This window comes from Halomicroarcula saliterrae (genome assembly GCF_031624395.1).
Taxonomy (GTDB): domain Archaea; phylum Halobacteriota; class Halobacteria; order Halobacteriales; family Haloarculaceae; genus Haloarcula; species Haloarcula saliterrae.
Genome location: NZ_JAMQON010000002.1, coordinates 382,151 through 494,915 on the forward strand (window position 1 = coordinate 382,151; position 112,765 = coordinate 494,915).

A 112,765-nucleotide genomic window follows, 5' to 3' on the forward strand; every position below is an offset into this window, starting at 1 on the left:
GGCAGCCTCCCCCTGACCGCTATCGGCGGCGTGGCGCTCGTCCTCGTGCTGGCCGTCGGTGGGTACATGCGGTTCCGATAGCCACGAATGGGACACCAGCGCTACATCGACTGGGTGAACGACCGAATTACCGGCGCCCCGGGACGGGTCGCCGTGCTGTTTCTGGTGGCCACCGTCGTCTTTACCACCGGTCTCGGTGCGGTCGAGATAGAGTCCGGGTCCGAGGAGTTCATCGAGGACCTGGATTCCTACGAGACGTTTCAGGACATACAGCGGGACTTTGGCCCCGCCTTCGGGGAGTCCACGACGACTACGACGCTGTTGCAAAACGGGGACAACGCGCTCTCGAAGCAGTCGCTGCTCCGTTCGTTGCGCGCACAGGAGCGCATCGCCGACAAACGGGACATGCGCGTCTCGGACACCAGCTCACCGGCGAGTCAGGTAGCCCAGACCATCGACCCGAACGCGACGACCCTCGACGCCCAGATTCGGACCGTCGAAGGGGCGACGGAGAGCGAGATAGCCAGCGCGGTCAGAACCACCGCTGACGAGGATCCGGCCTTTCTGTCCTCGGTGAGCGACGACTTCAACCGCAAGTCAGCGTCGGCCTCGGTGACCGAGGCCACGGTCACGCACGACACCGGTGACATCCCCAACCGGGACGAGCGCGTCAGAGGCATCGTCGATAGCGTCGACGGGGATATCCGCGTCATCGGGAGCCAACCCGACACCATAAGCACCTCCCTCCAGCTCGTCCTCCCGGCCGCGTTCGTGCTCATCGTCCTGTTCCTGATAATCGCCTACCGCGACCTGGTGGACCTCCTGCTGGGCGTCGTCTCCATCGTGATGGCGCTTATCTGGACGTTCGGGTTCATGGGACTGGCCGGCATCCCGTTCAATTTGCTGTTGGTGACGGTCCCGCCGCTGATGATTGCGGTCGGTATCGACTTCGGCATCCACGTCGTCAACCGCTACCGCGAGGCCCGCAAGGAAGGGACAGAGCCCGTTCCAGCGATGGAGCTGACGGGCAGTCAGGTCCTCGTCGCCTTCTTCATCGTCACGGGGACGACCGTCATCGGCTTCCTCTCGAACCTGGTGAGCGCGTTCCCGCCCAACCGCGACTTCGGACTCGTCGCCGCTATCGGCATCGTCTTCACCTTCCTCATCTTCGGGGTCTTCCTGCCGGCAGCCAAGCTGTACATAGACCGACTCCGCGAGCGCTACCCCGTTCCGACCTTCAGTGAGGCGCCGCTCAGCTCCGAGGAGTCCGTCGTCGGGAAAGGGCTCGCCGGCGGCGTCACCATCGCCAAGCGCGTCCCCGTCGTCTTCCTGCTGGTGGTGCTTCTCAGTACGACGGTCGCCGGCGGCTACGCGACCGGCGTCGGGACCGAGTTCGACACTGACGATTTCACGCCGGAGGAGGAGACGCCCGACTATCTCCAGTATCTCGGTCCGCTCGCCCCGCCGGAGTCGTTCGACTACGTGGTAAACCAGAACCTCCGCGAGCGGAACTTCGAGCAGAGCCAGCGAGTGAACATATACGTCGAGAAGAACATGCGACGGGACAGCGCGCTGGAGTCGCTCCACCAGTCCAGTCAGAACCCGCCGGAGACGGTCGAAGCCGATGGACGAGAGCCCGAGGTGACGAGCCTCGTCACGGTGATACGGGACCGGGCCGAACGGGACCCGGAGTTCGCAGCGCTCGTCGCGAGAAACGACCAGGACGGCAACGGAATTCCGGACCAGAACCTCCCGAAGATCTACGACGCCATGGCGGCCTCGGACAGCGGTCAGTTGGAGCAGTTCCTCACCGCTGACCGCCGGAGCACGCAGATAATCTACGAAGTCGACTCCGACGCGTCCAACGCGGCCCTCTCTGCGGACGGGCAGGAGATGGCATCGAAGTACCGCGCGGAGGCCGCCCCGACGGGACGACCGCTCGTCTGGCACGACGCCGGCGACGCCATTCTGGACACGGTCGTCCAGAGCCTGCTGATAACGCTCGTCGGGTCCTCGCTGTTCCTCGTCGCCGTCTACTGGATACTCGAAGGGAAACCGAGCCTCGGTATCGCGAACGTCATCCCCATCGCGGTAGCCGTCGTCGCCCTCGTGGCGACGATGCGGTACGTCGGCATCGACTTCAACGCCCTCAACGGGAGCATGCTCGCGATCACTATCGGGCTGGGGACGGACTACTCCGTCCACGTCGTCCACCGGTTCGCCGACGAGCGCGAGGAGCGGGCGCTCGAACCGGCGCTCCGGCGGACGGTCGTCGGAACGGGTGGCGCCCTGACCGGGAGCATGCTCACCACCGTCGGCGGTATCGGCGTGCTGGTGTTGGCACTCAACCCCGTCATCGGGAACTTCGGACTGCTGACGGCGCTTTCGGTCGTCTACGCCTATCTGGCGTCGATGCTCGTCCTCCCGTCGGTGCTGGTGCTCTGGGACCGGCTCCGGCGGTACGACGGGACCAGTGGCACCGTCGCCGACTCGATTTTCCCGTGGACGGACGAGCCGGGCGTGACCACGGACCAGGGGCTCACCACCACTGCGCCCGGGAGTGACGAGTGAGCGCTGGGCTGCAGCGCGTCTCGGCGGCCGACCGGATAGAGACCACGACACCGATTCGCCGGACTGCACCGTCGTCCCGCTTCGGTCCGGTACCCACAGCGTCCGCGGACAGTAACTACCGACAGCAATGAACTACCAACGATATATCGACTGGGCAGACGACCGCATCGTAAACGACTCCCGAAAGGTCGTCCTCGCTTTCCTCGTCGTGACGCTCGTCTTCGGCGCCGGGCTGGGGAACGTCTCGACGAACGCCGGGACACAGCAGTTCACGACGGGACTGCCCGCCGAAGAGGCCTTCGAGCGGGTCAACACGGAGTTCTCGCCCGCCTTCTCGCCCGACACCGGCAACACCCAGCTCATACAGGAGGGGACGAACGTCCTCTCGAAAGACTCGTTGCTGCGGATGCTTCGGGCACAGGAGCGCCTAGAGGAGCACCGCGACCTCAGAGTGTCGTCGACGTCTAGCGCCGCGAGCATCGTCGCCAGCGAGCTGGACCCCGAAGCGACGACGACCGAGAGCCAGCGGCTGGCCATCGAGGACGCCACCGACAGCGAGATAGACGCAGCGGTCCGCCGGGCCGCCGAGGACCCGCAGTTCACCGGGCTCGTCAGCGAGGACTTCAACCGCAAGTCCGCGTCGGCGTCGGCCACCATCGGCCTCGTCACGCACGAGCTCCCGGCCGGGCTCTCGTCGGGCTCCGGGCAGGGCGGGTCCAGTCCGCTGACCAATATCCAGCGGCAGGCGGAGTTCACCGTCGAGTCGACCGGTCAGGGGTCGATAACGGTGTTCGGCTCGGGCATCCTCGCCGAGGAGTTCTCCAGCGTCCTCTTCGATTCGCTTATTCTCACGGTGCCCGCGGCGCTGCTGTTCATCCTCGTCTTCCTCTCCGTCGCCTACCGCGACCTGGCTGACATGGCCCTCGGACTGGCCGCTCTGTTCATGGCCATCATCTGGACCTTCGGCTTCATGGGACTGGCCGACATCCCGTTCTCGCAGATGCTCATCGCGGTGCCGCCGCTCTTGCTGGCGGTCGGTATCGACTTCGGCATCCACGCCGTCAACCGCTACCGCGAGGAACGGGAGGACGGCGCGGATATCGAGGGGTCGATGCGCGCCACCACCGACCAGTTGCTCGTGGCCTTCGGCATCGTCACCGGCACGACGGTCATCGGCTTCCTCTCGAATCTCTCCAGTTCGCTCCCGCCGATACAGGACTTCGGCTACGTCGCCGCCGTCGGCATCGTCTTCACCTTCCTCATCTTCGGGGTCTTCCTGCCGGCCGCGAAGGTCGAACTCGACCGCCTGCGCGAGCGCTACCCCATCCCGACGTTCAGCCAGCGCCCGCTGGGCTCCGAGGGGTCGAAACTCGGCGGCGTCCTGCGGGGCGGCGTCGTTATCGCCCAGCGCGCGCCCGTCGCCTTTCTACTCCTGGTGCTCGTGGTGAGCGCCGGCGCTGGCGTCTACGCGACCGGCATCTCGACCTCGTTCTCACAGGACGACTTCCTCCCGCCCGAGGACAACCCGGACTGGATCGAGTCCCTACCGGAGCCGTTCGCCCCCAGCGAGTACACCGTCACCGAGACGACGAACTTCCTCGACGAGAAGTTCACGGCCGCACAGGGCAGCCAGGTGACAGTCTACGTCGAGGGGTCGATGCGCAGCGACGGCGCCCTCGAACAGGTCTATCGGGCGGGTGACGACCCGCCGGAGACGTTCGTCCGCGAGGACGGCCGGGCCGACGCGACCTCTATCGTCACCGTCATTCAGGACCGCGCGGACCGCGACGCCGAGTTCCGGGCGCTCGTCGCCCGCAACGACGCCAACGACAACGGCGTCCCGGACGACAACCTCGGTGAGATATACGACTATCTGCTCTCCTCGTCCTCGCGCGGGCAGGCGCTCAACTACATCACCGAGGACTACCGGAGCACCCGGATCGTCTACAGCGTCGAGGGCGACGCCAGCGACAGCGAGGCGAGCGCGGACGCCCGCGAGGTGGCAGACCGGTTCCGCTACGAGGCGACGGCGACGGGTAGCACCGTCGTCTTCCAGGCCGTCTCCGACGTCATCTTCGAGTCAGCTATCGTCTCGCTGGCCATCGCGCTGACCGGCACCGCCCTCTTCCTCGTGTTCATCTACTGGCTCATCGAGGGACGCCCCTCGCTGGGCCTCGTCAACGTCGTTCCGGTCGTCGTCACGGTCACCCTGCTGGCCGGGACGATGCGCTATCTCGACATCCCGCTCAACGCCATCACGGGGACGATGCTCGCGCTCACCATCGGGCTCGGGGTGGACTACTCCGTCCACGTCGTCCACCGCTTCGCCGACGAGCACGCCGAGGCGGAGCTCATACCCGCACTCGACCGCACGGTGCGTGGCACCGGCGGCGCCCTGCTGGGGAGTATGCTCACCACGGTGTTCGGTATCGGCGTGCTCGCACTCGCCGTGTTCCCGGCTATCGGCCAGTTCGGCATCCTGACGGCGCTCTCTATCGTCTATGCCTTCCTGACCTCGCTGCTGGTCCTGCCCCCGGTGCTGGTGGTCTGGTCTCGTGCGACGAACGTCTGGAGCGGCCTCCGGCCCATCAGGCGCCGCCGGACCCTCGCCCCCGACGACGACTAGCCGACCAACCGGGTTCTCTCCACCCGTGCTCGATCCGGTGAGAAACAGCCGGGAAGCCCCGCTGGCAGATTCTGTTGGCGGAGCGGTCGCTGCCTCCTGGGACGGCCGTCGCCGGCGGTCGTGCTCGAACGGAACACGCCGCGGATGCCTTTATCAGACCGCGCGGCTAGTGCCCGATATGACCCACGTCGTCATCATCGGCGCGTACGGGAGCGCCGGCGCGGCCGTCGCCGGCGAGCTCGCGGATGCGGACGGAATCGACCTGACACTCATCGACGACGGGGACCCCGGCGGCGGGCTCTGCATTCTCAAGGGGTGTATGCCCTCGAAAGAGGTGCTGTCGGCCGGCGCCCACCGGTTTCAGGCGCGCCACGACGAGCGGCTGACGGGCGACCCGCCCGACGTGGACCTCGAAACGGTCGTCTCCCGCAAGGACGACCACGTGCTGAACTGGGCGGCCCACCGGCGCGAGTCGGTCCACGAACTGGCCGAGCGCGACGGCGTCGAGTTCGTCCACGCCACCGCCGAGTTCGTCGACGACCGCACCGTCCGGGCGGGCGGGGCGACCTACGACGCGGACTACGTCGTCGTCGCCACCGGTTCGACGGTCTACGTCCCCGAGATACCGGGTATCGAGGACGTGGACTACATGACCAGCGCGGACGTGCTCGACGCCACCGAGCTCCCCGACTCGGGCATCGTGATGGGGTTCGGGTACATCGGGATGGAGCTGGTCCCCTATCTCGCCGAGGCCGGCGGGATGGAGCTCACCGTCGTCGAACACGACGACCGTCCTATCGACGAGGCCGACCCCGCCTTCGGCGACGCGGCCCGGGAGCTCTACGAGGACAACTGGGACGTGGAGATACCCACGAACTGTTACGAGCGTGCGCTGGAACCGACCGACGACGGCGGGGTGCGGCTGTACGTGGAGTTCGACGACGGGAGCGAGGAGCGCTACGAGGCCGACCAGCTGTTCTGTTTCACCGGTCGGCGGCCCACCCTCGACGGGCTCGGGCTGGACCGCACCGCGATATCTACCGAGGGCAAGTGGGTCCGGGACACCATGCAGACCGTCGACGCCCCCCACGTCTACGCCGTCGGCGACGTCAACGGCCACGAGCCGATTCTCCACGTCGCCAAGGAGCAGGGGTTCACCGCGGCCGAGAACATCCGTCGCCAGGAGTCCGGCGCGCCACCACAGCCCTACGAGAACGTCCACCACCACGTCATCTTCTCTGGGCTGGGCGTCTACCCGTTCGCCCGCGTGGGCCACAGCGAGCACAGCGCCCGCGAGGCCGGCTATAACGTGGTCACCGCGACCCGGCAGGCCAGCGACGACGGCGTGTTCAAGTCGAAGGACGTGCCCGAGGGACTGGCGAAGCTCGTCGTCGACGCCGACGACGGCACCGTACTCGGGTGGCAGGGGCTGCATTACCACGCCGACAGCTTCGCGAAGACGCTCCAGATTATCGTCGAGCTCGGCCTCGACGTGCGGGAGATTCCCGACCGCGCGTACCACCCGACGCTCCCGGAGAACCTCGACGGGCTGGTCCGGGACTGCGTCGCACAGCTGGACGCCTGAGCGGCGTCACTGCTTGGGCATCGAGGGGTACCGGTCCAGCTCTACGAAGTCGGAGTTGCCACAGGCCCGGCAGTCCGTCGGCGGTTCGTACGTGTGGTCCGGCGGCTCGCCGTTGACGACGCCGGCGACGATGTTGTTACAGTTGTCACAGACGTACTCCTTCGGTCGCTCTGGCAGGTGTGCCATATCCTGTTGTTGGAATTACACGTTCATAAGCATGGGCCCCGGAGCGGCGGCAGTGAGCCGCTGGGGAGACAGGCGCGTGTGGCGGCTGGCGGGGCGTGAAACGTCGAACTGCCGGGGTCAGCGGTCGACGGACGGGCCGATGACCTCGAAACGCGCACCGCCCGACTCGCTCTCCGTGACGACCACGTCCCAGCCGTGTGCGTCGAGAATCTCGGCGACGATACGGAGGCCGAAGCCGGTGCCGTCCTCGCTGGTCGTGTAGCCGCTCTCGAACACCTGCTCGCGCTCAGCTTCGGGGATACCCGGGCCGTCGTCGGCGACGTAGAACCCCTCGTCGGCCGGTAACAGCCCCACGTCGACGGTGACGCTGTCGCCGCCGTGTTCCACGGCGTTGCGCAGGAGGTTCTCGAACAGCTGCTGGAACGAGACCGGGTCGCCGTGGACCGAGGCAGTCCCGTCGTGGACACGCACGGTCGCGGCGGCGGTGCCGGTCGCCTCCCAGGCCTCCCCGACGACGTCTTGCAGCACGTGCGGTTCCGGTGTCACCGTCTGTTCGCCCGTCCGCGAGAGCACCAGCAGGTCCTCGATGAGGTCCTCCATACGCTCCAAGGCCGCTTCGAGCGTGTCCACGTGGTCCGGGTCGCCCTCGTACTGCTCCCGCACGATGTCGAGTCGCCCCAGCGCGACGGTCAGCGGGTTCCGCAGGTCGTGGCTCACCAGGCTGGCGAAGTCCTCCAGCCGGTTGCGTTCGCGGGTGAGCTGTGCGGCGCGGCGCTCGCGTTCCTGTTCGTAGCTGACCCAGCTTCCCAGCAGGTCGACCAGCGTCACCTCCCACTCCGAAAAGGCGTCGCTCCGGGGCTCCGTGTCGTAGAAACAGAACGTGCCGTCGACGTCGCCGTCGACCCACACCGGCGTCCCGAGGTAACAGGAGATACCCATCTCGGTGAAGCCGGCCCGGTCGGTCAGCTCCGGCGCCTCCGCGCCGACGTCGCTGAGGACGAGGGTCCGCTCGTCGACCACCGCCCGCTCGCAGTTGGTCGCCCCAAGCGGGACGACGTCGCCCTGACTCACCTCGCCCGAGGGGTCGTGGATGATCTCGAAGACGTACTCGTTCCCGTCGACTTTCGAGAGGGCGGCACAGTCAGTGCCGAGCACGTCCCGGCCGAGCCCGAGCAACGCGTCTATCTTCTCCTCGAAGCCGCGGTCCTTGTCCGAAGTTATCCGGTACACCTCCCTGAGAACCCGGTCGCGCTCGACCAGCGCCGTCTCGCGCTCCTTGCGTTCTGTCACGTCCTGAAAGTACACCGACAGCCCGGTCGGCGACGGGTAGGCCCGTACCTCGAACCAGGTGTCGAGGGGGGCGTAATGGGCCTCGAAGAAGGTCGGTTCCTGTTCGTCCATCGCGCGGTGGTAGGCGTCGTAGAACTGGGTGTCGACGGCGGAGGGGAGGACCTCCCAGATAGACCGCCCGACGAACTCGCTGGCCGAGCGGTCCTCGCCGACGGCGTCGGCGATGACAGCGCGTCCCTGCTCGTTGAGATACGTGAACTCCCAGTCGGCGTCGACGGCGAAGAACGCGTCGGTCATGCGACCGAGGATAGCCCGCCGCTGGGCGTGGTCCGCCAGCGCTGCCGCGAGCCGGTCGGGCAGCGCCGCGGTCCGCGTCTTGGGCAGATAGTCCGTCACACCGGCCCCGACGGCGTCGCTCGCGAGCCCCTCGTCGCCCGAATCGGTCAGCAACACGAACGGGAGGTCCGGCCACCGGTCCCGGACCGCCCGGAGGAGCTCGATACCGGTCCCCTCGGGCAGCGCGTGCTCGCTGACGATACAGTCGACGGGCTCGCTCTCGACCGCTGCCAGCGCGTCGTCGACGGTCCGAGCGGTCCGGAGTTCGTACCCGGCGTCTGCGGCCCGCAGGGTCTCGACGGTAGTCCTGTCCGTATCGACGACGAGAACGCGGGCGCGTTCCTCCGTGGCAGTGAGCGGTCGCCCCCCGACGACCACGGGGTTTTCCATGTTCAATCATGCGTTCGCTACCCTAAATCACTGTTGTGCCGTCGCGACTCCGGGCTACTCGTCTGTGAGCGCTCGGGACCGTCACTCCGGCGCGCGTTCGGCAAGCACCGGAATCTCTCGGAGCCGCTCCGTGTCGAGCGCGTCCCAGTCGATACCGTCGGGTCGCGGATAGGGCGTCCCGGTCTCGACGGTCCGTTCCGGTGTGACGACGGCGTCCATCGGCACGTCGTGGGCGTCGACCGGGACGGTCGCCCCCGGAACGGCGCTCTCGGGGCCGTCGACCACCTGCAGTTCGTGGACCGTCGTCACCACCGGCGTCGACTCGTCGACCAGTCCCAGCTCACGCAGGACAGCGTACTCCATGTCGCTGTACCCCTCGCCCTTGCCGATTCGGGCGCCGTCCTCGGTGACGGCGACCGACCCCGAGACCACGAGGTCGATGCCGTCGACGGCTTCTGGTGCCACCTGCCGAGCGTGGTCCGCGACGTTCGACACGGCGGGGGCCGCGTCGAGGTCGTCGAGTTCGGCCGGGTCGAGTTCGTAGAAACAGCGCCGGTCACGCAGGCGCGGGACGGCCATGTAGACGGTCTTGCCGGCACGCAGCGCGGCCCGGCGCAGCGGGAGCTGCGGCGAGTCAGGGTTCGCTTTCACCGTCTCGGCGCGGGCCCACAGCTCGGTGTCGGTGACGCGCTCGGCGGCGTCGGCGGCGCCCGCGAAGTTGGGAATCCGGTCGTGGGGCGGGAACGGAAACCGGGCGACGCCGTCGGCGTCCAGCCGGTCCCACACCCGCTCGCGGATGGCTCCTTTCTCCATACCGCGGCCTCGGGGGCCAGCCACACGAGTCTCCCGGTTCCGCCGGCGCCCCACCGACTATCAACGGCTTGGAGCTGCCACGCTCGCGGCTACGACCGAGGCGACACAGCAAGAGATATGGTACGCAGGCGGGGCGTCGTAGTGGCGGCCGTCGCAGCGGGGCTGCTCCTGCTCGGTGCGGCCGTCTACGGGCTGGCAGTCGTCGACAGGCCGCGGGTACAGTCGGTCGACAACAGCTGGGGCACTGTCACCGCGGAGCGGACCGAGGTCGTAAGCGACATCCGCGTCGACAACCCCTTGCTCCTCCGACTCGGCGACGGCGTCGCGGACGTGCGCTACAACGTGACGCTGAACGGTGTCCGGATGGCGTCGGGGGTCGAGCGCGGCGTCCGACTCGGCGGCTCGGACGACGTGGTCACCGTGCGGACGTGGCTGGACAACGACAAGATACAGCCGTGGTGGGTCAGCCACGTGAACCGCAACGAGACGACGACAGTTCGAGTCGACCCCGAGGTCAGGGTCGATTACGCCGGCGTCGACCTCCCCGCCGAGGAGGCGACCCGGACCCGGACGGTCCGGACGGACCTGCTCGAACCGCTGAACACCGAGCGCAACCGCAGCGTCGCGGTGTTCGGGCGGACAGCGCTGGTGGTCGAGGAGACGAGCGCGCGGTGGGGGGAGGCGACGCGGGCCCGGACTCCGATACGAGCGTCGACCACGGTGACCAACGAGCTCCCCGTCGCGGTCCCGCTGACCGACGTGCGGTACACGATTCGGATGAACGGTATCGTCGTCGGCCGTGGGACCGCCGCGGGACGGACCGTGATTCCCGCGGAGAGCACGCGACAGGTCGCCCTCCGCGCGGACATCGACAACTCGAAGCTCGACGAGTGGTGGGTCACCCACCGCCGGCGCAACGGTAGCTCGCGGCTCTCGGTCGCGTTCGACGCGACGGTCGGGTACCGCGATGTCGACCGGCGTGTCACGCTGGACGGGCTCACCTACAACCGGACCTTCCGGACGGACATCTTCGACGAGGAATCGAACGGGTCGGCGACCCCCGGCACGCCCGCTGTGAGAGGGTCGCCCGCCCGCGCCTCGCGCGGGGCGACCTGATGGCCAGCGGAGACGGCGGGTCCGGCGAGGAGCCGGCGCTCGTCGCCGCCGAGTGCGAGGGAGCTGCCGACCTGTGGGTCGACGTCGGGGTGCTCGTCGCACACGAACCCGCTGACCCCGACCGCCTGCGGTCGTTCGCGAGCCGGGCCGCCGCGGACGCCGTCGACGAGCTGGCGTCGGCGACCGACGTGGGCTGGCGCTTCTTTCTCGAATCGCCGCGTCGCCTGCCGGACAGCGAGCGCCGGCGGCCCTCCGAGTTCCTCGACAGCGCCACCCACGAGATGGTCGAGGGGCCCTACGACATGGTGCTGGTGGTGACCGACGTGGCGCTGGTCTCCAGCCGACAGCGGTTCGTCCCCGGGCTCGCCTCGCCCCTCGCACGGGTGGCCGTTCTCTCGACCCGGAACCTCAGGCGCGCGCCGCGGGGCGAGCCGACGCGTTCGTTCGGCGACGGGGCCGTCCGCTGGAACGGCGCGACGCTGCTGGTCCACCTCCTCGGACACGTGCTGGGCGCTCGACACCGGGACGCCGACGGCGGCGTCATGGAGCCCTTCGAGTTCGTGCCCGACCGACAGTCGGTCCCGCCGATGGACGCCGACGTGGCGGCGTACCTCCGCCGAATCGCGGGCGAGATACCCGCCGAGGAGGGTCGCCCGCGCGGGCCGGTCGGTCGGCTCGCCTTCCACGTGCGGAGCGCGGCCCGGAACCCCGGGCGGGTGCTCCGGGCGCTCGTCAACAGCCGCGCTCCCCTGCTGCCGCTGTCACTGCCGAAGCTCTCGACCGCGGCGCTGACACCGACTCTCGTCATCGTCTTCAGCGCCGAGTCGTGGGACGTGGGGTTCAACATCGACAACGCGACGGTAGCGCTGTTCGCGGTCGCGAGCGTGCTCGTCGCCGCGGGCTACCTCTTTTTCGCACAGAACCTCTCCTTTCCGCGCAAGCGCCACCGCCTCGTTACCGAACACACGGCGCTGGTCAACGTCACCGTCCTGCTGGTGCTCGTGCTGGCGATGGGCGGCCTCTTCACCCTCGTCTGGGGCGTGATGCTCGTCATCGAACTGGTCGTCTTCCCGCCGAACCTGATGTCGAACTGGCCGAGCCTCGAAGACCCCGCGGTGGGCTTTCTCGACCTCGTCCGGACGGGGGCGTTCATCAGCACTATCGGCGTGCTCTCGGGCGCGCTCGCGGGCGGGCTGGAGAGCCGGACCATCGTCAGCCACCTGACGCTGTTTCTGGACCGGCCCTGAGCGCCCTCGCGTCGCCGCGGCGTGAGCGGAGAACAGACCGGCCCGGGCACGCGCCGGCCGTACGCCTAAGAGGGCACGTCGCAAACGACGCATACGTGTGAACTGTCCAACAGTACTGCGGCGGCCTGAACGACGCGTCGGGAGGACGCATGTCTGAGACAGTCCGGACTGAGAGCGAGGTCCAAGACAGCGGCGGAGTCGCTGATCGAGCGCTCCACTGGTTCGTCCTCGGCGGGAATCGGTTGGCCGTGGCGCTGTTGCTGGTCGCCGGGGTCGTGGCCCTCCTCTACGTCGCGGCCCGGGTCGGACTGCTGGCCGTCGGCCCACAGAGTATCGCCGCGACGGCCTTCGCGAGCGGCTTCATCTCCGGGACGGTGACGCTCGTGACCATCGCGCTCTCCATCAACCAGCTCATCCTCTCGCGGGTGTTTGGCTCCCCCAGTGGCCTCTCCCAGAAGCTCCAGGGGACCCGTGACCTCCGCGAGCGGGTCCGTACCCACGCCGGCGAGCCCGCCGTCCCGAACGACCCAGCGGCGTTTCTCGGCCTCGTGGCGGCGACGCTCAGCGAGCGAGCGAACCGGCTCCACGCCGCCTGTGGGGACGCCGACGACGACCTCCGTCGGGCGGTCGCGGACTACGCCGACGGCATCGTCGCCTACGGGGACGCCATCACGGCGAACGTCGATAGCCAGACGCCCATCGTGAACGTCCTCGACGTCGTTCTGGGCACCGAGTACGCCCGGAACATGACCGCGACGGTGCACCTCCGGAACAGCTACGACGACCGGCTGCCCGAGGCCGCGGCCGACGAACTCGACGCCATCGACGACCTGCTGGAGGCGGTCGCGGTCACGCGGCAGTTCTTCAAGACGCTCTCGCTGCAGCAGGACTTCGCGCGGCTCTCGCGGGTCGTCGCCTACACGGGCCTGATCGCGCTCGTCGCGAGCGTCGTACTGGCGTTGCTCTACCGCACGAACGGAGCCACGATACCGACGGCCCTGCTCCCCGCGGTCGTCAGTCTCGGCATCGGCGTCATCGTGACGCCGCTGTGTATCTTCATCGCGTACGTGTTCCGGGCCGCGACCGTGGCCCGCCACACCGTCTCCGTGGGGCCGTTCGTCCCGCCGGAAGAGGCCGGAGACAACTGATGACGGGCCGTCAGAGCTCCTGTGAGGCCGTGGTAAAGGGCGTGACGGCGACGGTCCGCCGTGCCACCGCCGCGATTCGCAACACGAACGAGAACACGACGGCCAGCGGCGCCAGAGCGACGGTCACCGAGAGGTCGGTCACGACGGTGAGTATCCCCGTGGAGAACAGCATCCCAGAGGACGCGGCGAACAGCTTGAGCATCACGATGCTGACGAACACCGCCGGGACGCCGACGAAGAGCAGTCGCCGGGAGAGCTGTGACAGCTCGTCCTGCATGTACAGCGTCTTGAGGTACTGGCGAGCGACGTCTATCTGCTGGAGCAAGACGACGAGCTGGTCCAGGGCGTCGTCCTGAGCCTCGGTCAGCTCGTCGGCGTGCTGGTGCTGGAGCTCGCGAGCGCGGTAGATGTGCTGGGAGTAGTTCGTCGTCAGCGTCGCCGACAGCGCGCTGAAGATGCCGGAGTTCGACTCCTGTAGCAACTCGTCGACGTAGTCGATGTGACCGGTGAGGTCCTCGACCAGTTCCGCGACGAGTTCCCCCGCGTCCTCGTCGTCGATAGCCGCCGATTCGTGCTCCAGTCGGCCCAGCGACTCCCGCGTCGCCCGCAACAGGAGGTGGAGAAACTCCGTCGGCGTCACCGGCGCCACGTCGTCCTCCGGCAGCGACTCGATGACGGACTCGCGGTACTCGTTGGTCTCGGCTATCTGGGTGCGGAGTTCGCCCGGCGTCGAGAGCTGCCGGGAGACGACCAGCTGGTTGATAGAGACGATGATAGTGATCAGCGTGAAGTTGCCACCGGTCAGCGCGCTGAACAGGTACAGGAGCGGCGCCCGGTCGACCGAGCGGAACCCGCCCACAACCTCCAACGCGATGAAGAACCCGAGCGCGAGCACCAACAGCAGGCCCGCGAGCACCAGCCGGTCGCCGAGGACGAGAAACCGCTGGACGTGCCGGTCGTACGGTCCAGTCGTCGCTCCGTCCAGAATCTGCGTGCCGATATCCTCGTCCATCGGAACGATTTGCTACGGATGGGTGACGCCTGAAGGACCTGCTTGCGACTGCAGGCCCGTGTCACAGCGGCCTGAATCGCCGTTACCGGACTCAGTCGCCGGCTATCTGCTGCGTGTCGAACTGCTCACTGGCGTCCGTGAGCTGTTCGAGCGCCTCCTGTTCCTCCCGGAGGGTCTCGACCAGGAGGTCGGCGGCCTCGTCGTGTCCGGCCTTCTCGGCCAGTGACGCGAGGTTGCCGTAGGCCGCTATCTCGTAGTGTTCGGTCTTCTGTCCGACGGCCATGTTGTACCGGTCGAGCACCTCGCCGTCGTTCTCCCCGGCGAACTGGTCGTGTTCGTCTATCATCGCCGTCACGACGATGTCCTCTCTGGCCTCCGGCTCCTCGCCCAGCGCCTCGAACACCTGCTCAAGGCGGTCTACTTGCTGTTGTGTCTCTCCCCGGTGTTTGGAGAACGCCTGGCTGACCGACTCCGTGCCCGTCTGGTCTGCGAGTTGGTCCAGCGCGTCGACGAGCTGCTGTTCGGTGTAGTACAGTTCCTGGACGCCTTCGACCAGAAGCTGTTCGATCGAGTCAGTCGTCATTGTCACGCTACTGTTCGGGCGAGCGAGCAATGAGCCGCCGGGTTGCAACTGCGCCCGGGCCCGAGATTTTCCCGCCGGCCGACGAACGACGACCTGGCCGAGCGGCTGGACTGGGACGCCGACGCGGACACGCAGACTATCGAGGGGGCGGCGGTCACGGCAGTGCGAAACAGCGAGGGCCGGCTGCGCGACGATCTGGTGTGAGCGGACGCGACCCGCGCGGGGCCACCCGTCGCCGCAGTCACTGAAAACTGCCTTTCGACTGCCGGCAGTGGTCTCAGTCGTGGAACGGCTGTCGGGCTAGGTCCCGAGACACTATGCCAGAGATAGGTTACACGCTGTCGAGCGAGGAGCACAGCCCCTCCGACCTGGTCGAGTACGCGCGGCGAGCGGAGGCCGCCGGCTTCGACTTCCTCTCGATTTCGGACCACTACCACCCATGGGTCAGCGAACAGGGGGAGGCGTCCTTCGTCTGGTCGACCCTGGGAGGGGTCGCGACTGCGACCGAGACCGTCGACGTCGGCGTCGGCGTCTCCGCGCCGATACAGCGCTTCCACCCGGCCATCTACGCTCAGGCCGCGGCTACCGTCGCCGATATGTTCGAGGACCGCACGTTCTACGCCGGCGTCGGCACCGGCGAGAACCTGAACGAACACGTGCTCGGCGACCGCTGGCCGGAACACAGCGTCCGAATGGAGATGCTGGAGGAGGCCGTCGACGTGATACGGGAACTCTGGACTGGCGAGGAGGTCAGCCACCACGGCGAGCATTACACCGTCGAGAACGCGCGGCTGTTCACCCTGCCCGAGGAACCCCCGCCCATCTGTGTCTCGGCCTACGGCGAGCGGGCCGCCCGCAGCGCGGCCGAAATCGGCGACGGGTTCTGGTCCGTCGGCCCGCAGGAAGTCGTCTCCACCTGGGAGGACCACGGCGGCGAGGGGCCGCGCTTCTGTCAGCTCCAGGCCTGTGTCGCCGAGACCGAGGACGAGGCCGTCGCGACCGCCTACGAGAAGTGGCCCAACTCGGCGCTCCCGGGGGAACTGAGTTCCGAACTGGCGACGCCGGCGCTGTTCGAGCAGGCGACGCATATGGTCTCGAAGGAGGATATCGCCGAGGGGAGCATCATCACGGACCCGGACCCGCAGGCCCATATCGACGGCATCCAGACCGCTGTCGACGCCGGCTACGACCACGTCTACACCATGCAGATCGGCGACGACCAGCAGGCGATGGTCGACATGTACAAGGAAGACGTGCTGCCATCGTTCACCTGAACGGCGCGTGGCAACCGCGCCCGGACACAGCCCTACCGGTCGAGCACTTCCTCGGCGTTGTCCCGGGGCCGGTAGCCCAGCGTCTGCATCGTCTCCGTGAGCGTGAAGTACCGCAGGTCGTTTCGCGAGACGGCGTTGACCGTGACCGGGCTCTCGGGGAGGTCGGCGGTCGCCGCCCGTCGGTGGACGGCCCGGCAGTCCCGGGGACTCAGCCACGTCGCCCGTGCAAACCGGTCCCGCCCGGGGTCGACGTCGTCGCCGGTCCGGGCTCGCAGGTCGGCCTCGCTCATGTACCAGCCGATGCGGAGGTTGACGACCTCGACGCCGTGGCGCTCCGCGTAGAACTTCGTCAGGCCCTCGCAGGCGGCCTTGCTCACGCCGTAGAACGAATCCGGGGCAGTGGGCGCGTCGCCGCGAACGGGTCGCGCGTCCGCGAGCGTCGTCGTCTCGGGGTCCTCGTCCGCCGAGTTGTAGCTGCCGACGGCGTGGTTCGAGGAGGCGAAGACGACGCGGTCGACGCCGTTCTCGACGGCCGCGTCGAGGACGTGTTTCGTCCCCTCGACGTTCGTCTCGGCGACCGTCTCCCAGTCGGCCTCGGGCGACGACGCGCCCGCGAGGTGGACGACGATCTCGAACGCGTCCAGTTTCTCTCGCACGTCGTCGGGGTCGGTCACGTCGAGCAACTCGCTGTCGAACGCGTCGGTCTCGGAGTGCGTGAACGGGACCACCTCGTGGTCGTCGAACGCGTCGACGAGTTCGCGGCCGACGTTACCCGCCGCGCCGGTCAGTGCGATGCGGACCATACTTGTATTATTGGCTCGACACGTGTAGGTCTGGGGACGGGTCGAGTGAGAACCCCCACTGCAGACACCGGCTGTCATCCGAAGCTACGCGACCGGTTGCGCACCAGGGCTTCGCTCTCGCCCTGGCTCGGGCCAGGGACATCGCTGTGGTGTGGGACTTCCGTTCGGCGTCGAGGTCGGACGCGTCGGTAACTATCAATATGGTAAGAGATAACAGACAGCACGACAGAACTTCGAACGGCGCTTCAGCGAGTGTGACGAGGCGAGCGACGGACCCGAGCGAAGCGCCGTACCCGAGGTGAAAGCATGTCAACGACAGAAAGCGAAAACAAGGACCTCGTTCGCGACTACCTGCGCGCGTTCAACGAACAGGACAGAGATAGCCTCTCGGAACACCTCGCGGAGGGCATCGTCGAATACGGGAGTCACGAAGAGCGACGCGAGTTCGACGAGATAATGGAGTATCTCGAAGCTCTCTTCCAGACGTTTCCGGACTACTCGGGAACCACCGACGAGATGGTCGCAGAGGACGATCTGGTCGTCGTTCGATACACCGCTCGCGGCACGCACGAGGGCGAGTATCGAGACGTCGAACCGACCGGGAACGACGTCGAGTGGACGGGAATGGGGATGTATCGCATCGAAGACGACAAAATCGCCGAAATCTGGCTCGAAGAAGACCGGGCTGGCCTCCTCGAACAGCTCGAAGTCGCCAGTCCTCCCGCGTATCTCCGGATATAATCCACTCAGTGGCGCCGGCGACCGTGCGCCGGTCGCCGGTCGTTTTTCCGGTTTGCACACGTAGCCGCTCGCATGACTCGACAACTACGTAACAGGTCTTCGCCAGACGCCCCCGTGCGAGGTGAGGCCGGTGCGTGACGGCGGGTACACCCCCATCGAGGCCTACGGCGTCGTGGGGAACCTGGAGACCGCCGCGCTCGTCGCCCCCGACGGCTCGGTCGACTGGTTCCCCTTCCCGCACGTCGAATCGCCGAGCATCTTCGGCGCGGTGCTCGACGCGGAGCGGGGCGGGCGGTTCCGCGTCGGTCCCGCCGACAGCGGGACGGGCACGCTGGGCTATCTCGACGGGACGAACGTCCTCCAGACGCGGTTCGAGACGGGCGGGGGCGCACTGACCGTGACCGACTTCATGCCGCCGGCCGACCTCGTCGACCACCCGAAGAAAGTGCTCTACCGACGACTCGACTGCGAGGAGGGGGCGGTCGACGTCGAACTCGCGTTCGACCCGGCGTTCGACTACGCCCGCACCGAGACGACGCTCGAAGCGACGGACACCGGCCTCCGCGCGGCCGGGCGCGAGGAGCGGACGACGCTCGAAGCGGAGTTCGACCTCGACATCGACCGCGACGCGGGCCGTGCCACGGGAGCGACGACGCTCGAAGCCGGCCGGACCGAGTGGGTGCTGTTGCGCTGTACCGGCGCGGAGGACGCGGCGACGGACCCCGCGGCAGCGCTCTCCGACACGGTCGACTACTGGCGCGACTGGAGCCACGACTGCCCGACCGACGAACACTGTGTCTTCGGCGGGCCGTGGCACGACCACGTCGTTCGGTCGGGGCTGGTGCTCAAGCTCCTCACACACGCCGAGTCGGGTGCCATCGCCGCCGCGCCGACCACCTCGCTCCCCGAGGACGTCGGCGGCGTCCGGAACTGGGACTACCGCTACAACTGGCTGCGCGACGCGGGCTTTACCGTTCAGGCCCTCTCGAACCTCGGCCACGTGGGGGCCGCCGCGGCGTACGTCTCGTGGTTCCTCGACCTCTGCGGGGCGACCGAGCCCGCCACCATCCAGCCGCTGTACGGCCTCCACGGCGAGACGGCGCTGGACGAGCGCGAACTCGACCACCTCTCGGGGTACCGCGGCTCGCGGCCGGTCCGCGTCGGCAACGGCGCCGCCGACCAGCGCCAGCTCGACATCTACGGCGAGCTGTTGCTGGCGGTGGACGAGCTCCACACCCACGACCGCTCGCTCTCGGCCGACGAGTGGACCGTCGTCCGGGACATCGTCGACTACGTCACCGAGGTCTGGCAGGAGCCCGACGCCGGCATCTGGGAGGTCCGCGACGGCCCGAAGCAGTTCGTCTACTCGAAGGTCCTCTGCTGGGTCGCCCTCGACCGCGGACTCGCGCTCGCGAGCGACCACGGCTACGACGCGCCGGTCGACGCGTGGCGGGAGACCCGGAACGAGATTCGCGAGTCCGTACTCCAAAAGGGGTACGACGACGAACTCGGCGCGTTCGTCCAGACCTACGGCGACGGCACCACGCTGGACGCCACGGGGCTGTTGCTCCCCGTGGTCGGATTCCTCCCGTTCGACGACGAGCGAGTGCAGGGGACCATCGACGCCGTCGAGACACGCCTGCGAGAAGACGAGGTCCTCGTCAGGCGCTACGACGGCAGCGACGGGCTGCCCGGCGAGGAGGGCGCGTTCGTCCTCTGTGCGTGCTGGCTCATCGACGCGCTGGCGCTCTCGGGCCGCGTCGAGACGGCCCACGACCGACTGGAAACGCTGGTCGAGTACGTCAACCCGCTGGGGCTCCTCGCCGAGGAGATCGACCCCGACGACGGGACCTACCTCGGAAATTACCCGCAGGCGTTCAGTCACATCGGCCTCGTCAACAGCGCGCTCTACGTCGGCGCGGCACAGGGCGGGGAGCTTCCCGGGCCACCGCCGATGGGCATCCGTCTCGGGGACCCGATTGGGATGGACGACTACTGAGCGGGACGGGGAGCGCCGCCGACCGGACTGGCAGCGTGACCCGCTCTGCCGACTGCTGCATCTGCAAGCCCCAGCCTTACTCCCGGCGGCAGGGTACGGCGAGTGCCCGTGTCGAGCGGCCGCGGGCGACAACGGAGGTGTCACGTATGGGAAAACTGCGGAAGGCAAAGCGAGCGTGGCGGCGGCTCCCGCGCTCCGTCCGGCGACGCATCGTCCGCAAAGGGCGGCGACTGCTCCGACGGCGCTGACCCGTCGGTCCGGTTCGCCGTCGAGAGGGGCTTCTCGTGTTCCCGTACAGCAGCGCCGATAGGGCCGCTACGTGAACCGCCGCGTGGAAGTCACCGCTCGGACGGCGAGGTCGTCCGTCGGAAGAGCCCTTGCATGCCTTTGTGACCGCGGATCGCGGGCGTTCTCCGGCGTCCGGTTCGTCAGAGGCGGCTCTCCTCGTCAGCTTCGGCGAGTTCGTACGAGAGGTCGGCCAACTCGTCCTGAACACCACCGGCCTTGACTTCCTCGTAAACCGTCTCCGGAACGAGGAGTGTGTCAACCGTCGCAAGCAGTTCGAGCGACTCGATTTCGGCGAGGTGAACGAGCGGTCCAGCGTTCGAATGTCCGCTCGAACACTTCGGACTCTGGAAGGCCGGGAGCCTCCGCGATATGTCGAACCCGCTCGGAAACTTCGGCGGCCGTACAGTTCAAAAACCGGTGGCCTCGGCACTCATAGGGTTCGTCACCGCCGGGGAGTCACCCCGGCTCGGAACACCGGCTCGTCATCGGCCGGGCGCACCTACCGGTCGCTGGCGGTTGTCCCTTTCGGGTGCAATTTGGAACAAGCGCTAAAGGCGGGTGTCACCATCCATCAGTATGAACAGACGACGGTATCTGGCACTCGCAGGCGCGGGTGTCGTCGGCTCGCTCGCCGGCTGCGGTGGCGGCGGGAGCGAGAGCGGACAGCCCATCGACGACCATCCGGCCGCGGCGGGGCTCGACGCCCAGCCGAGCCGGGGGAGCCTCGACGGCCACGTCGTGCTCGCCTTCGAGGACCCCTCCTGTACGCAGTGCCGGCGGTTCCACGAGAACACGGTCCCCGAAATCGAGTCGAACATCGTCGACCCGGGGAGAGGCGCATACGTCGTGCGGACGTACCCGATTATCTACCCGTGGGGGAAGCCGGCGACGCAGGCGCTGGAGTCGACGTTCGCCCGCAGCGGCGACGCCTTCTGGTCGCTGTTTGGCCACTACTTCGAGAGCCAGGACCAGTTCACCGGCGACAACGTGCTGGACCGCACCGAACAGTTCCTGAACGGCTCGACCGACGTCGACGGGACGGCGGTGGTCGAAGACGCCCGGAACCGGGCCCACGACGACGCGGTACAGGCCGACATCGCGGCCGCCGAGGAGGCAGACCTGCCGACCCAGACGCCCATCGTCCTCCTCTTCCGTGACGGCGAGTTCGCTTCGTCGGCCAACGGGAGCGTGAGCTACGACCTCATCGCGGGGGCGCTCGGGGTGAACTGATGGGCGCCGTGGGGCGTTCGCTCCGGGGCGTTCGGCTGCCGACGCGTCGGCGCGACTGGCGACTGATGGGCCGGACAGCCCGACTCGTCCTGACGCTGCCGGCATACGCCGCCGTGGCAGTCCTCGCCACTGTGGTCGCGCTGACGGCGTTCGTCGTCTCGCTGAACGTCGCGCTGGTGCTCGACCTGGTAGTCGGCGGCTCGCTGCCACTCGGGAGCCGGCTGACTGTCCTCACGGAGCTGTACCCGTTCGTCGGCACCAACTTCACAGCGGCCCAGGGACTCCTGCTGGTCGCGGTCGCCGTCCTGACCGGCGTCGACATCGCGATGGCGGCGTATCACTTCCGCGAGCACGGGCTCGACCTCCAGCAGGGCGGGGCCGGCGCGGCGGGCCTCGTCCTCGGGACGCTCGGCGCGGGCTGTGCGGCCTGTGGCTCGGCGGTGTTGCTGGGCCTGCTCTCGCTGGTCGGCGTCTCGACGACGCTGCTCTTTCTCCCGCTGGACGGGCTGGAGTTCGCGCTCGGGGCCGTCGCCGTGCTTACGCTCTCCATCTACTGGCTGGCCGACGGGATGCGCGGCGGCGAAATAAACGGCTGTCCGGTGGATATCTGAGCTGGCGTCACCGCTGGCCGAACTGGCCCGAGGGGTGCTGTCGCTGCTGGGCGACCGGCCGTTGCTGCTGAACAGCCCGCTGTTGCTGGGCCGGTACCGGCTCGACGAGGTCGATAGCTCCCAGCCGCTCTAGCTGTCTGAGCTCTTCGGTGAGACTCGTCTCCAGTAGCTGGGCTATCTGCCGGTACCCCAGCCGGTCCGCGAGCCCCACCAGATGCTCGTAGGTAGCCATCTCGTAGTGTTCGACCTTCTGTGCGGCACCGAGGTCGAACGCGGCGTGGACCTGTGGCGACGGCGAGTTCTTCAGGACGAACGCGGCGTGTTCGTCGACGATACCCTGTATCCCCTCACAGAACGTCGGTGTGGCGGGTTCGCCGAGCATCGACAGCGCCTGTTCGAGCCGGTCGATCTGTGTCCGGGTCTCGGCCAGATGTGCCCCGAACGCCTGCTGGAGTCGCGGGTCGGACTGACACTGCGTGAGACGCTCCAGCGTCGCCGCGACGGTCTGTTCGGCGCCCAGTGCCTCCCACAGTTCGGTCACGAACAGCTGGTCGATAGTTTGCATCGTCGGAGACCTCCACCGGATGGTCGACAGCGCCGTGATAGAGTGTTCTCACGCGGTGGTGGGGCGTTGTCGGCCACGTGGTTGTCGCCTCCTCGCCCGCCGGTGGCGAACTCCTCGACGGCGGGAAACGGTTATCTGTCAGCCAGCCGAGCGTCCAGCCATGTCCGAGGTGAGCTCCGAGGAGACCGCCGACTACGAGCACCTGCGACGGAAGCGCAAGGAGACCGAGGGCACCGTCGAACTGGCCGAAATCGTCGACGTGTGGGTCGGAGAACGCGAGGTCGTCTGTCGGTTCGGGTTCGAGTGGACGAGCGAGCGAGTCCGCCGGCGCTACGACCTCGACAGCGACCGCGACGTGGCGCGCCTCGAAGCGCTGTGTGAGACGAACGGGCTGGCCTTCGAGCAGGCCACGCATCTCGACGGGGCGTTCGTCGAACTCACCTACACGGGCGAGGCGTGGGTACCGACGGCCGAGGCCGCCTACGCGGACGGCGAGGGCGGTGCCGTCGAGACGTTCCGCGCCGAGTCCCGGCTGCTCGTCCGTGAGCTGGCGACCGCGCCCGCCGTCCTCCGGCGCGGCGTCGAGCGCGTGCGCGCCCTGACGGTGACACAGACCATCATCGGCGTCGTACTCGTCAAGAAGGTCGCCATCGTCGCCCTGCTGGCGTATCTCCTGCTCTAGTTCGTCGTGGTGATCTCGACCACGTCGCGGTGGTCGAGCTCCGTGTCGGCGCCGATTTGGCGCTGTGAGCGCACGTCGTGGGCGTGGAGGAAGCCGTCGCCGATGTCGGTGTGCAGGAAGTAGGCGAAGTCCTCAGCGGTCGAGCCGTCGGGGAGGACGAAACAGTCCTGCAGGAAGGTACCGTCGTCCTGTGGTTTGCGCGCGCCCGGGAAGACGGCGATGGCGTCGAGCTCCTCGAACAGCGCGGTTTCGAGGGCCTGCTGGACGCCGGTGCCCTCGTAGGCGGTGACGAAGTCCCGTATCTGTTCGAGGCCGGCGGCCTTCTCCTCGGGGAGGTCCGCGAGCACCTCGAAGTCGGTGTCGCCGGGGCGATAGGAGAGCACGCCCTGTTCGTCGCCGTTTTTCAGCGCCTTCTCGGCGTGGGCCGAGACGGGGACGAAGGTGAGATGCTCGTAGTCGGGGTCTGTCGTCACCGGCTCCCAGTTGTCCTGTGCCGCCTCGGTGTCCATCTTGTTGGCCGCGATGACCATCGGTTTCGTGCGGATGCGGATCTCGCGGGCCAGCGCCTCGCGGTCCTCGTCGTCCCAGCTGTCGGGGTCCAGTTCCAGGTCCAGGGCGAGGACGACCTGCTTGATCTCGTCTTCGTTGATTTTGAACGCCGACATCTGCTCGGCGAGGTCCGCCTCGATGTCCTTGTCCTCGCCGTGGTAGCCTGAGCGGTAGCGCTCGATGCCCTTCTCCAGGACGTCTAGATACCACATGTCGAGTTCGTTCTCGAGGAAGTCGATGTCCTCGCGGGGGTCGTGGTCCTCGGTCGGTTCGCCTTCGAGGTCCGTCTCGCCGGTGAAATCGACGACGTGGACGAGCACGTCGGCCTCGTTGAGGTCCGAGAGGAACTGGTTACCGAGCCCTTTGCCCTCGTGGGCACCGGGGACCAGCCCCGCCACGTCGACCAGTTTCGTCGGGACAAAGCGCACGCCCTCGGCGCAGTAGCCGTGGTTGGGCGTACAGCTGTGCTCGAACTCCGGGGCCGCGCAGTCGACGCGGACGTAGGCCTCGCCCATCGAGGGGTCGATGGTCGTGAAGGGGTAGGCCCCCTCTGGCACGTCGTTCATCGTCGCCGCGTTGAAGAAGGTGGACTTGCCGACGGAAGGCTTGCCGACGAGTCCGATCTTGTAGCTCATTGAGGGAGAGAGTTCAGAGGGCGGCTAAAGAGTTGTCAAACGCGACGAGAGCGAATGAGAGTGCCACACACGGCAGTCTCCGGGCACACCGGCGCCGCCAGCGCGGCCAGTATCGATAAGTCGTTTCGGTTCCACTTTCCCTCGAACGCCCAATGCTTCCACAGTTCTTCGATGACTCCGAGACGGGTGCCCGCCGGAGCGTCCTGTTTGCGATTACGGTCGCGACGGGGGCGCTCTGCCTCGCGTCAGCCACCTCGGTCGTCGTCAGCGGGGCCAGCTTGGTGTATGCGGCCCTGCTGGGGGCCCTCGGGGTCGGCGTCCTCGTGTTCGGCGGCTATCTCCAGCAGGGGCACTTCGAGGCGCTGGTCGCCGACGACCAGCTGCTCTGGCGGCGCGGCTGACTCTCAGCCATCGAAGCTCAGCAGGCCCGGGTAGTCGGCGATGATCCCGTCGACGCCGGCGTCGGCGAGCTGCTGGGCCTGGTACCACGTTGTGACGGTGTAGGTGTTCAGCTCGCGGCCGGCCTCGTGGGCGACCTCGACGATGTCCACGTCGTCAGCGTAGGACTCGTCGTCGAAGAAAGGCGTCCCCTGCACCATGTTCCGGGGGACGTTGAGGGCCTCACAGTCGTATTTCCGAGTGATGTCGAGCCCCGTCCGGACGTCGTCCCAGAAGAGGAAGGCCACGGGAATCGACGGGTCCTGTTCGCGCACCGTCGCGATGGCGGCCTCGTGGAACGAGGAGACCAGAATCTCGTTGTCGTACTCGCCGAGGATATCGAGGACCGACTCGGTGAACGGCCGCCAGAGGTCCGTCTGGGCCGCCAGCGCGTCGTCCGAGAGCTCCGTCGCGAATTCGAGGTCGTCGCTCCCGGGGTTCTTGAACTCGACGTTGACCCCGACGCTCGGCGGAATCGCGTCGAGCACCTCGGTGAGCGTCGGAACGGTCTCGTCGGTCCCCAGCACGGTCGCGCTGGTCACCGTTTCGGTGTCGGTCTCCCAGACGATGCCAGAGGTGTCCGTGAGCCCGCGTGTGCCGCCGTCACGCCCGGCGAGGTCGTCGTCGTGGAAGACGACGACCGTCCCGTCGGCAGTCGGCAGCACGTCTATCTCTATCATCTCCGCTCGCGGAGACACACTCCGCTTGCTCGCGCCGCCCGTCGAGGCCGCCTCGACCGCCCCGACGGTGTTTTCCGGATAGCGGCCGGCGAAGCCGCGGTGAGCGATTACGTTCACGTCCGTCCAGTCGGCGTCGTCGGACTTCCCGCTGGCGCTCTCGGAGCGCCCGCGAGCCGCCCCCGTTGTATCCAGCCCGGCACCTGCCAGTGTCGCGCCGGTTCCCCGTACGAAGCTCCGTCGGTCGATGTCCGGTGACACCGGAGACGACAGCCCACTGGCCGGTAACTGGGTATATGAGCGATGTATATCCCGCGGACCGGTCAGTCCCTGTGCTGTCAGGCACAGCACGCCGGCGCGGTCACTCCCCGACGCGCTCGCGCGCCGCGGCGACGACCAGCGGTAGCGTGATGGTCGCGTCGGCGTACACCGAGACGTTGCGGGCGTCCTTCTCCAGTTTCCCCCACGACCGGGCCTCTTCGAGCGTCGCGCCCGAGAGCCCGCCGGTGTTCGAGGGGTCCATCGTCAGCTGGACCGCGTAGTCGTAGGCGTCGGGCGAGACGAGCATCGTCTGGAGGACGTAGTTCTTCGGGACGCCGCCGCCGACGAGGAAGGCGCCGGCGCTGTCGGCCTCGTAGGCGATGTCGGTGATGTCGGTCATGTCGGCGAGCGCGTCGACGGTAAAGTCGCTCGTCTGTGAGTACATCCACGCCTGCAGGCCGAGCACGGAGTCCTGGAAGGCGGGACAGTACACCGGCACGTCGTTCTCGTAGGCCGCGGCGAGAACACCGGCGTCCTCGGCCACGTCCTCGCGCTCGTTGACCGCGGCGTTGGCCCGGCCCAGCTCCTCGGTCATGCGCTGGATGGACACCGCGCCCTCCGCTGCCAGCGGCGTGAACACCTCTTCGCGGAGGTGGGACTCGAACAGCGCGAAGTGCTCCTGTGGGAGGTAGACGTTGTAGATGCGGTCGACGCCCTCGTCACGGAGGTTCTCGTCGTGTTCGCGCTCGGTGTGGCCCTCGGGAGTGACCTCGCCGTGGTGGTGTTTGCCACCGATGGCTTCGATGCTGTCGTGGGTGCAGTTGGCCCCCGTCGTCACCAGCACGTCGACGTGTCCGTCCCGGATGAGTTCGGAGACGATAGCGCGCATCCCGGTGGGGACCATCGCGCCGGCCAGCCCGACGAAGGTGGTCACGTCGTCGTCTAACATCTCGGCGTATATGTCGACGGCCTCGTGGACGTCGTTCGCGCCGATACCGGCCGCACCGTAGCCCTCGGCCAGTTCGCCCACGGTCATTCCCGCGCGGGCCTCCGCGTGGCCGATCGGGTCGTGACAGAACGTCTCTCGGTCCTCGTGGTCGCTCATTGCACCCCTCTGGTCGACGCGAGGGCTAAAACGGTGTGGTTCGTCCCCGACCACGCGTAAATGACATCCCCACAATATGAAAACTTATAAAATACGATTTGACAACTAAACGCATGCAGACTGAACTGCTCGCGATGTTTGGACTGTTCGTCATGACCTTTCTGACAAGCATCGCCGGTTTAGTCCTGCTGCCGTCCTGGATGGTCGTCTTCGGTCCCATGGCCGGCGTCTCGGGGCTCGGGCTCGGCGTGGCCGGGTACGCTATCCGAAAAGAGTGAGCTATTCCAGACGGAGCGTCGCCCCACAGCAGTCCGACCGGTATCGCTCGCGTTCGCGGACCAGCGGGCACTCCCGGTACCGACGCGCGACCAGTCCGCCACAGGTCGCACACGTGAGCACGTACTTCGCGTCCGCGAAGGCCTGACAGTGGACCGCTGTGTCGAGGGCGGCCGCCCGCTCGCGGAAGGCCGGCCCGTGGTCGGTCGTCCCGTCACGCTGGTACTGCTCGACGTGGACGAGTTCGTGACGCAGCGTCGACTCCCACTCGGCCCGGTCGAACGCCTCGAATGCCTCGCGGGTGAGCGAGAGCGTACAGGGCAGCGGCCGGCCCTCGGCCCCGTCGAGCGCGTCCCAGTCGTAGCGCTCGCCGACCCGTGCCTCGGGCAGTTGCGGGCGTTTGACCGCCGCCGCCCGGCGCTTGGCGCGGTGAGAGACCTCCCACTCGACGAGGTCGAAGCGCACGTCGACGCCCCGCTCCCGGCGCACGTCCCGGCAGTAGCCCCGCGACCACGACAGCAGCTCGTCGTCGGTGCACACCTCGCTGTACGCGACGCGACCGCCCGTCACAGCCCGGTGGGACAGTCGATGTACGTCGTCTCCAGCCCCCACGACTCGACGGTGTCCCGTAGCGCCCGGACGCCGAACGTCTCGGTGGCGTAGTGGCCCGCCAGCACGACGTTGACGCCGGCCTCCCGGGCCTCGTGGTAGGCCTGCTGTTTCCCCTCACCGGTGACGAGCACGTCAGCGTCGACCTCGACGGCCTCGCCCAGCCAGTCGACGCCGCTGCCGGTGACGATAGCCACGTCTTCGACGGTTTCCGGGCCGAAATCGAGCGTCTGAACCGGCTGCCCGCCGGTGTCGAGTTCGGCGTCCAGTCGGTCCGCCAGCTCCGCGACGGTGGTCGCTTCGGCCAGCCGCCCGCGCTGGCCGACGAACTCCCCGCCCATCCGGCCGAAGGGCGCGCGGTTTCCCAGGTCCAGCAGGTCCGCCAGCCCGGCGGCGTTACCGAGTCGCTGGTGCCCGTCGAGGGGGAGGTGGGCGACGTACAGCGCGAGGTCGCGCTCGACCAGCGGCGCGATGCGACGGTAGTTGCCGTCGGTGAGTCGCTCGATAGACCCCCAGACGATACCGTGGTGGGTGACCAGCAGGTCGGCCCCGGCCTCGCTGGCGCGTTCGATGGTCTCGACGGCGGCGTCGACGGCCACCGCGACGGTCTCGACCTCGCGGTCGGCGGGCCCGACCTGCAGCCCGTTCGGGCTGGCGTCGATATCCGCGTACGCCTCTGTGTCGAGTTCCTCGTCGAGTCGCGCGGCGATGTCGCCTGCGTGCATTGACGGCCCTTTGTCGTCGGGGGTCGTATGTTTTCTGTCGGGCTCGCCCCCGCGGCGCGCCGACCACTGCCACGTCGACGGGGCTCCGCCAGACCTTTTGTGACCCCCGACGGTTTGGCCAGCTATGGCACCGCCGTACGACGCGGTCTGTGAGGAGCATAAAGCGGTCAACGGACGGCACTACCTGTCGTTCACCGTGGCGGCCCCGTCTGACCTGCCCGAGGAGTTCGAGATACAGCCGTCGCCCCTGGAGTACGAGCGGCTCAAGGACGACTCCACCGGCGAGGACGGCGTCGGGCAGGTCCCCGCGGTGTACGACGACGGCTGGGCGATCGACTGGGAGTCACTGGAGACGGACTCGGGGACGTGACTCAGCCCTCGGCGGCTGTCAGGTGCGGGTCAGGCGACTGCAGCGCGGTCTGGTTGTAGTCGTAGATACCGACACCGCTGTTGCGATACACCAGGGTGAACCGCTCGCTCGCCGAGAGCGACCGGTGGAGCGCCGGCGAGATGCTCGCCCCGCTACGGCCCGCGATGAACGACCCGTAGGGCACGTAGACGTAATCGACCTCGGCGGCGAACTCGTACTCGACGAGCGTCGTGTTCACGCACGAGGCGTTCCAGCAGCCCCGTAGCCGTGACTGGGCGGCCGAGTGTCTGTCCCACGTCGCCTGGCCCCGCCACTCCGTCCCGTACTTCACGATGACTGAGGTCCGGTTCGCCAGATACGGGAACCACTCGCTCCCGCTCCCGATGACGGCGACCCGGGCGTCGACGGCCGTTTCGTTCTCGACCCATCCCATCGCCGTCTGGTCCTCCGAGTCGACGTACACCGGCAGCGGACTGTACGGACCCGTGTCGGCCGCCGCGTTCATGTTCTGGACCACGAACGGGCCGACGAGGAGGCAGACGAACGCGATCGCGACAACCTGCTGTGTGGACAGCGCCGGCAGGTCGAGCCGGTCGGTGGACAGCGCCGGCAGGTCGATGCGCCGCGTCGGCAGGTCCAGACGGTCGAGTTCGAGGTCCGTCAGGAGCGAGTACGTGAACACGAGCCCCACGGCGCCCAGCGGCGCGACGAACAGAAGTCCGAGGCGTCCGTGGGGCGGCACCAGGAGGACGACGGGCACGGCCAGCCAGGCGGGCTGTTCCCAGTTCCCCCGGGCGACCAGCACCGTAGCGCCGAGCACCGCCAGCACGGCGGGCCAGTTCAACACGTAGCTCCCGCCCCAGAACCAGCCCGCAAGCGCTCCCAGGTCCGACAGACTGTGGTTCAGGGAGCCATGCGAGCCCGCGCCGGCGAAGAAGATGCCCGGACCGTGCTGGGAAACCACGGTGACCCACCACGGGCTGGCGATGACGAGTCCGCCGACCGCGATACCCACACCGGCCGCGAGCCCGACCGGCGAGCGGTCCCAGACGAGCCACGCAGCAGCGACGCCAGCGCCCGCGGCCGCGGCGTGGACGGGGTGGGTCAACACCACCAGCCCCCAACCGACGACAGCGGTGGCCAGCGCCCGCCGACCCCCGTCGTTCGCGAAGTACTGGTAGGCCCCCAGCAGCGCGACCAGCATGAACAGAAAGCCCAGACCGCGGATGAAGCCGCTGGCGCCGACGAGATACAGGTTCAGCGTGACGTGGGTGCCGGTGACGATGCCGGCGACGAGTCCCGTCTCCGGACTGTCGGTGAGCACCACCGTGAAGTGATACAGCACCGCGACGTTACACAGCAGGACGAGCGGCGCACCGAACCGGAGGAGCGCCACGCCGTCGACGCCGAGCCGCAGGAACACCGCCATCACGTAGAACCCGAGCGGCGGGTACGCGAAGGGGATGCCCTCGGTCGTGAAGCCGTGAATCGTCGTCGGCACCAGCGTCTCGGAGTGGGCCACCGTCGCCGCCATCTCCAGGAAGAGCCCCCCGAGCAGCGCCGGGAACTCGTGAGTGCGAAGGTAGACGACCTGAACGGCCGCAGCAACGCAGAGCGCCAGCAGCAGAAATTTCCAGTACCGATTCAATCGCATATACCACGCGGAGTATGAGCACAGCCATTAAATTGTTGGTACAAAATCAACCGGGCCTGAATGATACGGTGTGGGACACCCTTTCACGGACATAGGGAGTTTATTCCCCGTGTGACAGGTGTCCGTACGCCGGCGGGTGCGAAGCGCTCGCGAGTGAGCGCCGCGAGAAGTACGGGCCGGCGTGAATCTGCAGCACGGGGCGGAGTGCCAGCGCCTGAAAACGAGCGATTAGATAGAGTCTGGGGACAGGCTACATTTTCTCGGCGTTCAGAAGAGCACTCTGTACCCGTTCGGAGATGTACGCATCTTCGATGTACTCGCTAATGTCCGACCGGTAGGCCGCTTCAGTGATACCGCAGCTCTCGAAAGTCGTTTTCAGAAACCCATCGGTCCATTTTGTCTCGATACCGGCGTCTTCGGCCTCGTTCTTCAGCGCTTTATCTCGGGTGATGAGCACGCCAGAGCGCTGTTCGGCGAGGGCGAGACACTTCCAATCGTACTTGCTCAGAGCCGTTCGGCCTTCCTCGGCTTCAGTTACAGGAGCCGCTTCTATGTCGAGCCACGCCGGCACTTCGACGTCTCGGGTCTCAGCAAATTCGTCGAGCCAGACCCTGTGTGGCACTCGTAGTTCGTACTCCGGACGCCAGAACGAAAGCGCGTCGAACCAGCCGACTCTGTAGAAACTGATCAGAACGTTCGCATCCGGAACTAACGTACCAATCTACTTCGAGAGAGTGGGGCCATCGTTTAATTCAGCACCGCTTTCAGGTCCGTAGTTCGGGCTGATACCCGCCGCTTCCAGAATTCGCTCGAACTGTTCTATCGAGACAGCAGCCAGTTCTGCCCCCCGACTGACACTGATATCACGCCGGTCGTAGATGGCGACCACCGCATCGATAACGAGTTTTCTCCGCATCTCCCCGAACGACAGTTCCGCAGGGTCGAATTTCGGGTCACAGCCGTGGCGCTTCGTCTCGTAGTATCTCGCGTAAAAGATATCTCTGAGTATCCTCTCGTCGAACTGCTCCACTTCTCCAGCGGCCGCCAGAATCAGCCAACTATTGAGAGCCAGCGTCTCGGATAGCAGCTGGTCCTTGTCTTCCGGCTCGTCACTGTTTGCAGCGTGATAGAGCTCGCCCAGTCGCGAAGAGAGTTCACGCAAGAACGCAAACAGAACGAGATAGCTACGCTCGTGTTCTCTATCCGAGACTGCTCTGTCGATAACCGCGTTCTCTGTTTCCTGCACCTTGTTACGCAAAAAGAGCAGAAAAGACGGCATCATCGCGTTCAGCTTCGACTCGTTCGGGAGGCTATCGACGACGTTTTCGGGAAGGTCTTGTAGCCCTGGCTCGTCGACGTCCCCGACACCGAACACCTCTTCAACAACAGTCTCAGTGTTAGTAAACCGCTTTTTCGGAGGGAGCGACTGGACTTCTTTAGCTAACTCGACCATAGAAGGGATCCCGAACGCCGACGAAAAGCCGTCTAATAGCTCTAGTTCCTCGGACCAGGTGCTAGTCAGATAGGAGAACGGGTCCTGGCCGTTGGCGCTTCCACCGGTGGAAGACATTTCTCTACCCCAACTTGACTGTCCGGTAGTAAATCTCTGGTGGTGATGCTCTCTGACAGGGAGTGACCGAAGCTATTGGGCCCAGACGTGCTCGCTGCGCTGTCGTCCGAGAGAGCGGAGCGCCTCTCGAACCACGCGCGACTGGTCCCGTTCGAGTTCCCGCGGCGACAGACGACACGCGGCGCTCGCTCCGCTCGCCGTCGTTGTTCGGTGGGAAAGTGGGCCGGCGCGAATTCGAATCGCGGTTACGGCCACCCGAAGGCCGAAGGATACCAGGCTACCCCACCGGCCCGTGCGATAGCATACGGGAGAAGTGCGGCGGCCAATTTAACGGTTGCGAAAGCCTAGCCTCTTGGGCGATGGCCGAGTCGTCAACGGTATGCAACTTCAGGACGAGTTCGTACCAACGGAGACGTTCGCGACCTGCCTCAACAACGCCCCCCAGCCGTGCGTGGACCTCGTCGTCGAGTACGAGGGCGGGATACTGCTGGCCAGACGGCAGAAGGAACCGGCCAAAGGCGAGTGGTTCTGGCCCGGGAGCCGGCTGTACAAGGGCGAGGAGCTAGACGACGCGGCGGCCAGAGTCGCCAGCGAGGAGCTGGGACTGGACGCGGTGACCGTCGACCGCATCGGCGTCAGCGAGCATTTCTGGGAGCGCTCGGCGGTCGACGGCGTCGAGACGCGCCACACCGTCCCGGTCGTCTATCGGGTCACCCCGGAGCCTGGGCAATCAATAACGCTCAACGAACAGCACGACGAGTATCGCGTGGTGACGACACCGCCGGCGGGAGCCAACGAGTACGTCGTCGAGTACTTCGAGCGGTTCGACCTCGTGTGAGGCTGCCCGGCGCCATCACAGAAAATATTTACCGCTCCGAAGTTACTCACAAGCCGAGTAACTAATGACGATACTCGTCACCGGGGCAGACGGCTACATCGGCTGGCCCACAGCGCTGCGCATCGCGGACCGAACGGACGAACGCGTGCTGCTGGTCGACAACTTCGGCCGCCGCGAGTGGGTCGAGGAGATCGGCTCGACCAGCGCGACGCCGGTCGCGTCCATCGACGAGCGCCTCGACGCGGCCGAGGAGACGCTCGGCATCACCAACATGTCCTTCGTCGAGGGCGACCTCGTCGAGCGCTCCTTCGTCGACGAGCTACTGCAGGTCCACGAGCCGGACGTCGTCGTCCACGCGGCCGCCCAGCCCTCGGCGCCCTACTCCCAGATAAACGGCGAGCGGGCCAACTACACCCAGCACAACAACCTCCAGTCCACGCGGAACCTCCTGTGGGGGCTCGAAGAGCACGACATGACCGACACGCACTTCATCGAGACGACGACGACGGGCGTCTACGGCGCGCCGGAGTTCCCCATCCCGGAGGGCGGCGCGACGATGGAGAACGACGGCGACCGCGACGAGGTGCCGTTCCCGGCGATGGCGGGGAGCTGGTACCACCTCACGAAGTCCCACGACGCGGCCAACATGCGACTGGCCCACAAGCAGTTCGACATCCCCGTCTCGGACGTGCGCACCGCGATCACCTACGGGACCGAGACCGAGGAGACCCGGGAGGACGACCGGCTCAAGACCCGCTTCGACTTCGACTACTACTTCGGGACGGTCACGCACCGCTTCTGTGCGCAGGCCGTCGCCGGCTACCCCGTCACCGTCTACGGCAAGGGCGAGCAGCGCAAGCCGTTCGTCTCGCTGGAGGACGCCGTCGAGGGGCTGGCACAGCTCGCGCTGGGCGACGCCGACGACCGGCCGGCGGGCCTGACCGTCTACAACCAGGTCACCCGCGCCATCAGCATCGTCGAGATCGCCGAGACCATCGCCGACGTGGGCAGCGAGTTCGACCTCGACGTCGCCGTCGAGCACTTCGAGAACCCCCGTGACGAGGACGAGACCCACAAGATGGAAATCGAGAAGGACCAGTACATGGACCTCATCGGCGCACAGGACCAGACCTTCGAGGAGGGCGTCGAAGACATCTTCGAGACGCTGACCCGCCACGCCGACACCATCGAAGCCCACGAGGACCGCTTCCTCCCGGGCGTGCTCAGCGACGAATGACGACCGACGTGCTCGTCACCGGCGGCTGTGGCTACATCGGGAGCGAGCTCATCCCGCGGCTGAGTGCCGACGACGGGGTCGGCGAGGTCGTCGTCCTCGACAGCCTCGCCGCCGGGTCCCCGCGGGTGCTCATGGGCGCCGTCAACGGCGACCTGCAGTTCCGCCGGGGCGACGTGCGCGAGTACGGCGACGTCGAGAGCGCGATGCGGGGCGTCGACACGGTGGTCCATCTGGCGGCCATCACCGGGGCAGCGAGCACCCACGACCGCCGCGAGGAGACCGTCTCGGTCAACTACGACGGGACCGAGAACGTGCTGAAGGCCGCCGGGAAGCTGGGCGTCGAGAACGTCATCTTCGCCTCCTCGTGTAACGTCTACGGCCGGGCGACGAGCACGGACATCGACGAGACGGTCGACCCCGACCCCATCAACCCCTACGCCGAGACGAAACTCGACTCGGAGGCGCTGCTCGCGGAGTACTGCGAGGAGTTCGGGATGGACGGTACCGCCCTGCGGATGGCGACCAACTTCGGCTACTCGCCGGGCATCCGGTTCAACCTCGTGGTCAACTACTTCGTCTTCCGCGCGCTGACCGGGCGCACGCTGACCGTCTACGGCGACGGGTCGAACTGGCGGCCGTTCGTCCACGTCAGCGACGCCGCGCGGGCGTACAAACACGCCGCGCTGAAGCCGGCGGCGTGGGACGAGCGCGTCTACAACGTCGGGTCGAACGACGCCAACTACCGGATATCGGACATCGCCGACATCGTCGACGAGGAGGTCGGCGCCGTCGATATCACGTATCTGGAAGACGAACATCCCGGCCCCTCCTACCACGTCAACTTCGACCGGCTCGCGGGGACCGGCTTCGAGCCGGAGACCACCCTTCGCGAGGGAATCCGGGACGTGGCGCGCCGCTTTACCGCGTGAGGACGCCGGGCGGTCGGCCCGCCGGACAGACCGGAGAACGATTCCCTTTTCCCGGCGCTACGCTCACTCGGCGTCATGGAACGGCTCCGCGAGTCGCTGCACGAGGCCCCGATTATCGACAAGGACGGCTACGAGTATCTGGTCCACCCCATCAGCAACGGCGTGCCGATGCTCGACCCGGCACTGTTGCGCGAGGTGGTCGTCGAGGTGATGCAACAGTCCGACCTCGACGTCGACAAGATAGTCGCCCCGGAGGCGATGGGCATCCATCTGGCGACGGCGCTGTCGCTCCAGACGGACATCCCGCTGGTCGTCATCCGCAAGCGGGCCTACGGGCTGCCCGACGAGGTGGCGCTGCAGAAGTCGACGGGCTACTCCGAGTCGGAGATGTACATCAACGACATCGAGGCCGGCGACCGCGTGCTCATCGTCGACGACCTGCTGTCGACCGGCGGCACGCTCGCGGCCATCTGCGAGGCCCTGGACGACATCGGCGCGGAGATAGCCGACATCGCCGTCGTCATGCGGAAGGTCGGCGAGTCGGCGATGGACGACGTCGACCACGACGTGACGAGTCTCGTCGACATCACCGTCGCGGACGGCGAAGTGACCATTCACTGACGGCCGCCGGGCCTGTGAACGAGCCCCACGCTCGTAGTGCCCACAGCAGCGCCATGACGAAATCGTTATCCCGTAAACTCCGTACGGACACGCTATAGATGGCAGACGAGTCAACTGGGGAAATCGACCTCGAATACGAACGCGACGACAGGCCGCCGTGGCCCAAGTCGATACTGCTGGGACTGCAACACGTCGCAGTGATGATCGTGCCGTCGACGGCCGTGGCGTACATCGTCGCCGGCGCGGTGGGACTGGGCGCGGCCGACACCGCCTACATCGTCCAGATGGTGTTGCTGTTCTCGGGGCTGGCGACCATCGTGCAGGCCTACACCGTCGGTCCGGTCGGGGCCCGCCTCCCCATCGTGATGGGGACGAGTTTCACCTTCGTCGGCGCCGCGACCTCCATCGGCGCGAGCTACGGACTGGCGGCCGTCTTCGGCTCGATTCTCGTCACCGGCTTCCTCGTCGAGGGGCTGGTCGGCTGGCAGTTCAAGCGCATCAAACCCTTCTTCCCGCCGCTGGTGACCGGGCTGGTCGTGGTCATCATCGGCCTGTACCTGGTCCCGGTCGGGATGGACTACGTCGCCGGCGGCGTCGGGGCCGAGAACTACGGCTCGCTGACGAACCTCGGGCTGGCGTCGCTCGTCCTCGGCGTCGCCGTCCTGTTGAACCTCTTTACGACCGGTGTCACGCGACTGCTGAGCGTGCTCTTTGCAATCGTGCTCGGTTACGCCGTGGCCGTCGCCGCGGGCCTGGTCAGTTTCGCCCCCGTGACGGGGGCGAGCTGGTTCGCGGTGCCCCGACCCGGCGCGTTCGGCTTCGCCTTCGAGCCCGTGCCCATCGTCACCTTCGCCTTCCTCTTTCTCGTCTCGGCGATGGAGACGGTCGGCGACATGTCGAGCATCACCGCCGCCGAGGGCCGGACGCCCTCCCACGAGGAGTTCCGGGGCGGCCTCTTCACCGACGGCCTGCTGAGCTCGCTGGGCTCGCTGGCCGGCGCCTTCCCGGTCACCTCCTTCTCACAGAACGCCGGTATCGTCAACTTCACCGGCGTGATGAGCAGACACGTCGTCGGCGTCGGCGGCGTCATCCTCGCCGTGCTGGGGCTCAGTCCGAAGGTCGGGGCCCTCGTCACGACGATTCCCAGCGCCGTCTTCGGCGGCGCGGTCCTGCTGATGGTCGGGATGGTCGCGGCCAGCGGCGCGCGACTCATCTTCCTGCACACCGAGCTCGACCGGCGCAACATGGTCATCATGGCCGTCTCGCTAGGGCTGGGACTGGGCGTGGCGACCCGCCCCGAGGCCCTGGCCGGCCTGCCGACGGCCGCCGAGACGTTCTTCGGCCAGCCGGTCATCCTCACGGCGCTCTCGGCGCTCCTGCTCAACACCTTCGTACCCGGCGAGCAGAGCCCGCTGTTCGACGTCGAGGGCGACGAGACGCCCGCGGAATCGATGGGTCTGAGCGCGTCGGAAGACTGAGCCGTCAGTCGTCGGCGTCGACTGTCGCGTGTTTCGTGCTGTCGACGGAGACCGTCTCCCACTCGTCGTCCGTGTGGGCGCCCTCGCGCTCCTTGGCGCTCGCGGCGACACGGACGAACTCGCTGTTCTCGCGGGCGGCCGCGATGTCGTGGCCGCCACAGTACGAGAGCCCGGACCGGATGCCGGCACAGAACTCGCGGGCCACGTCGCCGACCGGGCCTTTGTAGGGGGTCAACCCCTCGACGCCCTCGTCGGCGGTGACGTTTTCAGCCTTGTCAGAGCGGTCCTCGGCGGCCGCCGTCGTCGCCATCCCCCGGGAGCGCTTGTACCGGACGCCGTCGACCTCGACCGTCGCGCCGGGGGCCTCGTCGGTGCCGGCGAAGAGGCTCCCCAGCATCACCGTGTCCGCACCGGCCATCAGCGCCTTGACCGCGTCGCCGGAGGTCTGGATGCCCCCGTCGGCACAGACGGTGACCCCGAGGTCCGCGGCCGCCTCGGCGCAGTCGTCGACGGCGGTCAGCTGCGGGACGCCCGCCCCGGCGACCTTCCGGGTCGTGCAGTGCGAGCCCGGGCCGATACCGACCTTCACGCAGTCGGCCCCGGCGGCGGCGAGGTCCTCGACGCCCGCCGGCGTCGCGACGTTTCCGGCGACGACGTCGAGGGCGGGGTACTCCTCGCGGATGTCCGCGACGGCGTCGAGCGTGCGCTCCATGTGACCGTGAGCCACGTCCACCACGACGGCGTCGGCGCCGGCCTCGACCACGGCGGCCGTCCGGGCGACGTGGTCCTCGTCGATGCCTACTGCCGCCGTCACCGGCACGCCGGCGTCGGCGACCGTCGCGACCGCCTCGGCCTGTTCCTCGACCGTGAGAAAGCGGTGAATCGTCCCGACGCCGCCGGCCTCGCCGAGCGCGATGGCGAGGTCCGCCTCGGTGACGGTGTCCATCGCGGCCGACACCAGCGGCGTTTCGAGTGTCAGGCCCGGTGTCAGCTGCGTCGAGAGGTCGACGTCGCTGCGACTGTCGACCGGCGACCGCTGTGGCACCAGCAACACGTCACCGTAGCTCAGCCCCGTACGGATATCGTCCATGACCGGCCCTACTCAGGGCCGTCCGAAAAATAAGTCCCGCGGTTCGAGCCGGCTGCCGAACCACGAGGTGTTTATATCGCCGTGTCAACTCTGGGGCTATGAGCGAGCGCTCGACTGACGCCCCCCGCATCGCGATTACGGGCGCGGCCGGCTACATCGGCAGCCGCGTCCTCGTCGAACTGGCCCGACAGCACCCCGACTGGGAGATAACCGCACTCGACAACTTCTATCTCGGCGACGTGCGTTCGGTCGGCGACGTCGACGTCGAACACGTCGACATCCGGAACCGCGACCGGCTGGAAGCGGCGCTCGACGGCGCCGACGTCGTCATGCATCTGGCGGCGCTCTCGGGCGTCGACGACTGCGAGGCGAAACAGGACCTCGCCTACGAGGCCAACGTCCAGGGGACCGAAAACGTCGCGTGGTTCTGCCGGAAGACCGGTGCGGCCATGATATTCCCGTTCTCGATGGCCGTGCTGGGCGACCCCGAGGAGTTCCCCATCAGCGTCGACCACCCGCGGGACCCGATGAACTGGTACGGCCGGACGAAACTGCTCAGCGAGCGCGCCATCGAGGACTTCGCCGCTGGCGCGTTCCCGGCCCACCAGTTCATGATCGCGAACCTCTACGGCGGCCACGAGATCGACGGCCGGGAGATATCCAAGGGGACCGTCATCAACTTCTTCCTCTCGCGGGCGACGGCCGGCGAGACCCTGACCGTCTACGAACCCGGCACGCAGTGTCGGAACTTCGTCCACGTCAAGGACGTGGCCCGTGCGTATCTCCGGAGCGCGGAGCGACTGCTGGAACAGCTCGACGCGGGCGAGACCGGCGTCGAGAAGTACGAGATCGCCAGCGACGAGTATCCGGGCGTCGAGCAGGTCGCCGAGCTCGTCCAGTCGGCCGCGGCCGAACACGGCCACGACGTCGATATCGAACTCGTCGAGAACCCCCGCGCCGGCGAGGAGACGCTCGTCTCCGAGTTCCCCGTCGACACGACCGCCGCCCGGGAGCGGCTGGGCTGGACCACGGAACACGACGTGGAGTCGGTCGTCCGGGAGAGCCTCGCGGCCGACGGCGAGTAGCTACCAAGTCAGCCCCTCGTAGGTGATGCCCTCGCGGCGCGTGACGATTCTGCGACCGTCCACGACGACAGCGTCGGCCATCCCGTCGAACGCCTCGTCCAGCGCGGCGAACTCGTCCCAGTCGGTGACGACGACCGCGCCCGAGGCCCCGTCGAGCGCGGCGGCGGCCGACTCGGCGTACTCGATGTCCGGATACCGCTCGCGCATGTTCTCGGTCGCCACGGGGTCGTAGGCGACGACTTCGGCGCCCCGCTCGCGCAGCCCCTCGATGACCGGCACCGCCCGCGTGTTGCGGATGTCGTCGGTGCCGGGCTTGAACGCGAGCCCCAGCACGGCGACGCGCTCGCCCGACACGTCGACGTGGTCGTCGAGCAGGGCGAGCAGGCGTTCCGGCTGGGCGTCGTTCAGTTCGACGACCGCGGAGAGCACGGCGGGGTCGTAGCCCGCCTCGCGGGCGGCAGCGATGATAGCGTCGGTGTCTTTCGGGAAGCAGTTGTGGACGACCAGCCCATCCGTCGTCACGAACGTGTGATTGTCCGCAACTTCGAGCGAGTATACGTCTGTCGACGTCTCTTCGACGGTGACATCTTGGACTTCGACCGTCGTGTGAGTGCCACCGTCAGCGTACCCAGTCGGCGTGATATTCCGGTCGTACGCGTCAAGTCGCCGCTGAATTCGCTGTTGTTCCTCAGGCAGGAACATGCCTTTGAGTAGCGCAATCTGTTGTTTCGAACTCACGCGCAGGAAGTGGGCCGGTCTCGTGGATTTCGCTGCCTGTGACGTCTTGTAACTGGGCACGATACCGAGGCTGTGGAGGAGAAACTGCATGCCTTGAATGAGGTCTTCGCTGACGGAGCCGTAGTCGTACACGACGGCGTTGGAGTGACTTGTGTACTCGATGTGGCCGTCCCCTCGGAACAACCCCGAGAGCAGCGCTTTCCGGTGTGCCGTAGGCTCCTGGTACGCGAGATCCGGCACTGCCGCCGTGTACGAGCCAGTTCCGCAGCCGAGCCATTCGAGCAGATAGGCGAAGACACGGCTCGAAACCTCGATTTGCGTCGCCGTCTCCTGTGTTTCAGTCCGGTATCGGACGCCAAGGCGTTCGTAGAACGACTCTACGTCCGAGACGTACGCCTCCTCGTCGGACGGATGGAAACTCAGGAAGACGCGCTTGCGAATGTTCGAGCCACGTGCGGAGTCGTCTGCGTGTATATGACCTTCGCTCAGGTAATAGCCGATAAACCGCCAGAACGCCTCGTCCGCGTCGAGAATCGCGGGTATATACGTCTGTCCGCCGCCGACAGTCGTGTAGAGCGATAGCTCCTCACGGCCGAACGGTAACTCGGCCTCGTAGTCGAGGAACACGTCGAGCGGGAGGTAGTTACTCCGGACGAGGTCGTGAAGTTTGGAATAATCGAATGTACGGTTGTACTCGGCCAGCACGTCGCGGAACTCTTCGTCGACAGTTTCCAGTTCGAAAGACGGCTTCAAATAGACGTTCGAGTTGTCGAACCGGTCAGACGACGCCACCAAGTCGAGTACGTCTATCCGTCCGATCGGGTCGTCGGGAAGGCTCGTCTGTACCGGAAGCCTGTCACCGGGTGACAGTGAATTGGCCTCACGAACTGTAGCGCTACCCCCGTCGACCGTCACCATCGGATGGTCGCGGGTGACGGTGACCTCCTTGTTCATCTTCGTCCGGAACGTGTAGAGTTCGTCGTCGTAAGGCCGCCGAGTTGCCGCCTCGACCGGCTTGAATTCGAAGACCCCGTCTTCGTCACAGCTCAGGACGGATACCTCGTCGACGGCGCCGTCGGAGACGTACTCGTCGAAAAATTCGCGGAGAGTGAGAAGTTGCGTACCGGCGCAGTCCTTTGCCATCACCCGCTGATCACCAGTCAGGCAGCTGCCCCCCCATCCCACGCCGCTGCGGAGGAACCGCTCGCCGATGCGGTCGTCCAGCCCGACGGCCTCGGCCACCTCGTAGGCGTCGACGCCGAACTCCTTGCAGACGTTGCCGATGTCGTTTATCAGCGACACTTTGCCCGCGAGGAAGGTGTTGTTGGCGTACTTTATCATCTCGGCCTCGGCGATGCCCGTCTCGACGACGGGGACTTCGCCGTCGGCGGCCTCGCGAAGGGGCTCGTACAGCGCCCGGAGCGCGTCGAACGCGCGCTCGTCGTCGGCGCCGAAGACGAGTTTGTCGGGGTTCAGGAAGTCCGCGACGGCGGTCCCCTCGCGCTGGAACTCCGGGTTCGAGGCGACGAGGAAGTCCGTTCCGCGCTCCAGCCCGGCATCGGCGATACGGGGCGCGAGGCGCTCGTCGGTCGTCCGCGGGATGACCGTGGACTTGGTGACGACGAGGTGCGGGCGGTCGCTCCCCGCGCCCGCAGCCAGCGCCTCGCCGACGCTCGCCGCGCCGGCCTCCATGAACTGCAGGTCGATGCTGCCGTCGTCGTTCGACGGCGTCGGCAGGGCGAGCATCGTCAGTTCGGTGTCCCGGACGGCGCCGTAGTCGGTGGTCGCCCGCAGCCGGCCGCCGCCGTGGTCGGCGACCAGTTCGTCCAGCCCCGGCTCGTGTATCGGCGACTCCCCGTCGTTGATTCCGGCGACGATGGCCTCGTCGATGTCGATAGCCGTGACCTCGTGACCCAGGTCGGCGAGACACGCGGCAACCGTGGTGCCGACGTAGCCGCTGCCGACGATACTCACGTTCATTGGCGGTGGATTGGCCGCCCCGTGTGATGAGAATTCGGGTCCTTCGGTCGTCGTCACGCGGTCGGCCACGTCCGACAGTCTGTGGGGTCTCGGGCCCTGTGTGGAGCGATAATCGGTCTATAACAAGGCACAGCTCCCTCCCAGCCGAGACCAGCGCCCAATGAACACGGAACGGATACTGTCGGCCGGTATCGCCGTCGTCGTGGTCGTCGCCGTCGGGCTCTCGGCGTCGACGCTCGCGTCGTCGATGTCGACCGACCCGTCGGAGGCGATCGACGTCGGCTACGACGCGCTCCCGCTCGGAGCGGACAGCGAGGGGGATATCGCGGCGGCCGCACAGGGGGTCCACGACAGGTACACGGAAGGCAAGGGGGACGAGCAGCGCGATGTCGAGGAGGACGGGTCGGACCCGCGGTCGGCACAGCGGGCCGACGAGGACGGCCAGCGCGACGGCGAAGCTCAGGCGGAGCGACGGGGCGGCGAGCCGTCCGGTGACACCGGGTACGGCGACAGGGAGTCAGCGCAGGCCGGGCAGGGCCTGTCGGGCGCACAGGGGCTGGCCGGGACGGGCTGGCCACTGGAGTTACTCCTGCTTGCGGCCGCGCTCCTCGCGCTCGTAACGGTCGCCTACCGCTATCGGTACCGGCTCCGCCGGGCGGTCGGGACCGAGGCCGAGGCGTCGGCGACCGAGTCGGTGGTGCCCGACCCGGAGAACGACGTGGAGCGGGCGTGGGTCGAACTGGTTCGGCGAGCAGGCGTCCCGGAGCCCCGCACGCGGACGCCGCGGGACTGCGCCCGCCTCGCGGTCGAGACGGGGTTCGACCCGAGCCACGTCGACCGGCTCCGTCGGACCTTCGAGGACGTGCGCTACGGGTCGGCGCCGCCGACCGACGAACAGGAGAGCGTCGCCCGCGAGACGCTCGACCGGCTGGACGGTGAGGGGTCGTGAGAGGCGGCACCCGTCGCGCCGGCTGGGCGCTGGTCGTGGCCGCCGGCGTCGCCGCGTTCGGGCTGGCGCTGTGGCCCGGCCTCTCGACGCGGCTGCCCGTCGGAACCGCCGTTTCGCTGGCGGGGAACGACTACTTCCTGCTCGGCGCCGTCGGCGGCGTCGCCCTCGCCGTCCTCGCGTGGATGGTCGCCCGGCGCGCGACGGGCCGCGTCGACCAGGCCAGCCCACCCGACCCGGAGACGGTGCCGGACGCCCCGCGACCCGGCGAGCGGTTCGACGAGCTGCTCGAACGGTGGCCGTGGCGGGTAGCGGAGAGCGAGGCCGAGCGGCTCCGCGAGCGGCTCCGGACCGACGCCGTCCATCAGGGGATGAGCGAGGGGCTGAGCCGGGCGGCCGCCAGAGAGCGCGTCGACTCGGGCGGGTGGACCGACGACGCGGTCGCCGCCCGGTTCCTCGCGGGGGCGGCCCCGTCGCCCACCGAACGCCTGTGGCTGGCCCTGCGGCGTGACTCCTGGACCCAGTACGGCGCCCGAGCGGCGGCGGCCGAGCTCACCGACCGGAGTGGTGACCGGTGACGGTCCGGACGACCGGGCGCTGGCGCGGCCTCGCCGCCGTGGCGCTGTTTTTCGTCGCCGTCGGCGTCCTCGCGGACCGCCCCGCGACGCTCCTCGTCGGCGTCGTCGGCGCGGGGCTGGCAGTGTACCCGCGGCTGAGCGGGCCGCCCGGTGTCGACCTCGCACTGGAGCGCCGCCTCGACGACGCGGCCCCCGCTCGCGGCGAGCCGGTGACGGTCACGACGCGGGTCGAGAACACCGGCGACCGCACGCTCACCGACTGTCGCGTGGTCGACGGCGTGCCGCCGATGCTCACCGTCACCTCGGGCAGCCCGCGCCACGCGGCGGTGCTTCGCCCCGGCGAGGCCACCGAGTTCAGCTACGCCGTCGAGACGGAGTACGGCCGCCACCAGTTCGACCCGGCGACCGTCGTCGCCCGCGATATCACCGGCGCTCACGAGGTCGAGACCGCGGTCGTCGCCGGGACGGAGATACAGTGTGCCGACTCGGTCCCCGAGCTCCCCGTGCGCGAACAGCCCGACGGCCACGCCGGGCGGCTCGTCACCGACGAGGGCGGCAGTGGCATCGAGTTCCACTCGGTCCGGGAGTACCGGCCCGGCGACCCGATGGGGCGTATCGACTCGAAGCGCTGGGCCCGGACCGGCGAGCTCACCACCGTCGAGTTCCGCGAGGAACGGCCCACCTCCGTCGTGCTCCTCGTCGACGCCCGGGCGCCCGCCTACCGCGCCGAGGCCGAGGGGCGGCCGAACGCGGTCGCCCACAGCCTCGCCGGCGTCGAGCAGTTGCTGTCGGCGCTCGAAGACACTCGCGACGCGGTCGGGCTCGCCGCGCTCGGTCGCGAGCTGTGTGTCCGCGCCCCCGGCGTCGGGTCCGACCACGAGGCGGCGCTGTGGCAGCTACTTGCGACCCACCCCGCGTTCGACGCGACGCCGCCCGGGGCCGGCAAAGCGGGGGACCGGGCGTCGGGCGAGACGGAGCGCCAGACGGCGCTGCTCCGGAAACACCTCGACAGCGACGCGCAGGTCGTCGTCCTCTCGCCGCTGGCCGACGAGCGCATCGTCGAGGCGGTCCGGACGCTCGCGGCCGCCGGCCACGCCGCGACGGTCGTCAGCCCCGACGTGACGGTCGAGGGAAGCCTCGGCCGGCGGCTGGCCCGGCGCGAGCGGACCATGCGGATACGCGCCGTCCGCCGGGCCGAGGTCCCGGTCGTCGACTGGGACCCGTCGACGCCGCTCGGCACAGTCCTGCTCGACGAGCAGCGGCGGCGGTGGTCCGCGTGAGCGTCAGCCACCGCCCGACGCCGCTCGCCAGCGGGCTGGCCGTCCTGCTGGGCGCCGCTTCGACGGCGATACTCGCCCCCACGCTCGACCAGCGCGTCGCCGTCGTCACCGCCGTCGTCGGCGTCGGTCTGGTCGTCGCCCGCGGCCGCGAGTCGGGGCTTCCCGTGCCCGAGGGGCGACTGTGGACGGTCCTCGGGGCGGCGCTCGTCCTCGCGTCGCTGCTGCGGGCCGAGACGCTCGCCGACCCGCGCCACCGGATCGAACTGGTGCCCGGCCTCGTCGGCACGGCGCTGCTGGGTCTCGGGCTCCGGCCCGTCAGCGAACGCTTCGCCCGCCGGTTCGTCTCGGCCGGCCTCGCCGCCTTCGTCGTCGGCGTGGCGCTGGTCGGGGTCTTCGAGGCCGCCGGCCCCCTCCGGCTGCTCGGGGCGACGGCCGCCGCCATCGCGGCATGGGACGTCGCGGAACACGGCATCAGCCTCGGCGAGCAGCTCCGGACCGACGCCGACACCCGCGCGGTGGAGCTGCTACACGGCGGGGCCACGACGGCCGTCGGCGTCGCCACGGTCGTCGTCGCGATGCTGTTCTACCGCCACGGCGCGACCGGCCTGCCCCTCGGGACGCTCGCGCTCCTGCTCGCCGCCGCGGTCACTCTGATGGCGGCGCTGTATAGGTGACCGTCGGCACCGCCACGTCGTCGAGCAGGTCCTCGACCACGGTCCGCTTCTCGACGTCCTCGACGCGGGCGTCCGGCGTCAACACGAGCCGGTGGGCGAGAACGACCGGCGCGATTTCGGCGACGTGGTCGGGCGTGACGTAGGCCCGGCCCCGGACGGCGGCGAGTGCGCGGGCCGTCTCGAACAGCCGCTGGGTCCCCCGCGGGGAGACGCCGGTCTCGACGCGGCCGTCCGCCCGGGTCGCTCTGGCCAGGTCGACGACGTAGCCACGGACGCCGTCGGCGACGTGGACCGCCTCGGGAGCCCGTCGCAGCGTGGCCGGGTCGACGCCGGGACTGGCCTGTACCTCGGGCGTCCGGTCGGTCCGCTCGGCCCGGCGGTCCACGAGTTCGCGCTCGCCCGCCTCGTCCGGGTAACCGAGGCTCGTCTTGACGACGAACCGGTCGACCTGCGCCTCCGGCAACGGGAAGGTCCCGCTCTGCTCGATGGGGTTCTGCGTCGCGACGACGAAGAAGGGGTCGGGCAGTTCGTGGGTCCGCCCCTCGATGGTGACCTGCCCCTCGGCCATCGCTTCCAGCAGCGCGGCCTGTGTCTTCGGCGAGGCCCGGTTGATCTCGTCTGCGAGCACGACGTTACCGAAGATGGGACCGGAGCGGAACTCGAACTCCCCGCGCTGCTCGTCGAAGACGTAGGTCCCCGTCACGTCCGCCGGCAGGAGGTCCGGCGTGAACTGAATCCGCGAGAACGTGAGGCCGAGCGCCCCGGCGAAGGAACGCGCCGTCAGCGTCTTGCCGGTCCCCGGCACGTCCTCCAGCAGCACGTGTCCCCGAGCCAGAAACCCCGACAGAACGGTTTCGAGCGTCGCTCGCTCGACGATGACGGCGCTGGAGACGGTGTCGATGACGGCGTCGCAGTGGTCGGCGGCGGTGTCCGTGCTCATCGAGCCACCCTCGGGGGCTCCGAGGGTTTGTTATCACGCGCTTACTTTCGGGCGACGGGAGTCCCCAGAGAGGGGTCGAGCGGGCCTCTCGAAGCCGTTGCAGGGGCAAGGCGGCCCCTCTTGCGGTTCCCGCGTCTCCCTCTAGACGCCATGGAACGAAACACACTCGGCTGGTTCGGCTGGTTCTCGGTCGCCGGCTTCGTCATCCTGACAGCGCTGTTCGTGCTCGACATCTTCGCCGACAGCCTGTGGGCGTTCTCGGCGTTCTGGACGCTGGTCGTCGCCATCGTCGCCGGTATCGGAGCCGTGGCCCTCTACGCCGGCAACGACCCGACGGCCGAGACGCGCGAGGATACGATGGCCTGAGAGGGCCGTCGTAACGAGTCCCCCGATAGGGCCGGCGCTGCCCTGCGACGGTCCCCGTGACCCGGCGACCGGACGGCACACCCGCGAGCTCCGAACTCACCACGGCGCCGACCGTGACTCGACGCAGTCGCCTTCTAACCGGAGAATCGCGACGTACTGGTCGCTCGCGAGCTCTTGCTCGTCCCCATACTGGTCGCTGTGCGGGTAGATTCCGAGCGGCACCAGCTCGCGCAGCGACCCGGGCTCCGGGCGGTGAGGGACGAAGTTCGGCGGCCGCTCGCCGAACTCCGCGACGATCTCGTAGTTGTACTCGCCGTCGAGCAGCGCCCGAATGTAGGCCTGACGCGGGGCCGGAGCGAAGTCCACCTCCGAGCTACGCTGGGCCGTGGGGATGTCCTGGAGGTACAGCAGCTCCTTGTCGCCGACCTGGATGTATTCGGGACAGGGGTCGAGTTCGGCCCCCTCCTCCGGGGGCGTGTTGAGGGTCATCCCGTGTGGGATGGCGTTCTCGAAGTGGGCGTGGAAGTACACCTCCATCGTGGCGTCCTCGTCCGCGTTCTCGTCGAGCCACTCGGTCGCCTCGTCGCGCGGCATCGAGGCGTACATCCCGACGCCGACGCTGGCGTAGACGGCCGACGTGACGACGACGGCGGCGACGGCCGCCCGACCCAGCCGCAGCCGGTGGTCGCGCAGTCGGTCGAGCGCGTCGGCGAGCAACACCGCCGCGAGCGGGAACGTCGGGAGGACGTGATGGACGCGCCAGTCGTGCCACCGGGCGAAAAAGAGGAGGAATATCGCCAGCGCGCCCACCAGCAGCGCCCGCTCGTCGAAGCCCGGGGCTCGCGCCCGCAGCTCCGCCCGGCCCGGCGCGAGGCGGGCGAGGTGGACGACGCTCGCTGCGAGCCCCCCGATGGCGCCCAGCAGGAGCGGCCAGCCGAAGGCGCTGGCGTAGGTCCGGAGGAACCACCACCACGTCGGTGCCGAGGGGCCGACGACCCGGTCCGGCCGTCCGGTCCGGCCGAACCAGCGGTGATACACCGCCTCGAAGTCACCGACCAGCGCCGTCGGGTGGCCGACCACGATGACGACCGCGCCGAGGGCGGCCCCGCCCAGCAGCAGCCGCGGTCGCCAGAGCGCGCGCCGGAGCGGCCCGTCATCGATACGGGCTCGAAGCAGGAAGGCGAGGGCGACGACCGGGACCGCGAGCCCGAGCGTGAGTTTGAACGCGATGGCGAGCCCGCCGACGGCGCTGCCGGCGTAGAACTGGCGGCGCTCGCCCGTCCGGACGTAGCCGACGAGCAGGTAGAGCGACGCGACGAAACACATCGTCGCCGGGATGTCCTCGCCGCCCTCCTTTGCCAGTTTGAGGAAGCCGAACGTGACGGTGAGCAGCACCGCCCCGAGCCGCCCGGTCGCGCGGTTCCGGAGTCGCGTCCCCAGTCGGTAGACGAGATACACTGTCACGACGGCGAAGACGACGTTCGTCAGCCGGACGAAGGCGATACTCCACGTCCAGATCCACCGCGGCGTCTCGGCCCACACCTGGTAGTGGGCGTACGCGCTCGACGGGTCCTGCATCGCCGCGATAGCGTCCAGCTGGCCGGTGAGCGCGGCTGCCAGGACGACCGGCAACACCGCCAGCGCGTACACCCACAGCGTCGCGCCGAAGGGGGCCCGACTCCAGGCGACGCCCTCGCGAACGCCGTCGAGGCTCGGGTCGGCGACGATCTCCGAATAGGCGACCAGGGCGTCGAGCACCCGGTCGTGTTCGTCCCACGTCGCGAAAGAGGGGATGCGGTGCCAGAAGCCGAACCCGGCGAGTACAAGCGCCCCCACCAAGATGTAGCCCAGATACGGGTCCGCCCTGAGGTCGGCACAGAGCTGTCGCTTCGCGCGACCGAACCATCCGGGGCGGGGGACCATCAGCGAGGGTTTGGGGGAGGGTGTATAAAAAAATACACACTCACTACCTGTGGCGCTAAGCACCGACTACCGCCGCGGACGCTCGCCGTCGTTTTCGGGCCGGCCGCCGACGCCCCGATATGAGCGCAGGGCCGACGCCGAGCGAAATCTTCGACCGGGCGGTCGAGGAAGGGACGCGCCGACTCGACCAGTCGCTGCTGGAACTCGTCTCGACGAGCTTCATCGCGGGCTTTACCGTCGTCTTCGGCCTCGTCGCGCTGGGTATCGTCGAGGGTGTGCTGGGGCCCGACGCCGGCGGCACCGCCAAGCTCGGGGGCGCGCTCGCGTTCGGCATCGGCATCCTCTTTCTTGTCGCGGGCCGCACGGAGCTGTTCAACGAGAACTTCTCGGACCCGGCGGCGGCGGCCGTCGACCGCGGCGACCGTCGGGCCGCGGGGCCGCTCCTCCGGCTGTGGGTGGTGACGCTCCTGTTCAACCTCGTCGGCGGTGGGCTGTTCTCACTGGTTTTCACCGTCGAAGGGGCCCTGCCTCCGGGGACGACCGAGGCGCTCGCCACGGTCGCGACGGAGAGCGCCCACCGGGCCCTGCTCGCGTCGTTCGCCCGCGCGGTCGCGGGGGGGACCCTCGTGAGCCTGCTCTCCTTCCTGCTGGTCTCGGTCGACAGCGACGGCGCTCGCCTCGGCCTGGCCTATCTCGTCGGGGTCTTTCTCGCGCTCGGACCCTTCGAGCACGTCGTCGTCACTGCCCTGCACGTCTTCTTGGGCGTCCTCTTCGGGGCGGCCATCGCCACCGCTCGGTTCGCCGTCGTGGTCGGCGTCGTCACGACGGGGAATCTCGTCGGCGGGCTCGGGCTCGTCACGGTCGCACACATCGCACAGGCCAAAGGGGCGGCACAGAGCGAGGATTAAATTAGTTGATATTTCTTTCTTATTGTTATGTCGATGGGCGATGATTTTCATCGTTCTCCCTCGAATGTTTAGGCGCAGCAATGGCAACTAACCCACAGAACAAGACGAACGATTCGACGACCGTACCGACCAGTCAGTTGCGGAACAGATTGTACCGACTCGGCAAACCAGTCCGGGACTTCCTGCTTTTCAGTTCGGCGTATCTCGCGCTGATAGCGATGGCGGAGGTGCTCATCGTCACGAAGCTACTCTCCCTGCCGCTGAGTCCGGCAGTCCTGGTCGCAGGGCTGTTGACGTTCGCGGTGTACGGCAACGACAGAGTGGCCGACGTCGAGACCGACGAGAAGACGGCGCCGGGCCGAGCCGCCTTCGTAAAGCGATACAACCGGATGCTCTACGCGCTGTCGGCGCTCGCGTACGGCCTCGCGGTCGCGCTGGCCGTGCTGGGGGGCCCGGCCGCGTTTGCGCTGGCGCTGCTCCCGGGTGTCGTCTGGATCGTCTACGCACAGGACTGGCTGCCCAGTTTCGGTCAGGTGAAGCGGCTCAAACAGGTGTTTATTCTCAACTCCGTCCTCGTCGCCGGCGCGTGGGCGCTCGTCATCGTCTTCCTGCCCATCGCCTTCGCCGGAGCGGCGATAACCCCGGCCGCAGGCGTCGTGTTCGTCTTTTTCTTCCTTGCAGCGTTCATCAGCGTGGAGGTCCCGAACGTTCGTGACCTCGCTGGCGACCGGGAAATCGGCGTCAAGACCCTTCCAGTCGTCCTCGGCATCAGAGGAACTCGGTACTTCCTCTACAGCGTCGCCGGCCTCGGCGTCGCCATCGTCGCCACGGCGTACGTCACGGATATCTTGGGCTGGGCGGCCGCGGCCGGCTTGATGCTTAGCCTGGTGATACTACTCGGTATCACCGTCTGTCTCGGTCGCACCGACAACAACAGCGCGCTCACTATCACGGCTGAGTGCAGCCGACTGCCGATGCTCGCGCTGGTCATCGTCCCGCTGCTGTAACGCTACTCTCGGGGTGGGTGGTGGGTTCGGAGCGCGCTGCTGTCTCGTCACAACTGTGCCCGAACAGTTGTCGTATCGCAAGAAACCGAAGCGCCGCGGTGACGTACCCTATCTTATTAGTATCCATAGCCGACACTCATGGTAAGCCGTGTCACCACTGATGTTGATGAAACTCGTTCTAGTCACGTCGGTCGCGGTCGGGGTGACCGGCGGGCTGCTGGCGTGGCGGGAACGACCGAAGCCCGGGTCGGTACCGCTGACGCTGCTCATGGCGGGCCAGTGCTGGTGGTCGGCGATGGTGATATTCCAGATCGGAACGGCGACTGTCGACGCGAAGGTATTCTTCGTCAACATTTCGTGGGCCGGCGTCGCGCTCATTCCAGTCGCATGGCTCCTGTTCGCGCTGGAGTACGCGGGCTACGACGAATACACGACGCGCCGCCACGTCGTGTTAGTCTCGATAATCCCCGCAGTCACCCTGTTTCTGAGCCTCACTAGCCCGTACCACCAGCTCCTGTATCTCGACGCACAGCTCGTTGCACAACGCGGTGTGCCGACGCTCACGCTGACCCCTGGCCCGTGGTTCTGGGTCATCGCCGCGTACACCTATCTGCTGGGCCTCTGTGGGCTCGTCCCGCTGCTCGAACTCGTAACGAGCAAGGTACGTACCTTCCAGGCCCAGAGCCTGGCGCTCCTGATGGGCCTGCTGGCTCCATGGGTGACGAACCTGGCGCACCTGTTCGGCTACCTCCCGACCGCCGGGATCGACCCGACGCCCGTCGCTTTCACCCTCTCCGGCGTCGCGTACCTCTCCGCGTTGACCCGGTTCGAGCTCTTCGGCGCGAGTCCGACTCCCATCCGCCACGCCCGGCGGTCGCTGTACAAACAGATGCACCAGGGCGCGCTGGTGCTCGACACCCACGGCAACGTCGTCGACATGAACGACCGGGCGGCGACCGTGCTCCAGACGACCCCGGACGAAGCGCTCGGCCGGCGCCTCGACACCGTCAGTCCGGGCCTGACGGCCGCCGGCGAGACCGCGTCGGGCAAACGCGTGTTCAATCCGCCGGGGACCCGACAGTCCTACGACGTCTCCGAGAGCCTCGTCACCGACATCCACGACCGGACCATCGGTCGCATCATCACGCTGCACGACATCAGCGACCTCTTCCGAATGCAACAGCGTCTGGAGGTGTTACACCGGGTCTTTCGCCACAACATCCGGACGAACATCCAGGTCATCCTCGGGCACGCGGGGTATCTGGCGACACACAACAGCCAGCAGAAGGCGGAGACGCTCAAGCAAAACGCCATGGAGATAGAGGAGACCGGCGAGAAGGTCCGCAAGATAATCGACGTCTTCGAGAAGGGGCGCACGGACAGGGAGAACCTCGCGTTGCACTCGATTCTCCGGGAGTGTACCCAGGCGATCGCCAAGCGCTACCCCGAGGTGACCGTCACGTACGAGCCCGGCCCGAAAGATATCGTCGTCGACGGGCTGTTCGATATCGTCTGTACGAACGTCATCGAGAACGCCGCCCAGCACAACACGAGCGCCGATCCGCGGGTCAGCGTCAGCGTCGACGCCGGCGAGGACGTCGTCGAGGTCCACATCGAGGACAACGGCCCGGGTATTCAGGACCACGAACTCGCACTCGTCAACGACGGTCAGGAGACCCCGCTGAAACACGGGAGCGGCTTCGGGCTGGCACTGACCGCCTGGGGGACCGACATCGCCGGTGGCTCGGTCTCGTTCGAGTCGGTCGAGCCGACGGGGACTCACGTGACGTTGACGCTCCCCGTCGCTGCGCGACGGTGACCGCCGGACCCGGGACGGTGGGTTCTCGATGGCTTTATTCACTCCACGGGAATGGGGGAACGTATGAGCGACGAGCGTGGGCCGTCGACGCTGCTAGCTGACCGGCCCGAACTGGAGTCCGCGCTCGAAACAGTGCTGGCTGTCGACGCCGAGCAGGACGGCTGGACCTTCGACGACGTCGCGGTCGACTCGGGCGTCTTCGGCGAGCTCGTCTCGCGCGACATCGTCGAGTCCGACGGCGAGGGGTACAGGGTCGCCGACCCGTCGGCCGTCCGCCGGGCGCTGGACGGTGAGACCGCGACGGCGACCGACGACGGCGGCGGGGTCGGCCTCGACCGGCTGTCGCTGCCGGCAATCGAGCCCCGAGCCGTCGGTCTGGTGACCGCGGCCCTCGCCGTCGTCGCACTCACCCGCGCGTACGTCTACGGCAGCGTCTACCGCGGCGGCGACATCGTCCTCTCGGGCAACGACCCGTACTACTACAGGTACTGGGTCGAACAGGTGGCCGCCGAGGCCGGCGGCAGCGTCGATATCGCCGCGCTCTCGACGCTCCCCACCGGCGTGACCAAGGGCGAGCCGCTGCTGGTGGCGACGCTGTGGTGGGTCGCCCAGCTGTTCGGCGGGACCACGGAGGCTATCGGGCACGTCCTCGCGTGGTATCCCGTCGTCTCGGCGGTCGTCTCGGGGGCGCTCGTGTATCTGCTCGCCGTCCGGCTGACCAGCGACCGCCGCGTCGGGCTCGCAGCCGTCCTCTTTCTGGCGATTATCCCGGGCCACGCCCTCCGGACGAGCCTCGGCTACGCCGACCACCACGCCTTCGACTACCCGCTGCTCGGACTCACCGCTCTTGCGCTGCTCGTCGCGACGACGGCCAGCCGTGACAGAGCGTCGCTGCGGTCGGTCACCCCGTGGGCGGCCGCCGTCGGCCTCGGCGTCGGCATCGCCGGACAGACGCTCGCGTGGGAGGCGGGACCGCTCCTGCTGGCCCCCGTCGGAATCGCCGTCGTGGCGAAGACGCTGCTCGACGTCGATGCCGGCCGCTCGCCGCTCCTGACGACCGCGCCGGTGCTCGCGGGCACGGGACTCGCCGCGGGAGTGGTCTGGACCGTCCACGCGAACTGGGGGTGGCACACCGACCTCGTCGCGAGCGTCCCGATACTGCTGTTTCTCGGCGTCGCCGGCGCCGTGGCGATAGCGGCGCTGACGGCCCGGGCCGGCGGGACGGCGAGACAGCTCGCGGCGGTCGACGGCGCGGCGGTCGTGCTGGGGCTGCTCGCCGTCCGGTCGCTGTTCACCGAGCGCTGGACCGAGGCCGTCAGCCGGACTGACCGCCTCTTCCGGAGCGATGCCATCGCCGAGACGGCCGGACTGTTCGACCCCGGGACGCTCGGCTTTCTCCTCCTGTTCGGGTTCGCGCTCGTCATCGCCCTGCCCGCGATGGCGTGGGGCGTCAGGCGGGCGGCCGACGACCGGGCCGACTGGCTCGTCCTGACGGCGTACGCCTGGTACTTCCTCGGGCTCGCCACCCTCCAGGTCCGTTTCGTCGGCGAACTCGCGACGTTCGTCGCCGTATTCGCGGGCTACGCGTTCGTCTGGCTCGCCACCAGAGTCGAGGTCGCGCGCCCGCTTCGGGCCGACGGGCGAGTCGACGCGCTCGTCCCCGAACCGAAGACCCTCGGGCTGCTCTGTGTCCTCTTCTTGCTGTTCGGGAGCCTCGGCATCGTGCAGGTCCCCGTCAAGACGAGTCAGATAACCACCGACGGCGGCACCTATCTGACGGCGACGGCCATCGACCGCGACGCGGCCGACCGGGGGCTCGAATACCCGCAGAACTACGTCCTCAGCCAGTGGGGCCAGAACCGGGCGTACAACTACTTCGTCAGCGGGGAATCACGCAGCTACAGCTACGCGAGAACCACCTACGCCGCGTTCCTCGGGGGGACAAACGAGTCGCGCTGGTACGACCGGCTGCGCGGCAGAGTCGGTTACGTCGTCACGGAGGACCGCACAGGGGGCGGCCCACAGACGATGCAGTCCCGGCTACACGACAACTACGGGAGCCAGAACGGGAGCGTCGCCGGTCTGTCCCACTACCGGGCGGTGTACGCGACCGAGAGCGGGTCACACAGGGCGTTCGCGCTGGTCCCCGGCGCGACTATCGCGGGGACGGCCGGCCCGAACGCGACCGTGACCGCGACGGCGACAGTCAGTGTCCCGGGCGACGAGTTCGAGTACACCCGACGGACGCGGGCGAACCGGGACGGCCGGTACCGGCTCGTCGTCGCCAACCCGGGGACGTACACGGTCGACAGCCCCGAGACGACGGCGACGGTGACCGTCAACGAGACCGCGGTCCGGAACGGGACGACCCGCGCCGCCGGGTGAGTCGGTCGCAGGGGGCGTCTCGGCGAAGCAGAAGGCTCATCCCCCCGTGTGCCACAGGGACGGATAGACATGTGGCCCTGGGGACACGCCGCCGTCGGCTACCTCCTGTGTGCGCTCTGGGTTCGGGCGCGGTACGGGCGAGCGCCGACGGCCGGCGCGGTGCTCCCGCTCGCGGTCGGGACCCAGTTTCCGGACCTCCTCGACAAACCGCTCGCGTGGACGTTCGGCGTCCTGCCCTCCGGCCGGGCGGGCGCCCACTCGCTGCTGGTCGCCGTTCCGCTGTTGGCGCTGCTGTGGTGGCGCGTCGACAGCGCCGCCGCCCGGAGAGCGTGGGCCGGGTTCGCGCTGGGCTATCTCGCCCATCTCGCGACCGACGGGCTCTACCCCCTGCTCGACGGGGACTTCAGCGGGCTGGCGTATCTGTTCTGGCCGATCCTCTCGCTCCCGCCGTACGATGAATCGGCCGGGATTCTGGCCCACTTCGCCGCCGCGGAGCTCACCGCGGCGCTGCTCGCCGAGGTCGGCCTGTTCGCGGTCGCCACGGTCGTCTGGGCCGCCGACGGTGCCCCCGGACTCCGGACGGTCGGACGGTGGTGTAAACGGCGGGCCGCCGTCGCGACTGCGGCGCTGTCGGGGCGGTGACTCCGGCCAACAAGAGTTTTACCCGGGCACGAACGACAGGTGGGCATGAAGGCTGTCGTACTCGCCGCCGGTGAAGGGACCCGTCTCCGCCCGCTGACCGCGGACAAACCGAAAGGGATGGTCGAGGTCGCCGGGAAACCGATTCTGACACACTGCTTCGAGCAGCTCATCGAGCTCGGCGCCGAGGAACTGCTCGTCGTCGTCGGCTACAAGAAACAGGCCATCATCAACCACTTCGAGGACGAGTTCGACGGCGTCCCCATCACCTACACCCACCAGCGCGAGCAGAAGGGGCTGGCACACGCCCTGCTCACCGTCGAAGAGGACGTCGACGACGACTTCATGCTCATGCTGGGGGACAACATCTTCAGCGCCAATCTCAACGACGTGGTCAACCGCCAGCAGGAGGAGCGGGCCGACGCCGCCTTCCTCGTCGAGGAGGTCCCCTGGGAGGAGGCCTCCCGCTACGGCGTCTGTGACACGAACAAGTACGGCGAAATTACCGAGGTCATCGAGAAGCCCGACGACCCGCCGTCGAATCTCGTGATGACCGGGTTCTACACGTTCACGCCGGCCATCTTCCACGCCTGCCACCTCGTCCAGCCCTCCAACCGCGACGAGTACGAGATCAGCGACGCCATCGACCTGCTGCTTCACTCCGGTCGGACCATCGACGCCATCCGCATGGACGGCTGGCGAAACGACATCGGCTACCCCGAAGACCGCGACGAGGCCGAACAGCGTCTCCAGGGCGAGGTCGACCCGGAGCTGGCCGCCGACGCCATCGGCTCGGACGGCGACTGAGCCCCCGCAGTCTGTGTGACCCCGACGTCGCCGGCCTCGCAGCGGACCGCCCCGACGCCACGTGCGCTGCTGTCGACGGGGCCGTGACCGAGCCGACAACTTTTACGTACTGGCCATCGCCCGTCCGGTAATGCACATTCTAGTCACCGGTGGCGCGGGCTTCATCGGCGGCCATCTCGCCGAGCGCTTCGCCCGCGACGGACACTCGGTCGTCGTGCTGGACAACTTCGACCCCTTCTACGACCTCGACCTCAAGGAACACAACGTCGAGGTCGGGCGCGAGGCCGCCCGCGAGGGCGACGGCAGCTACGAACTCGTCGACGGCGACGTGCGCGACGCCGAGCTCGTCACCGACCTCGTCGGCGACGCCGACTACGTCTACCACCAGGCCGCGCAGGCCGGCGTCCGCCCGAGCGTCGAGAACCCCCGCAAGTACGACGCGGTCAACGTCGACGGGACGCTCAACATCCTCGACGCCTGCCGCGACACGGGCATCGAGCGGTTCGTCATGGCCTCCTCCTCGTCGGTGTACGGCAAACCCCGGTATCTCCCCTACGACGAACAGCACCCGACGACGCCCGTCTCGCCGTACGGGGCCTCGAAGCTGGCCGCCGAACGCTACGCCTGCTCCTACGGCGAGGTGTACGACTTCCCCGTCGTCGCCTTGCGCTACTTCACCGTCTACGGCCCGCGGATGCGACCGAACATGGCCATCTCGAACTTCGTCTCGCGCTGCGTGAACGACGAGCCGCCCGTCATCTACGGCGACGGAACCCAGACGCGCGATTTCACCTACATCGACGACGTGGTCGAGGCGAACGTCGCGCTGCTGGAATCGGACGCCGCCGACGGCCAAGCGGTGAACATCGGCTCGACCGACAACATCGATATAAAGACGCTCGCCACGGAGATCCGCGACCAGCTGGCGCCCGAGCTCGACCTGGTGTACGAGGAACGCCACGACGCCGATTCGGAACACACGCACGCGGATACGGCGCGAGCGGGCGAGCTACTGGGCTACGAGGCGAGCCACACGATTCGGGAGGGCGTCGCGGCGTTCATCGAGTGGTACGAGGCGAACCGCGAGTGGTACGAACCGCTCGTTATGGAGTCGTGAGTCGGGGCCGGCTCCAGTAGGCGGGGCGTTTTCCCGAGGTCAGGTCGAGCGTCTGCGCTCGATAGCTACGCTCGACGGGTTTCCAGGTACTCAACTGGGTCAGTACGAATGTGAACAGAGACACACCTCGGACCGAGTGAAGTGCGAAACCACGGAGTAGAGAGACGCAGTCTGCAGTGATAGACACACCGTGCAACGACTGAAAGACGGAGCTTTCGCATGAGATGTGCCGCTCGGAGTGACAGACACACCTCCCACCGAGTGAAGTGTACCAGTAGAATACGGAACAGTTCGTGTGGGGACCCAGCCGGGGGGATTCACTCGGTCTGAGGTGTGTATAAATTGGCATTCTTATCTATAAACGCAAATGAAAATCGAGAATGGGGGCGTTCTACTATATCCTAGCTTTTTCACTCGGTGCGAGGTCAGTATCTTTATACTGTACCTTGATCGCGGGAATCCATTTGTCTACCGCGGTTCACGTTGCCGGAAAGTGAGAGAACGAACAGCTGTTTCCCTTCCCTGTGGTATGGATTTTATTTGCTTTGGCGGCCCCACCACTTCAGCGGCTGCCGTTCCAGAAACGGGGAAAATGAAGATACAAGAACAACATAATTTCCGGAATCATTAACCTCACACAATAATTAAGCCGGGATAGTGAGATAGAACGTGGGCCAACGCACGATATTTGGACAGCCAGGCATCCGTTCCTATGGCGAAATACTCTCCGAGATATTTGTCGATTCGGTATCAATAACTGAGGCCACCGTCGAAGACACGACGCACATGGCGATTTTTCTGATAACTAATCTAGTACTCATAACACCGTTGCTAGTTGTCTGGGCCAGTCTCCCGTTGCTCGCCGTGCTTCCAGTTGTCTTTGTTGGATATTTTGTATATGCGTACCGTACGAAGCGACTCTCTGCCGGGCTTTTGAGTGGGTTTTTTGTCCTCTCCATATTTGGAGCAAACGTTCCACTTCTCAGTGGCCCAGGAAAGGCATATTTCAGCATCTATATCGTTGATTTGTTAGCGGTGGTCTTGGTTTCTGGGCTTATCTACCAGAACGGATTGAATTGGAGCAGCATCCACGAGTCGAAACTGAAGACAGTAGCAGTACTGGGCCTCTTGACGTTCGTATGCTGGTCGTACGCCTCCGCGATAGTTGGCAATGGACCCTCACAGTTTGCTTCGGTGTTGTTCGCGATGCAGCAGACGAGATATCTGCTTGTATTCGTCGTCACAATTTTCATCGTGAATCAGACCAGCGTATTCGTCTGTCTCTACCCGCTTTTACTCTCCATTACGGGAAACCTCTTTTACGCAGTTGCGGAAGCGCTAGCCGGTCACACGTTCGGTTTGACTTATCTAGGCGACGCGGGGGGCCGAGAACTGTTCGAGCTCGCAATTGGTCCACTTACACTCCCAACCGGGCTATACGCGGGGGGATTCGTCGGTGGTGTGAGAGAGTTAATTGCACTCACGCTTCTGTTGTTGCCGTTCCTTGTTTACTGGGGAGTATACGGGTCACGGCGAGTAACGACTGCTTCCGCTCTCGGCATATTGTCAGTGGTCTTCATCATCAAAATCGGTGAGACGGACGCTGGGTGGATGGCTTCGATTATCGTTCTCGCTCTGACTGCAGCTATGTGGCTCTGGATATCGGTTTCTGAGAGAGATTTCGATCTGTTAGCCGGAGTTGCTGTCTCCGTCTCCAGCATAGTAGCAAGTATGCTCCTGTATCAACAGCGGTTTTACGATTTCTTTGCGGCAGACTCTCAAGAGCCTGCTACTGGAACGTCCAACGGGACTACCGGTGGGAACGCTACTGGGACTCCTACCGGCGCTTCGGGGAACGCTACCGGGGGAACAGGCGGTAGCTCCGGTGACGGGGGAATGAGCGTCGCCGAGTGGGTCATAGAGCTGTTCTCATATGTGCCACTCGTCGAAGTTGACACGCTCGGCGTACGACTCAGCCAGTACGCTGCCGCAATAGAACTCTTGCTTGCGTACCCCTTCTTCGGTATTGGGGGGTACAATTTCGTCCTCGTTGCAGAAGAGTACGGGGTGCCGTCCGCGATGGGTGTACACAACACGTTCTTCTCTCACCTCGCTGCAACAGGCATCATCGGAGTTGTATCGTATTCAGTCAGTGTACTTGCAGTAGTGTATATAGTAATCAAACAAATGCTACAGACAAGAACGAGAAGACGTGCACTCTGGGGTTGTACCCTAGCTGGGCTTATGGGTTTTCACGCGTACTCGTTCTGGGTCGTTATTTACGGCTGGCAGACCTCGAACGTGGGCTTGTGGCTCCTGTCTGGGATAGCTGTAGGAGCATTTTCCGTTGTCAGTAGCGAGGACGAAGAGCAGCAAACGTCAGAGTCTTCAGTTCCTTACGTTTCGTAGACTCGGCGAGTCTGACTGGCGATAGACCCCCAATCAAGCTTTTCGGCCTGCTCGAACCCGCGGCTGCCCATCTCAGTAGTGTCGGAATGTAGCATACGCTCCATCGCTCTCCGCAGTCCAGTAGGCTCTGTTGGATCGTACAAGATGCCTTCGCTGTCCTGGTCGATGAGTTGGGGAAGACACCCTATGCGTGGGACGATCACTGGCCGCGACAACGACATGGCTAGCAGTGCACTGCCGGAAGTGAGGATATCGCGGTACGGAAGAACGACGGCATCAGCTGCTGCGAAATACGTCGGGACGTTTTCGTCCGCGATGAATTCAAGCACTGTGATGATGTCGTCTCGACCGGCGGCGGCGTTGACAATTTTCCGTTCAATTGTTTCGGAAGCGGGGTTGCCAGCGACGAGGAGCGAACAGTTCTCTTCGTCGAGATCAACAAATGCTTACAGCGCTCAGTTCATCTGAAAGAGACTCGAGATAATGGTTGGATGTATTGTCTGACGAGAACATCATAACGTCTACTTCGGACTGACTATTCTCCCTGCTTGAGACCGGATTCATCGATATCCCAAATCCGCCAGTCTCGATGTGACCTCGTCGTCGGTTACCCGCCTGGTCTGACGTTCAGTTGTCGGTTCGTACGAACCGGAGTCCGTCGCCGTAGTCTCGACCCAGGGAACAGTTCTGAGAGCTGGGATCGGATTATACGGTGGATGTCCGTAGAACCCGAATTCACCGAACGCATTGCCATGGTCTGCGCTAATGACTGCCGTGTCGGCGTCAATATTGTTCAACAGTAGGGACACATCATCGAGAACATAATTCAGATTGGCTCGATACGATTTCCAGACCCGGTCTTTAGAGATACGTCCAGCAGCGAGGTCGTCCCATATCGAGTCCCATCCGTCACCGAAATTTTCGATGTCGATTCCGGAGTCAACGGGGTCCGGGATGCTCGGGAAATGGGGCTGCATGTAATGAACTAACAGCCGATCGAAATCCCTCGTCCGAGCAGTATCTATCGCTCGATCAGTGATCGGGCGTGCAGGGACAGTCCCGATCTCATCGTCCCAACCGTACCGCCATACTTCGTCGAGATAACCGAACTGTCCATCTGCTACCAGCTCATCGGTAAATGGGTTTCCGGAGACGTAGGCCGTATTTGTCATCTCAGTGGCCCAATCGTCAGTGAAATTTCGCTCCATCCAAGAGAGGGAACCACTTCCTTTCGACCGGATAGTAGCAGGTGATTTGGGAAGGAAATCATAATTGTCACTGACCTCAGCAAGCAAGTCGGGCCGACACGCGTCAAGTATAATTAGTACGTCCCATTGAGAGTCAAAGACGGCATTTCCAGGCCAACGAGCATCAATCCGATACGCTGTGCCATGCTTGAACTCGTAGGCAGATTTGTTCAGCCCGGGTATAAGACCCTGAGAACGTACATAAGAGAGAGTGCGTCCCAGCCAATCAAAGGCCGTCATCTACACAGTAGAGTCTATCATGCGTTATATATTTTTGTCGCCTCGCGCTGGCGATGTACTATAGTCCGTATCGTACCTCCACAGAAACAGGGGACAGGTCAACCGTAATCGTAAAGTCTCCAACCGGCAACCCACGAGGTAACTGGTAGTTGATGGAAAAGGATGGAGCCGGTAGTGAAAAAGAGAGTTCACTTGGATCGATCTCCGAGGGAGCAGGTCTTTTTGTTTTAGGGAAAGGAGCAAGCAATACGCTAGGTCTTGGGACGACTGTCATCTTAACCCGGATTCTGGGAACACGGCTATACGGATTCTATACTTACATAAATGTCCTATTTTCGCTGGTTTATGTATTAGCACGACTGGGTGGTGACAAGTCATTACTACGTTTCATTCCAGAATATGAAGAACAGCCTCGGAAACGGAAGGTTGTGGTAACACTAGCATACGGAACATCGTTACTCGCAAGCGTGGCTATTGGCGGAGCCGTCTTTCTTTTTGCCCCGACGATTTCCTCGTTCACATTAGACGATGTACTCTTTACTGAAATACTGCGTATCACTGCAGTCGTTATTCCGTTCAATACACTCTCGATGATTAGCTATTCGCTATTCAAAAGTATTGAGCGGATGGATTATAATGTCATAACTTCATCTATCGTCAAGCCTTTTCTCCGTTTGGTTTTTGTTGGTGGTGCAGTTGTTCTTGGATACTCTGTTGTCGGTGCAGCTGCCGGTCTGATTGTCAGTGGCGTGCTGGGTTTTCTGGTTGCGTTCACACTGTTGGTTAAAAGAGTAGAATTTCTCGGAATTGCGAGTCCAAGTCGCTCAGAAACGAAGGAGTATTACAACTTTTCGCTCCCCTTGACATTCAACCAACTGGGTAGCTTCGCCTATAACCGGACAGATATTCTTATGATCGGCTTCTTTTTTACCGGGTCCGCTGTTGGCGTGTACAACGCTGCGTTCCTGATATCTCGTATTCTTTCGCTACCTCTATCAGCCTTCAATCAGCTTTTCCCTCCGATTGCATCACGGCTCTACCAGAATGGCAACAACGACGACTTGGAGGCGATTTACACTGCAGTAACTAAGATGATATTTATGATATCGTTGTTTCCAGCGATCGCAGTTCTCATTTATGCGCCAGAGATACTCCAAGTGTTTGGAGAGGGGTTTAGTCAGGGCCAGTACATCCTGATGCTGTTTGTTATTGGCCAATTGACTAATGCTCTTGTCGGTCCGAGCGGGTATTTGTTGATGATGTCGGACCACCAGTATTTAACAATGTTCAACCAGTTAGGTTCCGGGATTCTCAACATACTATTAAATTATATTCTAATAACAAATATCGGGGTTATCGGTGCTGCAGTTGCGACAGCGAGTGTGCTGGCCGCTATCAATGTTCTAAGAGCGTGGCAGGTGTGGTACTTCGAGGGGTTATCTCCCTATGATTGGAGTTACATAAAGCCAATTACTGCTGGTGCCGTCTCGGGGTTAATTATGCTCAGTTTCACACTTGTCTTCGATGGATATCTTCTGCTCGTCTCCGGGATGACAATCGGTGGACTATCCTTCATTTTAGTCATATATGCGCTTGGGGTTAGCGAAGACGAGACAGATCTGATAAAGAAAGTGTTTTCAGTCTTTCATTTATAGCCAAGATACAAAGTGGTACTCATCAACACAGCTGAAGAAAGAGAATAGCACAGCATCATACAGGCAGTCAACCTGCCTATCAATATTATTCATCCAGACATCAAACAGTCAATTGTAAGAGGATAATTTAGACGTGATTAATTATATCGTGGAAGATGAATAGACACTTTCAAAACGATAATATTGGTGTGGGCGCTTTAGCTAAATATGCAAAAGCGGCCCAATATTCTCTGGATTACGCTTGAAAGTGTTCGGGCCGACCACACATCGATGTATGGTTACAGTCGGAACACGACACCAAATATACAATCTGAAACCAGTCGGTCCGACGCGACTGTGTTTTCAACGCCGGTCTCCCAGTCTATGTGGACGCCCGCTTCGACTGCGTCAATGCTGACCGGTACGTACCTCTCCACACACCGACTCGGTCAAGACGGAAAGGCACAGAAAAAGCTCCGGCAAGAACTGGACACCTTCCCGCAGTTACTTCATCAAAGTGGCTACGAAACAGTACTCTTTACACCGAACTCATACATAAGCTCGTCCACAGGGTTGGATCGAGGGTTTGCTACAGTTGATGATCTGTCAGTGAGCAAGGAGAGTTTCCTACAGCGGGGTTCTGCTGTGAAGGAAAATTGGGCTTGTGCAATGGAACGGATTAGGGAGCTAGATACGATTGACCTACAACGACTCAAAGACGACGTTGCTCACAATCCGACTGCAACAATCCCAAGACGTTTTAAAAGTTGGAATAAGAGGGAAAGAGATGAGTCACCGTTTTTTGCTTATGCACATATAGATTCCCCGCATCATCCCTATCGCCCCGTATCGAAATAGCGAGACACATTCACCGACGACATCGAAATATCCACAGACAAAGCGCAGTCATTGGTAAATGAGATATATAGCGGTTCAGAGGGACTCAAACGCCGAATGTCTCAGGGACTGGATATTAGCCGCGAGCAATGGTCAGGGATTAAAGCACTCTACGACGCCGAGATACGCTTTGCTGATGAGGTGGCCAAACAATTGCTGCAAGAAGCTCGAACCGCCTCAAACCGAAAGTTGATAGTAGTTATCACCGGCGACCACGGGGACCTTTTTGGAGAGTCGAACATTCTCGGCCACAATCTGCTGTTACACGATGGGCTGATCAGGGTTCCGCTGATCGTGATAGGAATCAACGGAATGACAGACGGGAAAGAAACAGTCACCCAACACATTGACGTTACGCGTACCCTGTCGGCTATAACAGATGTGACTTCCGACCAATTCGAAGGTCAAGACCTCCGGGATACGGGTCGGACATTCGGGATTAGCCAACGTGGGATTGTTCACATGGACGCTTACACTAAGCACAACAGCGAATTCGATATCGAACTGGGCAGCAATCCAGTGACTGCAGTCCGCACAACGGATTACAAATATATCGAAGGCGGGTCTAGCCAGCTACTGTACGATCTGCCGGACGAGGAAACAAATATGAGTGATATACACCCTGATGTAGTTGAAAAGCTATCAGACATTATTACGGACAGAGGTATTATCTGGAAATCAGATAGCGGTCAAGAGCAAGCCGATTTTGGACAGGAAACGCAGCAACGTCTCCAAGACCTGGGCTATCTTACGGATTAATCAACGACCAATCAAGCTCGTTTGCAAGACTGAGTCATCTATCATACACTTGAATCGTCGATTGAGCAATTATTGACCAGTCTAATTTTGCAATTTTGTCGTATCCGTTCCCACCGAGACGATCCAGGTCTACTTCCAGTGCCCGTTTCATCGCGTTTCGAAGCCCTGAAGGCTCAACCGAGTCATACAGTAGACCGTCAGTACCGTCTTCGATAAGTTCGGGGAGACATCCGAGTGCGGGAGTAATAACCGGCCGTCGCATGGACATCGCTAAGATCGCACTTCCTGACGTGAGTATATCTCTGTAGTGGAGAACGATGATATCCGACGCCTTGAAATACTTTGCAACCTCTTTCTCAGGAATGAATTTCAGTTCAGTACGGACATTATTCCCCTTAGCTCTTTTATTTATACTCCGTCGTAATGTGTCACTGCTCGGTTTCCCCGCTATAAGTAACATAGCGCGCTCTTCGTCTAATTGAGTGAATACTTCGATCAGTTCTGGGATCTGTTTATATTCGCGAATACGACCGAAGAATGTGAAGACGGTACGGTCATCATCAATCCCCAAATCGTCGCGAGCGCTGTCTTTGGAGAGGTCGGGATAACGCCCGATATAGTGACCGTGTGGTATGACTTCGATCGGTGTTTTAGATCCTATAGAGTATGTCTCACGGATGATGTCTCGCGCCGTATCACAATGGACGATCAAATCATCACAGAAGTGCTGTGCAACAACTCGCCGCCACAGCGATTCCCACCGTGGGTATGGTTGCTTGTGAGAAAGGCGGTCATGTACCGTCCAGACTACCTTCACACCCAGTAATCGTGCTACAGTTAGTTCAATTAGTAGACGAACCGTCTTTAGTACAGTGAGAGTGAGCGAAGAGTCGATCATCAGAAATTGTAGCCAGTGGATGTGAACAACGTCAGGTAGCCCAGTCCGCGACATTGGACGGAGTATCGGAAGATACGAATCCCAGGAGTAGGAGCGGACGTTGATATCTTTCGCTTCCATCGCATCGGTTAGCGAAGATAAATATTTGTTTGATTCGTTCTCCGGCGGTATTAGCATTACATCCATGCGTGACTAAGTCCGTTATGTCCAAGCTGTTTTATATAACGCGTTATCGGCAGCATCTACTACACGCACGCTATTTACCATAATGAAAGTAGTCAAGCGTTCTTGCGACGAGATTTCTGGGCTAATTTGAATTCATAATGTGCCTGTAGAAGGCTTAGCTCGAGACCATGAATTCCCTCCTTATATCCGCTATAATAAAAAAACCGTATTAGAAAGGTCCTGATTGGGTGCCATAGCCACTGTCCGAAGACGTAGTCTGTCTGTTTTGCCTTTACAGTCGAGTACCGTTCCGATTTGTCAAGGAACTCTTCACGTGTTCTATAGCGGTAGTGTGTGATAGCGTACTGATCCTCGGCAGGGGCCTTGAATTCAGTCGTGCTTTCGTCGATGTTGACGAATTGATGTACACCCTCGGAGAACTCAACGCTCCCTCGACGGAACAATCGCTTTTCGTAATTCGGCCAGTATCCACACGAACGAGTGACTTTTCCGAATATTATGTGCTTCCTCGGGAAGGAAATAATGTCGCGGTCCCCGGAGCTAATCCACTCGTGGATATCGTCTTCAATTCCCTGAGGAGCCCTCTCATCCGCATCAAGCCAAAAAATCCATTCGTTAGATGCAGCCTCGATGCCGAGCATGCGTGTGTGATCGAATCCCGAGCTCCTGTCAGTGTCGTCCTCAACTAAAACTTTGTCAGCAATTGTGGAAGCTATTTGCCGGGTCCCGTCATCGCTCTGTCCGTCAACGACGATAATTTCATCACACCAAGAGAGGGACTCTAAACACTCGGAGATATCTCTAGACTCGTTGTGTGTGATGACTACCGCCGATATGGTCATAGAACAATAGCAGTTGATACAGTGTTAGTATTTTTGTCTTTTGAATGGGGTCCGTCGAGAGCAAGCAATCTGTGTTTCAGATCGGATATCTCACAACACCTTGATCATCGCAGCCTCGCCGTCTTTACCACGATGTATAACCTCATGCTCTCTATTCAATCGCTCCAAGGTCTGCGAACTGGCAATCACGTACGAGTCCGATTGCAGCTGTTGTACCTCACTCGCAGTAAGCTCGCTCATTGGGTTACGCTCGTAAAAGGCGAACACACGGGGCTGCCTGCTGCCATTGATGCTCGTGTCGTAGTACACGGTTTGTTCGGCGGGAATCGCTGCTTTATCGGCGAACTGGCGCTGGTCGTTGTCCCAGGTACCGGTGTTAGCGGGGAACGTCATGACGCCGATTAGCAATACGACAGCCGCCAGACCACCGACGACGTACACAGTATCGAGCATAGAGTCGGAGACAGGAACTGACACCTCGGTTGTCACCCACCGCCACAGTTGGCTGACCAGAGCTCCCATCAGGAGCACAGCTGGGACGACGGCCGGTTTGATGTACCACAGATGATTCCCACCGATGACAGCGAAGAAGACGTATACACTCACGAACCACCATACTAGAAACAGCTCTGACCACGAGCGGCCATCGGAATAGAGACCGGCAGTCACAGAAACTAGGATTGCGGTCGCCAACAGCGGTGTGAAGAGCCAGTAAGAAGAGGGTATATCAACGAAGTACGGGTAATTCATGAAGCTGAACGTGCCACCGTACGTCGCCAGTTCCCCAGCGCTTCGCTGTAGGACTTGATTGATGAGATAGACGTCGATGAATACCTTCGGCTCCTCGAGATACGCTACCAGATGCTACGACCCACCGATAACAAACGAGGCGACTGCGCCGAGAACAGCTTCACGAGTCGTCAGGGTCTGGCGGTATCGTACTGCCACTGGAACGAGGATGACTAAGAATACACCGGCTGCCACACCTTTGGTGAGGACAGCACTACCAGCCGCGATACCGGCCACATAGAACCACCTCGGTGCGTCCTCGACGGCCCTGAGAACAGCGTAAACGAACGCGACACCGAAGAAGAGAAAGAGCATCTCGATATCAGCGGTCCACATGGAGTGCCCCCGGCGAAAAATGAGCGGTTGGACGTAGAACAGCAGGCCAGCCGTGATTCCGGTCTCCCAGTTGAACCATCGGCGGCCCAGATCAAACGTCAACAGAGCGATGCCAACGCCTGCGAGAACCGAAGGGAGCCGTGCTGCAAACGTTGAGACGCCGAATATGGACATCGATACGGCTTGTATCCACATCCCGAGTGGTGGCTTCTCGACGAACGGCTGAAAGACTGCGTCATCGTAGTGGAGATGTGGTATTACCCAATATCCGCCGTTGATCATGTGGCGCGCAGAGTTTGCGTACCAAGATGCGTCCCAGTAGCTAAGCGTAGGCTGTATGACTGCGATTATGTAGAGGTATATCGCAAACCCGACAAATATCAATAATGCATAAGGGAACATGAGTCGCTTTTGATCGGAAGTGATTTGAAACATAATTGGACTCGGTTACATAGAAGAGTAAATTACAATCATTTGAGTCTGCTGTTCTCAGAGTATTTGGTCAAACCTCATACATAAGTGGCACGAGCTCTTGCCTGTATTTAATCTGCAGTTGAAGAAGTCAGCGTAAAGCATTTGCATAGCATACTCAAGTTAGCACCATGGACCGGACTCTACTTGTCGTCGGTTGGGATGCGGCGACAACCGAACATCTTGATGCGTTTGATCTGCCGTTCTATGAACAACTCACCGAGGGTGGCGTCCTCCAACCAGAGCCGTTCTGGCAAAATCGCGAAGTAGACAGCGGTACGGCGTGGACGACTATAACGACCGGTCTATCGATGTGGGATCATCGAGTCGCGACCCTTTCAGGAATGATCGATGCTCCTTGGAAGCTCCGTACCCTCTCGAAAGTCGACCGTCTGATTCCAAGGGATGTACTTAACACACCGGCAAGGATATGGTTTCGCCGTCTCGCACTCGGCAGCCAACCAACGAACGACGATATTCCATATAAAAGGGCGTGGCACCACGTCCCAAATTCGTTAGGCGCCTTTGTCCCACTTACTTACCCGCCAAAACCAACCGATGGAGTTACTATAAGCGGTTTTCCTAGTCCGGAAGTAGCTGTCGAACCAACAGATATCGAAGATTCCGTTCGGCAGCGATACGATGGCGAGCCAGAGCGGAAGTTTGACGAAGATGGTGGTGTCCGCGAAGGCTACATAGATGACCTGTATGAAGCCCACACGCAACAAGTCGAAACCGTTCGCTGGCTCACAGATAATCAAGATTTCAATCTTGTGTTCGCCGTGTTTACACTCTTAGACAGGCTCCTCCATGTTACAGACGAAGGTGACTCTCGGATTCAAGAAGCCTATGAGAAGATGGATTCGACAACCGCATCACTTGTTGATGATATCGACCCGGACGATGTGCTGATAATCAGTGACCACGGGATGACGTACAACCCTCGTTGGAAGTGGCGTCACATCCACGATGAAACGTCCGGTATCTGGGCAGGAACGACTGACTTTGGCATAGAAACGCATCTCGATGTCACCCCCACTATTCTTTCGTATTTTGATATCGAGATGAACAAGACCAAGTATCAAAATCCGAGGACAGATCGAGAAACCAGAGGGATGGAAGAAAAGCTCGAAGACTTGGGATATCTCTGAGTAATGGAGACCATTGCACTCAGTTACCAGAAACGACGACACGCTGAATCACTTTCAGCAGTAGTAGAATCTTTGCCAGTTCCGTACACAGTCGAGATAATCGAAGCAGATGGTTTAGAGCTATTTTTGAAGCTGACGAGTGGAAATTACAGCGCGATTCAGACAGATGAAGCACTCAGGCGAGGAGGGGTAGCAGCTCTGGCCAGTTCGTATCTGGACGTTCCACTCATCGTCGATATCCAGGGCTGGGCAGACTATCTAAACACACACAACCAGTTTGGGCGAGTAATCGAAGAGGGAATTAAAAGAACGACACAGTTTGTTCTGTCTCGGGCAGATGGGTGCATCTTCGTGACGAGGGAAGCGAGAAGACGGATGTCCGCAAGATATGATTTTGAGGGGTGGCGCTATGCGAAGCCCGTTTTCGACGTAGAAGGATACGCGACTGCAACACCGGACGAGTACCCCGAGGAGACATCACTATTAACAGTCACTAATCTGCGCTACAAAGAAAAGCTCGACGGCGTGAAAACGGTACTAAAAGGGATAAAACCGTTACTCAGCGAATTCAACGTGAAATTTCGCATCGCAGGTGGTGGCCGGTATCTCTCAAATCTAAAACATTTCGTCTCCGGATATCCCTACGCTGATAGCGTTGAAGTCCTTGGCCACCGAGACGATATCCCGCAGATACTGGCATCGGGAGATGTTTTCATCTACGTCAGTTATCTCGATTCACTAGGAATGGTTATACTCGAAGCACAGGCATCTGGGCTTCCAGTTGTTGCGAGTGACACCGGAGGGATTCCAGAAGCAGTCGGCGAAGCAGGAATCGTGGTCCCACCGGAACCGACAGAGATCACAGAGAGTGTCCGAACCTTGCTGCGTACACCTGAATTGAGAAAAGAACTGAGTAATCAGGCGATCGAACGGACTACAAATTATAGACGCCGTCAAGCAATACACCACGTCGAGCTCTGGGAGACACTCTTGAGCGACAGTTAAAGGACTGCTACTCACGGGCAGTTTGCTCGTAAATTATGCGTCGAATCTTACGAGGCACCAGTCGAAGCCCTCCACGCGTCGCTGTATTGAATAAAAACACCGGGAGCGACGTGAATCCGCGTCTGTAGAACTCGACTTGAGTCCGAATCTCCTCGCGGGCGTACTCCCAGCCACCGCGACGCCCGTACAGCTCCTCACCCGCCCTGACGTTCACCAAGACTTCGGGAATATTCGCGAAGGTCGCATCGTCGAGTAGCATCCGGACCCAGAGGTCGTAGTCCTCCATGGGCTCAACGGGTCGGTAGTTGCCAGCCGCAAGAACAGTCTCTTTGTCAAAAATCACGGAAGCATGATTCATCGGGCTTCGAAAGCGAGCCATCCGCTCGATATCCTCGTGATCGGTCGGCACCTCGCGTCGACCAACTGGCTCACTGGGGTCAGTTTCGAATTCGTCGATATACCCGCCAACGATGTCGACGTCAGGGTTCGCGGTGAGGAAATCTATCTGCTGTTCAAACCGAGTTGGGACCGAAATATCGTCGGCATCCATCCGGGCGACGTAGTCGTGGGCCGCCTCCTCGACGCCTGTTCGGAGGGCGTTACCCAGACCCTGGTTCGTGGGAATCTGAACCGACGTGAACACGGAGGGGTGTTCTGTCTCGAAGCGTTCGACGGTCGCCTCCAGCTCGTGGGAGAGTGGCCCATCTTTCACGATGAGGATTTCGTCGGGCCTTCGAGTTTGGTCCACCACACTCCCGATAGCCGTCCCGAGTTCTTCGGGGTCATCGTTAGCGTATGTCGGCAAAACAACGGAGAAATTAACCATCGACTTATAGATTACTTGGGCGGTAAAAACATGTTTTGTCATTCCGTAGCCGTCTGAATCTGCGTCTATCAGCTTGCGTTCCCCAAGACGGGTCTTCGAGTCGAGAAGAAGAGCGACGCGGCGTACTCAAGCAGGCCCAGGGGGTAGCAAGATACAGGTCGCCCGATAGTGTGGCCATACTCTGGTCGATAGCGATACCAGCACGACAGTAACTGCAATCTGCTTGGGAGTAACGTTCAAGCCACCGCTAAAGCAACTGGACAGGGGTTCTGTCTACTCGCTGCAACTACGTACGCAGTTAATGAGTAGCTCACAGCGTTTTTATATGACAGCCACAATCTAATTCGTAATGGAGTCTGGGTGGCGCTACCGGGTTGTAGCTCCGACGGGGGCGGCCTTGCTTATTGGGATGTCGGTGTTTCTCGCCAACACGCCGCCGCTGCAAGACCTCGTGACCGCGCCGCCAGTACTCGATAATCTGGAACCGACGACGCTTTCGAACGGTGATTTGATGGACCAGATCGTGGCGACAGTCGGGATTACGCTCGTCGTGCTGTGGCCGCTGTTCAAGCCTCGTCCACGACGGATTCTGGATACGATTTCGCTGAGCCACAAACGAGTGGTTCTGACGGCGGCCATCCTGGCAGCCATAGGCTACTTCGATTGGTCCTCGCGGCTCCCCCGGACAACGCTCCTGTTGACGATTGCGCTACTGGGGGTGTGCCTTCCGCTGTGGTTCGTCACAATCCGGCAGCGCCCTCGAACGCTGAAACGCGCCATAATCGTCGGCGATGACATGGAGATTATGCGGACCCTCCACGAGAGCTCCGAGGTACCGATTTTAGGCGTCGTCTCCCCCGCGAGCGTCCACCCCAATGAGAACCAGTATCGAATCTCCGACGGAGGAGTGACGATCGAACGACCGGAGGAACTCCCACGACTGGGTGGACTCTCCAGACTCGACGAAGTGCTCGTGGAACACGACGTCGACACCGTCCTCCTAGCGTTCAAGCACCCGGACCGCGAGGAGTTCTTCGGTGCGCTCTCTGCGTGCTTCGAACACGGAGTACAGGCGAAAGTCCACCGTGACCACGCCGACAGTGTGCTCGTCGCCGATGCGGCCGGTGGCGAACTCGTAGACACGCATTTGGAACCGTGGGACTGGCAGGATTATCTCGTCAAGCGAGCGTTCGACGTGGCTTTCGCTGCCGCGGCGTTGGTGTGTTTACTCCCGTTCTTGGCCCTCATCGTGGTCGCAGTCAAACTCGACTCCTCCGGACCAATATTCTATAAACAGACACGAACCGCCGCCTTCGGGGAGACGTTCACCGTCTACAAGTTCCGGACGATGACCACCGGACGGGAGACGACGACGCCGACGGGCGAAGACAACGAACGAATTACGCGAGTCGGGCGATATCTCCGCCAGACCCATCTCGATGAGATCCCGCAGCTGTGGTCGATTCTGGTGGGCAATATGAGCGTCGTTGGTCCCCGAGCAGCCTGGACTGACGAGGAACAGCACCTCGAAGCCGAGACCAACGAGTGGCGCAAACGGTGGTTCGTCAAACCCGGGCTGACCGGACTCGCACAGATAAACCAGATGACCAGCGAGAATCCCCGGGCGAAGCTTCGCTACGACATCGAGTATATCCGCGGGCAGTCGTTCTGGTTCGACCTGAAAATAGTGGTGAGACAGCTGTACACCGTTGGTCTGGATGTTCTGTGGCTAATTAGGAAGCGACTCCCGTAATTTAAACCTGAAGTGACACTCGAAGTAGGAGAGCGGTTAATTGTTCAGTCCTTCGTCGATACTGCTGAGTGTAGAGTATCAGTTAGATTGGGGAGACTGTTGTTGGCTTTCCTCCGTCCAGCTGCAACTATATGATGGCCGCTCGGTTTTGTGTCCTGCTGAACAAATTTACCTACCACAGAATATAGTGCCGCGACAGAAATCCGCATCTGTTGATTTCAATCATGGTTTCCATCTCCGGAGCTTTTCGACGATATCCGGGGGAAGATCGTTTATTATTTTCCGCTTTACTTGTTTCTTAGCCCGATAATCAAACACACGTTTCAATGATTTCGTATAGCATCTTAACTGTTCTGTGCCGGATTTTGCAAGGCCATTTGTAACACCAATATCATTTAGTGTTGTGTGATATCGGGAGAATTTTGCTCGGTAAAGTGTGTCCCAGTGATGGTAATGCAAAATAGAAATGTCGGATGGGAATAGTGTCCTCACTGACGCTGGATAATTCTCTCGTTCGGTCAATTCTTCATGTTCAAACTTGCTCATAATCATCGCGAGAGACACCTGATCCGCATAAAACGGTTGGGTTATCTGTGAAAAGACCGAATCAGTGAGTTCGAGCCATTGCTGTGGAATATCACTCCGTGACGTAGCCACAACTCCTGCATTATAATATGGGAGAATCTGCCGACCGTCAACAGTACTTTGCGTTCGTGTATTTGGGAATTCAAACCCGTGTGAGGAATAGATTTCTCTCCATTCTGAGATCGCTGCCTGACTCCCCCAGTACTGTGCTCCAATGTCGACTGGTTTTGCAAACACGTCTGCCTCGGTAAATTGGATTGATGGTGAGTCAAAGACGAGAACATCAGTATCAACCAGTATGTGTGGAGGAGCATAGCGATCGGCCGCTATAGCAAAAGCGTCTAATTTTGCAGATTGACCGTAGTCCGGTATCGTTGTCTCACCTTGGACCACGTCAGTGCATAATTCATCAAACAGAGATAGAGAGTTGTCTGAAATATCATCTATCTCGGATTCAGGTATGAAAACGACTGATCGATATGATGTGTTATTATTTATTGATTTAGCAAGATACACTGCCATCTTCTCAAACTTCCCAGAGCCGGCTGCGAAAGAAATAGTAGCGTTTTTATTTGGATTTGACACTAAATCCGACACTTGTGTTAGGTGAAACGGTCTGTGATACATCAATACTATGGTTTGGAGCCGGTTTAAGCGTAGAATCGTCGATCGGCGGAGTAGCACATCCTTCGACGCTTGTTGTCCCAACTGGCATTAGGATTAGATTAAATCATTTCGCGTTCTACCAAGTGCATATTTCCTTCATCAGCATGTTCAGTGGCCAAGCAAGTCTCGACTCAACAAACCCGTTTTTACGCGTGCTAGAGACAAACAATAATCAACAACGGTCTCAGATGGAGAGAAACGGACTGGCTCGGATAGTGAATCAAGCATCCGTCAAAACCGCGCCGGACTCCTCATTCCACCGTCACGCTTTTCGCCAGATTCCGCGGCTTGTCGATGTTGCGGCCGAGCTTCGCCGCGGTGTGGTAGGACAGCAGCTGCAGGTGGGCGTTGGCGAGCACGGCGGCCGCTCGCGGATGGGTCTCGGGGATCTGGAGCACGTGGTCGGCGTAGCGGTGGACGTCGGTCTGGCCGTCGGTAATCGCCACGACGGGCGCGTCGCGGGCCTCGACCTCCTTGACGTTGCCCACGGTCTTGCGGGCTTTCTCGTCGTCGCCGATGACGACAGCGAACACCGGCGTGTCGGCCGTCACGAGCGCGAGCGGGCCGTGTTTGAGCTCGCCGGCGGCGAACCCCTCTGCGTGTTTGTACGTTATCTCTTTCATCTTCAGAGCGCCTTCCAGAGCGACGGGGAACTGGAGCCCCCGGCCGATGAAGAAGTACGCGCCGGCGTCCTGGTAGAGCTCGGCGACTGCCTCGGCGCTGGACTCGTCCAAGATGCGCTGGAGGTCGCCGGGCAGTTCCCGGAGGGCGTTGATGACCTCGCGGGTGTCGTCGCCCTGGGTCATCCCGAGCGTGAGCAGGTTCAGCGCAGCCAGCTGCGAGGAGAAGGTCTTGCTGGCGGCGACGCCGATCTCCGGACCGGCCCGGATGTAGAAGGCGTGGTCGCACTCGCGGGCCGCCGTCGACCCGACGACGTTGGTGACGACGAGGGTGCGGGCGCCGCGTTTCTCGGCCGCCCGGAGCGCCGACAGCGTGTCGGCCGTCTCCCCGCTCTGGGTCACGCCGATGACCAGGGCGTCGCCGATGGGCGGGACGGAGGTGGCGTACTCGCTGGCGAGGAAGGCCTGGGCCGGGATGCCGGCCTCGCGGAAGAGGTGCGCGCCGTACAACGCGGCGTGATAGGAGGTGCCACAGGCGACGAACTGGACGCCGGTCGGCGAGAGGTCGCCCAGGTCGTCGAGGTCGACGGTACCGGCCATCTCGTCGACGCGCTCGCGTAGGCACTGCCGGAGCGCCCGGGGCTGTTCGTGTATCTCCTTTATCATGTAGTGGTCGTACCCGCTCTTGCCGGTCTCCTCGGGGTCCCACTCGACGGTGTCGACGTCCTTCTCGACCACGGTGCCGTCGACGTCGGAGACCACCCAGCCGCTCGCGTCGAGCCGGGCGAACTCGCCGTCGGCGAGATAGACGACCTTGTCCGTGAAGTCCCGGAAGGCGGGCACGTCGCTGGCCAGATAGGTCGCGCCGTCGTCGAGCCCCAGCACGAGCGGGGAGTCGTGGCGCGCGGCGAAGATGGCCTCGGTGCCGGCGATGACGACGGCGACGGCGTAGCTCCCCTCCAGCCGGGCGATGGCCGCCCGGACGGCCGCCTCGGGCTCGGCGCCGGCTTCGAGTTCGGTCTCGATGAGGTGCGGGATGACTTCGGTGTCGGTGTCCGAGGTGAACGTGTGCCCGGCGGCGACGAGCTCGTCGCGCAGGGACTGGTAGTTCTCGATGATACCGTTGTGGACGACGGCGACGTCGCCGTGACAGTCCTGGTGTGGGTGGGCGTTGCCGTCCGTCGGCGGCCCGTGCGTGCTCCAGCGGGTGTGGCCGATGCCGACCGAGCCCGACAGCGACGCCGACTTCAGGGCCGCCCGCAGGTCGTCGATCTTGCCCGAGGTCTTGCACAGCGACACCGTGTCGTCGGCCATCGCGACGCCGGCCGAGTCGTACCCCCGGTACTCCAGCTTCGAGAGGCCGTGGACGAGCGTGTCGAGCGTCTCCGACCCGCGGCCGACACAGCCGATGATGCCACACATCAGCGGGTCACCTCCGCGCCCTCGGTGACGTTGCCACGCACCGTCACGCCGACGTCGAGCGTGGCCTTCGGGCCCACCAGCGAGCCCGGCGTGAAGCTGACGTTGCCGCGGGCCCGCGCCCGGTCGGCGATGACCGCACCGAGCTGTTGCCCCTCGAAGATGGTCGTCCCGACCTGAACGTCGGCCGGGCCGGCCGGGACCACCGTGCTCGCACCGAGGTGGACGTCCTGTCCGGTGACGGTGTCCAGCAGCGTCGAGCCGGGGTCGATACGCGTGTCGGCGTCGATGACGCTGTGCTGGACGACCGCGTTCGAGCCGACGGTGACGTTGCTGCCAAGCGCCGTGTCGGGGCCGATGACGGCGTCCGGGCCGACCTCGCAGTCCTGCCCGACGACGACCGGCCCCTGCAGGACCGCCTCGCGGTGGACGCGCGCCGAGTCGGCTATCCAGACCCCGTCGCTGCGGGCCGCCTCGACGACGCGGCCGCGTGCCAGCACCTCGCGGGCGACCGTCAGCAGGTCCCACGGGTAGGTGGCGTCGACCCACATCCCGTCGACCTCGACGCCGCGGACGCGGTCGCGGTCGATGATGCGTTCCAGCGTGTCCGTCAGCGCCAGCTCGCCCGCCTGCCGGGGCGTCTGCTCGACGGCGGTGAAGATGTCGGCCGAAAAGGCGTAGACGCCCCCGTTGATGAGTCGGTAGTCACCGTCGCGGGGCTTTTCGACGAGCTTTACGATGTCGCCGTCCCGCACTTCGACGGCGCCGTACCGGCTCGTCTCCTGCCGTTCGACGACGGCCAGCGACGCGTCACCCGTCCCCGCGAAGCTGTCGGCGACGGCCGACACCGTGCCGGCGTCGATGAGCCGGTCGCCGTTGAGAACCAGCACCGCCCCGTCGACGGCCTCCCGGGCCTGCAGGAGGGCGTGGCCGCTGCCCAGTTGCTTGCTCTGTGTGACGTACGTGACAGGTACGTCCCGGTAGGTCGGTCCGAAGTGGTTCTGTACCCGGTCGCGCTTGTAGCCGACCACGACGACGAGTTCCTCGACGCCGGCTTCGACCAGCGAGTCGAAGACGTGTTCGAGAATGGGACGGTTCCCGGCGGGTAGCATCGGTTTCGGCCGATTACGCGTCAGTGGGCGAAGGCGAGTTCCCTCGCCAGCGGCGAGAACCACCGCTGTATCGATGTCCATACGGGTACCACTGCAAGCAGGGATTTGAATATGGCGGGCATAATCCCTCGAAATTTGTGTAAGCAGGTGACTGATAGTAATTATTGTAGATTATTTCCGGATAGCACGACCCGGGGTCGGTGCACACCGGTAAATCGCTACACGGATCACTGTGAAACATTGTGCGCGGCCCAGTGGCCGGTGACATCGTGGCCGCCGTCGGGCGAATCCGACTCGGTCGGACACCGCGTTCCGTGCGCCCCGTTGCTCGGCGGTCTCCGCGTCGCTTCGAGACCCCTCCCGCCGCTCGGGCTCTCGCTACTGCTCTACGGCTCCCTACGGTCGCCGTTTCGCTTCGAGGTCACTCGCAAGCTCGTGACCTCGCTACTGCTCGCGGGTCACTCCGTTCCCCGCCGCGCTTCGTCGAGGAATCTCGCTGCGCTCGATTCCTCGCTACTGCTCTCCCATCCGATCCCCGGCGACCCGACGGCCCTTCGTCGTCAGCGCGACCTCCGTGCGCTCGCGGAGGACGCTGATGACGTCGAGCTCGATGAGCCGGTCGAAGATAGCCTCGGTCTTCTCGACGTCGATGCCGACGAAGGTGGGGATGTCGAAGGGCGACACACCCGAGTGCAGCGCCATGATGACGCGTTTCTCCGTCGAGGAGAGGTCCAGGTCCGCGCGGTTCTGCTCGGCGCTGTCTTCGAGCATCGTCCGGAGGACGGTGGCGTGGAACTCCTCGCCGGCGAGGTGGGTCTCGACGCTGATGTCGCCCTCGCTGTGTTCGACCTGGATGACCGTCCGCTCCTCGCCCGAGACCTGCTTGTCCTCGACTGTGAGGTCACCGATGTCGGCCCGGTCGATGTCGACGGCCTGTCCGTCGGCCATCGCGAGTCTGAGCGCCTCGTCGGAGACTTTCAGCCGGCCCTTCGTCCACTCGGAGTTCTGGACGACGCCGCCTTCGAGGGCGGGGTGCTGGACGAGGACGACGGCGCCGTCCAGACTCGCCCGGTAGAAGTCCGTCTGGAAGGCCTCGTGGTTCGACGCCGACACCAGAAAGACGTCTTCGCCGACGTGGAGCGCGACGTACTCGGAGACGCCGGCGCTTTGCTGGTTCACGTCGAACCGGTCGGCGATACGGTCGATATCACTCAGCGCGAGCTGTGTCTTGCTGTCGGCGATGAGCGCGATGCGTTCGGTGGTGAGGATGACACGACAGTTGCGCCACTCGGCGTCGGTGAGGCGCTGGCCCTGCGAGACCGCCTGCAAGTACTGGCCCTGCGTGTCGGCGATCTTCTTCTCTGTGTCGCTCATACCCCGCGTGTGCCGTCGTTATCGAGGCCGGCGCAAATAGGTTCCGCCGCGAATGTCGATGCTGAGAACGGGGCGGCAACACCGCCGGTAGCGCCAAGGCTTATCACCACACCGCCGTAGGTGTGAACGATGACAGGGGGCGACGAGGCCGGTCGAGCCACCGCGCTGGACGACCGGCCCGCCATCGACCCGCCGGCGTGGTTCGTCGAGCAGGCGAACGTCTCGGAGTCGTCGGTGTACGACCGGTTCGAGCGCGAGTGGCCCGACTGCTGGCGGCGGGCGGCCGACCTGCTGGAGTGGCACGAACCGCCCACCGACGTGCTCCGCGGGGCCGACGGCCTCCCCTTCGAGTGGTTCCCCGACGGGACGCTGAACGCCTCCCACACCTGTATCGACCGACACCTCCCGGAGCGCAAGAACCAGCTCGCGCTCATCTGGGAGGGACACGTCGGCGAGTCCCGGAGCTACACGTACCGGGAGCTGTACCGCGAGGTCAACGCCGTTGCGGCGGCGCTTCGCGGGAAGGGGGTCGAAGCCGACGACGTCGTGACTATCTACCTCCCGAACGTCCCGGAGCTCCCGGTCGTGATGCTCGCGTGTGTCAGGCTGGGCGTGATTCACAACGTCGTCTTCGCGGGCTTTTCGGCCAACGCGCTCGCCGAGCGACTGGAACGAACCGGGTCGTCGCTGCTCGTCACCTGTGACGGCTACTACCGGCGGGGCAGCGCCGTGGCCCAGAAGAACAAGGCCGACAACGCCCGCATCGCCGTCGAGCGAGACGTCGACGTGGTCGTGCTGGACCGACTCGGACTGGACGTCCACCTCGGCGAGGGGTACGACGACTACGACCGACTGCGCGCGGAGTACGACGGCGAGACGGTCGACCCGGTTCCGCGGGACGCGACCGACACCCTCTTTCGCATCTACACGTCCGGGACCACCGGCCAGCCAAAGGCCGTCGACCACACGACGGGGGGGTATCTCTCCCACGTCGCGTGGACGAGCCACGCCGTCCTCGACGTCAAGCCCGAGGACACGTACTGGTGTTCGGCCGACATCGGCTGGATCACCGGCCACTCCTACATCGTCTACGGCCCGCTCGCGCTCGGAACCACGACGGTACTGTACAACGGTACGCCGGACCACCCCGAGAAGGACCGCATCTGGGAGATCGTCGAGGAGTACGCCGTCGACGTGTTCTACACCGCGCCGACCGCTATCAGAGCGTTCATGAAGTGGGGCGAACGTCACCCGGCGAGTCACGACCTCTCCAGCCTGCGCCTGCTGGGCACCGTCGGCGAACCGATCGACGAGCCGGCCTGGCGGTGGTACCGCGAACACATCGGCGGCGGGGAGTGTCCCGTCGTCGACACCTGGTGGCAGACGGAGACGGGCGCGATTCTGCTCTCGACGCTCCCGGGCGTCGACGCGATGAAACCGGGAGCGGCGGGCAAGCCCCTGCCCGGCATCGAGATGGGAGTCGTCGACTCCGCGGGCGAGCCGGTCGGGACGGGCAACGCGGGCGAACTCGTCGTCACCCGTCCGTGGCCGGGGATGCCCCAGTCGCTTCGCACCGGCGAGGGCTGGGGTGCGGCTGCGGCCCGTGGGGAGGGGTGGCACTACTCCCCGGAGGACGGGGCGACGGTCGACGGGGACGGATACCTCACGCTGCTCGGTCGTATCGACGACGCCATCAACGTCGCTGGACGGCGGTTCAGCACGATGGAACTCGAATCGGCTATCGCGAGCGTCGACGGCGTCGTCGAGGCCGCCGTCGTCGGGGCGGACCACGCGACCACCGGGACGGCCGTCTACGCGTACGTCTCGCCGACGGGCACCTGTGCCGAGGCGGACCTCCAGATGCGGATCGAGCGGGCCGTCGAATCGGCCATCGGTAGCGTCGCCGTCCCCGAGGCGGTGGTGTTCACCCCCGAACTCCCGAAAACGCGCTCCGGGAAGGTGATGCGCCGGCTGCTGACCGCCGTCGCCAACGGCGAGGCGCTGGGCGACATCAGCGCGCTCCGGAACCCCGAGATACTCGGGGAGTTGCAGTCGGCGACGCCCGAGTGAGTCGCCGTTTCGGTTTGTTCGACGCTGCCGAAACGCTGCTGGAGATTTCGATCGGTTCGACACTGGAACACAGCACGAACCCGGCTCGAAAGAGCCGTCTTCGACCATACACTTATTTCGCTAGCTCGTGAATAACCGAAGCATGTCTACCGGGGCCGACGTGCTCGGAGCCCGAGGGTACGAGCGACTCCGACGCGCCGCCGAAACGCACCGCGAGGACCTCGTCGTGCGGCTGGGGGCCGAAGTCGGGCTGCGCCCGACCGAGATGACGGGCGTCCGACTGGCCGACATCGCGACCGCCGGAGACCACCACTTCCTGGCGGTTCGTGACGGCGAGACGGCGACTCGCGAGGCCTACCTGCCGTCGGACGTCGAACACGACGTGCGGAAGTTCGCCAGCGCTGCGGGACGTGACGACGACGAACCGCTGCTGTCGGTCTCGGCCCGTCGCCTCCAGATGCTCGTCGGCGAGGTGGCCGACCGCGCCGGTGAGACCGACCCGCGACTGGCGGACGTGTCCTCTCGTGACCTGCGCTGGCGGTTCGCGGCGAGCCTCCTCGCCGAGGGCGTCCCCGTCCACGTCGTCTGTGCGCTCGGCGGCTGGAAACGCCTCGACCGCCTCGACCCGCTGCTCGACGACCCCGACCGCGAAACCGTCGTCAGCGCCGTCGACGGCGTCGAGACCGACGCGGCGCCGGCTCGCCTCCGCCGGACCATCGGCGTCGCAAGCGAGGTCGGTGCGGCGCTGTCCGAGGCCGCGACCGGCGAGGAGATAGCCCGGACGCTGTGTGACCGGCTGGCGGCCACCGAGGGCTTCCGGTTCGCGTGGGTGGCGGAACACACCGGTGACGGCCTCACGCCGCGTGCGATAGCCGGGGTCGGCGAGCAGCGAGTCACCGAGCAGCGACGGGCACACGCCGGTGTGGCGACCGACGCGATAGACGCCAACGACGTTCGACCGGTCGAGGGAGCGAACGGACCGGTCGTACTCGTCCCGCTCGTCCGCGAAGACGCCGTGTCGGGCGTGCTGGCCGTCGGCACGACGGCCCGCCTCGGCGACGCCGAACGGGAGGTCCTGCGGGCGCTCGGAACCCACATCGGCGCGGCGCTGTCTGCCGTCGAACGGAAACGCCTGCTACTGGCCGATACGGTCACCGAACTCACCTTCCGATGTACCGACGCCGACGCCGTGACCGTCGGGCTCTCGGAGACGCTCGGCTGTCGGGTCGAGCTCTCGGGCGTGGTGCCGGTCGGTGGGCGGTCGCTACTGTACTATCTCGTCGTCGACGGCGCGCCGACGGACGCGGTCCTCTCCTACGTCACCGACGACGCCGCCACCGTCGACGCCCGCCTCATCGAGGACTACCGCGACGGAGCGCTACTGGAAGTCGTCGTCACGGCGGCACCCACGCTCCCGCTCGTGGAGAACGGGGGCCGTATCCGGGACCTAACGGCCAGACACGGCGACGCGGTTATCACGGCGGAGCTGCCCACCGACATCGACCTCCGCGACGTCGTCGATACCGTCGTGGGCGCCTACCCCGGGACGACGCTGACCGCCAAACACGAGACCGAACGCCCGGTCGAGACGGACAGGGGGTTTCGCGAACACCTGTCCGACCGACTCTCCGACCGACAGGCGACCGTGTTACAGGCGGCCTACCACAGCGGCTACTTCGAGTGGCCACGCGGGACGACCGCGGAGGAACTCGCCGACTCGCTCGCCATTTCCGCTCCGACACTCCACAACCATCTCAGGAAGGCCCAGCAGAAGCTCTTGACCGCTTTCTTCGCCGAGGAATCTGAAACTCCCTCGAAGGAAGCAGAACGAGAAGTGTAAGCTCACTGTTTCGATAGTTAGACCCCCCGTTTATCAACCGCCACGGGATTGTCTATGATAGACCATGTCAGATGAAGAGGTCCAACTGGAGGCACGACTCGAAGCACAGGACGTCTTCGAGCCACCGGAGTCGTTCGTCGAGCAGGCCAACGTCGCAGACCCCGCCATCTACGACGAGTTCGAGGACGAGTGGCCCGGCGCCTGGGAGCGGGCGGCCGAGTTGCTCGACTGGGACTCGGAGTGGGACCAGGTCCTCGACGACAGCGACGCCCCGTTCTACGAGTGGTTCACCGACGGCGAACTGAACGCCTCGCACAACTGTCTCGACCGGCATCTCGACGAGCGCGGCGAGGAGGCGGCCATCGAGTGGATCGGTGAACTCGGCGAGAAACGCACCTACAGCTACGCGCAGCTCCACCGGGAGGTCAACGAGTTCGCCGCCGCCCTGCGCGAGCTGGGCGTCGAGGAGGACGACGTGGTCACGATGTACATGCCGATGATTCCGGAGCTCCCCGTCGCCATGCTGGCGTGTGCCCGCATCGGCGCGCCGCACTCGGTCGTCTTCGCGGGCTTCTCCGCGGACGCGCTGGCGACGCGGATGGAGTCGGCCGACTCCGAGTTCCTCGTGACCTGTGACGGCTACTACCGTCGCGGCGACCCGCTCCCCCACAAGGAGAAGGCGAACGAGGGGCTCGAAGACGTGGGCCACGAGGTCGAGACCGTCGTCGTCGACCGGTTAGACGACGACTACGACCACCCGATGAAGGAGGGCGAGCACGACTACGACGAGCTCGTCGCCGCCCACGAGGGCGCCGAGGTCGACCCCGTCACGAGAGACGCCGAGGACATGCTGTTTCTCATGTACACGTCGGGGACGACCGGCCAGCCGAAGGGGGTCAAACACACGACGGGCGGCTACCTCTCCTACGCGGCGTGGACCAGCCACGCCGTACTGGACGTAAAGCCCGACGACACCTACTGGTGTTCGGCCGACATCGGCTGGATCACCGGCCACTCCTACATCGTCTACGGCCCGCTCGCGCTCGGAACCACGACGGTGATGTACGAGGGGACGCCCGACTACCCCGAGAAAGACCGGCTCTGGGAGATCGTCGAGGAGTACGACGTGACCCAGCTCTACACCGCCCCCACGGCCATCCGCGCGTTCATGAAGTGGGGCAAGGAGTACCCCGACAGCCACGACCTCTCCAGCCTGCGCCTGCTGGGCACGGTCGGCGAGCCCATCAACCCGCGCGCGTGGAAGTGGTACTACAAGCACATCGGCGACGAGGACTGCCCGGTGGTCGACACCTGGTGGCAGACCGAGACCGGCGGGATGATGCTGACGACGCTGCCGGCCATCGGCGAGATGAAACCCGGGTCCGCCGGCCCGCCGCTGCCGGGCGTCAGCGCCGACGTGGTCGACGTCGGCGGCGACCCCGTCGGGGCCGGCGAGGCCGGCTATCTCGTCGTCAACCGACCCTGGCCCGGGATGCTCCGGACGCTGTACAACAACGACGAGCGCTTCATCGACGAGTACTGGCGGGAGTACTCGAACCCCGACCGCGACGAGTGGGTCTACTTCCCCGAGGACGGCGCGAAACTCGACGAAGACGGCTACATCACCGTCCTCGGTCGGGTCGACGACGTGCTCAACGTCTCGGGGCACCGTCTGGGGACGATGGAGATAGAGAGCGCCATCGTCGGCGTCGAGGGCGTCGCCGAGGCGGCCGTCGTCGGCGGCAAACACGACATCAAGGGGGAGGCGGTGTACGCCTACGTCATCACCGAGGACGGCACCGAGGAGAACGAAGCGCTCCGTGAGCGCATCATCGAGGGCGTCGAAGACGCTATCGGCCCCATCGCGCGGCCGGAGTCGGTCATCTTCACGCCCGAACTCCCCAAGACCCGCTCGGGGAAGATAATGCGTCGACTCCTCGAAGACATCGCCAACGGCGAGGAGCTGGGCGACACCAGCACGCTTCGCAATCCCGACGTAGTCAGCGACATCCAGTCGAAAGTCGGCGGCGACTGAGAGGAGCGTCGTGCCGAGCGGCCGGTGTTCGCCGCCCGGTGGCGGCGATATCCGGGCTCGACGGCTCCTGCATGCGACGGACCGGTTCTTCGAACAAAGGGGGCACGGTGGTGGGGCACAAACCCAACCATGCCAGATAACAACACACACGAACGGGCGGACGACGAGGCTGTCACAGCCGACGGTAGTGAACCGAGTGCAACGAGACGGACCTCGTCAGCTCCGCGCACTGACGGAGGGACGACACAGGCCGCACAGCGCCATCAGAACACGAACTATCTCGACGAGGAGGTGAACTTGCTGAAACCGAGCACGCCCTACATGCGTGACCACCTCAGAATCGTCTGGACCGGCTTCGTCGCCTGGGCGATTATCGTCTTCGGGCCGGTGACGCTGACAGTCATCGCTCCCGACGCGATGACGACGACGATGCCGGTCATCGGCTTCCCGTTGCACTACTTCCTCGTCGCCTTCGGCGCGCCGACGGGCGCGCTCATCCTGTCGGCCATCTACGCCCGCCAGCGCGACAAGCTCGACGACAAGTACGGTATCGATCACAGCACCGCCGGCCCCGAGGAGGGCGGAGCCGGCGAGAGCGGTGAGGCCGCGGCCACCGACGGTGGTGAGCGACCCGAAGAGTCGCGAGCCTCGTCTGACCAGCGGTCAGACCGCGGGGGCGAGCAATGACGATCCCGCTGCAGGCCGAAGCGCTCGACATCTCGTTTAAACTGCTGCCGGCCATCATCGTCTTCCTCATGATGGCGTCGTTCCTGGTCATCGGCTACGTGTTCAAGGTGGCAGACACCGAGGGCATGTGGGTCGCCGGCCGCGGCATCGGCAACATCGAGAACGGGATGGCCATCGGCGCGAACTGGATGTCCGCCGCCTCGTATCTCGGGCTGGCCGGGCTCGTCGCGCTGTCGGGCTTTTACGGCCTGGCGTTCATCGTCGGCTGGACGACCGGCTACTTCGTCCTGCTCATCTTCCTCGCCGCACAGATGCGGCGGTTCGGGAAGTACACGGCCCCCGACTTCGTCGCGGACCGATTCAACTCCCCGACGGCCCGCGCGCTGGCCGCGTTCACCACGCTGCTCATCGCGTACGTCTACTCCGTTGGCCAGGCCCGCGGGATGGGCCTCGTCGGCCAGTACGTCTTCGGCCTCGACATCATCCCGATGATAATCGTGATGATGACCATCACCGTCGGCTACCTCGCACTGTCGGGGATGCTCGGCGCGACCAAGAACATGGCCGTCCAGTACGTCATCCTCATCGTCGCGTTTCTGGCCGGCGTCTACGCGGTCGGCTTCACCGGCGGCTACTCGACGGTGTTGCCACAGATAGAGTACGGCGCGCTGTTCGACGAACTCAGCCGACAGTTCTCCGCGCCCTTTATCGGCGGTAACAGCTACTACCTGTGGGTGGCGACGGCGTTCTCGCTCATCTTCGGGACCTGTGGCCTCCCGCACGTGTTGGTGCGGTTCTACACGGTCAAGAGCGAGCGGACCGCTCGCTGGTCGACCGTCTGGGGACTGTTCTTCATCCTCCTGCTGTACTGGGCCGCTCCCGCGATGGCCGCCTTCGGCGTCGACCTGTTCGCGGCGGTCAACAACATCTCGCCGCAGGCGGTCTTCACCGGCGAGCAGGCGATGTCCGGCGCGGAGGGCGACGTCATCGTCGTGCTCGCCGCGCAGTTCGCGGACCTCCCGACGTGGTTCGTCGGGCTGGTCGCCGCCGGGGCGATGGCCGCGGCCATCGCGACGACCGCGGGGCTGTTCATCACGGCCTCCTCGGCCGTCGCTCACGACATCTACGCCGAGCTCATCAACCCCGACGCGACCCAGCGACAGCAGGTCCTCATCGGGCGAGCGACCATCGTCGGCATCGGCGCACTGGTGACCGTCACCGCCTTCAACCCACCGGCGCTCATCGGCGAACTCGTCGCCTACGCCTTCTCGCTTGCCGGTACGGTGCTGTTCCCGATGTTCTTCCTCGGACTCTGGTGGGAGAACACCAACCGACAGGGCGCCTTGGCCGGGATGTCCGTCGGCCTGTTGCTCTGGATAACCTCGATTATCAACAGCGTCCTGCCGGCCTACGTCGGCGCTCTCGGCGCGGCCGCCGGTGAGGGCGGCGCGCTCGTCCCGATATACGCCCAGTACGTCCCGCCCATCGGCGCCGCGCTGGTCGGGACGCCGCTGGTCTTCCTCGTCACCATCGCCGTCTCGCTGGCGACGCCGGAGCCGCCACTGGAGACGAAGAAGATGGTGCGGCAGTGTCACAGCCCCGAACCGATGGGCCAGCAACAGACCGCCGAGGACATCGTCTCGAACACCGGCGGCGACACCCCTGCGGACGACTAACCATGTACGACAACATCCTCATTCCGACTGACGGGAGCGAGACCGCGAACGTCGCGGTGTCCCACGCCGTGGACCTCGCCGCGCAGTACGGGGCCCGCCTGCACGCGCTGTACGTCGTCGACATCGACGCCGTGAACTTCGGCCTCGGCACCGAGCAGGTCGACCGCATCAAACAGGGCAACTTCGGTGAGATGCACGACCTGCAGGAGAAGGCCGACGACGCCACCGGGGCCGTCGTCGACGCCGCCGCCGAACACGACGTGACGGTCCACGAAGAAGTCCGCGTCGGCACGCCCCACGAAGTCATCGCCGGCTACGCCGACAACAACGACATCGACCTCGTCGTCATGGGCAGCCACGGCCGCTCGGGCGTCCGCCGGGCCCTGCTCGGGAGCGTCACCGAGCGCGTCCTGCGCTCGACGCACATCCCGGTGCTCGTGGTCGACGAACAGCGAACGGAGTGACGTCCATGGCTTCCGGGAAACACCTGCTCGAAACCGTCGGCCGACACGTCGACGAGCACCGCTCGGGGATGGTCGTCGACTTCGTCTTCGCGCTGGCGTGGGTGACCGTCGTCACCGTCCTCTTCGACCTCCTGCCGGGCGGGCCCCAGTGGCTCTACTACCTCACGCTGCTGGGCGGCGTCGTGGCCTACTTCGGCTTCTTCTGGTCGCTGGAGGCGGTCAGAGACGAAGGGGGCTGACTCGGCCCCCGGGGCAGTGAGTCGCTGTACGGGGCCACCGAACGCCTTATTTTTGCGGTGACGAGCGCGATGATAATGAGCCGAGCACAGTGTCTCGTTTCGTCTCCGTCCTGATTATCGTCGGCTTCGCCATCGCTACACAAGTGTCGCCGCCGGGCGTCTCCGTCCAGCTACTCGCTGCGCTGAGAGTTCTGATGGTGGTGCTCCCGTTCTCGTACTGGCTGGTCTACGTCCGAGGGCTCTCTCTGACGGGCTTCTGAACAGCGCCCACGCCGTACGGATCGGGCAGCGCTATCGGTCGGACCCGTTCCGTTTCGGGGCGGCTCGTTCGGTCGCCGCCTCGCTACTCCCCACTCATCGCTTCACTCGCCATATTCCGCCCCTGGGCGTTCAGACTGACCTCCGTCCGCGTCCGAACCTTGTCCACCGCCCCGACGTCCAGCAGCGTCTGGTATATCTCCTCGACGTCGTCGGGCGTCGTTCCGACGAAATCGGCCATCTCGAAGGGCGAGACCCCCGAATAGAGCGCCATCAACACCTGACTCTCCATCTCCGAGAGCTCGTAATCGTCCTCGCGTCCCTCGACGACGGCGCCGAACAGCGCCTCCAGCGCCTCGGTGTGGTGGGGCATTCCCGAGAGGTGGGTCTCGACGCTGCGACCCTCCTCGTCCGTGTGTTCGACCTCGACGACGGTTCGCTGGTCGCCGAGCACGCTGCTCTCGCCCGTCTCGATGGTCCCCACGTCGTCGATATCGAAGACGGTCGAGCCGCCGCCGGGGAACTGCAGGCGGACCTCGTCGTCGTCCAGCCGGAACCGCGCCTTGCTCCACTCGGCGTCGTCCTGGATGACGCCGCCGACGACGGCGGGGTGGCGCGCGAGGATGACCTCCCCCTGAAGCGTCGCGCGGCGGTACTCGAAAGCGAAGTCGGAGACGTTGCTGGCGTCCACGAGCAAGACGGTGTCACCGACCGAGAGGACCGTCGCGCCCGGCGGCACGTCCTCCGGCACGGCTGCGTCGGGCTCGTCGGGTACGGAGATATTCGAGTGCGGGATGGGCGTCTTGCCGTCGTTGGTCGCGAGCACCACCCGCTTGTTGGTGACGATGAGGCGACACGACTGCCACTTGGGGTCGGCGACCGGTTCGCCCTCACGGACGACGTACTGGAAGTCGCCGGACGCGTCGAGTACCTTGTGTTCGTCACCACTCATGGCCGCAGTCGTCGGAGAGTTGTCGCCGACTCGTATATAACTTCCACCGGTCACGGCGGGAGAGCGTCCGCTCGGGCTACCGAAACCACGAGCGGTCAGAAAGTCTCGACACCGCTGACTGAGCGACGACGCTACAGCGCGACGAGCAACCCGCCGACGACGCCCAGACCACCGAACACGACACACACCGTCCAGAAGGGGACCCGACGCACCAGCTGGACGAGCGCACCGACGGTCAGATAGCCCACGACGGCGCTGACCGCCAGCGCGACCGCGGCGTCGAGCGGGTCGAGCGCCGGAACGCCGTCGTCGACCAGCACGAGGACGTTGGCGCCGAGCGCGGCCGGAATCGACAGCAGAAAGGAGAGCCGCAGCGAGGACTCCCCCTCGTGGCCCCGCAGGAGCAACGCGCTGACGGTGGTGCCCGACCGGGAGACGCCGGGGAGGATAGCCACGCCCTGCAACAGCCCGACGAAGACGGCGTCGACCCAGTCGGGCCGGTCGCGGTCACCGAGTGACAGCGCGGCGGCGAACCGCTGGACCAGCCCCGTGAGCACGAGCAGGCCGCCGACCAGCGCGACGAACAGTCCCCCCTCCAGCCCGGAGACCGCGGCGTCGAGGACGAGATACGCCGGCAGTCCGGTCAGGCCCGTCGCCGCCGTCGCGACGAACAGAAAGGAGAGGTCGGCCGTCTCGTCGGCGAAGGGGCGACGCGAGAGCTCGCGGACGGACCGCAGGATATCCCGGACCTCGCCGCGGTAGTACGCGACGGCGGCGACGGCGGTGCCGGCGTGGAGAAAGAGCGCCAGCCGCGTCGCGTCGTCGGGGTCGAAACCGGAGAGCGCCGTCGAGGCGAGCGCGACGCCGCCCTCGCTGGAGACCGGGAGCCACTCCAGAACCCCCTGTAAGACACCCAGCAAGATAGCGATGAGAATCGGGTTCATACCCACTGAGCGGACAGCCGGGAGTAAAGTCGGTTCGGTATCGGAGGACGTACCCGAGCTATCAGTACTTATACAGCGGCTGCGTAACGGGTGGTATGCAACTGGGTGGGATCGAGGCCGCGCTGGGCTCGCTCCCCGTCTGGCAAGGGTTCTCGCTGCTGGTCGTCACCGGGCTGGTGCTTGCCCTCGCCGTGCGCGCCGTCGGCGACAGGTATCTCAAGTCACTGACCAGCCGCATCGACAGTGACATCGACGACATCGTCCTCGGTGGCGTCCACCGGGCGCTGTACGTCAGTCTCGCGCTGGCCGGCGCGTACGCCGGGACGCAGGTGTACGACATCGCTCCGGGCATCTCGGTCCCGCTGGAATCGGGGACGCTGTCGGTCGTCATCGTCGTCTGGATGGCGACGCTGCTGCGAGTCGGTCGGAAGGTGTCGACGGCGGTGACCGACACCGAGTACATCGACCGCCAGATGGTTCCCATCCTCCAGAACGTCTGGAGCGCCGTCGTCGCCGCCGTCGCCGTCTTCCTCCTGCTCGTGCTGTGGGACGTCGACGTGACGCCGCTCTTGGCCTCGGCCGGCATCGCCGGCATCATCGTTGGCCTGGCCGCCCGGGACACGCTGGCGAACTTCTTCGGCTCGCTGTCGCTGTATCTCGACGGGACCTACAAGGTGGGCGACTACGTCGTCCTCGAAACCGGCGAGCGCGGTCGCGTCGAGGACATCTCCGTGCGCTCGACGGTCATCCGGACCCGCGACGACATCCTCGTCACCGTCCCCAACGCGAAGCTGTCGAACGCCGCCATCGTCAACGAGTCCACGCCCAAGACGAAACGCCGTATCCGGGTACCCATCGGCGTCGCCTACGGCACCGATATCGACGCTCTGGAGGAGCTACTGCTGGAGATTGCCGACGCCGAGGGACTCGTACTGGAACGGCCCAAGCCCCGCGTCCGCTTCCGGGAGTTCGGCGGGTCCGCGCTGAACTTCGAGCTACTGTGCTGGGTCAACAATCCGGCCCAGCGAGCGCGTGCGACACACGGGCTCAACAGCGCCATCTACAAGCGATTCCGGGCCGACGGCATCGAAATTCCGTTCCCACAGCGGGACGTGTCGGTGTCCGTCACCGACGTGCCCGGGGAGCTGTTCGGACAGCCTGACGAGCCGTCCGCCGAACCGTTCCCGACCGAGACAACCGAACCGAGCCACCCGGCGTCGGAACGCCGTTCAGACGGCGGGCACGAAGACCGGTGACACAGTCCGGGTTCGGTCGCTGATTCGGAAAACAACGCGGGCGGGACTTTCTGGCTGTCGAAGCAGCCGATATCGAACACTGTGGACACGGCGTCGAGGTCGAAACGCAGTTACCGACCGCCCTCCACACCACGACAATGACCGTACTAGAGGACGCCGAGGCCGCGCTGGCCACGGGGCCGCTCTGTGATTCCTGTCTCGGCCGGCTGTTCGCCGAGCGGAGCTTCGGGCTGGCCAACGCCGAGCGGGGGGAGGCGCTGCGGGTCTCGCTGGCGCTGGAAGCCGACGAGCCCTTCGAGCCGAGCGAGGACTGCTGGGTGTGTGAGATGGAGAGCGACCGCGTCGACTGGTGGGCCGAGCAGGCCGCCACCGCCGTCAGGGGGTACGACTTCGACACCTATCAGGTCGGGACGAAGGTGCCGCCGCTGCTCGAAGAGAACGACGCCCTGCTGCGCGAGGACGTGGGCTTCGACGAGGAGTCGGGCGAGGCGCTGAAGACCGAGCTGAACCGCGAGGTCGGCAAGCGCATCGGCGACCTGACCGGCGCCGAAGTGGAGTTTGGCCGCCCGGACGTGCAGTTCACGCTCGACCTGTCGACGGACGACATCGACGTCACCGTCAACTCCGCGTTCGTCTACGGCCGCTACCGCAAGCTCGAACGGGACATCCCCCAGACGAAGTGGCCCTGCAACGACTGCAACGGCACCGGGCGCTGGCAGGGCCAGCCCTGTGACGGCTGTGACGGCTCCGGCTTCCGCTACGACGAGTCCGTCGAACAGCTCTCGGTACCGGTCGTCGTCGACGCGATGGACGGGGAGTCGGGCACCTTCCACGGCGCCGGCCGCGAGGACGTGGACGCGCTGATGCTGGAGTCCGGTCGCCCCTTCGTCATCGAAGTGGACGAGCCCCGCGTTCGCGACGTGGACGTCGACCAGCTCGAAGCCGACGTCAACGAGTTCGCCGACGGCAAGGTCGAAGTCGAGGGGCTCCGGCTGGCGACCCACGACATGGTCGAGCGCGTCAAGGAACTGGACGCCTCGAAGACCTACCGGATGGACGTGGAGTTCAGCGAGCCGGTCACCGACGAGGCGCTGCAGGCGGCCCTCGACGAGCTCGAAGGGACGACCGTCCATCAGGACACGCCACAGCGTGTCTCCCACCGGCGGGCGGACCTCACTCGCACCCGGGACGTCTACGCCGCCAGCGGCGACCTGGTCGACGACACCCACGCCGACATCCGCATCCACGGCGCGGGCGGCCTCTACGTGAAGGAGCTGATTTCCAGCGACGAGGGGCGCACGGAGCCGAGCCTCACCGGACTGCTGGGCGTCGACAGCGTCGTGACCGCGCTGGACGTTGTCGACGTACAGGGCGAGGACGAGCCGTTCGCCGACGAGGAGTTCTTCCGGGACTGACGGCGGTGGTCAGAGCAGCCCGAAAAACGGGAAGCCGACGTCGGCCCACGAGATGGCGTGGACCAACGCGACGACGAAGAGATTCCGCGTCCGCTGGTAGGTGAGGCAGAACGCCAGCCCCTGGCCGAACAGGACGAACAGATACGCCGCGAGGAACTCCGGGCCGCGAGCGACGCCGTACAGCCCGTGCAAGAGCGAGAAGAGCGCGGCTCCGAGCACAACCTCGGAGGCTGGATGGAACGTGTCTCGCAGCTTCCCCTGGACGATACCCCTGACGAACTGTTCTTCGACGAGCGCGGGCACCAGGTACAGGCCGAGGAAGACGACGGGCCACAGCAGCGGCCACCTGCCCAATCCGACGTCGGCACCAGTCCCGCTGAGCAGTTCGAGCGAGAGTCCGAGCAGCGGCAGTGCGAACTGGGCCGCCTCGGCCATGATATCGAGCCCGGCGGTCCCGAGGACAACCCACAGCGTATCGTGTCGGGTCGGCAGCCGTATCTGGACGTACTCCCATCGTTGCGTGGCGGCGAGATAGGCGACGATAACAACGCCGAAGGCGACCTGGGACCCCTTGGCCCCCATGAGATACGCGATATCCGGGAACCGCGGTGCGACGATACCGTTCACCAGGGGTCGGTACACGGAGTAGACGAACAGTGAGAAGACCGACCCGAAGAAGATCAGGGCTATCGCGCCGCTGAGCGCGCCGACTCGGGTATCCGGACCGAAACGTTGCCGTACGCTGTGGAGCCAGTCTGAGCGGTGTGCCATGTGTCCGTTACGACCGCTGACAGCGATATCAAGCCAAACGACAGTTAACGCCAATTTTTGGCCGTATACGGCCGTATACCCTGGGATGGGGGGAACGTGTACGCCCGTACACCCGGACACGTCGTCCGCCGAACGGCGCGCCGACGCGTCCAGAACAGTAAAATAAAATGCACAACTCGTCTGGGCTAAGCCATGTCGGATGCAGTGTCCTCGCTGCTCACGCGGACCCAGCGAGACCGGATTCGGTCGGGGTTCGCGGACGTCGAACGTGCGAAACGCCGGCGAGACCAGCGGAAGATTCGTACCCGTATCGCCGCCGGTATCGACGACTTCGAACTGCTGGTCGACTACCCAGACAGACAGTTAGAACTGGCCTTCGAGGAGCGGGCGGACGAGACGCTCGAAGCGCGGCTGGCCGACGCGTATCTGACCGTCGAGCGCATCCGAATCCTCCGGGGCATCGACCGCGACGCACTGCGACGGCGGGCCAGCGCACGACGCGACGCCGTCGCGACCGACGAGACTCCTATGCTGGCGGCGGTCCCGGTTCGGACCACTGACGAGTGGCGCGACTACGTGGCGGACGACCTCGCGGCGGAGTACCAACCAAGTCGGTGGAAGCGCCTCTCGGACGCCCTGCTGAAGATCGGGCTGGCGCTACTCGTCTTCGTGAGCGGACTCGCCGTCGTCGCCCCGGACTTCACGAACGGCTACGGGAGTCTCCCAGGTATCGTCGGGGCGAGCCTCTTGACGGTCGGGCTCGGCATCGTCGGCGTCCGCGGGCTGAAGTACGACCTGGTCCCAGCGACTCGGACGTTCGTCGCTGACCCGTCCGGCGCTCTCCGGACGGCGTGGGACCAGTTCTAGCCACGCGTCGGATCACAACCGCTTTACTCGACGCCGCGAACGCACCAGCTATGCGATTCGGCGTCGACGAGGCCGGCAAAGGACCGGTGCTGGGGTCCATGTTCGCCGCCGCGGTGCGAGCGGCCCCCGAGGCCCTGCCAGACGGCGTCGGTGACTCGAAGGGTATCGCGCCCGACCGGCGTGAGCGGCTGGACGGAGCGATTCGCTCCGTCGCCGAGCGCGTCGCCGTCGCCGAGATTCCCGTCGCCCGCATCGACGATCCCGAGACGGACATGAACACGCTGACCGTCGCCGCCCACGCCGAGGCGCTGGCGGGCGTCGCCACCGACGGACTGCCGGGGACGGTGGACGCCGGCGACACCGACGCCGGACGCTTCGGCCGGCGGGTCGCCGACCGCGTCGACGCCACCGTCGACCTCGACGCCGAGCACGGCGCCGACGAGACCGACCCGCTCGTGGGCGCGGCCTCCATCGTCGCGAAGGTGGCCCGCGACAGCCACGTCGAGACGCTCGCCGAGACCCACGGCGCGGTCGGCTCGGGCTACCCGAGCGACCCGACGACACGCGCGTTTCTGGCCGGCTACGTCGAGCGCCACGGCGAGCTTCCCGACTGTGCCCGGACCTCGTGGTCGACCTGCGACGACGTGCTCGCCGCCGCCCAGCAGTCGACGCTGGGGGAGTTTTGAAACGCCTGTAGCCGCCCGACCGGCCGCCCGGGCGGGACTGAAAGGGGCTTTCTGTCGGTTCACAGGCGGAGAGTGATCGATCGGAAAAGTGTTCGCGTCGTTTGCTACTCGTCCAGCACGAGGTTCCGCAGGATGTCACCGTAGGCCGGTCGCGTGATTAGCACGCCGATGAGGACACCGACGATGGTGATGATGGCGAACCCGGAGAGGTCGCCAAGCGGGAACGCGACCATCGGCAGCATGGCGACGATGGTCGTCGCCGCCGCCGCGCCGATGACCCAGAACGCCTTGCGGAACCGGCTCTGGAACACGCGGCCCGTGTCGACTTTCCCCTGCTGGAGAATCTCGTCACCGATGATGATGAGGTCGTCCACACCGGTCCCGATGACGGCGATGAACCCGGCCAGATGGGAGAGATTGAGCGGGTACTGGGCCAGGGCGACGAAGCCAAGCAGGATGTACACCTCCGAGAGCGCCGTCACTATCATCGGCAGCGCGACCTCGCGCCGTCGGTAGCGGCCGTAGACGACCAGACTGACCGCCAGCACCGCGAGCAGCCCCGTGATGAGCGAGTTCGTCTTGAACTGGTCGGCCAGCGCCGGCGACAGCGAGTTCCGGTTGCCGGCCTCGAAGTCCAGGTCGGACTTGAGACGCCCCGCGTCGAGGCTGAGTTCCAGTTCGCGGGCCTCGTCCATGGAGGTGGTCTCCATCTGGAACTGCGGGTCCGTCGCGAAGCTCCCGTCGGCGAAGGACTGCCCCAGCGACGGGCGCACGCCGCCGATAAACACCGGCTGGCCGTTCAGCGTCGTGACCAGACAGGTCGAGTTGATGCTCTCGACCGAGTCGTGGTTCTCCGGGCGGGCCCCACAGGACACCCCGTTGCCGAATCCGGCCTCGGCCATGTCGTTCTGGAAGCGCTCGGCGGCGCTCTGTTCGATGGTCACCGGGACCACGGGACCGCTGTTCTGTGGGTTCTGTGCGTTACCGATGCGGGCGAACTCCTCCTGGCTGAGGACCTGCTGGTGGGTCCAGTTACCCGTCGTGTCGTTCTGGTAGACGGCGTAGACGCGGACCACGCCGCGCTCTTCGAGGATGTCGATGAGCTCCTCGGCGTCGCGTCCCGGCGCGGTGATGCTGATGAAGTTCCGTCCGCCGGGGGAGTTGACCTCCTGAACCCGGCCGCCGCTGAGGGCCGACGTGGTTATCTTCTCCTCGATGTCCGAAACCATCTCCGTGCGGGTCGCGTCGGTGACGCCCTGGCGGACGGTGGACGGATTGTACCCCTCCGCTTCGAGCGCGGTCCGGAACTCCGCGCGCGTGACGTTCTCGTTGAACAGCTCGACGGTGCCGTTCTGGCCCTGCTGGGTCGCCGGTCGGATCTCGACGTCTATCGGGTCGACGCCGAGCCGGTTGGCGATAGCCGACTGGGCCCGAGCCTGCTCATCCGGGGCGACGTCGACGCCCTCGGCGGTCATCCCGACGACGGGCGCCTGAATGCGGGCGCCGCCGGAGAGTTCGATACCGTACTGGAGGTTCGTCAGCTGGTCGCCGCCGGCGCCCTCGCTGTCCGTCGACCCCGGCGGCGCCCCGGGGACGAACAGCGCGACGGTGCTGACGAGCAACAGGACGACCAGCACGCCGATGCGCCAGTTCTCTCTGAGCGCGCTCATCGGTTGATCCCCTCGTACTTGTACCAGCGAAGCAGCGTGACGTTGAGCATGTAGGTGTTCATCAGGTCAGCCGTCAGGCCGAGCACCAGCACGATACCGATGGAAGCCATCAGCTCGATACCGAACAGCGTCGCCGAGATGGCCATCACGGTCATCGCGGCGATGGAGGTGAGCGTCATCGTCACACCGGTGCGCATCGCCCGGTAGGTGGACTCGTAGAACCCGCCCGACCGCCGGAGGACGTGGTTGTTCAACAGGATGTCCGAGTCCACCGAATACCCGATGAGCATCAGCAGGGCCGCGACGGTCCCCAGGGAGAGCTTGATGCCGACGAGGTTCATGATGGCGACGGGGATGACGATGTCCGAGAAGGCCGAGATGACGATGGCGATACTCGGGACGAAGGTCCGGAACAGGGCGAAAGCGAGGAGGCTCATCCCGAGGAAGGCGACGCCGACGCCGATGACGGCGAGGCGCTGGTTGTCCGCGCCGAAGACGGGCGAGGTCGTCCCGCTCTGGAGCACGGTCATCCCGTCGGTCTGCTCGGCCGTCGCGGTTATCTCCGATATCTCCGCGGAGTCGTCGAACGTGATGATGTACTGGTCCTGCCCGGAGACCTGCTGGACCGAGACGACCGAGTCCCCGAAGACGTCGGTGGCTTGCTGTTCCGAAATCGGTGACGACGACTGAACCGTGAGCTCTGATCCACCTGTGAAGTCCACACCCAGCGCGACCGGCGAGCCGGTCATCACGGCGGTGACCGCGAGCACCCCCAAGGCGACCGCCAGCACCGCGAGCGGGACCGCGGCGAGCTGGCGATTGGAGTACTGCGTGTAGTCGACTTCCGGGACCTCGAACGCGACCATGGGCGTGGGTGTGGCACGCCTCCGAATAAGCCTTCCGTGTTGCCCTAATTGGGCTTAGATTGGATATGAGACGATATTCTGATTTCAGCAAGGTCAGCAAGGCCTGTACTTCCGCTGTCTATTCTGCACCGAGAGTGTATTTTTCGTAAAGAGTTGGCGAAAACCGACTATGTATAAATACCGACCCAGAATAACACAGTCGAACTTATTTTCATGCGGTTTTTGTTGTTCACTAACTTCCAAACCGACTTGGGAAATCAAGAATCTATTCGAGTGCGGGATAGAAAGTGTGAGGAGAGATAGTCGATTCAGCCTATGATGACGTTGAATCTTGTTTGAAAAAATTGCTTGTATGTGACATGACGGCCGACCCACGTCAGCTATAAACTTTAGTTACATAAGTTGTGTAAAATGTGGTGTGGCAACGCGAAAGAATATCTCCATCCGTGACGACCAAATGAGTGGGCTCAGGACAATCACCTGAAGATGTCCTCGTTCGTCCAAGAGACTTGGACGAACTTATCGAGAAACGAGAGTCATAGATGCGCTACAACTACAAGTATCGGCTTGACCCGCCGGAGGCCCTCACCGAGACGCTTCTGTACCACGTCGATACTTGTAGACAACTCTACAACCACGTCCTATACAAGCTCAACGAGGAAGACGATATTCCAAAACGTTACAAGATACAGGGGACACTTCCTGACCTCAAATCGTGGTGGGACGACCTCGGAGACGTGTACTCGAAAGTGTTGCAGATGGTCGTTAAGCGTGTCTACGACAACCTCGCCACGCTCAAAGCGCAGAAAGAGAACGGGCGCGCTGTTGGAACGCTCAAGTGGAAACCTCCTCGGGAGTATCGGTCGCTCACCTACAATCAGTCCGGCTTCAAACTCAAGAATACGAGTGGTCGGCCTGTCCTGTGGTTGAGCAAAATCGGTGATATTCCGATTCAGCTTCACCGCGACATCCCAGAGAACGCGACCATCAAACAAGTCACAGTCAAGCAAGAACCCACGGGCGAGTGGTTCGCCACGTTCGGTATCGACGTGGAAGAAGACGCTCCTGAGAAACCAGAGAACCCAGAACGAGTCGTCGGGATTGACGTTGGTATCTTGACGTACGCACACGATACTGATGGAACCGCTGTCGAGTCACCAGACTTCGCCGACGAGCGCGAGCGGTTAGAACGCTCTCAGCGTAGCCTCTCGCGGAAGGAACACGGCTCGAACAATTGGGAGAAACAGCGCAAGACGGTCGCCCGACGACACGCCGACCTGAAACGGAAGCGCAGGGACTTCCTCCACAAGTTGTCGAACTACTACGCCGCTGAGTACGACCTTGTAGCGGTCGAGGACTTGGACGCGAAGGGGCTGGTCGAACTCCCCGGTAACTCTCGGAACCGTGCCGGGGCCTCGTGGGGAATGTTCCTCCGAATGCTCGAATACAAGTGCGAACGGGAAGGGACGCACTTAGTTTCCGTAGACCCCCGAGGAACCACCAAAGAGTGCGCTTCGTGCGGAACGGAAACGGACAAACCGCTATGGGTACGTGAACACTCGTGCCCGTCATGCGGGTTCAAGGCAGACAGAGATGCAAATGCGTCGTGGAACATTCTTTCTCGCGGTCTCGAAAAAGTAGGAGTGGGACACCCCGAATCAACGCCTGTGGAGACTGCGCTCCCTGCGGATACACCCGTATCTGCAAAGCGCGTCGTGGAGACAGGAAGCCCCTCCCTCAAGGAGCGAACCGCGTCAGCGGTGAGCGAGTAGGGTGGGGTAGTTCACGCCTTCTTAATCCGCGCGGACCGGACGGGGAACGAACCGGCCCATCAGTCCGGGAGATATCGGACGCTGACGACGCCACTCGCCGCCCGAATCTCGACGCGGTCCACGCCGAGTCGGCCCGCCCGGGCCACTGTCTCCTCGTCGGCCGCCACCTCCTCGGCGGTCGCGTCGGCCTCGTCGTCCGGGACCGTCAGGACGTGGAGCTCGCCGGTGCCGGCCCGCTCCTGTGTCGTCAGCTCGCCGACGGGCTGGTCGGCGGCGAGGGCTTTGGCCTGCTGGGTCGGTTCGAGGGCGACGACCTCGACGGGAATCTCGTGCTCGGCGGCCAGTTCGACGAGCTCGTAGGTCACCTCCATCGGCGGCTCCGCTTCCAGCGTCGCCTCGATGACCGTCCCCGCGTCGAGGCCGGGGTTCTCCGAGAGCGTCAGTACCTGCGAGTCGACCACGTCGCGGAGTGTGACCGACGACTCGTCGGTGTGGGTGACGAGGAAGGTCCCTGCTTTCTGGGTCATGCGACGGGGTAGGTCAGGGCCGTTTTTCCCCGTTTCGACCGAGCACCGGCGGGTGGACGCAGCGTTCGTTGTGACCCTACACAGCCGGACGTCCCGTCTCTGTCGGTTGAGCCGGGTTCGGCGAGCCACCGCCCGCTTATCGTAGAATTCGATGCACTACGTACATCAGGCCGACGGCGACGAGCGGCGGCGCGAGCCCGGCAATCTGGGGGAGTCCGTAGAGCGTGGCGACGATAGCGCTCTCGCTCGACTGTTGCAGCGCGGGCGGCACCGAAATCACCAGCCCGACGTACAGCGAGGCGACGAAGCCAAGCGCCGAGAGGGCCAGGCCGCGGTCGTAGGCCACCGAGGACGCGGTGCGGCGGTGGCGACGGGCGACCAGCAACACGGGCGCCAGCAGCGGCGCGACGACGAGCAGGCCGACGAAGAGGAAGAACGTCCGTGAGAAGGTGAACGTCCCGCCGCGGGCACCGCTGCTCCCGGCCAGTACGCCGATGAGGCCGAATGTGAAGATGAGTGCGATAGCCACTGTCAGGAGCAGGGCGACCACGACGTATCCCTTGAACAACAGCGAGTCGCTGGAGCGAATCGCATAGGGGAACGCGCCGGGGAGCCCGTTGTAGCTCCGCTCGGTCTCGGCCGGTGCGTCTGTCATCACCGACCGTTGGACGACGAGGCGGTTAAGCGCCCCGCTGTCGACCGAGCGCACTTCCCCCGCAAATATGTAAGAGGCCGTCGAGTGGTCGGGTATGCACGTAGATATCGGTGCGGCGCTCGGCGAGGTAGCGGAGCCCGGCGTCGACGAGGACGAACTCGACGCGCTCGACGAACGAGTCGCCACGGCACACGAGACCATCGCCGCGGGCCGGGAGAACGGCGACTTCGGCTACGCCGCGCTCAATCTGCCCGAGGAGACCGACCCGTCGGTCATCCGCGAGGCGGTCGAGCCGGTGACCGACGCAGAGTACGTCGTCACGGTCGGCATCGGCGGCTCCGCGCTCGGGGCCAAGACCGTGACAGCGGCGCTGGCTGACCGCCCCGACCGCCACGTCATCCTCGACAACGTCGACCCCGAACACATCGAGCGCACACTGGCGGCGCTCCCGCTCGAAGACACCGCCATCAACGTCGTCTCCAAGTCCGGGACCACGGCCGAGACGCTGGCGAACTTCCTCGTCGTCCGGGAGACCTACGAGGACGCGGGCGTCGACTGGACCGAACTGACCGTCGTCACCACCGGCGAGTCCGGACCGCTGGCCCAGCTCGTCGAGGAACACGACCTGCCGCGGCTCCCGGTCCCCGACGGCGTCCCCGGCCGCTTCGCCGCGCTCTCGTCGGTCGGGCTGGTCCCGGCCGCGATCTTGGACCTCGACATCGAGGGGCTGCTCTCCGGGGCCGGCGCGGCCGCCGACGACCTGGGGCCGTCGCTCTATGACTCGCCCGCCTACGCCTACGGCGCGGTCTGTTACGCACTGGAAGAACGGGGCGCCGGCGTCAACGCCGTCATGCCCTACGCCGAGCGGCTGGAGCTGTTCGCCGAGTGGTTCGCCCAGCTGTGGGCCGAGAGCCTCGGGAAGGACGGCCGCGGCCAGACGCCCGCGAGAGCGCTGGGTGCGACCGACCAGCACTCACAGCTCCAGCTCTACCGCGCCGGCCCGCGCGACAAGATGGTCACCGTCGTCCGGCCACGGGAACGCGCCGACGTACCGGTGCCCGAGACGGACCACGACTCGCTGTCCTATCTCTCGGGCGCGGACCTCGGCCAGCTGCTGGACGCCGAGTACGACGCCACCGTCGCCAGCCTCGCACAAGCGGGCCGCCCCGCCGTCGAAATCGAACTGGAGCGACTCGACGCCGAAGGGCTGGGTGAGCTCCTGTTCGCCATGGAGGCTGCCACCATCCTCGTCGGCGAGCTCGCGGACATCGAGACGTTCACCCAGCCCGCCGTCGAGTGGGGCAAGCGCGCCGCTCGCGGCCTGCTCTCCGGCGAGGAGACCGAGGAGACGAAGACGGTCGCCGAGCGGCCGAGCTACCGGATCGACTGAGCGGGCTCGGAGCCGGGTCGCCGTCCGTCTACCTAATCGGTGGGGTCTTCAATCCCGCTCGCGTACGCACACCAACACGCAATGGCACTCTCACCGCCGTACGTCTCCGTCGCCGACGGCCGCACGATTACGACCAGCATCGTCCGGGCGCTGGCCGTCGTCCTGGCGGCGTTTTTCTTCGCCGCCATCTTCGGCCAGCTCGGCGCGGCGCTGCTGGGCGCCACCGCGCCGCTGGACGCGAGCACGACACCGGCGACGGTCTACGCGGCGGTGAACGCGATATCGTTCGTCGGGTTCCTGCTGGCGGCGGTCGCGTACATACAGGTCAGAGACGACCGGTCGCTCGTCTACTTCCGGACGCCCCGGCTGTCTGACTTCGGGTGGGCGCTGGTCGGTCTCGCGGGTATCCTCGCCGGCTCGCTCCTGATGGGCGTCGTCGTGCAGGCGCTCAGCGCGCTGGTCGAGACGCTGTTCGACGTCGGCGTCGAGACGGGCCAGAACAGCATCATCACGCAGGGCCGCCAGAACCCCGTCCTCTTTCTCTACATGGTCCCGGTGGCGCTCTTTTTCGTCGGTCCGGCCGAAGAGCTCGTCTTCCGCGGCGTCGTTCAGGGGCTCTTCCGGCGGGCCTTCGGCGTCGTCCCCGCCGTCGCGCTCGCGAGTCTCCTCTTCGGACTGGGCCACTATCTCGCGATCAGTTCCGGGAGCGCGTGGACGTACATCCTCGTCGCCAGCGCCCTCGGCGTCGTGCTCGGCGCGGTGTACGAGTACACCGAGACCATCGTCGTCCCCGCGCTGGCCCACGGGCTCTGGAACGCCGGGTTGTTCGTGGTGAACTACTACGTCGCGACGACGGGCGCCACGCTACCGTCGTAAGCCGTGCGACAGCTGTCTGACGGGTGTTTAAGCTGTACGCGGCCTATATCCATGGCATGTCAACCCGGTACACGGTCGTGTGCGAGGACGGCCAGGCCCGGGCTATTCAAATGCTAGCCCATCGCTACGGCATCACCGAGGAGGAAGTGCTGCAACAGCTCATCGAGCTCGGGCTCGAAGACATCGAAGAGCGGCCGGTTTAGGCGGGGTTCTTTCTGGAGAGCGAGGAGCCACACACCGGACAGCGGTCGTGGTTCTCGTCGAACTCGCGGCCGCAGCCGGCACACTGGAAGCGCCACTCCCGCGTCTCGCTGATGCCGTCGCGGGCGATGACCTCGACGCGCACGTCCAGTTTCTCCGCGACGTTTTGCATGGCGTAGTCGTCGGTGACGAGCGGGCAGTCGAGCTCGAAGGCGGCGGCGACCAGCCGGATGTCGGTGTCCGAGAGCTCGGCGAGGTCGCCCGTCTCGCGAGCGGCGCGTTCGATGCGCTCGACCGTGTTCTCCTCCGGGATGTGGAGATGCATCCCCGACCCCTCCAGCGCGTCGAACCGGTAGGCGGCCTCCCCTTCGAGCTCCTCCTGTACGAGCGGAATCGTGGCTATCTGCTCGTCGGTGTGATAGTCGTTGATGAAGGCGGACGAATCGAGAACGTACATTTACCGTTGAATTATCATATGGTCTTTGACGGCTTTGACCCGTTCGACGGGGACCATCAGCCGGCCCTTGTCACTGTACTCGAAATCGGTGTTGCGAAGTGACTCCGCCGGGTCGATGATGAGGTGGTTCAGCGACCCCGAGGAGAGGTCCATCGTGATGTTGTAGAGGCTTCCCATCTCCGCCCCGTCGCTGCCCATGACGTCCTTGCCCGAGAGGTTCTCGGCGAGTAGTTCAGCCATACCCCCCTTTCTGAGCGAGATTACATAAACGCCACGGGGCGTCTGACGGACGCAGTACAATTTTAACCCCAGAGTTCACACGGAGAGCCATGAAAGGAAACCGGCGGCACTTCATCGCCGCACTGACAGCGGGCGTCACCGGGACACTGGCCGGCTGTGGCGGCACGGAGAGCGCGACACCGAGCGAAGCGTCGACCGAGACAGACACCGACTCGCCGGTGGAGACACAGACAGACACCGACTCGCCGATGGAAACGGAGACCGAGACGGACGCGACCGGAACGCCTGACTCGGCCGGTCAGACGGTCGTGGTCGCACCGGACGGGAGCCTGCGCTTCTCACCGGAGTCGTTCACCGTTCCGGCGGGCAGCACCGTCACCTGGGAGTGGGGCGGGAACGGCCACAACGTCAAAGCCGAGACGACGCCCTCCGGCAGCGACTGGAGCGGCACGCCCGGCGACGGCAGCACCACGTATGGCAGCGGCCACACCTACAGCCACACGTTCGAGACCGCCGGCGAGTACGAATACTACTGTGCGCCCCACCAGAGCGTGGGGATGACCGGGTCCTTTACTGTCACCGAGCAGTAGCGAGACACGTCGTTTCGTGGGAGCGACTGGGGTCACAGCGGCACCATGACGACGAACTTAACTACTGTGGCCGACACCTTCCAGTAACTTCTGAGGCCCATCTATGTCTGATCAGGAAGCCACCACAGAGACGGAGCACACCCTTCGGACACCGATTGTCGCCGTACTCGGTCACGTCGACCACGGGAAGACGAGCCTGCTCGACCGCATCCGCGGCTCGGCCGTGACGGCGGGCGAATCCGGCGCCATAACCCAGCACATCGGCGCCACCGCGGTCCCGCTTTCCGTCATCTCGGACATCGCCGGGGAGCTGGTCGACCCGACGGACTTCGACCTGCCCGGCCTCCTGTTCATCGACACGCCGGGTCACCACTCGTTTTCCACGCTGCGGTCCCGCGGCGGCGCACTCGCCGACATCGCCATCCTCGTCGTCGACGTCAACGACGGCTTCCAGCCCCAGACGCTGGAGGCCATCGACATCCTCAAACGCACCCAGACGCCCTTCATCGTCGCTGCGAACAAGATAGACACAGTGCCGGGCTGGAACCCCAACGAGAACCAGCCGGTACAGGTGACGATGGACGCCCAGTCCGACCGCGTCACGTCGGACGCGAACGAGAAGCTCTACGAGATCATCGGCGAGCTCTCCGACAACGGCTTCTCGGCCGACATGTACTGGCGCGTCCAGAACTTCCAGGCCAACATCGGCGTCGTCCCCGTCTCCGCCGAGACCGGTGAGGGCATCCCGGACCTCCTGACCGTGATGATGGGGCTGTCCCAGCGCTACATGAAAGAAGAGATGGAGATCGACGCGTCCGGGCCGGGCGTCGGCACAGTGCTGGAGGTCAAGGACACCCAGGGCTTTGGCACGACGCTGGACGCCATCATCTACGACGGGACGATTCGAGCGGACGACACCATCGTCGTCGGCGGGCTGCAGGGCCCCATCGTCACCGACGTGCGCGCCCTCTTGCGCCCGCGACCGCTCGAAGAGATACGCACCGAACAGGAGTTCGAGCAGGTCGACGCCGTCGCGGCGGCCGACGGCGTGAAAATCGCTGCGCCGGACCTCGACGACGCCATCGCGGGCGCGCCCATCCGGGTGCTCCGGGACCGGGACCGCGCCGAGGTCATCGCCGAAGTCGAGGAGGAGCTCTCCGAGATAGAGGTGACCACACAGGAGGAGGGTGTCGTGGTCAAAGCCGACACGCTGGGTTCGCTGGAGGCCATCTCCAGTACGCTCGCCGAGGAGGAGATTCCCATCATGCGCGCCGAGGTCGGCGCCGTCGCACCCCGTGACGTCCGCGTCGCGGAGACGGCCAACGAGCCGACCCACCGGGCCATCCTCGCCTTCTCCGTCGACGTGCTGGACGACGCCCGGCGGCTGGCCGAACAGGAGGACGTGAAGCTGTTCGAGGACGACGTCATCTACCAGCTCGTCGAGGGGTACGACGACCACGTCACCGCGATCGAGGAGTCCCAGCAGGAGCAGATTCTGGAGAACATCACCCGCCCCGCGAAGTTCCGGGTGCTCCCCGACCACACCTTCCGGCAGAACGACCCCGCCGTCGTCGGCGTCGAGGTGCTCTCGGGCGAACTCCGGCGCAACGTCAACGTCGTCAAGTGGGATGGCAACGAGCCAAAGCGGGTCGGCCGGCTGAAATCGCTCCAGGACGAGGGCGAGGACGTTGACTCGGCCCGCGCCGGCGAACAGCTCGCGGCCTCCATCGACGGGCCGACGGTCGGCCGCCAGATAGAGGAGGGCGACGACCTCTGGGTGGAAGTGCCCGAGAAACACGCGAAGATACTCGAACAGGAGCTCAAAGAGGAGATATCCGTCGACGAGCGCGAGGCGCTGTCGATGTATCTGGAGAACCACCGGAATCGGGACCCGTTCTGGGGGAAGTAGCGAGGTCGGAGCGTAGCGACGACCTCGTAGCGAGTGCAGTGAGTAATAATATTTAATTAGTAGGCGTGTCTGTTGGGAGACAAGATGACCGAAGTGGCCTCACTCTCCACGGCTGACTTCGTGCTCGCGAGTATCGCCCTGGTGATGACGCTGGCGGCCTTTGGCGCCGTCGTCACCTCTCTCAGCGTCGCCGTCGCCTTCGGCGCGGGCTCGATTCCCGCGACCGGCTCTATCGGCTACGCGCTGTTTTACAACCCGCCGACGGACACGTAGCGCCCGCTCACTCGGACCCGGAGTGTTCTAGACTCCCGATCAGCGTCAGAACGTTTGCCGCCTCCCCGTCGGTCTGTTGTGGATAGATACCGACGGCGACGACGAAGTCGCCCTCGTGTCTGAACTTCGTCGCGTGGACGTACACGTCGACCGGTGTACCGGCGAGCGTGGCCGTCCCCTCGAACTTCTTCACTGCGGTCGACTGACCCAGCGTGGTCACGTTCTCACTGCCGACCTGACTGCCGACGCTGATGGCGGAATACTGCGAGTTGGACTGTGCCAGTAGCTCCCGTTCCGAGAGGTCCTCGATGGGGTTGAACGCCTGACCGGCGACCTCGACCTCGGGGCTTGCGACGGCGACGAAGACGCCGGCTCGCTGTGAGCCCAGCGGCCCCAGCGAGATGTCGCGCTCGTACTTCGCGAGCTGGTTCGTCACCTCGACCTGTCTGGTCTGGTCGGCCACGGTGAAGTTCCGCGTGACGTTCTGGGTGCGCTGTGCTCGCTGCTCGTAGCCCGTCTCGGAGACGGCCTCGTCGCTCGCCGTCGCCGGCGAGGCGCTGAACGCGAGTGGTTCGCTCCCGGTGATGAAGCCACAGCCGGCGAGGGGTATCGCACAGGCGACTGCCAGCAACGCGGCGTACTGTCGGTTCACGGTAGGGTCTCTTCGAGCCCGCCAATAAGTATACTGTCCGCGACCGAAAGCCAGCGGGTCACTGGCGGCTCGGAAAACGGGGTGAGTTCGACCCCCGGCGGGGTCGGTTACTGCGCCGTCGGCGAGCTGTCGTCGCCGATGACCTGTTTGACCTGTAGCGCCGCCGACGCGGCGATGCCCTGTGCGAGGTCGTCGCGCTCCTCGGCGGAGATAGTCGCGCTGTCCGGGTCCTCGGGCCGGTAGTCGGCGCTGACGACAGAGCCGACCGGCGGCTGGACCGCGATAGTCGCTCGCGGTCCCGTCTCGCTGTCACTGACCTCCGAGCCCACCACGAACTCCCCCGGCAACAGCTCCCGCGTTCGAGCCGCGACGCTCGCGAGGTCGCGGCGCAGCGTCTGGCGCTGCTCCCGCGTGAGCGTCACTTTCTCCGTCTCGCCACCGAAGGGCGAATTTCCGTACATGAAGGTTCTCTCTGCCGTAGGTAGCTGACGGATAAAAACCCAGTGGCTTGGCCACAATGTTGCCGTCGAACCGTCCACCGGCGAAAGCCGGGCTTACGCGACGGGATGGCTCTCGCCGTACGTCGCGATGACGACACAGCTCGCGTGCGTGTCCGCCGGGGCGACGGACTCGACGCGGACGTCCTCCTCGACGAACTCCCAGTCCCGGAGCTCGCGACCGGCGGCCAGCCCCTCGCGAATCTCCGCGCGGACCGCGTCGGGGTCACGGCCGTCGACCTCGTAGAAGATGCCCGGGCCGTCTTCGCTGCGCGCCCAGCCGATACCGGCCGCGGCCCGTTCGCCCGGCGCGGCGGTCGCGGCCGACTGAACCACTTCGAGGGCCTCACCGGGCGGGCCCAGGTCGGGTGCCGTCCCGGCGAGTTCGATAGCCGGGCCGGCCGGGATGACCGACGAGAGCGTCACCAGATTGTAGTTGTGGACGCCCGCTGCCGCGAGCGCCGCGTCGTACGACGACAGCGCGGTCGGGCCGGTTGCGGTCCCCCACACGACCCGGATGGTGCTCATATCCGTCCGTGGACGACCCGGCCGCTAAGGAGTTTCGCTTCGGCCACAGCCACGCGGTGAAGCCCGTCCTACCGGGGCTGGGGTCGCGGCGACAAGCCGGGCTTATCGCGCCCGCCGCCGTCGCCGTCCTCGACAACGCGGCGATAACAATAGACAAGCAGCCCTTCCCAGCGGGTGATGCAAGTCACCTATCTCGAATCGGCGGCGGTGCTGATCGAGTCCGAAGACACCTCAGTCCTCTGTGACCCGTGGCTCGTCGACGGCGCGTACTACGGGTCCTGGGCCCACTACCCCGACCCCGATTTCGAGCCAGAGGATTTCAACGACGTGGACTACATCTATGTCTCGCACGTCCACCCGGACCACTTCCACCCCGGGACGCTTGAGCGGATGGACGACGATATCCCCGTCCTCATCCACGACTACCGCTGGGACTACCTCGCGGACGCCGTCGAGGACCTCGGGTTCGAGGCGATCGAACTGCCCCACGACGAGCCCTACGACCTCAGTGAAGACACTCACATCAACGTGCTGGCGGCCGACGGCTGTGACCCCGAACTCTGTGGCAACTTCTTCGGCTGTTCGTGGTACGACACGGAGGCCGACCAGACCGGCTCCACGCAGGTCGATTCGATGGCCGTCATCGACGACGGCGAGGGGACCGTCGTCAACACGAACGACTGCCCCTACCCCATCGCCGAGTCCAGCTGCGAGAAGATCAAGGCCGACTACGGCGACATCGACCTGCTCTGTCACCAGTACAGCGCCGCGCAGTTCTACCCACAGGCCGTCACCAACTACGACCACGAGGAGAAGATCGCCGAACGGGACCGCGTCATCCGGGAGAAACACGAACTCGCTCTGAACTTCATCGACCTCTTCGAGCCCACCTACTACCTGCCCTTCGCCGGCGAGTACGTGCTGGCCGGCGACCTCGCGGAGCTCAACGAGTACACCGCGAACCCGCCACGCATCGAGGCCAAGGAGTTCTTCGAGGCGAACACGGGCGAGGAACACGAGTGTGTCTTCCTCAACTCGGGCGAGCACATCGACACTGTCACCGGCGAGCGGTCGGCCCCCTTCGAGCCCATCGACCAGGAAGCGAAACAGCGCTACATCGAGGAAGAGCTCGCCCCCCGAGAGTTCGAATACGAGTCCGACCCGATGCCGACGCTGACCGAGTTCCGGTCGTACGTCCCGCTGGCCTACGAGAACATGGAAGGCAAGCGAGCCAACATCGGCTTCGAGACGGACACGACCGTGGTGATTCCGCTGGTCGACGGCGTCTGTCTGGAGCTGTCGATGGACGGGTCGGGTTTCGACTACACCACCGACCTCGACCTCGACGACTACGACGACGGCTGGGTGAAGATGGACGTGGACCCGCGGCTCCTGATGCGCCTCTTCGAGGGGCCCCATCAGGCGTACTGGGCCGACGCCAAGATCGGCTCACACATCGGCATCAGCAAGGAACCCGACATCTACGAGCGCGGCCTCTACAACTGTCTCGGGGAGTTCCACGCCGACGGCGCCGACGTGCAGGCGACGGCGAGTCACGAAACCGACGCCAGTGTCGCCGACGACTGAGCACGGTAGCGGTGGCCGTGAGCGAGTGCCGTGGCCCTGCCACGGCCGAGCGAAGACGGGGAAGGGCAGGCTGTCCGGAGTGAGCATCCGACGACGAAGTCGTCGGTTCTACCGCGGCGCGCGGACTACCGCGGCGCGCGGACTACCGCGCCGCCTCGCGGCGCGACAGGAGCACGTCGCGATTTTTCCCCATGTTTTTGCCCGAGCGAGCGCGCCGAAGGCGCGCGAGTAAGGTGCAAAAAGAGGGTGCCCGTCAGGCGAAGGCGACCGGCTGACTGCCCGACTCCTCGTCCTGACTGATTTTATCGAGCGCGTCGTGGAAGTCCCCCTGCTCGACGGTCGTCCGGTCGTCGCGGATGGCGAACATCCCGGCTTCCGTCGTGAGCGAAGCGATTTCGGCGCCCGAGAGCCCCTCGGTCTCGGCGGCGAACGCGGCCAGGTCCACGTCGTCGGCGAGGTTCATGTCCTCGGTGTGAATCTCCAGAATCCGCTCGCGGCCCTCGACGTCGGGGTTTGGCACCTCGATGAGGCGGTCGAACCGGCCCGGGCGCAGGATGGCGCGGTCGAGCATGTCGAAGCGGTTCGTCGCCGCGATGATGCGGATCTCGCCGCGGTCGTCGAACCCGTCCATCTCCGAGAGCAGCTGCATCATCGTCCGCTGGACCTCGGCGTCGCCGCTGGTCTTCGATTCGGTGCGCTTGGCGGCGATGGCGTCTATCTCGTCGATGAAGATGATGGCGGGCTGGCGCTCGCTGGCGAGCTCGAAGAGGTCACGAACCAGCCGAGCGCCCTCGCCGATGAACTTCCGGACGAGCTCGGAGCCGGCCATCTTGATGAAGGTGGCGTCGGTCTCGTTGGCGACGGCTTTCGCGAGCATCGTCTTGCCGGTGCCGGGCGGACCGTGCAGCAGGACGCCGCTCGGGGGCTCGATACCCACGTCGCGGAACTGCTGGGCGTTCAACAGCGGCTCCTCGACGGCTTCCCGCACTTCGACCATCTCTTCTTCCAGCCCGCCGATGTCGTCGTAGCTCACGTCGGGGGAGCGCTCGACCTGCATCGCCTGGGCCCGGGAGTCCGTCTCGGCCTCGAGGATCTGCTTGACGCTGAAGGAGTCGTTGATGGCGACGCGGTCCCCGGCTTCGAGCGTGTCCCGGATGGAGGGCGAGACCTCGGTCAGCACCTCCTGGTTGTTGCCGTGCTGTTTGACGACGACGCCGTCGTCGGTGAGCTCCTCGGCCGTCGCGATGTAGAGCGAGGAGGTCTTCAGGGTCTCGTTCTCTCGTTCGAGCTGGTCGACGTCGTCCGAGAGGTCGGACTGGCGCGTTCGGGCGCTGTCGAGTTGCTCTGTGAGCTGTTCGTTGACGCGGACTATCTCTTCGAAGTGGTCCCGGAGCGCATCGAGACGCTCTTCTGGCGTCATCTCTGGGTCGAGGTCCAGGCGGGGCCGTTCCGGAAGCGAGGGACTGCGCGACATTTGACTGCCCGGTACTACACGGTTGAGACACAAAGTGCCTTTGGGTCACACACCCCGGTTCGTGTCGGCCGGCAGTCCGGTTCGGGACCGCTACCGGCCGGCCTTACTGGAGGCTGGCGAACTCGTCGAGATACTCGCCGTAGGTGTCGAGCGCCGACTCGACGGGGGCCGGCGTCGCCATGTCGACGCCAGCGCCCCGGAGCAGCTCCAGCGGGTACTCCCGGGAGCCACTGGACAGGAAGTCGATGTAGCGCTGTGCGGCGGGGTCGCCCTCTTCGAGGATGCCGTCGACGAGTGCGACGGCCGCGGAGATGCCCGTCGCGTACTGGTAGACGTAGAACGCACGATAGAAGTGGGGGATGCGCATCCACTCGCGGGCGATGCGGTCGTCGAGCTCGGCCGGCGCGTAGTAGTCGCCCTTGAGCTCGGCGTAGAGGTCGTCCAGCCGGTCCGGAGTCAGGGGCTCGCCGGCCTCGGCCATCTCGTGGGTCCGGTGTTCGAACTCGGCGAACATGGTCTGGCGATACAGCGTCGAGCGGAACCGTTCGAGATACTCGTTGAGGACGTGTCGGCGCAGTCGCTCGTCCTCGACGGTGTCGAGCAGATGGTGCGTGAGCAGCGTCTCGTTGACGGTGCTCGCGACTTCGGCGACGAAAATCTCGTACCCCGAGTAGACGTAGGGCTGGGACTCGCTGGTGTACTCCGAGTGCATCGAGTGGCCCAGTTCGTGTGCCAGCGTGTACATCGACTCCACGTCGTCCTGGTAGTTCATCAGGATGAACGGCTGGGAGTCGTAGGTCCCGCCCGAATAGGCGCCGGACTGCTTGTGCTTGGTCTCGTAGACGTCGACCCACCGCGAGTCGAGCCCCTCGGCCAGCCGGGACTGGTAGTCCTCGCCCAGCGGCGCGACGGCCTCGGTGACGTACTCACAGGCCTGCTCGTAGCTGACCTCTGGCGACTCCTCCTGGACCAGCGGGACGTAGAGGTCCCACATCCGCAGCTCGTCGCCGTCGACGGAGTCACGCTTCAACTCGGCGTGGCGGTGGAGTTTGTCGAGGTTGTCGTGGACGGTGTCGACGAGTGTGTCGTACACCTCGCTTGGCACGTTGGGCCCGTTCAGCGCGGCCTCGCGGGCGGTGTCGTAGTTGCGGGCCCGGGCCAGCTTCACGTCGGTCTTGACGGCGTTCTTGTGGGCGGTACCGACCGCGTTCCGGACGCCGTGCCACTCGTCGTAGAACGCCTCGTACACCCGCTTTCGGAACTCGCGGTCGGGGTGTTTCTGCAGCGTCGTGAAGTTGTTCAGCGTGATCGACTGGTCGCCGCCGTCGGGTCCCTCGACCGTCGGGAACTCCATGTCCGCGTTGGCCAGCATGTTGTACACCTCACCCGAGGCCCCGGTGACCTCACCGAGCTCCGCCAGCAGGTTCTCGACCTCCGTCGAGCGGGTGTGGGGTTTCATCCGGAGCACGTCGTCGAAGTAGTGCTCGTACGGTTCGAGGGCGGGCTCCGCGTCGACCAAGTCGTCGATGTCGCCCTCGTCGAGCGCCTGCAGTTCGGGGTCGAGGAACGAAGCGGCCGAACTCGCGTCGGAGGAGAGCGACTGCGACCGCGCTGTCAGCGCCTGATACGTGTCGTCGGTCGTGTCCTCGTCCCGCCGCATGCGGGCGTAGGAGGCGACGTTCGACACTTTCCGCATCAGCTGCTCGTAGGTTTCGAGCGTGGCAAGCAGGGTGGCCGCGTCGTCGGTCGCCCGGCCCTCGTAGGCCGCCAGGTCCTCGACCAGTTCCTCGGCTTCCTCGTAGGCTTCCTCCCACTCCTCGTCGTCGGCGTAGAGGGATTCGAGCGCCCACTTGTACTCCTCGTCGATGTCGT

At 64.8% G+C, this 112,765-nt stretch carries 106 protein-coding genes, 1 tRNA gene and 1 pseudogene (2 of these 108 cut by a window edge); 62 read left to right on the forward strand and 46 right to left on the reverse strand.

The genetic code is table 11. The features are described from left to right. From NDI56_RS10005 to NDI56_RS10020, 4 genes are all read left to right on the forward strand, one after another. Positions 1 to 81, forward strand: partial view of a COG1361 S-layer family protein gene (locus tag NDI56_RS10005; protein ID WP_310919351.1) — the 3' end only. Its footprint begins 1,512 nt before the window's first position; only the last 81 of its 1,593 coding nucleotides appear in the window; its start codon lies off the left edge, out of view; the stop codon is at positions 79 to 81. Positions 82 to 87: 6 nt separating this feature from the next. Then, positions 88 to 2,571, forward strand: coding sequence for an efflux RND transporter permease subunit (locus NDI56_RS10010; RefSeq protein ID WP_310919352.1), 2,484 nt, complete (start codon positions 88 to 90; stop codon positions 2,569 to 2,571). A 127-nt stretch (positions 2,572 to 2,698) separates the two neighbouring features. Further along, positions 2,699 to 5,197, forward strand: coding sequence for an efflux RND transporter permease subunit (locus NDI56_RS10015; protein ID WP_310919353.1), 2,499 nt, complete (start codon positions 2,699 to 2,701; stop codon positions 5,195 to 5,197). Between the two features lie 178 nt (positions 5,198 to 5,375). After that, a complete protein-coding gene (locus NDI56_RS10020) occupies positions 5,376 to 6,782 on the forward strand; it encodes a dihydrolipoyl dehydrogenase family protein (RefSeq protein WP_310919354.1) in 1,407 nt (468 codons plus the stop codon). 6 nt (positions 6,783 to 6,788) lie between these two features. On the opposite strand, the gene NDI56_RS10025 is transcribed toward NDI56_RS10020, so the two are convergent. From NDI56_RS10025 to NDI56_RS10035, 3 genes are all read right to left on the reverse strand, one after another. Then, entirely contained in the window at positions 6,789 to 6,968 is a 180-nt protein-coding gene (locus NDI56_RS10025; protein WP_310919355.1) for a hypothetical protein, read from the reverse strand. A gap of 117 nt (positions 6,969 to 7,085) precedes the next feature. Then, positions 7,086 to 8,984, reverse strand: coding sequence for an ATP-binding protein (locus tag NDI56_RS10030; RefSeq protein ID WP_310919356.1), 1,899 nt, complete (start codon positions 8,982 to 8,984; stop codon positions 7,086 to 7,088). 81 nt (positions 8,985 to 9,065) lie between these two features. Then, positions 9,066 to 9,797 (reverse strand): 5-formyltetrahydrofolate cyclo-ligase, encoded by a 732-nt coding sequence (locus tag NDI56_RS10035; protein WP_310919357.1) that lies wholly within the window; start codon positions 9,795 to 9,797, stop codon positions 9,066 to 9,068. Positions 9,798 to 9,914: 117 nt separating this feature from the next. Here NDI56_RS10035 and NDI56_RS10040 point away from each other — a divergent pair, with 117 nt between their 5' ends. The 3 genes from NDI56_RS10040 to NDI56_RS10050 all read left to right on the forward strand — a co-directional run bounded on the left by NDI56_RS10040 (position 9,915) and on the right by NDI56_RS10050 (position 13,308). After that, positions 9,915 to 10,913: an LEA/WHy family protein gene (locus NDI56_RS10040; protein ID WP_310919358.1), complete on the forward strand. Its 999-nt coding sequence runs from the start codon at positions 9,915 to 9,917 to the stop codon at positions 10,911 to 10,913. Continuing rightward, positions 10,913 to 12,160, forward strand: a complete 1,248-nt coding sequence (locus tag NDI56_RS10045; protein WP_310919359.1) for a hypothetical protein — start codon at positions 10,913 to 10,915, stop codon at positions 12,158 to 12,160. Before NDI56_RS10040 ends, NDI56_RS10045 begins: the two co-directional genes overlap by 1 nt. A 149-nt stretch (positions 12,161 to 12,309) precedes the next feature. Continuing rightward, the gene (locus NDI56_RS10050; RefSeq protein ID WP_310919360.1) at positions 12,310 to 13,308 is read left to right on the forward strand and encodes a DUF7972 family membrane protein; all 999 of its coding nucleotides are present in this window, start codon (positions 12,310 to 12,312) and stop codon (positions 13,306 to 13,308) included. 10 nt (positions 13,309 to 13,318) lie between these two features. On the opposite strand, the gene NDI56_RS10055 is transcribed toward NDI56_RS10050, so the two are convergent. Together NDI56_RS10055 and NDI56_RS10060 are read right to left on the reverse strand one after the other, a co-directional pair. Next, entirely contained in the window at positions 13,319 to 14,320 is a 1,002-nt protein-coding gene (locus tag NDI56_RS10055; protein WP_310919362.1) for a DUF7972 family membrane protein, read from the reverse strand. A gap of 91 nt (positions 14,321 to 14,411) precedes the next feature. Then, positions 14,412 to 14,903, reverse strand: coding sequence for a YciE/YciF ferroxidase family protein (locus tag NDI56_RS10060; protein ID WP_310919363.1), 492 nt, complete (start codon positions 14,901 to 14,903; stop codon positions 14,412 to 14,414). A 42-nt stretch (positions 14,904 to 14,945) separates the two neighbouring features. Here NDI56_RS10060 and NDI56_RS10065 point away from each other — a divergent pair, with 42 nt between their 5' ends. Next, complete coding sequence (locus NDI56_RS10065; protein ID WP_310919364.1) at positions 14,946 to 15,107, forward strand: hypothetical protein; 162 nt, start codon at positions 14,946 to 14,948, stop codon at positions 15,105 to 15,107. 113 nt (positions 15,108 to 15,220) lie between these two features. Continuing rightward, on the forward strand, positions 15,221 to 16,177 hold the full coding sequence (locus NDI56_RS10070; RefSeq protein WP_310919366.1) for a TIGR03557 family F420-dependent LLM class oxidoreductase: 957 nt from the start codon (positions 15,221 to 15,223) through the stop codon (positions 16,175 to 16,177). A gap of 32 nt (positions 16,178 to 16,209) precedes the next feature. Here NDI56_RS10070 and NDI56_RS10075 read toward each other — a convergent pair whose 3' ends face one another. Further along, positions 16,210 to 16,980 (reverse strand): NAD-dependent epimerase/dehydratase family protein, encoded by a 771-nt coding sequence (locus tag NDI56_RS10075; RefSeq protein ID WP_310919367.1) that lies wholly within the window; start codon positions 16,978 to 16,980, stop codon positions 16,210 to 16,212. Between the two features lie 306 nt (positions 16,981 to 17,286). Here NDI56_RS10075 and NDI56_RS10080 point away from each other — a divergent pair, with 306 nt between their 5' ends. Then, positions 17,287 to 17,721 carry an ester cyclase gene (locus tag NDI56_RS10080; RefSeq protein ID WP_310919368.1) on the forward strand — a complete coding sequence of 145 codons (435 nt, stop codon included), beginning with the start codon at positions 17,287 to 17,289 and terminating at the stop codon, positions 17,719 to 17,721. Positions 17,722 to 17,851: 130 nt separating this feature from the next. Next, on the forward strand, positions 17,852 to 19,720 hold the full coding sequence (locus NDI56_RS10085; RefSeq protein WP_310919370.1) for a glycoside hydrolase family 15 protein: 1,869 nt from the start codon (positions 17,852 to 17,854) through the stop codon (positions 19,718 to 19,720). Between the two features lie 428 nt (positions 19,721 to 20,148). On the opposite strand, the gene NDI56_RS21850 is transcribed toward NDI56_RS10085, so the two are convergent. After that, positions 20,149 to 20,379 carry a PIN domain-containing protein gene (locus NDI56_RS21850; protein WP_470303408.1) on the reverse strand — a complete coding sequence of 77 codons (231 nt, stop codon included), beginning with the start codon at positions 20,377 to 20,379 and terminating at the stop codon, positions 20,149 to 20,151. A 205-nt stretch (positions 20,380 to 20,584) separates the two neighbouring features. Here NDI56_RS21850 and NDI56_RS10090 point away from each other — a divergent pair, with 205 nt between their 5' ends. Both NDI56_RS10090 and NDI56_RS10095 read left to right on the forward strand, forming a co-directional pair. Continuing rightward, positions 20,585 to 21,238 (forward strand): DsbA family protein, encoded by a 654-nt coding sequence (locus NDI56_RS10090; RefSeq protein WP_310919371.1) that lies wholly within the window; start codon positions 20,585 to 20,587, stop codon positions 21,236 to 21,238. Further along, positions 21,238 to 21,849: a hypothetical protein gene (locus tag NDI56_RS10095; protein WP_310919372.1), complete on the forward strand. Its 612-nt coding sequence runs from the start codon at positions 21,238 to 21,240 to the stop codon at positions 21,847 to 21,849. The genes NDI56_RS10090 and NDI56_RS10095 overlap by 1 nt, the downstream gene beginning before the upstream one ends. A gap of 7 nt (positions 21,850 to 21,856) precedes the next feature. Here the strand turns inward: NDI56_RS10095 and NDI56_RS10100 are convergent, their stop codons facing one another. Then, on the reverse strand, positions 21,857 to 22,414 hold the full coding sequence (locus tag NDI56_RS10100; RefSeq protein ID WP_310919374.1) for a YciE/YciF ferroxidase family protein: 558 nt from the start codon (positions 22,412 to 22,414) through the stop codon (positions 21,857 to 21,859). 160 nt (positions 22,415 to 22,574) lie between these two features. On the opposite strand from NDI56_RS10100, the gene NDI56_RS10105 reads away from it, so the two are divergent. After that, positions 22,575 to 23,096 carry a hypothetical protein gene (locus tag NDI56_RS10105; protein ID WP_310919375.1) on the forward strand — a complete coding sequence of 174 codons (522 nt, stop codon included), beginning with the start codon at positions 22,575 to 22,577 and terminating at the stop codon, positions 23,094 to 23,096. Here the strand turns inward: NDI56_RS10105 and NDI56_RS10110 are convergent. Beyond that, positions 23,093 to 24,280 carry a redox-regulated ATPase YchF gene (locus NDI56_RS10110; protein WP_310919377.1) on the reverse strand — a complete coding sequence of 396 codons (1,188 nt, stop codon included), beginning with the start codon at positions 24,278 to 24,280 and terminating at the stop codon, positions 23,093 to 23,095. The genes NDI56_RS10105 and NDI56_RS10110 overlap by 4 nt on opposite strands. Positions 24,281 to 24,432: 152 nt before the next feature. Here NDI56_RS10110 and NDI56_RS10115 point away from each other — a divergent pair, with 152 nt between their 5' ends. Continuing rightward, positions 24,433 to 24,681: a hypothetical protein gene (locus NDI56_RS10115; RefSeq protein WP_310919378.1), complete on the forward strand. Its 249-nt coding sequence runs from the start codon at positions 24,433 to 24,435 to the stop codon at positions 24,679 to 24,681. 3 nt (positions 24,682 to 24,684) lie between these two features. Here the strand turns inward: NDI56_RS10115 and NDI56_RS10120 are convergent, their stop codons facing one another. Continuing rightward, a complete protein-coding gene (locus NDI56_RS10120) occupies positions 24,685 to 25,656 on the reverse strand; it encodes a glycerophosphodiester phosphodiesterase (protein ID WP_310919379.1) in 972 nt (323 codons plus the stop codon). Between the two features lie 100 nt (positions 25,657 to 25,756). After that, positions 25,757 to 26,761, reverse strand: coding sequence for a deoxyhypusine synthase (locus NDI56_RS10125; protein ID WP_310919380.1), 1,005 nt, complete (start codon positions 26,759 to 26,761; stop codon positions 25,757 to 25,759). Positions 26,762 to 26,874: 113 nt separating this feature from the next. Here NDI56_RS10125 and NDI56_RS10130 point away from each other — a divergent pair, with 113 nt between their 5' ends. Further along, on the forward strand, positions 26,875 to 27,039 hold the full coding sequence (locus NDI56_RS10130; protein ID WP_310919381.1) for a hypothetical protein: 165 nt from the start codon (positions 26,875 to 26,877) through the stop codon (positions 27,037 to 27,039). 1 nt (position 27,040) lies between these two features. On the opposite strand, the gene NDI56_RS10135 is transcribed toward NDI56_RS10130, so the two are convergent. Both NDI56_RS10135 and NDI56_RS10140 read right to left on the reverse strand, forming a co-directional pair. Next, entirely contained in the window at positions 27,041 to 27,607 is a 567-nt protein-coding gene (locus NDI56_RS10135) for a SprT-like domain-containing protein (RefSeq protein WP_310919382.1), read from the reverse strand. Then, entirely contained in the window at positions 27,604 to 28,371 is a 768-nt protein-coding gene (locus tag NDI56_RS10140; protein ID WP_310919383.1) for a Nif3-like dinuclear metal center hexameric protein, read from the reverse strand. The genes NDI56_RS10135 and NDI56_RS10140 overlap by 4 nt, the downstream gene beginning before the upstream one ends. Before the next feature lie 124 nt (positions 28,372 to 28,495). On the opposite strand from NDI56_RS10140, the gene NDI56_RS10145 reads away from it, so the two are divergent. Then, on the forward strand, positions 28,496 to 28,741 hold the full coding sequence (locus NDI56_RS10145) for a hypothetical protein (protein ID WP_310919385.1): 246 nt from the start codon (positions 28,496 to 28,498) through the stop codon (positions 28,739 to 28,741). A 1-nt stretch (position 28,742) separates the two neighbouring features. Here the strand turns inward: NDI56_RS10145 and NDI56_RS10150 are convergent, their stop codons facing one another. The 4 genes from NDI56_RS10150 to NDI56_RS10165 form a co-directional block, all read right to left on the reverse strand. Then, positions 28,743 to 30,395 carry an ArnT family glycosyltransferase gene (locus NDI56_RS10150; protein WP_310919386.1) on the reverse strand — a complete coding sequence of 551 codons (1,653 nt, stop codon included), beginning with the start codon at positions 30,393 to 30,395 and terminating at the stop codon, positions 28,743 to 28,745. A 250-nt stretch (positions 30,396 to 30,645) separates the two neighbouring features. After that, on the reverse strand, positions 30,646 to 31,017 hold the full coding sequence (locus tag NDI56_RS10155) for a PIN domain-containing protein (protein ID WP_310919387.1): 372 nt from the start codon (positions 31,015 to 31,017) through the stop codon (positions 30,646 to 30,648). Between the two features lie 99 nt (positions 31,018 to 31,116). Further along, positions 31,117 to 31,965, reverse strand: coding sequence for a UPF0175 family protein (locus NDI56_RS10160; protein ID WP_310919388.1), 849 nt, complete (start codon positions 31,963 to 31,965; stop codon positions 31,117 to 31,119). 219 nt (positions 31,966 to 32,184) lie between these two features. Further along, a tRNA-Pro gene (locus NDI56_RS10165) sits at positions 32,185 to 32,257 on the reverse strand. Positions 32,258 to 32,344: 87 nt separating this feature from the next. On the opposite strand from NDI56_RS10165, the gene NDI56_RS10170 reads away from it, so the two are divergent. The 5 genes from NDI56_RS10170 (at position 32,345) to NDI56_RS10190 (ending at position 37,068) form a co-directional block, all read left to right on the forward strand. Next, positions 32,345 to 32,803 (forward strand): NUDIX domain-containing protein, encoded by a 459-nt coding sequence (locus tag NDI56_RS10170; RefSeq protein ID WP_310919389.1) that lies wholly within the window; start codon positions 32,345 to 32,347, stop codon positions 32,801 to 32,803. A 64-nt stretch (positions 32,804 to 32,867) separates the two neighbouring features. Further along, positions 32,868 to 34,040, forward strand: a complete 1,173-nt coding sequence (locus NDI56_RS10175) for an NAD-dependent epimerase/dehydratase family protein (protein ID WP_310919390.1) — start codon at positions 32,868 to 32,870, stop codon at positions 34,038 to 34,040. Continuing rightward, a complete protein-coding gene (locus NDI56_RS10180; RefSeq protein WP_310919391.1) occupies positions 34,037 to 34,969 on the forward strand; it encodes an NAD-dependent epimerase/dehydratase family protein in 933 nt (310 codons plus the stop codon). The genes NDI56_RS10175 and NDI56_RS10180 overlap by 4 nt, the downstream gene beginning before the upstream one ends. Positions 34,970 to 35,044: 75 nt before the next feature. Beyond that, positions 35,045 to 35,590 (forward strand): hypoxanthine/guanine phosphoribosyltransferase, encoded by a 546-nt coding sequence (gene hpt, locus NDI56_RS10185; RefSeq protein ID WP_310919392.1) that lies wholly within the window; start codon positions 35,045 to 35,047, stop codon positions 35,588 to 35,590. A gap of 98 nt (positions 35,591 to 35,688) precedes the next feature. After that, positions 35,689 to 37,068, forward strand: a complete 1,380-nt coding sequence (locus NDI56_RS10190; protein WP_310919393.1) for a uracil-xanthine permease family protein — start codon at positions 35,689 to 35,691, stop codon at positions 37,066 to 37,068. A 4-nt stretch (positions 37,069 to 37,072) separates the two neighbouring features. On the opposite strand, the gene NDI56_RS10195 is transcribed toward NDI56_RS10190, so the two are convergent. Continuing rightward, positions 37,073 to 38,158, reverse strand: a complete 1,086-nt coding sequence (locus NDI56_RS10195; protein WP_310919394.1) for a guanosine monophosphate reductase — start codon at positions 38,156 to 38,158, stop codon at positions 37,073 to 37,075. Between the two features lie 98 nt (positions 38,159 to 38,256). Here NDI56_RS10195 and NDI56_RS10200 point away from each other — a divergent pair, with 98 nt between their 5' ends. Then, positions 38,257 to 39,243, forward strand: coding sequence for an NAD-dependent epimerase/dehydratase family protein (locus NDI56_RS10200; protein ID WP_310919395.1), 987 nt, complete (start codon positions 38,257 to 38,259; stop codon positions 39,241 to 39,243). On the opposite strand, the gene NDI56_RS10210 is transcribed toward NDI56_RS10200, so the two are convergent. Then, a complete protein-coding gene (locus NDI56_RS10210) occupies positions 39,244 to 41,961 on the reverse strand; it encodes a nucleotide sugar dehydrogenase (protein ID WP_417935967.1) in 2,718 nt (905 codons plus the stop codon). A 160-nt stretch (positions 41,962 to 42,121) separates the two neighbouring features. On the opposite strand from NDI56_RS10210, the gene NDI56_RS10215 reads away from it, so the two are divergent. The 4 genes from NDI56_RS10215 to NDI56_RS10230 are packed head-to-tail and all read left to right on the forward strand — an operon-like array spanning position 42,122 to position 45,439. Continuing rightward, positions 42,122 to 42,910: a DUF4129 domain-containing protein gene (locus tag NDI56_RS10215; protein ID WP_310919397.1), complete on the forward strand. Its 789-nt coding sequence runs from the start codon at positions 42,122 to 42,124 to the stop codon at positions 42,908 to 42,910. Further along, complete coding sequence (locus NDI56_RS10220; RefSeq protein ID WP_310919399.1) at positions 42,907 to 43,485, forward strand: DUF7269 family protein; 579 nt, start codon at positions 42,907 to 42,909, stop codon at positions 43,483 to 43,485. Before NDI56_RS10215 ends, NDI56_RS10220 begins: the two co-directional genes overlap by 4 nt. Next, entirely contained in the window at positions 43,482 to 44,765 is a 1,284-nt protein-coding gene (locus NDI56_RS10225; protein WP_310919400.1) for a DUF58 domain-containing protein, read from the forward strand. The genes NDI56_RS10220 and NDI56_RS10225 overlap by 4 nt, the downstream gene beginning before the upstream one ends. Then, entirely contained in the window at positions 44,762 to 45,439 is a 678-nt protein-coding gene (locus tag NDI56_RS10230; protein WP_310919401.1) for a DUF7519 family protein, read from the forward strand. The genes NDI56_RS10225 and NDI56_RS10230 overlap by 4 nt, the downstream gene beginning before the upstream one ends. Here the strand turns inward: NDI56_RS10230 and NDI56_RS10235 are convergent. Continuing rightward, complete coding sequence (locus tag NDI56_RS10235) at positions 45,411 to 46,379, reverse strand: AAA family ATPase (RefSeq protein WP_310919402.1); 969 nt, start codon at positions 46,377 to 46,379, stop codon at positions 45,411 to 45,413. The two genes, NDI56_RS10230 and NDI56_RS10235, sit on opposite strands and share 29 nt — an antisense overlap. A 150-nt stretch (positions 46,380 to 46,529) precedes the next feature. On the opposite strand from NDI56_RS10235, the gene NDI56_RS10240 reads away from it, so the two are divergent. Then, the gene (locus NDI56_RS10240; RefSeq protein ID WP_310919403.1) at positions 46,530 to 46,745 is read left to right on the forward strand and encodes a hypothetical protein; all 216 of its coding nucleotides are present in this window, start codon (positions 46,530 to 46,532) and stop codon (positions 46,743 to 46,745) included. A 96-nt stretch (positions 46,746 to 46,841) separates the two neighbouring features. Here the strand turns inward: NDI56_RS10240 and NDI56_RS10245 are convergent, their stop codons facing one another. Further along, positions 46,842 to 48,668 carry an ArnT family glycosyltransferase gene (locus NDI56_RS10245; RefSeq protein ID WP_310919404.1) on the reverse strand — a complete coding sequence of 609 codons (1,827 nt, stop codon included), beginning with the start codon at positions 48,666 to 48,668 and terminating at the stop codon, positions 46,842 to 46,844. 119 nt (positions 48,669 to 48,787) lie between these two features. Between NDI56_RS10245 and NDI56_RS10250 the strand changes: the two genes are divergently transcribed. From NDI56_RS10250 to NDI56_RS10285, 8 genes are all read left to right on the forward strand, one after another. Then, on the forward strand, positions 48,788 to 49,576 hold the full coding sequence (locus tag NDI56_RS10250; RefSeq protein ID WP_310919405.1) for a formate/nitrite transporter family protein: 789 nt from the start codon (positions 48,788 to 48,790) through the stop codon (positions 49,574 to 49,576). An 80-nt stretch (positions 49,577 to 49,656) separates the two neighbouring features. After that, positions 49,657 to 50,583, forward strand: a complete 927-nt coding sequence (locus NDI56_RS10255) for a UbiA family prenyltransferase (RefSeq protein WP_310919406.1) — start codon at positions 49,657 to 49,659, stop codon at positions 50,581 to 50,583. A 166-nt stretch (positions 50,584 to 50,749) separates the two neighbouring features. Continuing rightward, positions 50,750 to 52,402: a histidine kinase N-terminal 7TM domain-containing protein gene (locus tag NDI56_RS10260; protein WP_310919407.1), complete on the forward strand. Its 1,653-nt coding sequence runs from the start codon at positions 50,750 to 50,752 to the stop codon at positions 52,400 to 52,402. A 63-nt stretch (positions 52,403 to 52,465) separates the two neighbouring features. Next, positions 52,466 to 54,787 carry an STT3 domain-containing protein gene (locus tag NDI56_RS10265; RefSeq protein WP_310919408.1) on the forward strand — a complete coding sequence of 774 codons (2,322 nt, stop codon included), beginning with the start codon at positions 52,466 to 52,468 and terminating at the stop codon, positions 54,785 to 54,787. 69 nt (positions 54,788 to 54,856) lie between these two features. Beyond that, a complete protein-coding gene (locus NDI56_RS10270; RefSeq protein WP_310919409.1) occupies positions 54,857 to 55,429 on the forward strand; it encodes a metal-dependent hydrolase in 573 nt (190 codons plus the stop codon). Between the two features lie 45 nt (positions 55,430 to 55,474). Beyond that, positions 55,475 to 56,233 (forward strand): UTP--glucose-1-phosphate uridylyltransferase AglF, encoded by a 759-nt coding sequence (gene aglF, locus NDI56_RS10275; protein WP_310919410.1) that lies wholly within the window; start codon positions 55,475 to 55,477, stop codon positions 56,231 to 56,233. Positions 56,234 to 56,363: 130 nt separating this feature from the next. Further along, on the forward strand, positions 56,364 to 57,350 hold the full coding sequence (locus tag NDI56_RS10280) for an NAD-dependent epimerase/dehydratase family protein (RefSeq protein WP_310919411.1): 987 nt from the start codon (positions 56,364 to 56,366) through the stop codon (positions 57,348 to 57,350). A gap of 669 nt (positions 57,351 to 58,019) precedes the next feature. Continuing rightward, complete coding sequence (locus tag NDI56_RS10285; RefSeq protein WP_310919412.1) at positions 58,020 to 59,759, forward strand: O-antigen ligase family protein; 1,740 nt, start codon at positions 58,020 to 58,022, stop codon at positions 59,757 to 59,759. Here the strand turns inward: NDI56_RS10285 and NDI56_RS21745 are convergent. Together NDI56_RS21745 and NDI56_RS10290 are read right to left on the reverse strand one after the other, a co-directional pair. Next, positions 59,747 to 60,190 (reverse strand): annotated as a pseudogene (locus tag NDI56_RS21745) (glycosyltransferase); the annotation flags it as partial. The gene NDI56_RS10285 and the pseudogene NDI56_RS21745 sit on opposite strands and share 13 nt — an antisense overlap. Before the next feature lie 129 nt (positions 60,191 to 60,319). Beyond that, positions 60,320 to 61,246: an alkaline phosphatase family protein gene (locus NDI56_RS10290; protein WP_310919413.1), complete on the reverse strand. Its 927-nt coding sequence runs from the start codon at positions 61,244 to 61,246 to the stop codon at positions 60,320 to 60,322. 152 nt (positions 61,247 to 61,398) lie between these two features. Here NDI56_RS10290 and NDI56_RS10295 point away from each other — a divergent pair, with 152 nt between their 5' ends. The 3 genes from NDI56_RS10295 to NDI56_RS10300 all read left to right on the forward strand — a co-directional run bounded on the left by NDI56_RS10295 (position 61,399) and on the right by NDI56_RS10300 (position 64,536). Next, positions 61,399 to 62,901 (forward strand): flippase, encoded by a 1,503-nt coding sequence (locus NDI56_RS10295; protein WP_310919414.1) that lies wholly within the window; start codon positions 61,399 to 61,401, stop codon positions 62,899 to 62,901. 207 nt (positions 62,902 to 63,108) lie between these two features. Beyond that, complete coding sequence (locus tag NDI56_RS21750; RefSeq protein WP_417935971.1) at positions 63,109 to 63,738, forward strand: sulfatase-like hydrolase/transferase; 630 nt, start codon at positions 63,109 to 63,111, stop codon at positions 63,736 to 63,738. Positions 63,739 to 63,834: 96 nt separating this feature from the next. Beyond that, positions 63,835 to 64,536 (forward strand): sulfatase-like hydrolase/transferase, encoded by a 702-nt coding sequence (locus NDI56_RS10300; RefSeq protein WP_310919415.1) that lies wholly within the window; start codon positions 63,835 to 63,837, stop codon positions 64,534 to 64,536. A gap of 34 nt (positions 64,537 to 64,570) precedes the next feature. On the opposite strand, the gene NDI56_RS10305 is transcribed toward NDI56_RS10300, so the two are convergent. The 4 genes from NDI56_RS10305 to NDI56_RS10320 form a co-directional block, all read right to left on the reverse strand. Beyond that, entirely contained in the window at positions 64,571 to 65,434 is an 864-nt protein-coding gene (locus tag NDI56_RS10305; protein WP_335342706.1) for a glycosyltransferase family 4 protein, read from the reverse strand. Between the two features lie 278 nt (positions 65,435 to 65,712). Then, entirely contained in the window at positions 65,713 to 66,462 is a 750-nt protein-coding gene (locus tag NDI56_RS10310; RefSeq protein ID WP_310919417.1) for a glycosyltransferase family 2 protein, read from the reverse strand. A 90-nt stretch (positions 66,463 to 66,552) separates the two neighbouring features. Then, the gene (locus NDI56_RS10315; RefSeq protein ID WP_310919418.1) at positions 66,553 to 67,212 is read right to left on the reverse strand and encodes a hypothetical protein; all 660 of its coding nucleotides are present in this window, start codon (positions 67,210 to 67,212) and stop codon (positions 66,553 to 66,555) included. Positions 67,213 to 67,326: 114 nt separating this feature from the next. Then, positions 67,327 to 67,989 (reverse strand): ArnT family glycosyltransferase, encoded by a 663-nt coding sequence (locus tag NDI56_RS10320; RefSeq protein WP_310919419.1) that lies wholly within the window; start codon positions 67,987 to 67,989, stop codon positions 67,327 to 67,329. 200 nt (positions 67,990 to 68,189) lie between these two features. Between NDI56_RS10320 and NDI56_RS10325 the strand changes: the two genes are divergently transcribed. Continuing rightward, a complete protein-coding gene (locus NDI56_RS10325) occupies positions 68,190 to 69,209 on the forward strand; it encodes an alkaline phosphatase family protein (RefSeq protein ID WP_310919420.1) in 1,020 nt (339 codons plus the stop codon). Positions 69,210 to 69,212: 3 nt separating this feature from the next. Next, entirely contained in the window at positions 69,213 to 70,214 is a 1,002-nt protein-coding gene (locus NDI56_RS10330; RefSeq protein WP_310919421.1) for a glycosyltransferase family 4 protein, read from the forward strand. Between the two features lie 7 nt (positions 70,215 to 70,221). Here NDI56_RS10330 and NDI56_RS10335 read toward each other — a convergent pair whose 3' ends face one another. Further along, positions 70,222 to 71,040: a glycosyltransferase gene (locus tag NDI56_RS10335; RefSeq protein ID WP_310919422.1), complete on the reverse strand. Its 819-nt coding sequence runs from the start codon at positions 71,038 to 71,040 to the stop codon at positions 70,222 to 70,224. Between the two features lie 349 nt (positions 71,041 to 71,389). Between NDI56_RS10335 and NDI56_RS10340 the strand changes: the two genes are divergently transcribed. Beyond that, a complete protein-coding gene (locus tag NDI56_RS10340; RefSeq protein WP_310919423.1) occupies positions 71,390 to 72,793 on the forward strand; it encodes a sugar transferase in 1,404 nt (467 codons plus the stop codon). Positions 72,794 to 73,015: 222 nt separating this feature from the next. Here NDI56_RS10340 and NDI56_RS10345 read toward each other — a convergent pair whose 3' ends face one another. The 4 genes from NDI56_RS10345 to NDI56_RS10360 form a co-directional block, all read right to left on the reverse strand. Continuing rightward, positions 73,016 to 73,975, reverse strand: coding sequence for a hypothetical protein (locus NDI56_RS10345; protein WP_310919424.1), 960 nt, complete (start codon positions 73,973 to 73,975; stop codon positions 73,016 to 73,018). A gap of 320 nt (positions 73,976 to 74,295) precedes the next feature. Beyond that, a complete protein-coding gene (glmS, locus tag NDI56_RS10350; RefSeq protein ID WP_310919426.1) occupies positions 74,296 to 76,086 on the reverse strand; it encodes a glutamine--fructose-6-phosphate transaminase (isomerizing) in 1,791 nt (596 codons plus the stop codon). Then, positions 76,086 to 77,276, reverse strand: coding sequence for a bifunctional sugar-1-phosphate nucleotidylyltransferase/acetyltransferase (gene glmU / locus NDI56_RS10355; protein WP_310919427.1), 1,191 nt, complete (start codon positions 77,274 to 77,276; stop codon positions 76,086 to 76,088). Before glmU ends, glmS begins: the two co-directional genes overlap by 1 nt. Positions 77,277 to 77,708: 432 nt before the next feature. After that, complete coding sequence (locus NDI56_RS10360) at positions 77,709 to 78,569, reverse strand: CheF family chemotaxis protein (RefSeq protein WP_310919430.1); 861 nt, start codon at positions 78,567 to 78,569, stop codon at positions 77,709 to 77,711. A gap of 129 nt (positions 78,570 to 78,698) precedes the next feature. Between NDI56_RS10360 and NDI56_RS10365 the strand changes: the two genes are divergently transcribed. From NDI56_RS10365 to NDI56_RS10400, 8 genes are all read left to right on the forward strand, one after another. After that, positions 78,699 to 80,639 (forward strand): acetate--CoA ligase, encoded by a 1,941-nt coding sequence (locus NDI56_RS10365; protein WP_310919431.1) that lies wholly within the window; start codon positions 78,699 to 78,701, stop codon positions 80,637 to 80,639. Positions 80,640 to 80,781: 142 nt separating this feature from the next. Then, complete coding sequence (locus NDI56_RS10370) at positions 80,782 to 82,479, forward strand: bacterio-opsin activator domain-containing protein (RefSeq protein ID WP_310919432.1); 1,698 nt, start codon at positions 80,782 to 80,784, stop codon at positions 82,477 to 82,479. 64 nt (positions 82,480 to 82,543) lie between these two features. Next, positions 82,544 to 84,514: an acetate--CoA ligase gene (gene acs, locus NDI56_RS10375; protein WP_310919433.1), complete on the forward strand. Its 1,971-nt coding sequence runs from the start codon at positions 82,544 to 82,546 to the stop codon at positions 84,512 to 84,514. Positions 84,515 to 84,643: 129 nt separating this feature from the next. Continuing rightward, positions 84,644 to 85,201: a DUF4212 domain-containing protein gene (locus NDI56_RS10380; protein ID WP_310919434.1), complete on the forward strand. Its 558-nt coding sequence runs from the start codon at positions 84,644 to 84,646 to the stop codon at positions 85,199 to 85,201. Next, the gene (locus NDI56_RS10385) at positions 85,198 to 86,877 is read left to right on the forward strand and encodes a sodium:solute symporter family transporter (protein WP_310919435.1); all 1,680 of its coding nucleotides are present in this window, start codon (positions 85,198 to 85,200) and stop codon (positions 86,875 to 86,877) included. Before NDI56_RS10380 ends, NDI56_RS10385 begins: the two co-directional genes overlap by 4 nt. Positions 86,878 to 86,879: 2 nt before the next feature. Continuing rightward, the gene (locus NDI56_RS10390; RefSeq protein WP_310919436.1) at positions 86,880 to 87,341 is read left to right on the forward strand and encodes a universal stress protein; all 462 of its coding nucleotides are present in this window, start codon (positions 86,880 to 86,882) and stop codon (positions 87,339 to 87,341) included. A gap of 5 nt (positions 87,342 to 87,346) precedes the next feature. Further along, positions 87,347 to 87,580, forward strand: coding sequence for a DUF8119 family protein (locus tag NDI56_RS10395; protein WP_310919437.1), 234 nt, complete (start codon positions 87,347 to 87,349; stop codon positions 87,578 to 87,580). Between the two features lie 89 nt (positions 87,581 to 87,669). Next, positions 87,670 to 87,840 (forward strand): DUF7534 family protein, encoded by a 171-nt coding sequence (locus NDI56_RS10400; RefSeq protein WP_310919438.1) that lies wholly within the window; start codon positions 87,670 to 87,672, stop codon positions 87,838 to 87,840. 83 nt (positions 87,841 to 87,923) lie between these two features. Here the strand turns inward: NDI56_RS10400 and NDI56_RS10405 are convergent, their stop codons facing one another. After that, positions 87,924 to 88,790 carry a CheF family chemotaxis protein gene (locus NDI56_RS10405; protein ID WP_310919439.1) on the reverse strand — a complete coding sequence of 289 codons (867 nt, stop codon included), beginning with the start codon at positions 88,788 to 88,790 and terminating at the stop codon, positions 87,924 to 87,926. A gap of 131 nt (positions 88,791 to 88,921) precedes the next feature. Further along, positions 88,922 to 89,734, reverse strand: a complete 813-nt coding sequence (locus tag NDI56_RS10410) for an undecaprenyl-diphosphate phosphatase (protein ID WP_310919440.1) — start codon at positions 89,732 to 89,734, stop codon at positions 88,922 to 88,924. Positions 89,735 to 89,829: 95 nt separating this feature from the next. Here NDI56_RS10410 and NDI56_RS10415 point away from each other — a divergent pair, with 95 nt between their 5' ends. After that, a complete protein-coding gene (locus NDI56_RS10415; protein WP_310919441.1) occupies positions 89,830 to 90,990 on the forward strand; it encodes a mechanosensitive ion channel family protein in 1,161 nt (386 codons plus the stop codon). 137 nt (positions 90,991 to 91,127) lie between these two features. After that, on the forward strand, positions 91,128 to 92,405 hold the full coding sequence (locus NDI56_RS10420; protein ID WP_310919442.1) for a tRNA pseudouridine(54/55) synthase Pus10: 1,278 nt from the start codon (positions 91,128 to 91,130) through the stop codon (positions 92,403 to 92,405). Between the two features lie 9 nt (positions 92,406 to 92,414). Here the strand turns inward: NDI56_RS10420 and NDI56_RS10425 are convergent, their stop codons facing one another. Further along, entirely contained in the window at positions 92,415 to 93,176 is a 762-nt protein-coding gene (locus NDI56_RS10425) for a CPBP family intramembrane glutamic endopeptidase (protein WP_310919443.1), read from the reverse strand. Between the two features lie 192 nt (positions 93,177 to 93,368). Here NDI56_RS10425 and NDI56_RS10430 point away from each other — a divergent pair, with 192 nt between their 5' ends. Together NDI56_RS10430 and rnhB are read left to right on the forward strand one after the other, a co-directional pair. After that, the gene (locus tag NDI56_RS10430; RefSeq protein ID WP_310919445.1) at positions 93,369 to 94,043 is read left to right on the forward strand and encodes a hypothetical protein; all 675 of its coding nucleotides are present in this window, start codon (positions 93,369 to 93,371) and stop codon (positions 94,041 to 94,043) included. Positions 94,044 to 94,093: 50 nt separating this feature from the next. Then, positions 94,094 to 94,729: a ribonuclease HII gene (rnhB, locus tag NDI56_RS10435; protein ID WP_310919446.1), complete on the forward strand. Its 636-nt coding sequence runs from the start codon at positions 94,094 to 94,096 to the stop codon at positions 94,727 to 94,729. 104 nt (positions 94,730 to 94,833) lie between these two features. On the opposite strand, the gene NDI56_RS10440 is transcribed toward rnhB, so the two are convergent. After that, positions 94,834 to 96,399 carry a preprotein translocase subunit SecD gene (locus tag NDI56_RS10440; protein WP_310919447.1) on the reverse strand — a complete coding sequence of 522 codons (1,566 nt, stop codon included), beginning with the start codon at positions 96,397 to 96,399 and terminating at the stop codon, positions 94,834 to 94,836. Continuing rightward, positions 96,396 to 97,265, reverse strand: a complete 870-nt coding sequence (secF, locus tag NDI56_RS10445) for a protein translocase subunit SecF (protein WP_310919448.1) — start codon at positions 97,263 to 97,265, stop codon at positions 96,396 to 96,398. The genes NDI56_RS10440 and secF overlap by 4 nt, the downstream gene beginning before the upstream one ends. A gap of 542 nt (positions 97,266 to 97,807) precedes the next feature. Between secF and NDI56_RS10450 the strand changes: the two genes are divergently transcribed. Further along, on the forward strand, positions 97,808 to 99,037 hold the full coding sequence (locus NDI56_RS10450) for an RNA-guided endonuclease InsQ/TnpB family protein (RefSeq protein ID WP_310919450.1): 1,230 nt from the start codon (positions 97,808 to 97,810) through the stop codon (positions 99,035 to 99,037). A 59-nt stretch (positions 99,038 to 99,096) separates the two neighbouring features. Here NDI56_RS10450 and NDI56_RS10455 read toward each other — a convergent pair whose 3' ends face one another. Together NDI56_RS10455 and NDI56_RS10460 are read right to left on the reverse strand one after the other, a co-directional pair. Continuing rightward, positions 99,097 to 99,564: a DUF5812 family protein gene (locus NDI56_RS10455; protein ID WP_310919451.1), complete on the reverse strand. Its 468-nt coding sequence runs from the start codon at positions 99,562 to 99,564 to the stop codon at positions 99,097 to 99,099. Positions 99,565 to 99,700: 136 nt separating this feature from the next. Further along, positions 99,701 to 100,219 (reverse strand): DUF8056 family protein, encoded by a 519-nt coding sequence (locus NDI56_RS10460; protein ID WP_310919453.1) that lies wholly within the window; start codon positions 100,217 to 100,219, stop codon positions 99,701 to 99,703. 94 nt (positions 100,220 to 100,313) lie between these two features. Between NDI56_RS10460 and NDI56_RS10465 the strand changes: the two genes are divergently transcribed. The 3 genes from NDI56_RS10465 (at position 100,314) to NDI56_RS10475 (ending at position 102,688) form a co-directional block, all read left to right on the forward strand. Beyond that, positions 100,314 to 101,609, forward strand: coding sequence for a glucose-6-phosphate isomerase (locus tag NDI56_RS10465; RefSeq protein WP_310919455.1), 1,296 nt, complete (start codon positions 100,314 to 100,316; stop codon positions 101,607 to 101,609). Between the two features lie 81 nt (positions 101,610 to 101,690). After that, entirely contained in the window at positions 101,691 to 102,485 is a 795-nt protein-coding gene (locus NDI56_RS10470; RefSeq protein ID WP_310919456.1) for a CPBP family intramembrane glutamic endopeptidase, read from the forward strand. 56 nt (positions 102,486 to 102,541) lie between these two features. Beyond that, positions 102,542 to 102,688, forward strand: a complete 147-nt coding sequence (locus tag NDI56_RS10475; protein ID WP_310919457.1) for a CopG family transcriptional regulator — start codon at positions 102,542 to 102,544, stop codon at positions 102,686 to 102,688. On the opposite strand, the gene NDI56_RS10480 is transcribed toward NDI56_RS10475, so the two are convergent. Both NDI56_RS10480 and NDI56_RS10485 read right to left on the reverse strand, forming a co-directional pair. Continuing rightward, positions 102,685 to 103,143, reverse strand: a complete 459-nt coding sequence (locus NDI56_RS10480) for an NOB1 family endonuclease (RefSeq protein ID WP_310919458.1) — start codon at positions 103,141 to 103,143, stop codon at positions 102,685 to 102,687. The two genes, NDI56_RS10475 and NDI56_RS10480, sit on opposite strands and share 4 nt — an antisense overlap. Next, on the reverse strand, positions 103,144 to 103,383 hold the full coding sequence (locus NDI56_RS10485) for a PRC-barrel domain-containing protein (RefSeq protein ID WP_310919460.1): 240 nt from the start codon (positions 103,381 to 103,383) through the stop codon (positions 103,144 to 103,146). An 89-nt stretch (positions 103,384 to 103,472) separates the two neighbouring features. Here NDI56_RS10485 and NDI56_RS10490 point away from each other — a divergent pair, with 89 nt between their 5' ends. From NDI56_RS10490 to NDI56_RS10500, 3 genes are all read left to right on the forward strand, one after another. After that, positions 103,473 to 103,973, forward strand: coding sequence for a plastocyanin/azurin family copper-binding protein (locus tag NDI56_RS10490; RefSeq protein WP_310919461.1), 501 nt, complete (start codon positions 103,473 to 103,475; stop codon positions 103,971 to 103,973). A 103-nt stretch (positions 103,974 to 104,076) separates the two neighbouring features. Then, positions 104,077 to 105,882, forward strand: a complete 1,806-nt coding sequence (gene infB, locus NDI56_RS10495) for a translation initiation factor IF-2 (protein ID WP_310919463.1) — start codon at positions 104,077 to 104,079, stop codon at positions 105,880 to 105,882. Between the two features lie 84 nt (positions 105,883 to 105,966). Further along, a complete protein-coding gene (locus NDI56_RS10500) occupies positions 105,967 to 106,155 on the forward strand; it encodes a DUF8015 family protein (RefSeq protein WP_310919465.1) in 189 nt (62 codons plus the stop codon). Positions 106,156 to 106,162: 7 nt separating this feature from the next. Here the strand turns inward: NDI56_RS10500 and NDI56_RS10505 are convergent, their stop codons facing one another. From NDI56_RS10505 to NDI56_RS10515, 3 genes are all read right to left on the reverse strand, one after another. Beyond that, a complete protein-coding gene (locus tag NDI56_RS10505; RefSeq protein ID WP_310919467.1) occupies positions 106,163 to 106,807 on the reverse strand; it encodes a DUF6517 family protein in 645 nt (214 codons plus the stop codon). Between the two features lie 107 nt (positions 106,808 to 106,914). Next, positions 106,915 to 107,268, reverse strand: a complete 354-nt coding sequence (locus NDI56_RS10510) for a DUF5811 family protein (protein ID WP_310919468.1) — start codon at positions 107,266 to 107,268, stop codon at positions 106,915 to 106,917. Between the two features lie 93 nt (positions 107,269 to 107,361). Further along, complete coding sequence (locus NDI56_RS10515) at positions 107,362 to 107,832, reverse strand: pyruvoyl-dependent arginine decarboxylase (RefSeq protein ID WP_310919469.1); 471 nt, start codon at positions 107,830 to 107,832, stop codon at positions 107,362 to 107,364. A 177-nt stretch (positions 107,833 to 108,009) separates the two neighbouring features. On the opposite strand from NDI56_RS10515, the gene NDI56_RS10520 reads away from it, so the two are divergent. Beyond that, positions 108,010 to 109,419 (forward strand): MBL fold metallo-hydrolase, encoded by a 1,410-nt coding sequence (locus NDI56_RS10520; protein WP_310919470.1) that lies wholly within the window; start codon positions 108,010 to 108,012, stop codon positions 109,417 to 109,419. 253 nt (positions 109,420 to 109,672) lie between these two features. Here the strand turns inward: NDI56_RS10520 and pan2 are convergent, their stop codons facing one another. Next, entirely contained in the window at positions 109,673 to 110,893 is a 1,221-nt protein-coding gene (gene pan2 / locus NDI56_RS10525; protein ID WP_310919471.1) for a proteasome-activating nucleotidase Pan2, read from the reverse strand. Positions 110,894 to 110,996: 103 nt separating this feature from the next. Then, positions 110,997 to 112,765, reverse strand: partial view of an oligoendopeptidase F gene (pepF, locus tag NDI56_RS10530; RefSeq protein WP_310919472.1) — the 3' portion only. It continues 22 nt past the right edge of the window; the window shows 1,769 of its 1,791 coding nt (coding positions 23–1,791); the start codon falls outside the window, past its right edge — the gene reads right to left on this strand; its stop codon occupies positions 110,997 to 110,999.

Excerpts from the sequence above, each read along its gene's own strand:
- NDI56_RS10010 (WP_310919352.1), top strand. The coding sequence starts at position 88 with ATGGGACACCAGCGCTACATCGACTGGGTGAACGACCGAATTACCGGC.
- NDI56_RS10015 (WP_310919353.1), top strand. The coding sequence starts at position 2,699 with ATGAACTACCAACGATATATCGACTGGGCAGACGACCGCATCGTAAAC.
- NDI56_RS10020 (WP_310919354.1), top strand. The coding sequence starts at position 5,376 with ATGACCCACGTCGTCATCATCGGCGCGTACGGGAGCGCCGGCGCGGCC.
- NDI56_RS10025 (WP_310919355.1), bottom strand. The coding sequence starts at position 6,968 with ATGGCACACCTGCCAGAGCGACCGAAGGAGTACGTCTGTGACAACTGT.
- NDI56_RS10030 (WP_310919356.1), bottom strand. The coding sequence starts at position 8,984 with ATGGAAAACCCCGTGGTCGTCGGGGGGCGACCGCTCACTGCCACGGAG.
- NDI56_RS10035 (WP_310919357.1), bottom strand. The coding sequence starts at position 9,797 with ATGGAGAAAGGAGCCATCCGCGAGCGGGTGTGGGACCGGCTGGACGCC.
- NDI56_RS10040 (WP_310919358.1), top strand. The coding sequence starts at position 9,915 with ATGGTACGCAGGCGGGGCGTCGTAGTGGCGGCCGTCGCAGCGGGGCTG.
- NDI56_RS10045 (WP_310919359.1), top strand. The coding sequence starts at position 10,913 with ATGGCCAGCGGAGACGGCGGGTCCGGCGAGGAGCCGGCGCTCGTCGCC.
- NDI56_RS10050 (WP_310919360.1), top strand. The coding sequence starts at position 12,310 with ATGTCTGAGACAGTCCGGACTGAGAGCGAGGTCCAAGACAGCGGCGGA.
- NDI56_RS10055 (WP_310919362.1), bottom strand. The coding sequence starts at position 14,320 with ATGGACGAGGATATCGGCACGCAGATTCTGGACGGAGCGACGACTGGA.
- NDI56_RS10060 (WP_310919363.1), bottom strand. The coding sequence starts at position 14,903 with ATGACGACTGACTCGATCGAACAGCTTCTGGTCGAAGGCGTCCAGGAA.
- NDI56_RS10070 (WP_310919366.1), top strand. The coding sequence starts at position 15,221 with ATGCCAGAGATAGGTTACACGCTGTCGAGCGAGGAGCACAGCCCCTCC.
- NDI56_RS10075 (WP_310919367.1), bottom strand. The coding sequence starts at position 16,980 with ATGGTCCGCATCGCACTGACCGGCGCGGCGGGTAACGTCGGCCGCGAA.
- NDI56_RS10080 (WP_310919368.1), top strand. The coding sequence starts at position 17,287 with ATGTCAACGACAGAAAGCGAAAACAAGGACCTCGTTCGCGACTACCTG.
- NDI56_RS10090 (WP_310919371.1), top strand. The coding sequence starts at position 20,585 with ATGAACAGACGACGGTATCTGGCACTCGCAGGCGCGGGTGTCGTCGGC.
- NDI56_RS10095 (WP_310919372.1), top strand. The coding sequence starts at position 21,238 with ATGGGCGCCGTGGGGCGTTCGCTCCGGGGCGTTCGGCTGCCGACGCGT.
- NDI56_RS10100 (WP_310919374.1), bottom strand. The coding sequence starts at position 22,414 with ATGCAAACTATCGACCAGCTGTTCGTGACCGAACTGTGGGAGGCACTG.
- NDI56_RS10105 (WP_310919375.1), top strand. The coding sequence starts at position 22,575 with ATGTCCGAGGTGAGCTCCGAGGAGACCGCCGACTACGAGCACCTGCGA.
- NDI56_RS10110 (WP_310919377.1), bottom strand. The coding sequence starts at position 24,280 with ATGAGCTACAAGATCGGACTCGTCGGCAAGCCTTCCGTCGGCAAGTCC.
- NDI56_RS10115 (WP_310919378.1), top strand. The coding sequence starts at position 24,433 with ATGCTTCCACAGTTCTTCGATGACTCCGAGACGGGTGCCCGCCGGAGC.
- NDI56_RS10125 (WP_310919380.1), bottom strand. The coding sequence starts at position 26,761 with ATGAGCGACCACGAGGACCGAGAGACGTTCTGTCACGACCCGATCGGC.
- NDI56_RS10130 (WP_310919381.1), top strand. The coding sequence starts at position 26,875 with ATGCAGACTGAACTGCTCGCGATGTTTGGACTGTTCGTCATGACCTTT.
- NDI56_RS10140 (WP_310919383.1), bottom strand. The coding sequence starts at position 28,371 with ATGCACGCAGGCGACATCGCCGCGCGACTCGACGAGGAACTCGACACA.
- NDI56_RS10145 (WP_310919385.1), top strand. The coding sequence starts at position 28,496 with ATGGCACCGCCGTACGACGCGGTCTGTGAGGAGCATAAAGCGGTCAAC.
- NDI56_RS10150 (WP_310919386.1), bottom strand. The coding sequence starts at position 30,395 with ATGCGATTGAATCGGTACTGGAAATTTCTGCTGCTGGCGCTCTGCGTT.
- NDI56_RS10160 (WP_310919388.1), bottom strand. The coding sequence starts at position 31,965 with ATGTCTTCCACCGGTGGAAGCGCCAACGGCCAGGACCCGTTCTCCTAT.
- NDI56_RS10170 (WP_310919389.1), top strand. The coding sequence starts at position 32,345 with ATGCAACTTCAGGACGAGTTCGTACCAACGGAGACGTTCGCGACCTGC.
- NDI56_RS10175 (WP_310919390.1), top strand. The coding sequence starts at position 32,868 with ATGACGATACTCGTCACCGGGGCAGACGGCTACATCGGCTGGCCCACA.
- NDI56_RS10180 (WP_310919391.1), top strand. The coding sequence starts at position 34,037 with ATGACGACCGACGTGCTCGTCACCGGCGGCTGTGGCTACATCGGGAGC.
- hpt (WP_310919392.1), top strand. The coding sequence starts at position 35,045 with ATGGAACGGCTCCGCGAGTCGCTGCACGAGGCCCCGATTATCGACAAG.
- NDI56_RS10190 (WP_310919393.1), top strand. The coding sequence starts at position 35,689 with ATGGCAGACGAGTCAACTGGGGAAATCGACCTCGAATACGAACGCGAC.
- NDI56_RS10195 (WP_310919394.1), bottom strand. The coding sequence starts at position 38,158 with ATGGACGATATCCGTACGGGGCTGAGCTACGGTGACGTGTTGCTGGTG.
- NDI56_RS10200 (WP_310919395.1), top strand. The coding sequence starts at position 38,257 with ATGAGCGAGCGCTCGACTGACGCCCCCCGCATCGCGATTACGGGCGCG.
- NDI56_RS10210 (WP_417935967.1), bottom strand. The coding sequence starts at position 41,961 with ATGAACGTGAGTATCGTCGGCAGCGGCTACGTCGGCACCACGGTTGCC.
- NDI56_RS10215 (WP_310919397.1), top strand. The coding sequence starts at position 42,122 with ATGAACACGGAACGGATACTGTCGGCCGGTATCGCCGTCGTCGTGGTC.
- NDI56_RS10235 (WP_310919402.1), bottom strand. The coding sequence starts at position 46,379 with ATGAGCACGGACACCGCCGCCGACCACTGCGACGCCGTCATCGACACC.
- NDI56_RS10240 (WP_310919403.1), top strand. The coding sequence starts at position 46,530 with ATGGAACGAAACACACTCGGCTGGTTCGGCTGGTTCTCGGTCGCCGGC.
- NDI56_RS10245 (WP_310919404.1), bottom strand. The coding sequence starts at position 48,668 with ATGGTCCCCCGCCCCGGATGGTTCGGTCGCGCGAAGCGACAGCTCTGT.
- NDI56_RS10250 (WP_310919405.1), top strand. The coding sequence starts at position 48,788 with ATGAGCGCAGGGCCGACGCCGAGCGAAATCTTCGACCGGGCGGTCGAG.
- NDI56_RS10255 (WP_310919406.1), top strand. The coding sequence starts at position 49,657 with ATGGCAACTAACCCACAGAACAAGACGAACGATTCGACGACCGTACCG.
- NDI56_RS10260 (WP_310919407.1), top strand. The coding sequence starts at position 50,750 with ATGAAACTCGTTCTAGTCACGTCGGTCGCGGTCGGGGTGACCGGCGGG.
- NDI56_RS10265 (WP_310919408.1), top strand. The coding sequence starts at position 52,466 with ATGAGCGACGAGCGTGGGCCGTCGACGCTGCTAGCTGACCGGCCCGAA.
- NDI56_RS10270 (WP_310919409.1), top strand. The coding sequence starts at position 54,857 with ATGTGGCCCTGGGGACACGCCGCCGTCGGCTACCTCCTGTGTGCGCTC.
- aglF (WP_310919410.1), top strand. The coding sequence starts at position 55,475 with ATGAAGGCTGTCGTACTCGCCGCCGGTGAAGGGACCCGTCTCCGCCCG.
- NDI56_RS10280 (WP_310919411.1), top strand. The coding sequence starts at position 56,364 with ATGCACATTCTAGTCACCGGTGGCGCGGGCTTCATCGGCGGCCATCTC.
- NDI56_RS10290 (WP_310919413.1), bottom strand. The coding sequence starts at position 61,246 with ATGACGGCCTTTGATTGGCTGGGACGCACTCTCTCTTATGTACGTTCT.
- NDI56_RS10295 (WP_310919414.1), top strand. The coding sequence starts at position 61,399 with ATGGAAAAGGATGGAGCCGGTAGTGAAAAAGAGAGTTCACTTGGATCG.
- NDI56_RS21750 (WP_417935971.1), top strand. The coding sequence starts at position 63,109 with ATGCAAAAGCGGCCCAATATTCTCTGGATTACGCTTGAAAGTGTTCGG.
- NDI56_RS10300 (WP_310919415.1), top strand. The coding sequence starts at position 63,835 with ATGTCTCAGGGACTGGATATTAGCCGCGAGCAATGGTCAGGGATTAAA.
- NDI56_RS10305 (WP_335342706.1), bottom strand. The coding sequence starts at position 65,434 with ATGATCGACTCTTCGCTCACTCTCACTGTACTAAAGACGGTTCGTCTA.
- NDI56_RS10310 (WP_310919417.1), bottom strand. The coding sequence starts at position 66,462 with ATGACCATATCGGCGGTAGTCATCACACACAACGAGTCTAGAGATATC.
- NDI56_RS10315 (WP_310919418.1), bottom strand. The coding sequence starts at position 67,212 with ATGAATTACCCGTACTTCGTTGATATACCCTCTTCTTACTGGCTCTTC.
- NDI56_RS10320 (WP_310919419.1), bottom strand. The coding sequence starts at position 67,989 with ATGTTCCCTTATGCATTATTGATATTTGTCGGGTTTGCGATATACCTC.
- NDI56_RS10325 (WP_310919420.1), top strand. The coding sequence starts at position 68,190 with ATGGACCGGACTCTACTTGTCGTCGGTTGGGATGCGGCGACAACCGAA.
- NDI56_RS10330 (WP_310919421.1), top strand. The coding sequence starts at position 69,213 with ATGGAGACCATTGCACTCAGTTACCAGAAACGACGACACGCTGAATCA.
- NDI56_RS10335 (WP_310919422.1), bottom strand. The coding sequence starts at position 71,040 with ATGGTTAATTTCTCCGTTGTTTTGCCGACATACGCTAACGATGACCCC.
- NDI56_RS10340 (WP_310919423.1), top strand. The coding sequence starts at position 71,390 with ATGGAGTCTGGGTGGCGCTACCGGGTTGTAGCTCCGACGGGGGCGGCC.
- glmS (WP_310919426.1), bottom strand. The coding sequence starts at position 76,086 with ATGTGTGGCATCATCGGCTGTGTCGGCCGCGGGTCGGAGACGCTCGAC.
- glmU (WP_310919427.1), bottom strand. The coding sequence starts at position 77,276 with ATGGACATCGATACAGCGGTGGTTCTCGCCGCTGGCGAGGGAACTCGC.
- NDI56_RS10360 (WP_310919430.1), bottom strand. The coding sequence starts at position 78,569 with ATGAGCGACACAGAGAAGAAGATCGCCGACACGCAGGGCCAGTACTTG.
- NDI56_RS10365 (WP_310919431.1), top strand. The coding sequence starts at position 78,699 with ATGACAGGGGGCGACGAGGCCGGTCGAGCCACCGCGCTGGACGACCGG.
- NDI56_RS10370 (WP_310919432.1), top strand. The coding sequence starts at position 80,782 with ATGTCTACCGGGGCCGACGTGCTCGGAGCCCGAGGGTACGAGCGACTC.
- acs (WP_310919433.1), top strand. The coding sequence starts at position 82,544 with ATGTCAGATGAAGAGGTCCAACTGGAGGCACGACTCGAAGCACAGGAC.
- NDI56_RS10380 (WP_310919434.1), top strand. The coding sequence starts at position 84,644 with ATGCCAGATAACAACACACACGAACGGGCGGACGACGAGGCTGTCACA.
- NDI56_RS10385 (WP_310919435.1), top strand. The coding sequence starts at position 85,198 with ATGACGATCCCGCTGCAGGCCGAAGCGCTCGACATCTCGTTTAAACTG.
- NDI56_RS10390 (WP_310919436.1), top strand. The coding sequence starts at position 86,880 with ATGTACGACAACATCCTCATTCCGACTGACGGGAGCGAGACCGCGAAC.
- NDI56_RS10395 (WP_310919437.1), top strand. The coding sequence starts at position 87,347 with ATGGCTTCCGGGAAACACCTGCTCGAAACCGTCGGCCGACACGTCGAC.
- NDI56_RS10405 (WP_310919439.1), bottom strand. The coding sequence starts at position 88,790 with ATGAGTGGTGACGAACACAAGGTACTCGACGCGTCCGGCGACTTCCAG.
- NDI56_RS10410 (WP_310919440.1), bottom strand. The coding sequence starts at position 89,734 with ATGAACCCGATTCTCATCGCTATCTTGCTGGGTGTCTTACAGGGGGTT.
- NDI56_RS10415 (WP_310919441.1), top strand. The coding sequence starts at position 89,830 with ATGCAACTGGGTGGGATCGAGGCCGCGCTGGGCTCGCTCCCCGTCTGG.
- NDI56_RS10420 (WP_310919442.1), top strand. The coding sequence starts at position 91,128 with ATGACCGTACTAGAGGACGCCGAGGCCGCGCTGGCCACGGGGCCGCTC.
- NDI56_RS10425 (WP_310919443.1), bottom strand. The coding sequence starts at position 93,176 with ATGGCACACCGCTCAGACTGGCTCCACAGCGTACGGCAACGTTTCGGT.
- NDI56_RS10430 (WP_310919445.1), top strand. The coding sequence starts at position 93,369 with ATGTCGGATGCAGTGTCCTCGCTGCTCACGCGGACCCAGCGAGACCGG.
- rnhB (WP_310919446.1), top strand. The coding sequence starts at position 94,094 with ATGCGATTCGGCGTCGACGAGGCCGGCAAAGGACCGGTGCTGGGGTCC.
- NDI56_RS10440 (WP_310919447.1), bottom strand. The coding sequence starts at position 96,399 with ATGAGCGCGCTCAGAGAGAACTGGCGCATCGGCGTGCTGGTCGTCCTG.
- secF (WP_310919448.1), bottom strand. The coding sequence starts at position 97,265 with ATGGTCGCGTTCGAGGTCCCGGAAGTCGACTACACGCAGTACTCCAAT.
- NDI56_RS10450 (WP_310919450.1), top strand. The coding sequence starts at position 97,808 with ATGCGCTACAACTACAAGTATCGGCTTGACCCGCCGGAGGCCCTCACC.
- NDI56_RS10455 (WP_310919451.1), bottom strand. The coding sequence starts at position 99,564 with ATGACCCAGAAAGCAGGGACCTTCCTCGTCACCCACACCGACGAGTCG.
- NDI56_RS10460 (WP_310919453.1), bottom strand. The coding sequence starts at position 100,219 with ATGACAGACGCACCGGCCGAGACCGAGCGGAGCTACAACGGGCTCCCC.
- NDI56_RS10465 (WP_310919455.1), top strand. The coding sequence starts at position 100,314 with ATGCACGTAGATATCGGTGCGGCGCTCGGCGAGGTAGCGGAGCCCGGC.
- NDI56_RS10470 (WP_310919456.1), top strand. The coding sequence starts at position 101,691 with ATGGCACTCTCACCGCCGTACGTCTCCGTCGCCGACGGCCGCACGATT.
- NDI56_RS10475 (WP_310919457.1), top strand. The coding sequence starts at position 102,542 with ATGTCAACCCGGTACACGGTCGTGTGCGAGGACGGCCAGGCCCGGGCT.
- NDI56_RS10480 (WP_310919458.1), bottom strand. The coding sequence starts at position 103,143 with ATGTACGTTCTCGATTCGTCCGCCTTCATCAACGACTATCACACCGAC.
- NDI56_RS10485 (WP_310919460.1), bottom strand. The coding sequence starts at position 103,383 with ATGGCTGAACTACTCGCCGAGAACCTCTCGGGCAAGGACGTCATGGGC.
- NDI56_RS10490 (WP_310919461.1), top strand. The coding sequence starts at position 103,473 with ATGAAAGGAAACCGGCGGCACTTCATCGCCGCACTGACAGCGGGCGTC.
- infB (WP_310919463.1), top strand. The coding sequence starts at position 104,077 with ATGTCTGATCAGGAAGCCACCACAGAGACGGAGCACACCCTTCGGACA.
- NDI56_RS10500 (WP_310919465.1), top strand. The coding sequence starts at position 105,967 with ATGACCGAAGTGGCCTCACTCTCCACGGCTGACTTCGTGCTCGCGAGT.
- NDI56_RS10510 (WP_310919468.1), bottom strand. The coding sequence starts at position 107,268 with ATGTACGGAAATTCGCCCTTCGGTGGCGAGACGGAGAAAGTGACGCTC.
- NDI56_RS10515 (WP_310919469.1), bottom strand. The coding sequence starts at position 107,832 with ATGAGCACCATCCGGGTCGTGTGGGGGACCGCAACCGGCCCGACCGCG.
- NDI56_RS10520 (WP_310919470.1), top strand. The coding sequence starts at position 108,010 with ATGCAAGTCACCTATCTCGAATCGGCGGCGGTGCTGATCGAGTCCGAA.
- pan2 (WP_310919471.1), bottom strand. The coding sequence starts at position 110,893 with ATGTCGCGCAGTCCCTCGCTTCCGGAACGGCCCCGCCTGGACCTCGAC.